The organism is Streptomyces sp. CA-106110 (assembly GCF_050936285.1).
Lineage (GTDB): Bacteria > Actinomycetota > Actinomycetes > Streptomycetales > Streptomycetaceae > Streptomyces.
The window spans coordinates 8,776,029-8,889,576 of record NZ_JBNJNB010000001.1 but is presented as its reverse complement, the minus strand read 5'-3'; the positions used below and the strand labels follow the sequence as shown (position 1 = coordinate 8,889,576).

The window sequence follows — 113,548 nt, the reverse complement described above, 5'->3', positions numbered from 1 at the left end:
CGAGGCCGGCGACCAGGAGAATCACGTCTACGTCTCCGTAGGCCATGGGCAGATGATGACCGACCCCATGAAGCCCCTGGGGCTCTCCATGTGGCAGCTGACAGCCATGGTGCCGATGCACGAGGCGGGCGGGAGGCTGTTCGTCGACGTCACCCGGCGCCTGGCCTCGCCTGCGGGCCGCGCCGGCCTCCTGGACGCCATGGGGAGAGGCGATCCGCTGGTCAGGGACGCTCTGGAGACCGTCCTCGACCGCGACGATTTCGTCCCGTCGCTCCCGGACGCGGGTCCCGGCGGGCCGCCAGCCAGGGGCGCGTCCGCCCCGATCGAGACCGATCCGGCCATCGTCACCGAGCTGATCGAGCGCAGTCAGGCGTACATCGCCGCCCTGGAGCGCGACATCCGGACGAAGACCGGACCGGCGCTGTTCGACTTCCTGCTGGAGGCCTTCGAGGAGCACAAGCGGGTCCTCAGTGATCCGCTGAACATTCAGGCGATCATGGCGGGGATGGAGGCCACGTGGTGGCTCAACGACAAGCTGCAGGAGTGGCTGGGCGAGAAGAACGTGGCTGACACGCTCACGCTGTCCGCCCCCGACAACGTCACCTCGGAGATGGGACTGGCGCTGCTCGACGTCGCGGACGTGATCCGCCCGCAGCCGGAGGTGGTGGCGTTCCTGCAGGACGTCCAGGACGAGGACTTCCTGGACGAGCTGGCGAAGCTCGCGGGCGGGACCGAAGCGCGCGACGCCATAGAGGCCTACCTCGACCGGTACGGCATGCGCTGTGTCGGCGAGATCGACATCACGAGGCCACGTTGGCGCGAGCGCCCCACCACGCTCGTGCCCGTGATCCTCGACAACGTCAGGAACTTCGAGCCGGGCGCCGCCGAGCGGCGCTTCGAGCAAGGAAGGCAGAAGGCGCAGAAGAAGGAACAGGACGTGCTGTCACGCTTGCGGGCCCTGCCGGACGGGGACCGGAAAGCCGACGAGACCAAGCGGATGATCGACCGGGTCAGAACCTTCATCGGGTACCGGGAGTACCCGAAGTACGGCATCATCAGCCGCTACTTCGTCTACAAGCAGGCCCTGCTGGCGGAGGCCGAGCGCCTCGTACAGTCCGACGTGCTGCCTGAGAAGGAGGACATCTTCTACCTCACGTTCCAGGAACTCCACGAGGTCGTGCGCTCGAACCAGGTGGATGACCAGCTCATCCAGCAGCGCAAGGACGCGTTCCGGTCGTACCACGCGCTCACTCCGCCCCGGGTGCTCACATCGGATGGTGAGGCCCTGACCGGGGCGTACCGGCGCGACGACGTGCCGGCCGGCGCCCTGATCGGCCTACCGGTTTCCGCCGGGACCATCGAGGGACGGGCCCGCGTCATCCTCGACATGGCGGAGGCCGATCTCGAAGCGGGCGACATCCTGGTCACGACCTTCACGGACCCCAGCTGGTCGCCGCTGTTCGTCGGCGTCGCGGGCCTGGTGACGGAGGTGGGCGGCCTGATGACCCATGGCGCGGTGATCGCCCGGGAGTACGGCTTGCCGGCCGTCGTAGGCGTGGAGCAGGCCACCCGGCTGATCCGGGACGGGCAGCGGATCCGCGTGCACGGAACCGACGGGTACGTCGAGATCCTGCCTTGACCGACCACACACCGAGAAGCCAAGTCCGTAGCTTCCGACTGAACAACGCTCTCGGGGCGAAGCAGTGGCCTGCCACAGCCGTGCCACATCGTGTGGTCAACCACGATCAACGACGGCTCGCCGCAGTTGAGATGAGCCGTTCGCCTGGGTTGCCGCTACAGCCTGACTGCCCTGGAGCTCCACGCCGCCGATCACGCCGCCCTCACAAGGCGGTGGTCTCCCTCACCGCACGAGCGCCCTCCCGGGCCGTCCTGGGGCCGTGGAAGGGCGCTCGTTGGTGACCGACCTCGACAACTGCCGACAGCTCAGCGACAGTTCAGAGCGGTGATCGACGAGGCGGCCGCAGGTCACAGCCGCCGATGGTCAGTTGTGCAGGCATGAGCATCAGGCCGTCGTTGATTCAGGCCGAGCGGGTGGATTGGGCTTCCCTGCGTTGCGGTTGCGGCAAGACAGGCACCCATATCCCTAAGACGTTTGCCAATTTGCTCGAAGCCAGAACCCCAGCTGAGTTTGCAGAGTCGTCCCTAGTAGGGCTTGGTTACCTTGGGTGAGTAGCGGTGTGTCGTCTCTCGGAGGTGAGGGGAATGACACCGCAGGAGCTCACGGAGGCCCAACAGCGGTTGGAGTCGCTCGCGGCCGAGGTGTTCGGCTCGTTCGGGCGGGTGGATCAGCGGCGGTGGGGCGAGCGGTATGTGCGGGGGCTGCTGGGCGCGGGGCGGCGCAAGTCGATGGAGCCGATGGCCGCCCGGCTGGGGGTGGACCGGCAGGGCCTGCAGCAGTTCCTGGCCGACTCCCCGTGGTCGCACCAGATGGTGCTGGCCGAGCTGGCCTGGCGGATGGAGCCGGCCATCCACCCGGCAGCCTGGGTGATCGACGACGTGTCCTTCCCCAAGGACGGTCATGCCTCCCCGGGGGTGGCCGCGCAGTACTGCGGCGCGCTGGGCAAGACCGCCAACTGCCAGGTCGCGCCGAGTCTGCACCTGGTCACCGACGCCGCCTCCTGCCCGGTGAACTGGCGGCTGTTCCTGCCCGCCGAATGGGATCCGGCCACCGCAGACGAGCCCGAGAGCGCCGTCCTGCGGCGCCGTCGGGCGCGCGTCCCCGATGAGGTCGGGCACGTGCCGAAGTGGCAGCTGGCCGTGGACATGGTCGACGAGCTGCGCTGCTGGGGCCTGGATCCGCCGCTGGTGGTGGCCGACGAGGGCTACGGGCAGGACGGGGCCTTTCGCCTGGCACTGGAGGAGCGGGAGATCGCGTATGTCGTCGGGGTGCGGTCGGATACCGCGGTGTTGCCCCAGACGGCGGCGCGCACCGCCCCGCCGTGGTCGGGCACCGGGCGGCCGCCGGTGCCCTGCTACCGGGACAAGCCGGTGTCGGTCCGCGAGATCGTGCTGGCCGCCGGGCGCGGCGCACGGCACCGCGTCACCTGGCGGCGCGGCTCGAAGGGGCCGCTGCGCTCGTACTTCGTCGCGCTGCGGGTCCGGCCGGCCGGAGCGCGGGTCCGCCGGGCGCACCCCGGTGAGGACCTGCCGGTGTGCTGGCTGCTGGCCGAGTGGCCCGCCAAAGAGCCGGAGCCGACCAAGTACTGGCTGTCCACCTTGCCCGCCCACGTTCCCCTGCGGCGCCTGGTGCGGCTGGCGAAGATCCGCTGGCGGGTCGAGCACGACTACCGGGAATTGAAGACCGCCCTGGGGCTGGGCCACTTCGAGGGACGCACCTACCAGGGCTTCCTGCGACATCTCACGCTGGCCTCGGTGGCGCAGGCGTTCTGCACCCTGGAGCGACTGTGCCCGCCAGCACCGGCCACGGTCTGACGATCTACCAGGTCGTGGCCGGGCTCCAAGTCCTCCTCGTCTGCTGGGCCGGGGCGTGCCCCACCTGCCGAAGACCCTGGCCCTGATACGACACGCTCGCCCCCTACCTGACCAAGCCCTACTAGAAGGGCACGTCTACAACCAGTCGCTTCTTTTCGATGTGGCAGCGCCCGTCACATCGCTAATCATGGCGGCCCTCAGCGAAGATCTAAGCGATACGCTGCGCATCAAATTGCTCACCTACCTAATACGCTGCGTGGGCGGAGAATCGCACTGGACCGAAGTCGAGGCCGGTGCGCCAGAGATTGAATTGGACTGCCAGATAGCAGCCCGAGAGGGGATCTGGTCGCTCTATCAGGAGTACGCGACAGGTCGCGCAGACATGGCCAGGATCGCTCTGGAACTAGTCGACAACGACCCAGAGCGGTTCGCCCATTTCGATGCAAAGCTCATCGGCCGGTTCGATAAGCGAATGAAGAGAGCGCGTCGCTGACGCGAGGGCGGGGGCGGGGGCGCCCCCGAGTGCTACTCGCAGCCCAGGTGAGGCCGTGAGGGGCTGCGGCAGCCACCCGCGAAGCCAGGCTCTGGTTCTACGAAAGCGCGCCACTCGCGTGCCAGAGCACGCAGGGACTCCCGGGGGAATCGGGGTGCACAGGAGTACGTGCTACCGGATACGTCCAAGGTAGGGAACCCGCAGGTCACACCCCAGATTACCCAACCGTCGCTCCTAAGAAGTCACCTCATTTGGTACGCCTGCGGTAGCAGATGAGGGTGCAGGCGATGCTGATGAAGGCGAGGAAGTGCTCGGCTCTGCGCTCGTAGCGGCGGTGCAGTCGTCGGCATCCGGCAAGCCAGGACATGGTGCGTTCTACGGTCCATCGGTGCCGGCCCAAGCCAGTCGGTCTCGATGCCCTTGCGGGCAATGCGATGTGTGATGCCCCGCTTACGTAACCATCGCCGCGGGTGATCGTAGTCGTATCCCTTGTCGGCGTGGAGCTTTCCCTGACGTCACCGCTGGCCCGGGCGGCGCGATGACCGACGAGGTCGGCGTCATGTGACCTCACCGTCCACACCACCCTCGGGGACGACGGGCGCACCGCGCACGTCAGCGTCCAGTACACCGGCGCCGACGAGTGGTACACCCTGTCGGGCAGCCCTGTCCCTGTCCCCGGCGGGGGCCTGGCCACCCACCGTCAGAGCCTGTTCGACCGTATCCGGCACGGTGAAGGCGCCCAGGCCATCTGACCTCAGGGACGGTTCCTCCTTAGCACGACGGTTTTCTGGATCGCTCAGACGGACCAGAGATACCGGTGCGTTCCGCTCTGAACGATGGTGCACAGCTCTCGACCTGGTCTACCCAGATCCCACCGTAGGCTTCGGGAAGCCGATCAAGTTCCGTGAGCAGCAAGGGCAACCTGCCGCTCGTTGAAGATGGCATCCCCGTACGGACTCAAGGCCCACAGCATTGGTCACAGAAGCTGCGGCCGACCGCAGTGACGGCAGCGCTGACGCCAACGACGGCGGACGGCCGCGGCGCTCGACAGCCGCGCGTGGTACTGGCAAAGTGCCGGCGCCGGTCGGGCAACGGGCGCGCTCAGTGCTGTACTGCGAGTCCGGGGCGGTAGCGCCGCATTGCGTCCAGGACCGCCTCAGGCGGCACCGGCAAGGCGTTCGTGGCCATGTTGGCCGGACCGAAGCCGAGTCGTGCGTTCATGGACGCGGTGCTGCGGACGAGCTTGGGTGCTCGAGCCAGATAGGCGTCCGGGTCGTGCAGCACCAGCTCAATGAACCGCTGCGAGGTGTTACGTACCCGCTGCTCGCGTATCCGCACGGCGGCTATCTCGTCCCAGCCGAACCGGCCCAGCCTCACGTGGTCCACTCCCGCGTCGTCCAGCACCAGTTCCGGTCGGTCGCGGAGCAGGCGCTGGATGATGATCCACGAGCAGAACCCGAAGAAGGGCGCGGCCAGCGCCCCCGCCACAGTCATCTTCGCGGTGCTGTGGGCGACCAGGAAAACGATGCCCAGAGCGACGAAGAGCAGAGAGCCAGCCAACATGACCCACAGACGCCCCTTGGCGAGCGGGTAGACCGTCGGGGGCAGTGGAGCGCCGTTTCTGATCATGGGCTCAGACGATAGGACCAGAGCCCTCGTCAGCGGAAGCCTTTCGCAGACCGCGCGGTACCGTGGCCGTCCCGTCTGTCGCTAGCCACCGAAGCGGCCCCATGCCACAACCGTGCCAGATCGAGCGGGGAGCCAGGGGAAATCTCGGCGGAGGGCGGGAAGAACAACGCCCCATCGCTAGCAGGGCAATTCCCCAGGTCAGCCGAGTAGCCGACCTACCTCGCAAGTGCCGTCGGCGGTGCGGGGAGTTGACGCTGTTGGCCGATCCCAGGCCGGGTAGGGCCTTCTCGCGTGGGGCCAGACCGGCAGGCATCTGCCGGCGAGCTCGCTCCCTGACATCAACGCCGGCAGACAGCGGCAGCCCAGCGCGAACCGTGATGACCCTAACTGCCTTGCTTAGGGGGCCAGTTGAGTCCACCGGATCGAACTTACAAGGCGGTGTATCTCTCAACGCACGAGCGCCCTCCCGGGCCCTCCTGGGGCCGTGGAAGGGCGCTCGATGGTGACCGACCTCGACAACTGCCGACAGTTCAGAGCGGTGATCGACGAGGCGGCCGCAAGTGACGGCCGCCGGTGGTCAGTTGTGGCTGTGCAGGATCTCGTTCAGGCCGCCCCACACCGCGTTGTTCGGGCGGGCCTCCACAGCGCCGGTGACCGAGTTGCGGCGGAAGAGGATGTTGGAGGCGCCGCTGAGTTCGCGGGCCTTGACGATCTGGCCGTCGGGCATGGTGATCCGGGTGCCCGCGGTGACGTACAGGCCGGCCTCGACGACGCACTCGTCGCCGAGCGCGATGCCGACACCCGCCTCGGCGCCGATCAGGCAGCGCTCGCCGATGGCGATGATGACGTTGCCGCCGCCGGAGAGCGTGCCCATCGTGGAGGCGCCGCCGCCGATGTCCGAGCCGTCGCCGACCACGACGCCCGCCGAGATGCGGCCCTCGACCATCGAGGTGCCGAGGGTGCCCGCGTTGAAGTTCACGAAGCCCTCGTGCATGACCGTCGTACCCTCGGCGAGGTGCGCGCCCAGCCGGACCCGGTCCGCGTCGGCGATACGGACGCCCTTGGGCGCGACGTAGTCCGTCATGCGCGGGAACTTGTCGATGGAGGTCACCTGGAGGTGCAGGCCCTCGGCACGGGCGTTCAGCCGTACCGTCTCGACGTCGTCCACGGCGACCGGGCCGAGCGAGGTCCAGGCGACGTTGGAGAGGAAGCCGAAGATGCCTTCGAGGCTCTGGCCGTGCGGCTTGACCAGGCGGTGCGAGAGCAGGTGGAGGCGCAGGTAGACATCGTGCGCGTCGATCGGCTTCTCGTCGAGGGAGGCGATGACCGTGCGGACCGCGACCACCTCGACACCCCGGCGGGGGTCGGGGCCGATGGCCTTCGCGGCGCCTTCGCCGAGCAGCTCCACGGCACGCTCGACGGACAGCCGCTCGGTGCCGGAGGGGCCCGGCTCGGCGGCCAGTTCAGGCGCGGGGAACCAGGTGTCGAGAACGGTGCCGTCGGCGGCGACCGTGGCGAGTCCGGCGGCCACGGCACCGGTGGTACGGGGAGCAGTCGTGTCGGTCATAGGGGAAACCTAACGTGGCGGGGCCTGCGCGGGCGAACCGGTGAGCCAGCGTCTCGGCAGGTGGGCCCGGGTACGGCGCAGCACGGGGGAGTCGGGTCAGGCGATCACCCGTGCCAGCGCCTCCCGCGCGTACCGCTCGTCGTACGGCGCCCCCGTCAGCAGCACCTGGAGGCAGATCCCGTCCATCAGCGCAAGCAGGGCCCGTGCGGTGACCGGGTCGGTGCGCCGGGCGAGCCGCTCGGCGGTCTCCTCCGTCCACTCGGCGGCGACGGGACGCAGGGCGGGCCTGCGCAGGGCGGCGAGGTAGAGCTCGTACTCCAGCTCGACGCCCGTGCGGTCGCCGCCCAGCCACTCTCCAAGGGCCCGGGCGAGGTCGGCCGCCAGATCGCCCTCCCCGTCCTCCAGGCCACTGGTGGCGAGCACCTTGGCGAAGCCTTCGTTCGTCTGCCGCAGCGCGGCGACCATGAGTTCGTCGAGGGTCTTGAAGTGGTAGGTCGTGGAGCCCAGCGGCACATCGGCCTCGGCGGCCACGGAGCGGTGGCTCAGTCCGGCGATGCCGTTCCGGGCCACGACCCGGATGGCCGCGTCGATGATCCGCTGGCGCCGCTCGGGGTCGTACCGGCGGGCCATCAGTGCGCGCCTCCCAGGTTCAGAACCACCACCCCGCCGATGATCAGCACGATCCCGGCGATCTTCGCGAGTCCCAGCCCCTCGCCGAACAGCACCAGCCCGAGGGCGGCGATGGTCGCGGTGCCGATCCCGGCCCAGATCGCATAGGCCGTACCGATCGACACGGTCTTCAGGGTCTGCGCGAGCAGCGTGAAGGAGAGGACGTAGCCGAGGAGGGTCACCAGCGAGGGCCAGAGCCGACTGAAGCCTTCGCTGTACTTCATGGCGGTCGTGGCGACGACTTCCGCGGCTATGGCCCCGGACAGGAAGGCGTATCCCATGTGTACGAGTGTACGCATCGATGCGTACGGCTGTACACACATCGTCCGCCCGGCCTTCGAAGCCCCCACCGACCGGCCCACCACGTCCGGGCCTGAGCACGAGAAGCACGAAAGCGGCGGCACCCGTCGGGTGCCGCCGCTTTCGTCTGCCGGGAAAGCCGGTGGGTCTCAGACGTTGAACCCGAGCGCCCGAAGCTGCTCGCGGCCGTCGTCCGTGATCTTGTCGGGGCCCCACGGCGGCATCCAGACCCAGTTGATCCGCAGCTCGCCGACGAGACCGTCCGTGGCGGACTTGGCCTGGTCCTCGATGACGTCCGTCAGCGGGCAGGCCGCCGACGTCAGGGTCATGTCCACGGTGGCGATGTTCGCCGACTCGTCGATGTGGATGCCGTAGATCAGGCCGAGGTTGACGACGTCGATGCCCAGCTCGGGGTCGACGACGTCCATCAGGGCCTCGCGGAGCTCCTCCTCCGAGACCGGCTTCATCTCCACGGTGTCGCTCATGCCGTCTTCCTTTCGGCGTCGGCTCCGCCCAGCGCCTGGGCCGTCGCGTCCTTCCACGCCATCCAGCTCAGGAGGGCGCACTTCACCCGCGCCGGGTATTTGGAGACACCGGCGAACGCCACCGCGTCCTCCAGCACCTCCTCCATCGCGTCATCGGGCTCGATCCGGCCCTTGGACTGCATCAGCTCCAGGAAGGTCTCCTGGATCTTCTGCGCCTCGGCCAGTTCCCTGCCGACGAGCAGTTCGTTCAGTACGGAGGCCGAGGCCTGGCTGATGGAGCAGCCCTGGCCCTCGTACGAGACGTCCGTGATCGTCGTGCCGTCGTACTTCACACGCAGCGTGATCTCGTCGCCGCAGGTCGGATTGACGTGGTGCACCTCGGCGTCGCCATCCCGCAGACCGCGCCCGTGCGGGTGCTTGTAGTGGTCCAGGATGACTTCCTGGTACATCGAATCCAGCTTCACGGTTTCAGCACGCCCTTCAGCCGAAGAAGTTCCGTACGTGCTCCAGCCCCTCGACCAGTGCGTCGATCTCGGCCGGCGTGGAGTACAAATAGAACGACGCCCGCGTGGTCGCAGGAATTCCGTACCGCAGGCAGACGGGGCGGGCGCAGTGGTGGCCGACCCGGACCGCGATGCCCTGCTCGTCGAGGACCTGGCCCACGTCGTGGGGGTGGATGTCACCGAGCGTGAAGGAGATCGCCGCGCCCCGGTCTTCGGCCGTGGTGGGGCCGATGATCTTCAGGTCGGGGACCTCGCTCAGCCGCTGCACCGCGTACTCGGTGAGCGCATGCTCATGGGCGAGGATCTTGTCCATGCCGATCGCGCTCAGGTAGTCGATCGCCGCGCCGAGGCCGACCGCCTGCGCGATCGGCGGGGTGCCCGCCTCGAACTTGTGGGGCGCCGGAGCGTACGTCGACGAGTGCATCGACACGGTCTCGATCATCTCGCCGCCGCCCAGGAACGGAGGCAGGTCCTCCAGCAGCTCCTGGCGGCCCCACAGCACGCCGATGCCCGTCGGGCCGCACATCTTGTGGCCGGTGAAGGCCACGAAGTCGGCCTGCAGGGCCTGGACGTCCAGCGGCATGTGCGGTGCGGCCTGGGAGGCGTCGATGCAGACGAGTGCGCCGACCTCCTGGGCGCGGCGGACTATCGCCTCGACCGGGTTGACCGTGCCCAGGATGTTGGACACCAGCACAAAGGAGACGATCTTCGTCTTCTCGGTGATGATCTCGTCGATGTTCGACAGGTCGAGCCGGCCGTCGTCCGTGAGGCCGAACCACTTCAGCTTCGCGCCGGTGCGCTGCGACAGCAGCTGCCACGGAACGATGTTGGAGTGGTGCTCCATCTCCGTGATGACGATCTCGGTGTCGTGGTCGACCCGGTAGGGCTCGTCGGCCCAGCCCAGCATGTTCGCCACGAGGTTGAGCGACTCGGAGGCGTTCTTGGTGAAGATCACCTCGTCGCGGCTCGGCGCGTTGATGAACGCGGCGACCTTGTCGCGCGCGCCCTCGTACAGCGCCGTGGCCTCCTCGGCGAGCACATGCACACCGCGGTGGACGTTGGCGTTGTAGCGCTCGTAGTACTCGCCGAGGACGTCCAGCACCTGGCGCGGCTTCTGCGAGGTCGCCGCGTTGTCCAGGTACACGAGCTTCTTGCCGTCGTGGACCAGCCGGTCCAGGACGGGGAAGTCCTTGCGGATCGCCTCGGTGTCGAGGAGGCCCGGCAGCTGTGTCACGCGGATACGCCACCCTTCGTGTACGCCTCGTAGCCCTCGTCCTCCAGCTTGTCGGCGAGCTCGGCACCGCCGGACTCGACGATCCGCCCGCCGGAGAAGACGTGGACGAAGTCGGGCTTGATGTAGCGCAGGATGCGCGTGTAGTGCGTGATCAGCAGGGTGCCGACCTCGCCGGTCTCGCGGACGCGGTTGACGCCCTCGGAGACGATGCGCAGCGCGTCGACGTCCAGGCCGGAGTCCGTCTCGTCGAGGATCGCGACCTTCGGCTTGAGCAGCTCCAGCTGGAGGATCTCGTGGCGCTTCTTCTCACCGCCGGAGAAGCCCTCGTTCACGTTGCGCTCGGCGAAGGAGGGGTCCATGTTGAGACGCTCCATGGTCTCCTTGACCTCCTTCACCCAGGTGCGCAGCTTGGGGGCCTCGCCGCGGATCGCGGTGGCGGAGGTGCGCAGGAAGTTGGAGACGGAGACGCCGGGGACCTCGACCGGGTACTGCATCGCGAGGAACAGGCCCGCGCGGGCGCGCTCGTCGACGGACATCGCGAGGACGTCCTCGCCGTCGAGCAGAACGGTGCCGCTGGTGATCGTGTACTTGGGGTGACCCGCGAGCGAGTAGGCGAGGGTCGACTTGCCCGAGCCGTTGGGGCCCATGATGGCGTGCGTCTCGCCCTGCTTCACGGTGAGGTCGACGCCCTTGAGGATCTCCTTCGTGGCGTTGTCGGCCTCGACGGTGACGTGCAGGTCTCGGATTTCAAGCGTTGCCATGGGTGCCTCAGGACTCCTGGGTGAGGGAGACGAGCACGTCGTCTCCTTCGATCTTTACGGGGTAAACGGGGACGGGGCGCGTCGCAGGAAGTGCGTCGGGCTTTCCGGAACGGAGGTCGAAGCGCGAGCCGTGCAGCCAGCACTCGATGTGACAGTCGTCGACCTCGCCCTCGGCGAGGGAGACGTTCGCGTGCGAGCAGATGTCGTTGATCGCGAACACCTCGCCCTCGGTCTTGACGACCGAGACCGGCGTGCCGTCGAGTTCCACCCTCTTCGGGGTGTCCTCCTCCAGCTCGCTCAGCCCGCAGACGCGTACGAACTTCGACGGTTCAGTCATGCGACCGACGCCTCCAGCTCCTCTTCGATCTTGGCGATCAGGCGCTCCTCGATGTCCTTGACGCCGATCTGCTGGACCAGCTCGGCGAAGAAGCCGCGGACCACCAGGCGGCGGGCGTCGTGCTCCGGGATACCGCGGGCCATCAGGTAGAAGAGCTGCTCGTCGTCGAAGCGGCCGGTGGCGGAGGCGTGGCCGGCGCCGACGATCTCGCCGGTCTCGATCTCCAGGTTCGGGACCGAGTCGACGCGGGCGCCGTCCGTGAGCACCAGGTTGCGGTTCATCTCGTAGGTGTCCGTGCCCTCGGCCTTGGCCTCGATGAGCACGTCGCCGATCCACACCGCGTGCGCGTCGTCGCCCTGCAGCGCGCCCTTGTAGGCGACGTTCGACTTGCAGTGCGGGGTGTTGTGGTCGACGAAGAGCCGGTGCTCCTGGTGCTGGCCCTGGTCGGTGAAGTACAGGCCGTACAGCTCCGCCTCACCGCCGGTGCCGGCATAGTTCACGCGAGGATGCAGACGCACCACGTCGCCGCCGAAGGTCACGACCACGGACTTGAAGCTCGCGTCCCGGCCGACCAGCGCGTTGTGCTGGGCTGCGTGGACCGCCGTGTCGTCCCAGTCCTGGACCGAGACGACGGTCAGCTTGGCGCCGTCGCCCAGGACGTATTCCACGTTCGCGGCGAGGACCGCGTCACCGGTGTGGTCGATGACGACGACTGCCTCGGCGAAGGCGCCCAGCTCGATCACCTGGTGACCGAAGGCCACCCCGCCCTCGCCGTGCACGGCGATCCGGACGGGCTCGGTGAGCACCGTGTCCTTGGGGACGGTGACCACGCCGGCCGTCTCGAACGCCGAGTAGGCCTGCGCGGCCACCCGGTCCACCGGGGTGCCCGCCCTGCCGAGCCGGGCATCGTCCCGGCCGACGCTCTCGACGGTGACGCCCTCGGGAGCCTCGACGCTCACCTTCACACCGGCGCCGTTCGTCACCGCGGTGCCGTCGTGCAGGCCGCGCAGCCGCTCCAGCGGCGTGAACCGCCACTCCTCCTCACGGCCGTGCGGCACCGGGAAGTCCGCCACGTCGAAGGACGGCGGCGCACTCATACGGGTGGCGACGGTCGACTCCGCGGCGACCGCGATCGAGCCGGTGGTGGTGCTGCCTACCGGTGGGGGTCCCCCCGCGCGAGCGGAGCCGAGCGTGGGGGAGTTCTGGGCCTCAGCCATGGCTGTCGTTGTGCTCTCTTCCTAAGTCAGTGGTGACCCGCGGCCCGCCGCGGAAAGGCGGGCCGCCTGCTGCGGACGAGGACGGCCGTCAGCCGACCGCGCCTTCCATCTGCAGCTCGATCAGCCGGTTGAGCTCCAGCGCGTACTCCATCGGCAGTTCCTTGGCGATCGGCTCGACGAAGCCGCGCACGATCATCGCCATCGCCTCGAACTCGGAGAGGCCGCGGCTCATCAGGTAGAAGAGCTGGTCCTCGGAGACCTTGGAGACGGTCGCCTCGTGGCCCATGGACACGTCGTCCTCGCGGACGTCCACGTAGGGGTAGGTGTCCGAGCGGGAGATGGTGTCGACGAGCAGCGCGTCACAGAGCACGTTGGACTTGGAACCCGCGGCGCCCTCGCCGATCTCGACCAGGCCGCGGTAGGAAGTACGGCCGCCGCCGCGCGCCACCGACTTGGAGACGATGTTGGACGAGGTGTTCGGCGCCATGTGGACCATCTTGGAGCCGGCGTCCTGGTGCTGGCCCTCGCCCGCGAAGGCGATGGACAGGGTCTCGCCCTTGGCGTGCTCGCCCATCAGGTAGACGGCGGGGTACTTCATCGTCACCTTGGAGCCGATGTTGCCGTCGATCCACTCCATGGTCGCGCCCTCGTAGGCCACGGCGCGCTTGGTGACCAGGTTGTAGACGTTGTTGGACCAGTTCTGGATGGTCGTGTAGCGGCAGCGGGCGTTCTTCTTGACGATGATCTCGACGACCGCGGAGTGCAGCGAGTCCGACTTGTAGATCGGGGCCGTGCAGCCCTCGACGTAGTGCACGTAGGCACCCTCGTCGACGATGATCAGGGTCCGCTCGAACTGGCCCATGTTCTCCGTGTTGATACGGAAGTAGGCCTGGAGCGGGATCTCCACGTGCACGCCCGGCGGCACGTAGATGAAGGAGCCGCCGGACCACACGGCGGTGTTCAGCGAGGCGAACTTGTTGTCACCGGCCGGGATGACGGTCCCGAAGTACTCCTTGAAGAGCTCCGGGTGCTCCTTCAGCGCGGTGTCGGTGTCGAGGAAGATGACGCCCTGCTCCTCCAGGTCCTCACGGATCTGGTGGTAGACGACCTCCGACTCGTACTGGGCCGCGACACCGGCCACGAGGCGCTGCTTCTCCGCCTCCGGGATGCCGAGCTTGTCGTACGTGTTCTTGATGTCCTCGGGCAGGTCCTCCCAGGACTCCGCCTGCTTCTCCGTGGAGCGCACGAAGTACTTGATGTTGTCGAAGTCGATGCCCGACAGGTCCGAGCCCCAGTTCGGCATGGGCTTCTTCTCGAAGAGCCGCAGGCCCTTGAGGCGCAGCTTGGTCATCCACTCCGGCTCGGACTTCTTCGCCGAGATGTCGCGGACGACGTCTTCGCTCAGACCGCGCTTCGCCGCGGCACCGGCCTCGTCAGAGTCGGCCCAGCCGTATTCGTAGTTGCCCAGGCCCTCGAGTTCGGGGTGAGCAGTCTCCGTGGGGAGAGTCATGCGGGGTTCCTCCCGGCCGTGCTGGCAGATGCGTTGTGGGTGGTCTTGGAAATCTTTGTGGCTTCGGCTGCCGGGGGCGCATGGGGCGCTCTCGGGATGAACGTCGTACAGACACCGTCGCCGTGCGCGATCGTCGCCAGTCGCTGGACGTGCGTGCCGAGCAGATCGGAGAAGATCTCCGTCTCGACCTCGCACAGTTGCGGGAACTGTTCCGCGACGTGGGCGACCGGGCAGTGGTGCTGGCAGAGCTGTTCGCCGACCGGGGCGCTGCGCGCCGTAGCAGCGTACCCGTCCGCGCTCAAGGCCTTGGCCAGCGCTTCGGTGCGCTGTGCCGGGTCGGCGGCCTCGATGGCCTCCCGGTAGGCGGTGGCCTGCTCGGCGATCCTGGCGCGGGCGAAGGCCACGACGGCCTCGTCCCCGCCGAACCGCTCCTTGATGAAGCGCAGGGCGTCCGCGGCGAGCTTGTCGTACGACTGGTCGAACGCGTCACGGCCGCAGTCCGTGAGCGCGAAGACCTTGGCGGGGCGACCACGCGTACGCGCGCCGTACACGCGCTGCTCTCGGGCCACCACGACGTCGTCGGCGACGAGCGCGTCCAAGTGCCGCCGTACGGCCGCCTGGGTGAGCTGCAGCCTCCCGGCGAGCTCGGTGACGGTCGACGGCCCGTGGTCCAGGATGGACCGCGCGACCCGGTTGCGTGTCGAGCGATCCGACCGCAACCCAGCCGCGAGCTCCTCCTGCGGGGCCCCCGTGGGGGTCTCCCGAGCTTCGCCGACGTTTTTCACAACGCCATTGTTGCGTAATTCCTCAGAGCCTGACAAGCGCCGTCCGACCGGGCACCGGTGCCGTGCATCACTTAGGGATACCTAAGGTGACCTGCGTGAACGATCCCTGATCGATCAAAACAGGTGGCGTCCGCCGCGGCGGTCGGCAAGACTCCCGGACCATGCCCACACCCCCTCCCACCGGCCCTCTTGTCACCCGGGACACCGTCTGCACGCAGCTGCGCGCACTCGGGGTCACCCCCGGCGAGACCCTCCTCGTGCACTCCTCGCTCAGCTCCCTCGGCTGGGTCTGCGGTGGCGCCCTCGCGGTGGTCCAGGGACTTCTGGACGTGCTCGGTCCCGAGGGCACGCTCGTGGTCCCCACCCAGACGGGTGACCTCTCGGACCCCGCGCTGTGGAGCAGGCCACCGGTGCCCGAGGAGTGGTGGGAGACGATCCGCGACGCCATGCCTGCCTATGACCCGCTGGTCACACCGTCACGCGGGGTTGGAGTGATACCGGAGACCGTCCGCACCTGGCCCGGTGCCTCACGCAGCGCCCATCCGCAGACCTCGTTCGCGGCGATCGGCCCGCGCGCCCGGACGATCCTCGACGGACACGCTCCCGACTGCCGGCTCGGTGAGAAGAGCCCGCTGGCCCGGCTGGAGGCGATGGGCGCCCGTGTCCTGCTGCTCGGCGCGGGCTACAGCACCTGCACCAGCTTCCACCTGGCCGAGTACCGGATACCCGCGCCCCGGGTGCGGGTGGGCCGGCCGGGCCCGGCCGGCTGGGAGGTGGTGACCGAGGTGGCGATCAGCTCGGACCGGTTCGACGAGCTCGGCCACGATTTCGAGCGGGACCGTACGGTCGTCCGGGGGAAGGTGGGTGCGGCCGGGGTACGGCTGTTCCCCGTGGCGGACGCGGTGGCCTATGCGGAGCGATGGCTGCCGTTGCACCGGCCGGGCGAGGAGTAGTTTCCGGACGCCCTCATGCGGCCTCCGACCGGATTCCGGACCCCCTCGTCTCGCGCCCGGCGCGCCTACCTAGACTCGGGACCCATGCGAAGTGAGCCGGTCGTCCAGGTCCAGTCCCTGGTGAAGCGCTACGGCGCAAAGACCGCGGTGGACGGCCTCGACCTGGTGGCCCGGGCGGGGATCACCGCGGTACTGGGGCCCAACGGGGCGGGCAAGACGACCACGGTGGAGACCTGCGAGGGGTACCGGAAGCCGGATTCCGGCGCGGTACGCGTCCTGGGTCTCGACCCGGTCCGCGAAGCCTCGGCGCTGCGTCCCCGCATAGGTGTCATGCTCCAGTCCGGCGGCGTCTACCCGGGCGCCCGCGCCGACGAGATGCTGCGCCATGTCGCCAAGCTGCACGCCGATCCGCTGGACGTGGACGGGCTCATGGAGCGCCTCGGGCTCGGCGGCTGCGGACGCACGGCGTACCGGCGGCTGTCGGGCGGACAGCAGCAGCGGCTGGCGCTCGCCATGGCCGTCGTCGGCCGTCCCGAGCTCGTGTTCCTGGACGAGCCGACCGCCGGTCTCGACCCCCAGGCGCGCCGGGCCACCTGGGATCTCGTGCGCGATCTGCGTGCCGACGGGGTCTCCGTGATCCTGACGACGCACTACATGGACGAGGCCGAGCAGCTCGCCGACGATGTCGCGATCATCGACGGGGGCCGGGTCATCGCACAGGGCTCCCCGGAGGAGCTGTGCCGCGGCGGCGCCGAGAACACCCTGCGTTTCACCGGCCGCCCGGGCCTCGACGTGGGGTCGCTGCTGAAGGCGCTCCCGGCGGACTGCACGGCCGGGGAGCTGACGCCGGGCGCGTACCGGGTCGTGGGCAAGGTCGATCCGCAACTGCTGGCCACGGTCACCTCCTGGTGCGCCCAGCACGGGGTGATGCCGGACCGGATCTCCGTCGAACGGCACACCCTCGAAGACGTTTTCCTCGAGCTGACCGGCAGGGAGCTGCGCTCGTGACCACCGTCGGTATCCACGCGCCGAAGCCCGGCGCCGCACCGCTGCCCCGCATGATCGCGGCGCAGGCCGCGCTCGAGACGAAGATGCTGCTCCGCAACGGTGAGCAGCTGCTGCTGACGGTGGTCATCCCGACGCTGCTGCTCGTCCTCTTCAGTTCCGTCGACGTCGTCGACACCGGCGCCGGCAAGGCCGTCGACTTCCTGACGCCGGGCATACTGGCGCTCGCCGTGATGTCGACGGCGTTCACGGGACAGGCCATCGCGACCGGGTTCGAGCGCCGGTACGGCGTGCTGAAGCGGCTCGCCTCCTCACCGCTCCCCCGCTGGGGCCTGATGACGGCGAAGACGGCCTCCGTCCTGGTCACCGAGGTCCTCCAGGTGGTCCTGCTGACGGTGATCGCCTTCGCGCTGGGCTGGTCGCCGCACGGCAACCCGCTCGCGGTGCTTCTCCTGCTGGTGCTGGGCACGGCGGCCTTCTCCGGACTCGGGCTGCTGATGGCCGGAACGCTGAAGGCCGAGGCCACTCTGGCCGCCGCCAACCTGGTCTTCCTGCTGCTGCTCGTGGGCGGCGGCGTCATCGTGCCGCTGGACAAGTTCCCCTCCGGTGCCGAGCACGTGCTCGATCTGCTGCCGATCTCCGCGCTCTCGGACGGTCTGCGGAGCGTCCTTCAGCACGGGGCCGGTACGCCCTGGGGCGACCTGGGCGTGCTGGCGGTGTGGGCCGTCGTGGGCCTGGCCGCGGCCGGAAAGTTCTTCCGCTGGGAGTGACCCCGGCTTCCCCGCGCCATCGGGAAACATCGCGGCCGGCGGCTCCCTGCTCGACCTCCCGGCTACTCGCGGGACTCCCGTGGGCCGACCCCTCGTGAAACCGTGCACAAGCGGCCCCCTACCATGAGGGGCGTGCCAAACGTGACTCGCGCCGACGCCGTGGCGGCCGTGCGCAACCCGATCGCCTTCATCGCCGCACGCTGGACCCCGGAACCCCGGACGGTTCAGCGGGCGGCGCTCTCCGCGCTCGTCATGTCGGTGGTCATCGTCGTCACCGGCGGCGCCGTGCGCCTGACGGGCTCCGGACTCGGCTGTCCGACCTGGCCTCAGTGCACGGACAACTCGCTGACCACGACCGGCGCCATGGGCATCCACGGCGTCATCGAGTTCAGCAACCGCATGCTGACCTACGTGCTGTGCGCGGCGGTCGGCTGGGCGATCGTCGCCGCCCGCTCGCAGAAGCCGTGGCGGCGCGGCCTCACCCGGCTGGGCTGGGCGCAGTTCTGGATCGTGATGAGCAACGCGATCCTCGGCGGCATCGTGGTCCTCGTGGGCCTCAACCCGTACACCGTCGCCGCCCACTTCCTGCTCTCCACCGCGCTGATCACCGTGGCCACGCTCATGTGGCAACGCACCCGCGAGGGCGACGCGGCTCCGCGCCCGCTGGTCGGCAAGGCCGTGCAGCAGCTGGTGTGGTTCCTGGTCGTCGCCTCGGTGCTGCTGATCGCGGTGGGCACCGTGGTCACCGGCGCGGGTCCGCACGCCGGTGACTCCCGGGAAGTCGAGCGCATCCCCGTCGACTGGGAGACCATCGCCAAACTGCACGCGGTGCTCGCCTGGATCGTGGTGACGCTCACCTTCGCCCTGTGGTTCGTCCTCAAGGCGGTCGACGCGCCCGCGAGCCCGCTGCACCGCACCCGGGACGTGTTCCTGATCCTGCTGGGCCAGGGAGTCATCGGCTACATCCAGTACTTCACCCACCTTCCGGAGATCCTGGTGGGCCTGCACATGTTCGGCGCCTGCCTGGTGTGGATCGGCGTGCTCAGGGTGCTGCTGGCATTGCGCGAACGCCCCGAGGCGACGGCGGGCCTTCCGGGGCCCTCGGCGGAGTCGGCCCTGACGGCCGCGTGACGCCCGGCCGGAGCCCTGCGGCTCCGGCACGTGGCCGCAGGCCTCACTTCAGCCCGTACACCCGCAGTGCGTTGCCCGCGGCGATCATCCCCGCCACCCGCTGAGCGTCCTCCAGCGACCAGGCGCCCTCGGCGACCCAGTCCCCCAGCAGCCGGGAGAGCGCCTCACGGAACAGCTGGGCCCCGACCACATGGAGTTCGGGCAGTCCGTGCGCGCCGCTGGAGAAGAGGAGCTTGCCGAAGGGCGCCAGCTCCAGGATCTCGGCGAGCACGTCGGCGGCCCGGGCGCCCGTGCGGACGAGCGCCGCGCCCAGGTCCGCGTACACGTGCGGGAACACCCCCGCGAGATGCGCCGCGTGCCGGTGGTACGGATAGCCGTGCAGCAGGACGAGGTCCGTGCCGAGCCCGGCCGTGGCGCGTACGAAGTCGGTGAGCAGGACCGGGTCGGTGCGGTCGATCCGCAGGCCCGGTTCACCGAGGCCCGCGTGCAGTTGCAGGGGCCGGCCCGAGGCGACCGCGCTCCACAGCAGATGGCGCAGCAGAACGGGGTCGGACAGGGTGCCGCCGACCCGGCGGCCGGCGAGCCAGCGGCCCGCCGCGCCGCGTACCTCGCCCGGCCCCGGCGGCTCGGGCGCCAGGGCCAGACCGTGCCGGACTCCCGCCACCGAGGTGAACGCCACCGCGTGCGCCGCCGCCCCGTGGATGGACTCGGCGAGGTTGGCGAGGAACGACTCCACCGTTCCCGAGGTGTCGGCCACCTGTTCGGCGAGCAGCTCAAGACGGACGATCTCATGTGCCTCGGCCGCTCCCGCCGAGGCCATCTCGGCCGGCCCGGTGAGATCGCCGGGCAGCCCAGTGCCGACGAGATAGGTGGTGATGCCGCTGCCCCGCAGCAGTCTGCGCCCCGACTCCAGGACGCCGAGCTCCCGGCGCCGGGCGAGGTAGCGGGCGGGCGGGCAGTGCGGCTCCAGACCGAGCAGCGGCGGACACCAGCGACGGACGGCGAAACCCGTCTGGGTGTCGAACAGGGTGGTGCCGGCCGCCGGCGGCCCCTCCGTACGGGCGAGGTGGGCCTCGAAGGTGCCGAGGCCCAGCTCGGTACGGAGCACGCCGTGGCAGTACTGGTCCACCAAGGACGATGTTTCGATCACCCGGACTCCCCGTGTCTGGACCGGTCCTCTTCAGGTCCTAACGGGTGAACCCGGTCTCAGGTGTTGCTCGGACCGCCCAGCTGGATCCCCGCCATGCGCTTCCACTCGTACGGGCCGGTCTTCACCTTGGCCGCGAACTCGCCGTCGAAGGCCTCGTGCACGGTGATTCCGGCCTTCTGCACGGCCTTCTCGGCGATGTCGTACGTCGGTGCGACAAGGTCACCCCAGCCGCCGTCCTCGCCCACGAGCACGATCCTGGCGCCGCGCTGCCCGATGTACGCCACCTGCCCCTCGGCGCCGCCGTGCGCCTTGGCGAAGGCGTCGATCTCCTTGGCGAGCCGAGTCGCCCTGCGCTCGGCCCTGGCGGCCTGCTTGGCGTCCGTGCCCTCGTCAACCTGCTGCGTGTCTGCCATGGCCAGGATGCTACCGACGGGTAGATCGAACGGCGACGGGAGGGGTGCGTGGCCTTGACCACGCACCCCTCCCGTCGGTCGTGCAGATGACGTCTGCCGCGGCGGCTACCGGAGGAAGGGGTCCACCGCCACGGCGACGAAGAGCAGCGAGACGTAGGTGATGCTCCAGTGGAACAGGCGCATCTCCTTCAGCTTCACGCCCATCGCCTCCGACCTCGCCCGGTTCTGCAGCGCGTGCGCCTCCCACAGCCACCAGCCGCCGGCCGCGAGGGCGACCGTCGTGTAGAACCAGCCCGTGTAGCCGAGCGGGGTGAGCAGCAGGGAGACCACGACCATCACCCAGCTGTAGATGACGATCTGCCGGGCGACCACCTTGTTGGAGGCGATGACCGGCAGCATCGGCACGCCCACGCGCGCGTAGTCGTCCTTGACCTTCATGGACAGCGGCCAGTAGTGCGGCGGCGTCCAGAAGAACATGACGAGGAAGAGGATGACCGGCGCCCACGACAGCGAGTTCGTGACGGACGACCAGCCGATGAGGACGGGCAGGCAGCCGGCGATGCCGCCCCACACGATGTTCTGTGAGGTACGTCGTTTGAGGATCATCGTGTAGACGACGACGTAGAAAAGCAGCGCACCGAGCGACAGCCAGGCGGATAGCCAGTTGACGGTGAAACCGAACAGCAGCGTCGAGACGACCGCCAGCGTGATGCCGAAGGCGAGGCACTCACGGGGGCTGACCATGCCGGTGACCAGCGGGCGCTGCGAGGTGCGATCCATGAGCGCGTCGATGTCCCGGTCGATGTACATGTTGAGCGCGTTGGCACCACCCGCGGAGAGGTAGCCGCCGATGCAGGTGAGCAGCACCAGCCTCAGGCTCGGCACGCCCTGCTGGGCGAGGAACATCACCGGTACGGTGGTGATCAGGAGCAGCTCGATGATCCGCGGCTTGGTCAGCGCCACGAAGGCCTTGGCCCGGGCCCCAAACGGCCGTTGGCCCCGGCTGCTGCTCGTCCCGAGCTCCCGCGCAGCCTCGAGGGCGTGGGCGGTGCCCCCACCCGTTGGACGGGATTCGACGGCCGTCACGTACACCCCTGACAGAGACATCCCAGCGAGCCCGGGCTGTGAATTCCCGGTAAAGGCTCGCGCGTACTCACGCAACTTTAGACGTTGCCCACAGCCCGCCCTTCGCGGGGGTGGGTCGTGTTGGAAGCGGCCGGCGCGACCCGGGAAAGGCGACCGGACACGAGCCGAACCTCGCTCGATTGAGCAGTCGGATGAGCGGCTCCGTATTCACTTGCCGACCGGGGATCGGCCGGTCGGGAGGCGGATGACGACGACTCCCGGCAGTCTGGAATGACTCGAAAAGACGCACGTACCTACGGGGGTAGGCTCAGCAACGGCCGGTGGGCGTCCAGTGCACCGGCATTCGACATGTGGAGAGGAGCCCTGACCCAGGGTGAGCACCAAGCCGACCACAACAGACCTCGAGTGGACCGAGTTGGACCAGCGGGCCGTCGACACCGCCCGCGTCCTGGCCGCCGATGCCGTACAGAAGGTCGGCAACGGCCATCCCGGTACGGCGATGAGCCTGGCTCCGGCCGCCTACACCCTCTTCCAGAAGGTGATGCGCCACGACCCGGCGGATCCCCAGTGGGTGGGCCGTGACCGCTTCGTCCTGTCCGCCGGCCACACGTCCCTGACTCTCTACACGCAGCTCTACATGGCCGGTTTCGGCCTGGAGCTGAACGATCTGGAGTCCTTCCGCACCTGGGGCTCGAAGACCCCCGGCCACCCGGAGTACGGGCACACCAAGGGTGTGGAGACGACGACCGGCCCGCTGGGCCAGGGTGTCGCCAACGCGGTGGGCATGGCCATGGCCTCGCGGTACGAGCGCGGTCTGTTCGACCCGGACGCGGCGCCCGGCACTTCCCCCTTCGACCACTTCATCTATTGCATCGCCGGTGACGGCTGCCTCCAGGAGGGCATCTCCGCCGAGGCGTCCTCGCTCGCCGGTCACCAGGAGCTCGGCAATCTGATCCTGCTGTGGGACGACAACCACATCTCGATCGAGGGCGACACCGAGACCGCGGTCTCCGAGGACACGGTCAAGCGCTATGAGGCCTACGGCTGGCACGTGCAGCGCGTGGCGCCCAAGCCGGACGGCGACCTCGACCCGAACGCCATCTACGACGCGATCGAGGCGGCCAAGAAGGTCACGGACCGGCCTTCCTTCATCGCGATGCGCTCGATCATCGCCTGGCCGGCTCCGCACGCACAGAACACCGAGGCCGCGCACGGCTCGGCCCTCGGCGAGGACGAGGTCGCGGCCACCAAGCGCGTCCTCGGCTTCGACCCGGACAAGAGCTTCCAGGTGGCCGACGAGGTCATCGAGCACACCCGCAAGGCCCTCGATCGCGGCCGTGCGGCGAAGGCCGACTGGGAGAAGTCCTTCCAGGAGTGGCGCTCGGGCAACCCGGAGCGCGCCGCCGAGTTCGACCGCATGAGCGAGGGCGAGCTGCCCACCGGCTGGGAGGAGAAGCTCCCGGTCTTCGAGGCAGGCAAGGCGGTCGCCACGCGCGCCGCGTCCGGCAAGGTGCTGCAGGCCCTCGGCGCGATCATCCCGGAACTGTGGGGTGGCTCCGCCGACCTGGCCGGCTCGAACAACACCACCATCGACAAGAACAGCTCGTTCCTGCCGGCGGACAATCCGCTGCCGGGGGCGAACCCCTACGGCCGGACGATCCACTTCGGTATCCGCGAGCACTCGATGGCCGCGGAGATGAACGGCATCACGCTGCACGGCAACACCCGCGTCTACGGCGGCACCTTCCTGGTGTTCTCCGACTACATGCGCAACGCGGTGCGTCTGTCGGCCCTGATGCACCTGCCGGTGACGTACGTGTGGACCCACGACTCCATCGGCCTGGGCGAGGACGGCCCGACCCACCAGCCCGTCGAGCACCTGGCCTCGCTGCGCGCCATCCCGGGCCTGAACCTCGTGCGCCCGGCCGACGCCAACGAGACCGCCATCGCCTGGCGCGAGATCCTCAAGCGCTGGACCAAGGAGTTCGGCAAGGGCGCCCCGCACGGTCTCGCGCTGACCCGCCAGGGCGTGCCGACCTACGAGCCCAACGAGGACACCGTCCGCGGTGGTTATGTGATGTTCGAGGCCGACGGTGGCGAGCCGCAGGTGATCCTGATCGCCACCGGTTCCGAGGTGCACATCGCCGTCGAGGCCCGCGAGCAGCTCCAGGCCGACGGAATCCCGACGCGGGTCGTGTCGATGCCGTCGGTGGAGTGGTTCGAGGAGCAGGACCAGGGGTACCGGGACAGCGTCCTGCCGCCGTCGGTGAAGGCCCGGGTCGCGGTCGAGGCCGGGATCGGGCTCACCTGGCACAGGTTCGTCGGGGATGCGGGTCGCATCGTTTCCCTGGAGCACTTCGGTGCTTCGGCCGACGGCAAGGTGCTCTTCCGGGAGTTCGGGTTCACTGCCGAGAACGTTGCATCCGCCGCTCGGGAATCGATCGCCGCAGCCCAGCGCTGACGCTGATATACGACACGTAGGAGATGCATTTTCCATGACAGACGCACTCAAGCGCCTCTCCGAAGAAGGCGTCGCGATCTGGCTGGACGACCTGTCGCGCAAGCGGATCACGTCCGGCAACCTCGCCGAGTTGATCGACCAGCAGCACGTCGTGGGCGTCACCACCAACCCGACGATCTTCCAGAAGGCGATCTCGTCGGGCGACGGCTACGAGCAGCAGCTCGCCGACCTCGCCGCCCGCAAGGTCACCGTCGAAGAGGCGATCCGCATGATCACCACGGCGGACGTCCGGGACGCCGCCGACATCCTGCGTCCGGTGTTCGACGCCACGCAGGGTCAGGACGGCCGGGTGTCAATCGAGGTCGACCCGCGCCTCGCGCACAACACCCGAGCGACCGTCGCCGAGGCCAAGCAGCTCGCCTGGCTGGTCGACCGCCCGAACACGCTCATCAAGATCCCGGCCACCGAGGCGGGTCTCCCGGCGATCACCGAGACCATCGGCAACGGCATCAGCGTCAACGTCACGCTGATCTTCTCGCTGGACCGCTACCGCAAGGTCATGGACGCCTACCTGGCCGGCCTGGAGAAGGCCAAGGAGCGCGGCCTGGACCTGTCCAAGATCCACTCCGTGGCGTCCTTCTTCGTGTCCCGGGTGGACACGGAGACCGACAAGCGGCTCGACGGCATCGGCACGCCGGAGGCGAAGGCGCTGCGCGGCAAGGCGGCCATCGCCAACGCGCGACTCGCCTACGAGACCTACGAAGAGGTGTTCAGCAGCGACCGCTGGCTGGCTCTGGACAAGGCGCGGGCCAACAAGCAGCGCCCGCTGTGGGCCTCCACCGGCGTCAAGGACCCCGCGTACAAGGACACCATGTACGTGGTGGACCTGGTGGCGCCGAACACGGTGAACACCATGCCGGAGGCCACCCTGCTGGCCGTCGAGGACCACGGCGAGATCGGTGGGAACACCGTCGCCGGCACCTACGACCAGGCGCGCGCGGACCTCGACGCGATCGAGAGGCTCGGCATCTCGTACGACGAGGTGGTCCAGCTCCTGGAGGACGAGGGCGTCGACAAGTTCGAGGGTTCCTGGAACGACCTGCTCAAGTCGACCGAGGCGGAGCTGCAGCGCCTCGCCCCTTCGGAGGGCTGAGACCTTGACATCCGTACACGGAGCGAACCCGCTTCGTGACGCCGCGGACCGACGGCTCCCGCGTATCGCGGGGCCGTCGGGCCTGGTCATTTTCGGCGTTACGGGCGATTTGTCACGTAAAAAGCTCATGCCTGCCGTTTACGACCTTGCCAACCGCGGCCTGCTGCCGCCGGGCTTCTCGCTCGTCGGCTTCGCCCGCCGCGAGTGGCACCACGAGGACTTCGCCAAGGAGGTCCACGACGCCGTCAAGGAGCACGCCCGTACGCCGTTCCGCGAGGAGGTCTGGCAGCAGCTCATCCAGGGGATGCGCTTCGTCCAGGGCACCTTCGACGACGACGACGCGTTCGAGCGGCTGCGCTCCACCATCGAGGAGCTGGACAAGGCACAGGGCACAGGCGGCAACTTCGCCTTCTACCTCTCGGTGCCGCCCAAGTCCTTCCCCGTGGTCATCCAGCAGCTGAAGAAGCACGGCCTGGCCGACCAGACCGGCGGCTCCTGGCGGCGCGCGGTCATCGAGAAGCCCTTCGGTCATGACCTGAAGTCGGCGGAGGAACTCAACGCGATCGTGCATGAGGTCTTCGCCTCCGACCAGGTCTTCCGCATCGACCACTACCTGGGCAAGGAGACCGTCCAGAACATCCTGGCGCTGCGCTTCGCCAACACGATGTTCGAGCCCATCTGGAACCGGTCCTTCGTGGACCATGTGCAGATCACGATGGCCGAGGACATCGGCATCGGCGGCCGCGCCGGCTACTACGACGGCATCGGCGCCGCCCGTGACGTCATCCAGAACCATCTGCTGCAGCTGCTGGCCCTCACGGCCATGGAGGAGCCCGCCTCCTTCGACGCGGACGCGCTCGCGGCCGAGAAGACCAAGGTGCTCGGGGCCGTCCGGCTGCCCCGGGACCTCGGCCGGGACACCGTGTTCGCGCAGTACTCGGCCGGCTGGCAGGGCGGCGAGAAGGCGGTCGGCTACCTCCAGGAGGAGGGCATCGACCCCAAGTCGAAGACCGACACCTATGCCGCGATCAAGGTGGGGATCGACAACCGCCGCTGGGCGGGCGTCCCCTTCTATCTGCGCACCGGCAAGCGCCTGGGCCGCCGGGTCACCGAGATCGCGGTCGTCTTCCAGCGCGCCCCGCACTCCCCCTTCGACACCACCGCCACCGAGGAGCTGGGCCAGAACGCGGTCGTCATCCGCGTCCAGCCCGACGAGGGCGTCACCGTCCGCTTCGGCTCCAAGGTGCCGGGCACCTCGATGGAGATCCGGGACGTGTCCATGGACTTCGCCTACGGCGAGTCCTTCACCGAGTCCAGCCCCGAGGCGTACGAGCGCCTGATCCTGGACGTCCTGCTCGGGGACTCGAACCTCTTCCCGCGTACCGAGGAGGTCGAGCGGTCCTGGGAGATCCTCGACCCGATCGAGCAGTACTGGGACAAGCACGGCAAGCCCGCGCGGTACCTGGCCGGAACCTGGGGGCCCGCCGAGGCGGACGAGATGCTCGAACGAGACGGACGGAGCTGGCGCCGGCCATGAAGATGGACCTCACGGACACCACTGCCAGCAAGATAAACAAGGCGCTGGTGCAGGGCCGCCGCGCCATCGGCACGCCTGCGGTCGGCATGGTGCTCACCCTGGTCATCGTCACCGACGAGGAGAACGCATACGACGCCCTGAAGGCCGCGAACGAGGCCTCGCGCGAGCACCCCTCGCGCACCCTCGTGGTCATCAAGCGCGTCTCACGCTCCCCGCGCGACCGCACGACCTCGCGCCTGGACGCCGAGGTGTGGGTGGGCGCGGACGCGGGCACCGGCGAGACGGTGGTGCTGCGGCTGTACGGCGAGGTGGTGAACCACGCCCAGTCCGTGGTGCTGCCACTTCTGCTGCCGGACGCCCCGGTCGTCGTCTGGTGGCCGGTGAACGCACCGCTCGACCCGGCCAGCGACCCCCTCGGCGCGCTCGCCCAGCGCCGGGTCACGGACACGTACACGGCCGAGGCGCCGGTGCGGGAGCTGAGCGCGCGCGCCGACGCCTACACGCCCGGCGACACCGACCTGTCGTGGACCCGCATCACGCCCTGGCGCTCGATGCTGGCCGCGGCCCTCGACCAGATCACTTGCGACGTCAAGGGCGTCGAGGTGGAGGGCGAGGAGTTCAACCCGAGTTGTGAGCTGCTCGCGATGTGGCTCGCCGACCGGCTGAGCGTCCCCGTCAAGCGCTCCCTCTCCTCCGGCCCCGGCCTCACCGCCGTCCGGATGGACACGAACTGCGGCCCGATCGTGCTCGACCGGGCGGACGGCTCGCTCGCGACCCTCTCCATCCACGGGCAGCCGGACCGCGCGGTGGCGCTCAAGCGCCGCGACACGGCCGAGCTGATCGCGGAGGAGCTGCGCAGGCTCGACCCGGACGACACCTACGCCTCGGCGCTGCGGTACGGCGTCGACCGGCTGGGTGCCGGGGCGGAGCCCGCCGCGGCCGCGACCGAGGCGGCCAGCGGCAAGGCGGCCGACGAGACCGCGGCTCCGGCAGAAGTCGCGAAACCGGCACCGGCCGCGGCGCAGGAGCCGGCGGCGGAACACACCGGCAAGACGAGCGGGAAGCACCCGGCGAAGAAGGCGGCGAAGTGAGCACCCCACAACTCGTCGTACACCGCGACAAGGAGCTGATGGCCCAGGCCGCGGCGGCCCGGCTGATCACCAAGGTCGTCGACGCCCAGGCCTCCCGCGGCTCCGCCTCGGTCGTGCTGACCGGCGGGCGCAACGGCAACGGCCTGCTGGCCGCGCTCGCCGCCGCTCCCGCCCGGGACGCCGTCGACTGGGGCCGCATCGACCTGTGGTGGGGCGACGAGCGGTTCCTGCCCGAGGGCGACCCCGAGCGGAACCACACCCAGGCCCGCGAGGCGCTGCTCGACGCGGTGCCGCTGGACCCGAAGCGCGTGCACGCCATGCCCGCGTCGGACGGCCTGTACGGCAACGACGTGGACGCCGCGGCCGAGGCGTACGGGGCGGAGCTGGCGCGGGCGGCGGGCCCCGAGAACCACGGTGCGGTGCCCACCTTCGACGTCCTGATGCTGGGCGTCGGCCCGGACACGCACGTGGCCTCGCTCTTCCCGGAGATGCCGGCGGTGCGGGAGACCGAGCGGACGGTCGTCGGCGTGCACGGCTCGCCGAAGCCGCCGCCGACGCGGGTCTCGCTCACGCTTCCGGCGATCCGGTCGGCCCGCGAGGTCTGGCTGCTGGCGGCCGGTGAGGACAAGGCGCAGGCGGTCGCCATCGCGCTGTCCGGGGCAGGGGAGATCCAGGCTCCGGCGGCGGGCGCGCGCGGCAGGTCACGCACCCTGTGGCTGCTGGACGCGGCGGCGGCCTCGCAACTGCCGAGGTCGCTGTATCCGCCGGCGTCGGCCTGAGCGACGCATCTCGTCACCGAAGCCGGACGCCGGACGGGCTGGGTTCAGCCCGTCCGGCGTCCGGCTTTTCCGGGGTCGGCTACTTGACCGATCCGGCCATGACCCCCTGCACGAAGTGCCGCTGGAACGCGAAGAACACCGCCACCGGCACGATCAGCGACAGGAACGCGCCGGGCGCCAGCACATCGATGTTGCTGCCGAACTGCCTTATCTGGGACTGGAGTTCCACGGTCAGCGGCTGCGAGGAGCTGTCGGCGAACAGCAGTGCCACCAGCATGTCGTTCCACACCCACAGGAACTGGAAGATGGCAAGGCTGGCGAGGGCGGGCCGCCCCACCGGGAGCACGAGCCGGGTGAAGATGCGCCACTCGCTGCCGCCGTCCATCCGCGCCGCCTCCAGCATCTCCTTCGGTATCTCCGCGAAGTAGTTCCGCAGCAGGAACACGGCGAAGGGAAGCCCGTACGCCACGTGGAAGAGGACGACGCCCGGAATAGTGCCGAACAGCCCCAGCTGCCCGAAGAGTTTGGCGACCGGCAGCAGACCGATCTGCACCGGCACCACGAGCAGCGCGACCACCAGCAGGAAGATCGGCTCGCGCGCCGGGAAGTCCAGCCATGCGAAGGCGTATCCGGCGAGCGCCGCGAGCACGACGACCAGTGCGGTGGCCGGCACCGAGATCAGCACCGTGTTCCAGAACGCCTGCGTCATCCCGGCGTTCTTCAGCAGCGCCGAGTAGTTGTCGAAGGACAGCTGCCCGGGGCCGGCCAGGGCCGTCCACCAGCCGCCCTTCGCCGTGTCCTCGGCCGACCGGAGCGACGAGACGAACAGTCCCACCAGCGGAGTGAGCCAGATCAGGCCGATCACCACGAGGAAGGCCTGCACCAGCCCGTTGCCGAGGCCGCGTCTGACCGCGTTCATCGCTGACTCCTTCGGAAACGGCGGACATTGAAGACCATCGCGGGAATCACCAGCAACAGGAGCAGCACGCCGAGCGCGCTGCCGAGCCCCTGGTTGTTGCCGCCGCCGAAGGAGACCAGCCACATCTGCGTCGCCAGCACGGTCGCGTCCTCCTGCACCGGCCCCGGCGCGATGATGTAGACGAGGTCGAAGACCTTCATCACATTGATCACCAGGGTCACGAAGACCACGGTCAGCACGGGTGCCAGCAGCGGAACGGTGATCCGCCGGAAGATCTGCCACTCGTTCGCCCCGTCCATCCGGGCCGCCTCCAGCGCGTCCCGGGGCAGTGTGGCGAGGCCCGCTCCGATCAGCACCATCGCGAAGCCGGTCCAGATCCACAGATACGCCCCGATGATCGCCGGCGTCACCAGCGTCGGTCCGAGCCAGGAGACACCCTGGTAGGGCGGTGCGAAGTTCGATCCCGGCAGCGTCACCGTGTACGAGCCGGAGTCCAGTCCGGAGAAGCGGAAGGAACCATCGGACGCGGTCGTCGTGGTCGCCACGGTCCGCCCGTCGCGCACCGCCTCGACCTTCATCTGCGGCAGGCCGCTCTCCCCGCGGTCGACCACTCCCTGCTTCCCGCCCCCACCGGGTGTGAAGTCCAGATAGACGACCCCGCGCACCTCGTCCGCGCCGGCCTTCTGCCCGGCCGCCCCGTACGCGGGCGCCGCTCCCGCGGGCAGGTCCTTGGGCAGTACCCCGACCAGGCCGAGGGCCACCGAGTCGCCCGGCGAGACGCCGGCGCTCGTGCGGTACGAGCCGTCGCGGCCTGCCGTGAGCCCCTGTCCGGTGCGGGCGCGTGCCGTCGGATAGGACGACGTGCCCTGGAAGGCGTCGTGGACCGAGACCACGGCGGCGTTCAGCACGCCCTTGTTCGGATCCTCGTCGTAGGCGAGGCGGAAGATGATGCCCGCGGCGAGGAAGGACACTGCCATCGGCATGAACAGCAGCAGTTTGAACGCCGTCGCCCAGCGGACCTTCTCCACCAGGACGGCCAGGATCAGACCGAGCCCGGTCAGCAGCGCGGGGGCGACGACCACCCAGATGGTGGTGTTCCGGATGGCCTTGAGCGTCGCCGGGTCACGGAACATCTCCGCGTAGTTGTCGCCGCCCACGAAGCGGGTGCCGGAGGCGTCGAAGAAGCTGCGTCCGACCGAGAACAGCACCGGGTAGACGACGAGGGCGCCGAGCAGCAGCAGCGCGGGGAAGACGAAGAGCAGGGCGACGATCCGCCCGCGCCGTCGCGTCCGCCGCGCGCGGGCAGCGGACGCGACGGGCGGGGAACCCGCGTCTCTCGAGAGTGCGGTGGCGGTCATGTCCGCTCAGCCCTGGTACGCCTTGGCCGCCGCGTCCTCGAGCTGCGCCGCGGTCGCCTTCGGGTCGGACGGGTCGCGCAGGAAGTCCTGCAGCAGCTTCCACTCGCCGGCGCCCTTGGTGCCGCCGAAGGCCGCCGGGGCCTGGTCGGACATGTCGAAGCGGACCGAATCGGCCGCTGCGATCAGGGACTTGGCCGTCTCGCGGGTGACGTCGTCACCGTAGGAGGCGAGGTCCAGCTTCTTGTTCGGGGACAGGAAGCCGCCCGCCTTCGCCCACACGGCCGCCGCCTCAGGAGTCGCCAGGTACTCCATGAGCTTCATGCCGGCCTTGGCGTTCTTGCCGTCCTTGAGCACGACCGCCGCGTCACCGCCGCTGACCACGGGCGCCGTACCGCCGTCGACCGCCGGGAACGGGAAGAAGTCGGCGTCCTTGCCGATGGTCTTGCCGAACTGGTCGTGGGCGACACCGGCGACGAAGTCGCCCTCGTAGACCATGCCGGCCTCGGGCTTGGGACCGAAGACCTTCTCGACGGAGCCCGGGAAGTCAGTGTTGAGTGCCTCCTTCTGGCCGCCCGCTATCAGCTGCTTGTCCTTGAAGAGCTTGCCGAGCGTGGTGAGCGCCTTGACCACGCTCTCATCGGTCCACTTCAGCTTGTGGGCGGCGAGCGCGTCGTACTTCTCGGGTCCGGCCTGGGAAAGGTAGATGTTCTCGAACCAGTCGGTGAGCGTCCAGCCGTCCTGACCTGCGACCGCGAAGGCGGCGAGGCCCGAGTCGGAGACCGTGTGCCCGGTCTTCAGCAGCTCGTCGTACGTCTTCGGCGCCTCGACGCCCGCCTGGGTGAACGCGTTCGGGCTGTACCAGATCGTCGACTTGTGGGCGGCCTTGAAGTAGAGGCCGTAGAGGGTGCCGTCGACGCTCCCGTAGTTCTTCCACACCGTCGCGAAGTCGGCGTCGACGGTCTGCTCGGCGGTCTTCGACAGCGGCTGGAGCCAGCCCTTCTTCGCGAACTGCTGGAGCACGCCGACCTGCGGGACCATCACGACGTCGGGCGCGTTGCCGCCCTCGATCTTGCTGCCGACGACGGTGGAGACGTTGTCGCCGGTGGAGACGAACTGCGTCTTGGCGCCGGTCTTCGCGGAGAACGCGTCCAGCACCTTCTGGAAGTTCTTCTGCTCGCTGCCGGACCAGACACCGGCCACAGTGACCGTCTGGCCGTTCAGCTCCTTGTCGCCGCCTCCTGCGGCAACGGGCCCGCCGCCGCAGGCGGTGGCGCCGAGCGCCAGGGCGAGGGCGGTGCAGCCGGAGAGCAGAGTGGTGCGTCGTCGCATCATCGTTGATGTCCCTTCGGGGAAGCGGGAATGGCGGGGTAGTGGTGTGGGGCTCAGAGGTCGGTGCCGTCGCTGATCCACCAGGCGGCCGTGGACCCGGCGAGCACCCCGGACGCACAGGGGCCGCTGGCGAGCAGCGGGGTTCCGGAGACGGGGGCCGGCGTGGGTGCCGTACCGAAGTTGACGGCGCAGACGAGGTCGTCGCCGCGCACGAAGCCGAGGACACCCGGCGGTGTCTCCAGCCAGCGCAGGGGGCCCTCGCCCAGCTGGGAGAGCGCGGCGCGCAGTTGGAGGCCGTCGCGGTACAGGTGCCAGAAGGAGCGGGTGTCGGCGAGGGCCCGGTCCGTGGCGTGCTCGGCGAACCACTCGGGCTGGGGCAGCCAGGGCCGCGCGCCCTCGGCGCCTGAGGTGAAGCCGAACGGGGAGGCCTGTCCCGACCACGGCAGGGGCACCCGGCACCCGTCCCGGATACGGGCGCGGCTTCCGGTGCGGTGGAAGATCGGGTCGGTGAGCACGTCGTCGGGCAGGTCGACGACCTCGGGCAGGCCCAGTTCCTCGCCCTGGTAGATGTACGCGGCGCCGGGCAGGGCCAGCATCAGCAGTGCCGCGGCACGGGCCCGGGCGGCGCCCAGGCCGCTGCCCTCGGTGGCCGGTTCTCCGTAGCGGGTGACGGTGCGGACCTGGTCATGGTTGTTGAGGACCCAGGTGACCGTGGAGCCGGTGCCCGCGATGTCCTGCATGGCCTCGGATATGACCTTGCGGAAGGCGTCAGCGTTCCAGGGGGCGCTGAGCAGATCGAAGAAGAACGCCTGGTGCAGCTCGTCCGGGCGGACGTACTGGGCGTGCTCGCGGGCGGTCGGTACGGAGACCTCGCCGACCAGAAGGCGTTCTCGGCCGTCGCGTGCCGTGTACTCCTCGCACACCGCACGCCAGTGCCGCCACACGTCGTGCACGTCGGGCTGGTTCCAGGCGAGCGGGTTGACCGAGTCACGGGTGCGGGCGTCGGCCTCGGGGTCGGGCGAGTCCGGCAGGCCGGGGTGTTTGAAGAGGCCGGCGGCGACGTCGATACGGAAGCCGTCCACGCCCCGGTCCAGCCAGAAGCGCAGCACCCGGTCGAATTCCGCGGCGACCTCGGGGTCGCGCCAGTTCCAGTCGGGCTGTTCGGGGGTGAACATGTGCAGGTACCACTGGCCGGGCCGGCCGTCCGCCTCGGTCACCCGGGTCCAGGCGGGACCGCCGAACATGGCGTGCCAGTTGTTGGGCGGCTTGCCGCCGTCGGCGCCGCGGCCGTCGGCGAAGTGGAAGCGGGCGCGGGCCGGGCTGCCGGGCGTCGCGGTCAGCGCCTCGCGGAACCACCGGTGCTCGCTGGAGCAGTGGTTGGGGACGATGTCCAGGAGCACCTTGATGCCGAGCCGCCGGGCGGCCGCCGTCAGCAGATCGAACTCGGCGAGGTCGCCGAAGAGCGGGTCGACGTCGCAGTAGTCGGCCACGTCGTAGCCGTGGTCGTGCTGGGGCGAGGGGTAGAAGGGGCTCAGCCAGATCCCGTCGACGCCGAGTTTCTTCAGGTACGGCAGCCCGGCCCGGACGCCGGCCAGATCGCCTATGCCGTCTCCGGTGCTGTCCAGGAAGCTGCGGACGTACACCTGGTAGATCACTGCGTCCCGCCACCAGAGGTGGGTGTCGATGTACTGGGAACTCACCCCGTTGACCTGTCTGTGCGTGCTGAGGCGACCCGAAGCGGGGTCGACGGTTATGCATGCATGTTAAGTAGGCACGTCATAAGGGTGTCAACGAATCTGCGGAAGCCGTTGGGCAGTTGGCCCTTTAAATCCGCATTTATCGGCCCAGGAAGAGCCAAGGTGAGATCGTGGCGTTACCTAACAAGTAACTAGCGGGCGATTAGCGGTGGGAAATGGCGGCCAGCTCCCGCGCCAGCCGTCGCACCGCGCTCTCGGGCGTCTCGTGCCCCGTCAGCGCGTCGTGCACCACCGCCTGCACGACCAGGCTCACCTGGTCGTAGCGCGGGCTCTTGGGACGCGGAGCGGCGGCCATGACGCTCGCCCGCAGGGTCGGCAGATAGGGGAACTGCCGTATCAGCACGGGGTCGTCGTAGAGCGCGGCACGCACCGGCGGGAGCGCGCCGCGGGTGAGGACCTGGCGCTGGACGCGCTCGCTGGTGAGGTACGCGATCAGACGCGCGGCGGACTCGGGGTGCCGCGCATGTGCGCTGACCGCCAGATTGGAGCCGCCCAGGACGCTGGTGCCCGGGCCGTTCGGTCCCGGCAGTGGTACGGCGCCTATCTTCCCGGCGACCTCGGACCCCTTGGTCGAGGCGACGACGTACGCGTAGGGCCAGTTGCGCAGGAAGAGCAGCCGGCCGTCCTGGAACGCCTGCTTGGACTCCTCCTCCTTGTACGTCAGCGCCTGCTTCGGTATCCATCCCTCGCGCACACCCCGGGCGAGGAAGCCGATGCCCTCGCGCGCAGCGGCCGAGTTCACCGTGACGCGCTCGCCCTCGTCGCCGAGGATCGTGCCGCCCGCGGAGTACACCGCCTCGGCCGCGTTGACGGTGAGGCCCTCGTACGGCAGGAACTGCCCCGCATAGCCGCCGAGTCCGTACTTCGGGGCGATGGTCTTCGCGTCCCGCTCCAACTCGGCCCAGGTCCGTGGCGGCGCCACGCCCTCCTTGGCGAGGACGTCCTTGCGGTACAGGAGGAGACCCGCGTTGGTGACGTAGGGGACCGCGTACAGCCGTCCGTCGTAGGTGGCGGTGTCGACGACCGGCGGCAGGAAGGTCTTCAGCGGGAAGCGGTCGCGCGGCAACGGGCGGATCCAGCCGGCCGCCGCGAACTCCGAGGTCCAGGCGACGTCGATGTTGAGGACGTCGAACCGGCTGCGGTCGCCGCCGCGCAGGTCGGTGGTCATCTGCGCATGGGTCTCGTCGGCGGAGTCCGGAAGCTCGACGAGAGTGACCCGTTCACCGGGGTGGGCGCGGTTCCAGCCCTCGAGCAGCGGCCCGAGATAGCCGGTCAGGTCTCCCGCGGTGGCCAGGGTGATCGGCCCGCGACTGCCCGCGATCCCGTCGTCGGCCCGGGCGCCCGAGGCGACGCAGCCGGCCATGACCACGGCCAGAACGAGGAGGCCCCTACCGGCGGTGCGCATCCACCGCATAGGTTCCTCCCTGTGCACCGGCACCGGGCGTCGTCGCCCGGGGTCAGAGGCCATGTATACCTGTTAGGTATGGGCGATACTAGGGTCTGGAACACAATACGAGGACCCGAGGAGGAGAGCACGAGTGCGCCTGCCCCTCCTGGCTCTCCTAGCACGCGGCCCCGCCCACGGCTACGAGCTCAAGCAGGACCTTGAGCAACTGCTGGGCTCCGCGTACCCTCAGCCGAACGTCGGCCAGATCTACGTCACCCTCGGCCGCCTCGAGAAGTCGGGACTGATCGAGGGCGAGGAGGTCGAGCAGTCGAGCCGGCCCAACAAGAAGATCTACCACCTCACCGACGCCGGGCGGGAGGCGCTGCGCGCCTGGTACGAGGAGACGGCGGACGAACCGCGGGTGAGGGACGAGTTCTTCATGAAACTGGCACTCGCACCGCAGACCGGTCTCGCCGATCAGATCGCCCTGATCAACAAGCAGCGGCGCCAGTACCTCAACACCATGCGCAGCCTGTCGAAACTCGCCGCTGCCGAAGACCGCGACAACCGGATGGCCCATCTGCTGATCGAGGGCGCGATGCTGCATCTGCAGGCCGACCTCGACTGGCTGGAGCGGTGCCAGGAGGAACTGGAGGAGCAGGAGTGAGCGAGCGCCCCACTCCTCTGCTGCGGGCCGAGGGCCTCGTCAAGACCCACTACGGCGAGGGCGCGCCCGCGCACGCCGTGCGCGGGGTCGATCTGAGAATGACGCGGGGCGAGTTCGTGGCCGTCACCGGCCCGTCCGGGGCCGGGAAGTCGACGCTGCTGCACCTGCTGGGCGGACTGCAGCGGCCGGACGCCGGCAGCATCTGGCTGGACGGCGAGTGCACGGACTCCTACAGCGAGGCCCGCTGGGCCGTGGAGCGCAGAAGGCGCATCGGGATCGTCTTCCAGTTCTTCAACCTAGTGTCCAATCTGTCGGTCGCGGACAACGTCGAGTTGCCGGCACTGCTCGCCGGTGCGTCACCGAAGCAGGCACGCGCCGAGCGAGAGGAACTGCTCTCCGAACTGGGCCTCGCGGGCAAGGAGCGCAGCATGCCGGGCGAGTTGTCGGGCGGCGAGCAGCAACGGGTCGCGCTGGCCCGGGCCCTGGTCAACCATCCGCCGCTGCTCCTCGCCGACGAGCCCGCGGGCAGCCTCGACAGCAAGGGCACTCGCGAGGTGATGCGGCTGCTCTCCCGTTTCCACCAGCGCGGCCAGACCATCGTGCTGGTCACCCATGACGCCCGGCTGGCCAGCGCGGCCGACCGGGTGATCAGCTTCTTCGACGGCCGGATCGCGGACGACGCGGAACTGGACGGCACACCGTCACACCGGACGGGAACATCCGGTGTGCTGGAGCTCAGGGACTGATCCGCGGTGCACGACGACCCGAGGGCGACCCCGTCCGCCCCGCCCGAGCCGAGAGGCTGACGCCGTGCGAGCCACCCTGCGCTGGGCGCACTCCGATCTGCGGACGCATCGCGGCGAAGCCCTGTTCATCGTGCTGGCCACCGCCGGCGTCGTCGCCTCCCTGCTGCTGGCCGCGTCGCTCTTCGGGTATGCCACCAACCCCTGGCAGCGGGTCTTCACCCAGGCACGCGGCGCCCATGTGTGGATCCACACCGGCCGCGGCGCGGACACGGCCGAGCTGGCCGGTCTGGACGGCGTCCAGTCCGTCGCGGGTCCCTACCCCACCGAGGCCACGACCCTCGTCGCCCGCGGCACCCGCGCCGCCGTCGAACTGCGCGGCACACCGCGGCTGCCGTCCGCGGGCCGGCCGCTGATCACCTCGGGTCACTGGCTGAGCCCTGCGCAGCCCGACGGTGTGGTGCTGGAGAGCCGGCTCGCCCGGGCGCTGCTCGCCGAGCCCGGCGACACCCTGACCGTGGCGGGCACGGCCCGGACACTCACCGTCGTCGGCGTCGCGGACAGCGCCGAACCCCGTTACAGCCCGGGCGAGCAGCCGGGGCTCGTGTGGGCGCCGCCGGCCGCCGTGCGCGAACCCTCCGGCCAGGTCACCGGACTGCGCCTGGCCGATCCCGAGGACACGGACTACGCCGTCCAGCGCGCCGTCACCGTGCTGGGAGCCGGTGCGGTCAGCGAAGTCTCCACCTGGCAGCAGGCCCGGGCCGAGGCGCAGGGCGACAACCGGCTGCTGGGCCAGGTGCTCGGCTTGTTCGGGCTCGGCGCGCTCGTGGCGGCCGGATTCGCGGTGCACGGGGCGATCGGCACCCGCATCCGCGGGCATCTGCGGGACATAGCCGTGCTCAAGGCGATCGGCTTCACACCCGGCCAGGTCGTACGGATCTTCCTGCTCCAGCACATCGCGTACGCGCTGCTCGGCGCCGTGGCGGCGGCCGCCCTCACCCAGGGGCTGGGCAGCCGGATCCCGGGGCGTCTCGGCGACGCGGTCGGTGTGTGGCAGGGGCTGCCCGACCACACAGTCGCCCTGTTCGCGGTGCCGGTGGCCGCCGTGCTGTTCATCGCCGCCACCACCTGGCTCGCGGCCTGGCGGTCCGGCCGGGTGCCTCCGGTGCCCGTGCCCCGGCCCGCGGCACCGGCCGGTGGCCGCCTGACGGGCGTGGCGCGCGGGGCCCTCGGGCTGCGGCTGCCGCCGGCTCTGGTCCTCGGCTGGCACAAGGCGTTCACCCGCCGGCCCCGGTCGCTGGCCACGATCGCCCGGCTGGCGCTGCCACTGCTGCTCATGGTGGTGGCGATGAGCGCATGGACCACCATCGACCGCTTCCACAGCAGACCCGAGGAGGTCGGCCTCGCGGCGGCGCTCACGGTCCGCCCCGACAGCAGTCTCGACGACGCGTCAGCCCGTTCCCTCCTGCAGCGCAATCCGCAGGTGGCCGACGCCTACCCGGGCGTCCAGGTCGCGGCGCTGGTACCGGGCCAGACGGCCACGATCGCGCTGCGCGGGCTGGGCACCCGCACGGAGCCGTACCCGTTCGCCCTGGCCGAGGGCCGACCGGCGCTGGGCCGTGACGAGGCGGTGGCCGGGCAGGGGCTGCTCGACCTGCTGGACGTACGCGTGGGCGACTGGGTGCGGATGACGGTGGGCGACCAGCCGCAGATCCTGCACATCGTGGGCCGCAGCATCGAGCCGGAGAACGCCGGGCGGGTCATCTCCACCTCGCTGGACACCCTGCGCGAGAACGACCCCCGGCTGCGCCCCACGCTCTACCAGATCCGGCTCCGCCCCGGCGCCGACCCGCACGAGGTCGCCGGCGAACTGGCGGCGTCGGCCCCTGGGCATCTCGACGTGCACCCCGTGACAAATCCGGCGGACGGCCTCGGGCCACTGCGCGGAGTCGTCGCCGGACTGATCGCCGTCCTCGCGCTGATCGGAATGGTCGAACTGCTGAGCGCGATCGGCGGCACCGTCCGCGAGAGCGAGCGGGACCTGCTGGCGCTCAAGGCCATCGGCCTGTCCCCGCGGCAGATCACCGCGATCACCGTCACCGCCACCGCCTGCACCGCCCTGGCCGCGGTGTGCGTCGGCACGGCGCTGGGGATTCCGCTCGCCCACTGGCTGATCGACGTACAGGGCAGATCCAGCGGTATGGGCGCCGGGCTGGCCGAGGGCCCCTCCCCCGCCCTTCTGCTGGCGTTCGGGACCGCCGCCGTGCTGGGCGCCGCGGCCCTCGCGGCCCTGCCCGCAGCCCGGGCGGCACGCCGCCGCCTCGCGGACACCTTGAGCGCGGTGGCCTGAGCGGCGGCTGTGGAGAGGGCGGTCCGGCCGCCCCCTCCGCTCCCCTGGCTCTTAACGGCCGTGCAGCTCGCGGTACTTGGCGACAAGGGCCTTGGTGGACTCGTCCAGGCCCGGCACCTCGGCGCCCTCGGTCAGCGCGGGCTCGACGCGCTTGGCGAGGACCTTGCCCAGCTCCACACCCCACTGGTCGAAGGAGTCGATGTTCCAGATCGCACCCTGGACGAACACCTTGTGCTCGTAGAGCGCGACGAGCTGGCCGAGCACCGACGGGGTCAGGTCGGTGGCGAGGATGGTGGAGGTCGGGTGGTTGCCCCGGAACGTCTTGTGCGCCACCAGCTCCTCGGGCACACCTTCGGCGCGGACCTCGTCGGCGGTCTTGCCGAACGCCAGCGCCTGCGTCTGGGCGAAGAAGTTGGCCATGAGCAGGTCGTGCTGGGCCTTGAGCTCGTCGCCCAGCTCCCCGACCGGGTTGGCGAAGCCGATGAAGTCGGCCGGGATCAGCTTGGTGCCCTGGTGGATGAGCTGGTAGTAGGCGTGCTGGCCGTTGGTGCCCGGCGTCCCCCACACGACCGGCCCGGTCTGCCACTCCACCTCGCGTCCCTCGCGGTCCACGGACTTGCCGTTGGACTCCATGTCCAGCTGCTGGAGGTAGGCGGTGAACTTGGACAGGTAGTGCGAGTACGGCAGGACCGCATGCGACTGGGCGTCGTGGAAGTTGCCGTACCAGATGCCGAGCAGACCGAGCAGCAGCGGGACGTTGGACTGGGCGGGCGCGGTGCGGAAGTGCTCGTCGACGGTGTGGAAGCCGTCGAGCATCTCGCGGAACTGCTCCGGGCCGATGGCGATCATCAGCGACAGGCCGATCGCCGAGTCGTACGAGTAGCGGCCGCCGACCCAGTCCCAGAACTCGAACATGTTGTCGACGTCGATACCGAACTCGGCGACCTTCCCGGAGTTCGTCGACAGGGCCACGAAGTGCTTCGCGACGGCCTCCTGACCGGCCTTCAGACCGGTGAGCAGCCAGTTGCGGGCCGAGGTGGCGTTGGTGACCGTCTCGATCGTGGTGAACGTCTTGGAGGCGACGATGAACAGCGTCTCCGCCGGATCCAGGTCCCGCGTGGCCTCATGCAGATCGGCGCCGTCCACGTTGGAGACGAACCGGAAGGTCAGCGAGCGGTCGGTGAAGGCGCGCAGCGCCTCGTACGCCATCGCCGGGCCGAGGTCCGAGCCGCCGATGCCGATGTTCACGACGTTGCGGATCCGCTTGCCGGTGTGGCCGGTCCACTCGCCCGAGCGGATCCGGTTCGCGAAGGCGGCCATCTTGTCGAGGACCGCGTGGGCCTTCGGCACCACGTTCTCGCCGTCGACCTCGATCACCGCGTCCCGCGGCGCGCGCAGCGCGATGTGCAGGACCGCCCGGTTCTCGGTGACGTTGATCTTCTCACCGCGGAACATGGCGTCCCTGAGACCGAACACGTCCCGCCCGGCGGCCAGCTCGCGCAGCAGCCGCAGCGTCTCGTCGGTGACCAGGTGCTTGGAGTAGTCGACGTGCAGATCGCCGACGTCGAGGGTGTAGCCGCTGCCGCGCCCGGGGTCCGCCGCGAACAGGTCCCGCAGGCCCACCTCGCCGAGCTCCTCGCGGTGCTTGGCCAGAGCGGTCCACTCGGGCGTCTGGTTGAGCCTGGTACGGCTGTCTGCGTTCATCTCGGACTTCAGCCTTCTTCCTTGCGTGTGCTGCTGCGTACCTCGCCCCGCTGCCGGTCCCAACCTAATTGATCAGGGCGCCGAGTGACCGGTGGTCGCGCCGTCCTGTGGCGCAACAACAGGTACGTCCGGATTGCGCCCAGTTGTCAACGAGGTCACGACGAGCCCGAAGAGCAGGGTACGAGGGTGCGCCGGAGACCGGGGCCGTACGGAAGAGGGATCCGGCACGGCGCGCCGAGGCGTCGGTGCACCGCGCTGGGCGGCGAAGCCTCCGGCGAGTCATCCTGCCGAGGACGCCGTCTCGCGGCCGGACGTCCCGCGTCGGCCCCGTCCAGCGGGCAGGTCAGGTGCGCGCGGGGCCCCGACCGGCCGGCAGCCCCCTAAGACCGACCACGGACGTGGCCGCAGGCCATGACGAAACGGCTCGTCCGTGCGGCGTGCCGGCGCAGGGCGCGTCCTCGGACCAGGGGCCACTGCGACGGCCCACAGCCGTCCGCACCCCGGCGCGCCGCGCAGGCGCACGCAGAGTGGCCGCCTCACCCGTCATCACGTGTCGCCCTCACGCCGCGCCGATGCGCAAACCGTGGAGGGCGCCGCTGACAACGGCCGGTGAGGCGAACGGCACCGGTGGACGGAAACGGCTCCGGCCGGGCACCCTTCGATGCCCGGCCATGGGACGGCGAGCCCGAGCCACGTCGAGGGCTCGGGGATCGGTCCCTAGATCTCGCCCCGCAGTTTGGCGAGCGCCTCGGCGAGGATCGCCTCGCCGTCCGCGTCGCTGCGCCGTTCCCTTACGTACGCGAGATGCGTCTTGTAGGGCTCGGTGCGCGGCGGGTCCGGCGGGTTGTCCCGGTCCTGACCAGCCGGAAAGCCGCAGCGCGGGCAGTCCCAGTTGTCGGGAACCTGCGCGTCGCTGGCGAAGCTCGGCTGCGTCTCGTGCCCGTTGGAGCACCAGAAGGAGATGCGCAGACGCGGCGCGGACTCACCGCGCTCGGCCTCGCCCATCGGCCCCGCCCCGACCCGGCTTCCTCGGATCGCGTTGCCACTTGCCACGGTCGTAACTCCCTGCGTGATGGTGCCGCGAAGCGAGTCGGCGTTTCGCCTCGTTGCGAGCGCCTCAGTCTACGTAAGGCCCAACGCGCGTCCAGTGATGGGAGTTACCCCCGCCCCTAGACGCAAGCCCCATGATAGGCCGCGTCCGAAGACCCGTACCGAACATGGGGCGTTACGTGCTTTTTGTGTGGTCTGTCTTTATGCGCGACTTGCAGGCGTCCGCAGACGCTAGCCCTTGACCTTCATCAGGACGCCGAGCACCACGATGCACGCGAACCAGAGAAGACCGATCACGATGGTGATCCGGTCGAGGTTGCGCTCGGCGACCGAGGAGCCGCCGACGGAGGACTGCATGCCACCACCGAACATGTCGGAGAGGCCGCCGCCCTTCCCCTTGTGCATCAGCACCAGCAGCATCAGCAGCAGGCTGAAGATGATCAGGGCGATCGAGAACCCCAAAACCACGGCTGGACCAACTTCCTCGGACTTGGATGGACGACGGGGCCGAAGCTCTTATTGAAACTTCACGTTCCGAATAACAGCCTCGGCCCCGCAAGGGTACGACGGATCGCCCCTACGTCATACTCACGACTTTTACGCTCGCCCCGGGGCCCGGCTCACTGGTCGCGGAAGCGGACGATCTTGACGAACTCGTCGGCGTCCAGCGAGGCACCACCGACCAGAGCGCCGTCGATGTCCGGCTTTGACATGATTTCGGCCACATTGCCGGACTTGACCGATCCGCCGTACTGGATGCGTACCTTGTCGGCCACGTCCTGCGAGTACAGCCCCGCGATCTTGCCACGGATCGACGCGCAGACCTCCTGCGCGTCCTCGGCGCCGCAGACCTTGCCCGTACCGATGGCCCAGACAGGCTCGTAGGCGATCACGATCGACTCGGCCTGCTCGGCCGGCAGATCCTTCAGACCGCCCTCGACCTGCGACAGCGTGTGCGCGACGTGGTTGCCCGCCTCGCGGACGCCCAGCTCCTCGCCGACGCACAGGATCGGGGTCAGACCGTGCTTGAAGGCGGCCTTGGCCTTCGCGTTCACGATCTCGTCGGTCTCGTGGTGGTACTGGCGGCGCTCGGAGTGGCCTACCACCACGTAGGTGCACTTGAGCTTGGCCAGCATGGCACCGGAGATCTCGCCGGTGTAGGCCCCGGAGTCGTGCGCCGAGAGGTCCTGGGAACCGTACTTGATCTTGAGCTTGTCCCCGTCCACCAGGGTCTGCACGGAGCGCAGGTCGGTGAAGGGCGGCAGGACGGCGACCTCGACGGCCTCGTAGTCCTTGTCCGCGAGGGCGAAGGCGAGCTTCTGGACGTGGGCGATGGCCTCGAGGTGGTTGAGGTTCATCTTCCAGTTGCCCGCCATCAGCGGCATGCGCTCGGCGGAAATTGCGTCAGCCATCGAGGTTCAGTCCTCCAGTGCGGCGAGGCCGGGGAGCGTCTTGCCCTCGAGGTACTCGAGGGAGGCGCCACCGCCGGTCGAGATGTGTCCGAATGCCGACTCGTCGAAACCCAGGGTGCGGACGGCGGCGGCGGAGTCGCCGCCGCCGACCACGGTGAAGCCCTTGCAGTCGACGAGGGCCTGGGCGACCGCCTTGGTGCCCTCGGCGTAGTCGGGGTGCTCGAAGACGCCCATGGGGCCGTTCCAGAAGACGGTGGCCGCGTCGGCGAGCTTCGAGGCGTACAGCTTGCGGGTCTCCGGACCGATGTCCAGGCCCAGCTGGCCGGCCGGCATCGCGTCCGCGGCGACGACCGTCGGGTTGGCCGGGGCCTTGGTCTTCAGGTCCGGGAATTCGGGGGCGACCAGCACGTCGACCGGAAGGAGCAGCTCGACGCCGCTCTTCCCCGCGCGCTCGATGTACTCGGTCACGGCCGGGAGCTGGTCCTCCTGCAGGAGGGAGCTACCGACCTCGTGGCCCATGGCCTTGAGGAAGGTGTAGACCATGCCGCCGCCGATGAGCAGCCGGTCGGCCTTGGCGAGCAGCTCGTCGATCACGGCGAGCTTGTCGGAGACCTTGGCGCCGCCGAGCACGACGACGTAGGGCCGCCGAACGTCTTCGGTGAGCTTCTTCAGGACGCCGACCTCGGTGGCGATGAGGTAGCCGGCGTAGTGCGGCAGCCGGGCCGGCAGGTCGTACACGGAGGCGTGCTTGCGGTGGACCGCGCCGAAGCCGTCGCCCACGTACACGTCGGCGAGGGCGGCGAGCTGGTCGGCGAACTCGCCGCGCTCGGTGTCGTCCTTGGAGGTCTCGCCGGGGTTGAAGCGAAGGTTCTCGATGACCGCGACCTGGCCGGGCTGGAGGCCGTTCACCGCGTCGTGGGCGGCGGGGCCGACGGTGTCCTGGGCGAACGCGACCGGCGCGCCGAGGAGTTCACCGAGGCGCTCGGCGGCGGGCAGCAGCGAGAAGGTCGGGTCCGGGGCGCCCTTGGGACGGCCCAGGTGCGAGGCGACGACCACCTTGGCGCCCGCGTCGGCGAGGGCCTTGACGGTGGGCAGCACGGCACGGATACGGCCGTCGTCGGTGATGAGGCCGTCGGCGAGCGGGACGTTGAGGTCGGCTCGGACGAAGACCCGCTTGCCGTCCACGCCTTCGGAGATAAGTTCGTCGATCGTCTTCATAAAGGGGCTCCTGGGGAGGGCTCTTGATCGTACGAGGGCTGATGAATCTGCGCGCGAACCCGTCCGCGCCCGCGGGTCGGCTCGCCGCACGTGCGGCAGGGCTCGGGCGGCGCGACGGTGCGCTGCCCGAGCCCTGCTATCGCATCTGGGTGCCTGCTTCGGCGATCAGAGCTGGTTGCCGACGAAGACCGTGAGGTCGACGAGGCGGTTGGAGTAGCCCCACTCGTTGTCGTACCAGCCGATGACCTTCACGTTCTTGCCCTCCTGGACCATGGTCAGGGAGGAGTCGAAGGTGCAGGACGCCGGGGCGTTGACGATGTCGGAGGAGACGATCGGGTCCTCCGTGTAGTCGAGGAGACCCTTGAGCTCGCCCTCGGCGGCCTTCTGGAAGGCGGCGTTGACCTCTTCCTTGGTGACCTCGCGGCTGAGCTCGACGACCAGATCGGTGACCGAGCCGGTCGGGACCGGGACGCGCATGGCGATGCCGTCCAGCTTGCCCTTCAGCTGCGGCAGGACCAGGGCGGTGGCCTTGGCGGCACCGGTGGTGGTCGGGATGATGTTCTCGGCGGCGGCACGGGCGCGGCGCAGGTCCTTGTGCGGGAAGTCCAGGATGCGCTGGTCGTTCGTGTACGCGTGCACCGTGGTCATCAGACCCTTGACGATGCCGAAGTTCTCGTCGAGGACCTTCGCCATCGGCGCCACACAGTTGGTGGTGCAGGAGGCGTTGGAGATGACGTGGTGGTTCGCCGGGTCGTAGGTGTCCTGGTTGACACCCATGACGATGGTGACGTCCTCATTCTTGGCCGGGGCCGAGATGATGACCTTCTTGGCGCCACCGGCGATGTGCTTCTCGGCGTCTTCCTTCTTGGTGAAGATGCCGGTCGACTCGATGACGATGTCGACACCCAGCTCACCCCAGGGGATGTCGGCCGGGTTGCGCTCGGACAGGACCTTGATCGTCTTGCCGTCGACGGTGATGGTGTCCTCGGTGTGGGACACCTCCGCCTTGAGGCGGCCGAGGATGGTGTCGTACTTCAGCAGGTGAGCGGTGGTCGCGGTGTCACCCAGGTCGTTGACAGCCACGATCTCGATGTCTGCACCCTGCTCCAGCAGCGCGCGGAAGTAGTTACGACCGATGCGGCCGAAGCCGTTGATGCCTACGCGGATCGTCACGAACCGATCTCCTCGTTGGTACGCCGGCTTTCGATGCCGGCGAGCTCTATTGGGATGTCCCCGACCGCCTATGACCCTACCTCCCTGACGCCCCCGGAGTGACATCGAGATGGCTCATACACGGCAGGGCGGTCCGTACCCGTCAGTAGGGGTACGGACCGCCCTGGCCCCAAGGCTCGATCACCCGTTCCGGCGATACGAGACCAACTGCCGTTGACTACGGGCCGTCAGCCACGGAGAGCGGCCAGTGACTTCTTGATGAGCACCGCCCGGTCGGCCGCCGAGGCGATGTGTTCGAGACCGAAGCCCAGCAGCACGGTCCGGTCCGTCGTGACCGCGCCGTACGTCTTGAACAGGGCCCCGGTGCGCGCCCAGGGCTTCAGGATCGCGGGGCTGCCGGCTGGCGGTCCGGCCACGCTCCAGGCGCCGAAGGACGTCTCGAAGCCCTCGGTCCCGGTGGCCGCGCCCCCGGTGACGAGCGAGGCGTCGTCGACGAGGACGCCATGGCCGCCGCTGCCCGGGTCGGTGATGTAGCTGAGCGAGACCTCGACCGTTCTGCCCGCGTACGCGCTCAGGTCGAAGTCCGCCTGCTGCCAGCCGTTGGAGGCGCCGGTGAGGCTGTGCCACGTGCCGGTGGTCCCGTTCGCGGTGCAGCCGTTCGCCGTCACGGTCAGATAGTGCTTGAGCCACGGGTGCTCGCCCACTAGGAATCCGGCCTGGCACTCCGACGGCACCGCGTCGGTTGTGGCGCCACCGGCCTCCGGCAGGGTCGTCCAGTCGTCGGCCCCCACGGTGTGGATCTCGACCACCGCGTGGTCGTAGCCCGGCTCGGTGTCCCACAACAGCCGGGTGCGCAGCGTGGGCTTGTCGGCCGCACCCACCTTGGTGAGGTCGATGGTGCGGGCGAGTCGCTTGTACGCGTCGTCGGTGTGGACGGCGGCCGCCATGTACGAGCCCGCGTACGGCCCGTACGGGTTGACGGTTCCGGCGAACTGGCCGGCCCCGGCGCTCGCGAACTGCGGGTACCGGTCGGCGGGCAGTTCCTCGGAGGTGACACCGTACGTGCCCGCCCTGTCCAGCGGGTTGCCGGGCGCGCCACCCAGCGCCCCGGTGAAGCCGGCGAGACCGCCGGCGCCGGTGAAGCCGGTGGCCCCCGGCGTCGACGTACGCGAGTAGGCGCCCAGGTAGTACTGGCTGAAGTCGTCCGAAAGGGTCCCGTCGCCCAGGTCTACGGCGCCGCCCGCCCGCTCGCCCGCCTCGATCAGCTTGCCGCCTTCGTTGAGGAAGGCGCGCAACTGGAGTTGGGTGGCGTTGCCCGGCACGCCCGCTCCCGTGTAGTGCACGACCGTCTTGAAGTGGTCCAGCACACCGAGCGCGTCGGGTGCGCCCTGCGTGGCGACGTCCCAGACGATCGCCTTGCGGCCGCTCGCACTCAGCGCGTCGACGTAGGTCTGCGCCTGGGTGGCCTTGGCGCCCTCCTCGGCGACCACGAGTGTGTCCGCCTTGGGTCGTTCGGCGACGGTGTAGGTGAAATGCCCGCTGGACGTCGGCTTCCCGCTCTTCGTCCTTCCGGTGAACCACACCTCGACCTTGTCGCCCGGTCGGCCCTTACGCACCTCGGCCCGGTACTCGTCGAAGTAGAGGTTGTCCTCGCCGCCGTACGTCTCGCCGCCCTTCCAGGGCTTGAGCGACCGGTCGTGGACGCGGCCGCCGTTGACGCGGTACTTGAGCTCCTTGCCGCGCACCGATTTGCGTACGACGACCGAGACCTCCTGGTCCGCACCCCGCGAGTACGACGTCGGGAAGGCGGCCGGGGTGAAATCGAGCGCGTCCATGCCGACCGAGGACGTCGGCTGGTCAGGGTGCGACGCCGTCTCGGCGACGGAGAGGGCGAAGGGGATGTTCTTCTCGAACTCCTCCTGGATCAGCTTCTCGTCGTCGGGGAAGTTGAAGACCGACTGGCAGTCGGCCGCGTTCCAGGCGTCGTTCCGGTCGATGTTCGAGGCGGTCTGACAGGTCGACATCTCCGGCGTGAACATCGCCATGCCGTTGACGTTCGACGCGTCGCCGTCCGCCTCACCGTTGGTGGTGTAGAGCTCCGAGGAGACCTGCGAGCGGTAACCGGGGATCGCCGGGTTGTCCGGGGTGCCGGCGAGCGCCTTGTAGAGGACGTCGTCCGGGGTGGGCGTGGCGACCTGCCAGCCGACGCCGTAGAGGAGGAGTTCGGCGGCGGAGTGGTAGTTGATGCCGTACGTGAACCCGATGCGCTTCTCGAAGGCGCTCAGCGCGCGGGTCTCGGGCTCGGACGCGGGGCTCGCGCCGCGGTAGGTCTGGCTGGTGGGGTTGGGGGACGAACCCTCGTCGTCGTAGCCCCACTTGTAGCCGAAGTTGCGGTTGAGGTCGACGCCGTCGCCGGTGCTGATGGCCCCGTCCCCGTTCACGTCCCGCAGGTTCTTGCGCCACAGGCGGGTGGTGGAGTCCTTGAAGGTGTAGTCGTATCCGTCCGGGTTGGCCGAGACGACGAACCACAGCTCGGTGGAGTCGACGATCTTCTTGACGCGCTTGTCCGTGGTGTAGCGGTCCAGGTAGTAGTGCATCAGCCGGCGGGTCATCTCCGGCGTGATCCACTCCCGTGCGTGCTGGTTGGAGACGTACAGCACCGAGGGCTTGGAGCCGTCCTTCGACTTCTTCGCATTCTTGGTCAGTTTGAGCGCGAGGATGTCCTGGCCGTTGATCGTCCGGCCGATGGATTCGACCTTGGTGAGGCCGGGATGCGCCTGCGCCGTCCTGACGATCTCCTCCTCGATGCCGCCCTTTCCGCTGTAGGGGCGGAAGACGCCCTCGGACGCGCCGTCGACCCGCGCCTCGGCCTTGGCCGACAGCGTGTGCTCGGTGAGCGCCACGCCCTGCTTCTGCAGCCGGTCGGCCTGACGGTCGGTGAGGTAGACCTCGACCTCGGTCTTGCCGTTCCCGGTCACTTGCTCGCCGAGTTCGTGCCCGTCCTGCCCGGCCTTGAGCAGCAGGGGCACCTGCTGCTGGGTGGCCTTGGCGCGGAAGACCTTGACCTCGTCCCCGTCGGTCTTGCCGGCGGAGCTTCCGGTCTGCGCCCAGGCGATGGGTCCGAGGCTCGCTCCGCCGAGCAGAAGCGCGCCGACGGCGAGGATCGATCTCGCTCTGTGTCTCATGAACCCCCCTCGCAATGGCTCGCCACAGCAGCGAGCCATTGCCAGGCTCATGACAGTTCATGATCGAGTCAAGAGTGCGTCAAGGACAGACAAACGCCGGTGCCGTCAGCCCAAGCGGGCGTCGGCACCGGCGTGTTGCGACGTCCTGCGTCATCCCGCCAGGTTGTCCGCCATCTCCTCCGTGAGGTTGGACTCCGTGCCCGGGATGCCGAGGTCGGCGGCGCGCTTGTCGGCCATCGCCAGCAGACGGCGGATACGGCCCGCGACCGCGTCCTTGGTCAGCGGCGGGTCGGCGAGGGCACCCAACTCCTCCAGGGAGGCCTGCTTGTGCTCCATGCGCAGCCGGCCCGCGGCGGCGAGGTGCTCGGGAACCTCCTCGCCGAGGATCTCCAGGGCACGGGCCACTCGAGCGCCGGCGGCGACGGCCGCGCGGGCCGAGCGGCGCAGGTTGGCGTCGTCGAAGTTGGCGAGGCGGTTCGCCGTGGCGCGCACCTCGCGGCGCATCCGCCGCTCCTCCCAGGCCAGCACGGACTCGTGCGCGCCGAGCCGGGTGAGCAGTGCACCGATCGCGTCGCCGTCCCGGACGACCACGCGGTCCACGCCCCGCACCTCGCGGGCCTTCGCGGCGATCGAGAGCCGGCGGGCGGCGCCGACCAGGGCGAGCGCGGCCTCCGGGCCGGGGCAGGTCACCTCGAGCGAGGACGAGCGGCCGGGCTCCGTCAGCGAGCCGTGGGCCAGGAACGCGCCGCGCCAGGCCGCCTCGGCGTCGCAGGTGGCCCCGGACACCACCTGCGGGGGCAGGCCGCGGATCGGGCGGCCCCGGCCGTCGACGAGGCCGGTCTGACGGGCCAGCTGGTCACCGCCCGCGACCACGCGCACCACATAGCGGGAACCGCGGCGCAGCCCGCCGGGCGCCATCACGATCAGCTCCGAGCTGTGGCCGAAGATCTCGAGGATGTCCCGCTTCACCCGGCGCGCCGCCATCGCCGTGTCCAGCTCCGCCTCGATCACGATGCGGCCGCTGACCAGGTGCAGTCCGCCCGCGAACCGCAGGATCGCCGAGACCTCCGCCTTTCTGCAGCAGGTCCGGGTGACGGGAAGACGGGAGATCTCGTCCTTCACCGCTGCCGTCATCGCCATGGGCCGATCCTTCCATGCATCCGAAAAATACGGTCGTACGCGGCGGCCAACAGCTCCGGGTCGTGCCGCGGGGTTCCGTCGGTCCGGGCCACCGGTGCCAGCTCGACCGTGGCGCCGAACCGCTTGGCGGCTTCGTTCAGCAACGCACGGTCGGGCACGGCGGCCTGGTCGGCCAGCACCACGTCCAGGGCGAGTTTAGGGGCGTGTCGTCCCAAAACCTCCAAATGACGCTGCGGGGAGAAGCCCTCTGTCTCTCCCGGCTGCGGAGCGAGGTTCAAGGAGAGCACCCGGCGGGCCTTGGTCTCCATGAGAGCGTCCAGGAGCTCCGGCACGAGCAGGTGCGGAATCACCGAGGAGAACCAGGACCCCGGCCCCAGCACCACCCAGTCGGCGTCCAGCACCGCCGCGACGGCCTCGGGCACGGCCGGCGGGTCGTGCGGCACCAGGTGCACTGACTGCACCTCGCCGCGGGTGAGCGCCACATTGGCCTGTCCCCGTACGGTGCCGACCTCGTCCGGGTGCACCGGGTCGTGGCCCTTGACCAGCGCCTGAAGCTCCAGGGGTACGGCGGACATGGGCAGGACGCGGCCATGGGCGCCCAGCAGCCTGCCGACCAGGTCGAGGGCCTGGACATGGTCGCCGAGCTGCTCCCACAGGGCCACGATCAGCAGATTGCCGACCGCGTGCTCGTGCAGATCGCCCTTGGACTGGAAGCGGTGCTGGATGACGCGGGCCCAGGTCTGGCCCCAGTCGTCGTCGCCGCACAGCGCCGCCAGCGCCTTGCGCAGGTCTCCGGGCGGAAGCACACCGAGTTCGTGGCGCAGTCGGCCGCTGGATCCGCCGTCGTCGGCGACGGTGACGACGGCGGTGAGGTCGCCGGTGATCCGGCGCAGCGCGGCGAGCGAGGCGGACAGGCCCATGCCGCCGCCGAGAGCGACCACCTTGGGCTGGGTGCCGCGGCGGCGCGCCCGGCCGCCGCGGGCCTCGGCGGGGCTCCCGCCCCGTCCCTCGGACACCACCCGGCGCAGCCTGCTCAGCCGCAGAGTACGTCCGGTCACTCGCGCCCCATGTCCCGGTGCACGACCACGGTCTCCACTCCCTCGGCGGCCAGCCGGGCCGCGAGCTTCTCCGACATGGCGACCGAGCGGTGCTTGCCGCCGGTGCAGCCGATGGCGATGGTCACATAGCGCTTGCCCTCGCGGCGGTAACCGGCCGCGATCAGCCGGAGCAGCTCGGCGTAGCGGTCGAGGAACTCCTTGGCACCGGGCTGGTTGAAGACGTAGGCGGCCACCTCCTCGTTGAGGCCGGTGAAGGGGCGCAGCTCCGGAACCCAGTGCGGGTTGGGCAGGAAGCGCATGTCCGCGACAAGGTCGGCGTCCACCGGGAGGCCGTACTTGAAGCCGAAGGACATCACCGTGGCCCGCAGCTCGGGCTCCTCGTCGCCGGCGAACTGGGCGTCCATCTTGGCGCGCAGTTCGTGCACGTTGAGGCTGGAGGTGTCTATCACCAGATCGGCGTCGCCGCGCAGCTCACGCAGCAGCTCGCGCTCGGCGGCGATGCCGTCCACGATCCGGCCGTCGCCCTGGAGGGGGTGCGGGCGCCGGACGGATTCGAAACGGCGTACCAAGGCGTCGTCGGAGGACTCCAGGAACACGATCCTCCGGGTGACGTTCTTCGCCTCCAGATCGGCGAGGGACTCCCGGAGGTTGTCGAAGAACCGGCGTCCACGGACGTCGACGACGACCGCGATGCGGGCGACGTTGCCCTGGGACCGCGCGCCCAGCTCCACCATGGTGGGGATCAGCGCGGGTGGCAGGTTGTCGACGACGAACCAGCCGAGGTCCTCCAGACATTTGGCGGCCGTCGACCGGCCCGCGCCGGACATGCCGGAGATGATCACCAGCTCGGGAATGGCCGTGTCCGGCACTCCGGCTGCGTCGATGCCCGTACTCACCTGTGCTCCGTTTTCCTGGCCCGCCTGCTCCGGCGAGTGCTCCTCGCCCGCGTCCTGGTGAGCGGCCTGGCTCTGCGCTGAGCGTTCTTCCGCGCTTCGGTCATGCTCGGTCATGTCTCCTGCCCCCGTCGCTCGTCCGGGGGACCCGCGGACACGGGCTCCCCGGGGAACCCGCCGTCGTCTCGGGTTCCTCCTCTTCCATGATCTCTCCGGTCGCCGTGTTCACGGCGGGTGCGGCCGGGGCCGCCTGGGCGAGGGCCACGGCGATCGTCTCGGCCGTCTTGCGGCCGATGCCGGGGACCTCTTGAATCTGGTCGATTGTCGCGGATCGGAGCCGCTTCACCGAGCCGAAGTGCTTGATCAACGCCTGTTTGCGCGACTCCCCGAGTCCCGGCACCTCGTCCAGGGGGCTCGTCCTCAGACGCTTGGTCCGCTTGCTGCGCTGATAGGTGATCGCGAAGCGGTGTGCCTCGTCCCGGACGCGCTGGAGGAGGTAGAGGCCCTCACTGCTGCGGGGCAGGACCACCGGGTCGTCCTCGTCGGGCACCCACACCTCTTCGAGGCGCTTGGCGAGGCCGCACACGGCGATGTCGTCGATGCCGAGCTCCTCCAGCGCCCGCCGGGCGGCGGCGACCTGCGGCTGACCGCCGTCGACCACGACGAGCTGCGGCGGATACGCGAACCGCTTGGGCCGCCCGTCGTCCTCGGTCAGCAGCTCCCCGTCGGCCCACTCCCCCGTCTTCTCCTTCTCGGCGACGTAGCGCTTGAAGCGGCGGGTGATCACCTCGTGCATGGACCGGACGTCGTCCTGGCCCTCGAAGCCCTTGATCTGGAAGCGGCGGTACTCGCTCTTGCGCTGCAGCCCGTCCTCGAACACCACCATGGAGGCCACCACGTCCTCGCCCTGCAGATGCGAGATGTCGTAGCACTCGATCCTGAGGGGAGCGCTGTCCAGATCGAGGGCCGCGGCGATCTCCTCCAGAGCACGCGAGCGGGTGGTCAGGTCGGAGGCACGCTTGGTCTTGTGCAGGGCGAGCGCCTGCAGGGCGTTGCGCTGCACGGTCTCCATCAGCGCCTTCTTGTCCCCGCGCTGCGGGATGCGCAGCGACACGGCCGAACCGCGGCGGCCGGTGAGCCAGTCCTGGACCGGCTCTATCGGCTCGGGCAGCGCCGGGACCAGGACCTCCTTGGGCACCGAGTCGCCCGTCTCCTCACCGTAGAGCTGCTGGAGGGCGTGCTCGACCAGGGCTCCCGTCGTGACGTCCTCCACCTTGTCCGTCACCCAGCCACGCTGGCCGCGGACCCGTCCGCCACGCACGTGGAAGATCTGCACGGCCGCCTCCAGCTCGTCCTCGGCGACCGCCATCAGGTCGGCGTCGGTCGCGTCGGTGAGCACGACGGCGTTCTTCTCCATGGCCTTCTTCAAGGCGTCGATGTCGTCGCGCAGGCGGCCGGCCCGCTCGTACTCCATCTCGTCGGCCGCCTCCAGCATCTGCTTCTCCAGACGGCGCAGATACGTCCCCGTGCGGCCGGCCATGAAGTCGCAGAACTCCTCGGCCAGTTCCCGGTGGTCCTCGGGGGCGATACGGCCGACGCAGGGCGCGGAGCACTTGCCGATGTAGCCGAGCAGGCAGGGACGGCCTGTGCGCTCGGCGTTCTTGAAGACGCCGGCCGAGCAGGTACGCACGGGGAAGACGCGCAGCAGAAGGTCGACCGTGTCACGAATCGCCCACGCGTGCCCGTACGGCCCGAAGTACCGCACACCCTTGCGCTTCTGGCCGCGCATCACCTGGACACGCGGGAACTCCTCGTTCATCGTCACCGCGAGATACGGGTAGCTCTTGTCGTCGCGGTACTTGACGTTGAACCTGGGGTCGAATTCCTTGATCCAGGTGTACTCCAGCTGCAGGGCCTCGACCTCGGTGGACACCACCGTCCACTCCACGGACGCGGCCGTGGTGACCATGGTGCGGGTGCGCGGGTGGAGGTTCGTCAGGCCCTGGAAGTAGTTCGCCAGGCGCTGGCGCAGACTCTTCGCCTTTCCGACGTAGATCACCCGGCGGTGTTCGTCCCGGAACCTGTAGACCCCGGGCGAGTCCGGAATCTCTCCCGGCTTGGGGCGGTAGCTGGAGGGGTCGGCCATGTCTCACACCCTACTGGCGGGGGCCGACAGCGCGGCGAACCTGTGGACAAGGGCCGGAAGGGCTCAGACCCCCCTCGGAACGGCCCTGACGGCACCGCCGAACCGGCCATGGCGGCGAGGACTCTTCCATGGGCTGGGCTTCAAGTGTTGTCGGGGCTTGGTCAACACGCTTCAATGCGTGAAACCTTCCGGCCGTGATCGGTGGGGTCCGCTTCTGAACGGATCCCGCACGGACCGGAACGACCCTGCGCACGGTCTGACCAGCCGTCGTGAACATGCACAGAAAGGCCCCTCTGTATGCGGCACGGCACACAGCACGCGGACCTCGTCCCGGCGGAGTTGGAGGCGACCCTGCGCGGCGGCCCCTTTCATGTCGCGCTGCGCGCCGCGATCGCCGCTCGCGGACTGCCGCTCCAGCGTGTGCAGCACCATCTGTCGCGGTACGGGGTCAAGGTCGGCGTGACGAGCCTGAGCTACTGGCAACAGGGGGCGCGACGCCCGCAGCGTCCCGAGTCCCTGCGCGCGGTGCGCGCCCTTGAGGAGATCCTCCAGCTGCCCGACGAGTCACTGATCCGGCTGCTGACCAGCACCGACGAGCGGCCCGACCCGGACCGGCCCCCGGGCCGTTCGTACCGGTCCCTGGTGGAGGCCTCGGGCGTGCTGGAGCGCCTTCTCGCCGAGCTCGAGTCACCGCTCGACGGCGGACTGCACACTATCGGCCGCCATGAGCGCGTCCGCATCGGGGCGCGCCGGGAACTACTGGCCCGCGAGTCGCACCACATAGTGCGTGCGCACAGGGACGGTGTGGACCGCTATATCGCCATCCACCACGGCGACCCGGGGTGCGCCCCGGAGCGGATCGCGGTCCACGCCCTGGAGAACTGCCGCACGGGGCGGGTGCGCTGGCACAGCGAGACCGGCGTGCTGGTCGCCGAGCTGCTCTTCGACACCCGGCTGACCAGCGGCGATACGTTTCTCTTCCGCTACGGCTTCGAGGACGGCACCGCAGGCGTGTCCGGCGAGTACGTCCGCGGCTTCACTTTCGCGGGCGGCCAGTACGCGCTTCAGGTGTGCTTCGACGAGGACGCGGTGCCCGTACGGTGCCACCGGTTCACCCAGCATTCCGTCGCCGCCCCGCGCAGCGGCCGGCAGGAGCTCGCCCTGAGCGGTCACCATCGGTCGGTCCACCTGGTGGAACCGCGGGTCCGGGCGGGCCTAGTGGGGATCGGATGGGACTGGGAGTGACTGGGCTCTGCTAGCCCTCAGGCCGCCGGGCCCGCCACGATCCCGCCGTTTTTCACCTCTGCTGACAGCTCGTGCAGCGGCTCGGTGGCCGGAGCCCGCACCACCTTGCCGGTGAGGGCGTCGAACCGGCTGCCGTGGCAGGGGCAGATCAGCGTCGTGCCGTCCAGTTTGTCGATGGCACATCCCGCGTGCGTGCAGATCGTGCTGTACGCCTTCAGGCCGTCCGCGGTGCGGCTCACCACGACGTTCGCGTCCCGGTACAGCTTCGCGCCGCCCTGGGGGATCTCGCTCTCGGGTCCCAGCGAGACCGGCGCGGTCGGTGTGGCGGGCGCCCCACCGCCGTTACCGGCTGCCGAACAGGCCGCGAGACCGAGGCCGACGACCGGGGTGAGCGCGGCCCCGCGAAGGACGGTACGACGGGTCGCCGAGGGACGGTCGGACATGGGATCTCCACTGCTCAGAGCCAGTGTCCAGCGGGTGCCGGAACACACCGACGATACCGGTGACATTCATTCCGCCTTGGGCCGGGGCGGGGCTCATGCGCTGGGGCGGGATGGGGCTTCCGCGCTGGGCGGTGGCCGGGGCTCGCGCGCTGGGGCGGGGCTCACGCCATAGGCCGCGGCGGGGCTCGGTCAGGGGTGGCGAGGAGACAGAGCTACATGAAGACAAAGCCACAAGACAGCATGAGGGCGGGTGGGAGGCGTAAACGCTTGCGCAAGCGTTTACGTCGACCGCCGAATGGGATAGCTTTCCCGGCCAGGCGGTCCGAGGAGGGGACGCGATGGCAACCATGGCCGATGTCGCACGGAGCGCCGGTGTGTCCGTCGCCACCGTCTCGCATGTCCTCAACGACACCCGGCCGGTGCTGCCCCACACCCGTCAGGCGGTGCTGGACGCCGTCGACGCACTGGGCTACACGCCGAACACACTCGCCCGTTCCCTGGTGACGTCTCGTACCCGGTCCATCGGGCTCGCGGTGTCGGCGATCAGCAACCCCTACTTCACGGAGATCCTCCAAGGCGTCGAGGCCGAAGCCCTTGAGCACGGTTTCAGTCTGCTGATCGCCGATCCGCACGACGACCCGGAACACGAGCGCAAGGCCGTACGGCTCCTGCACGAGCGCCGCGTCGACGGAGTGATCGTCGCGCCCTCGGCGAACCCTGACGGACTTCTCGCCCATCTCGCACGGCATGCCGTGCCGACCGTGTTCCTCGACCGGCTGGTGGACGCGGACCGGCTCGCCACCGGCACCGTCCTCCCGGGCACGCCTCCAAGACAGCCCACCGGAAACGGGTCCGAGCGATACAGGCAAGGGACTCGCTTCCGGTTCGACCAGATCTGCTCCGAGAACGCCGAACCCATGGCCTGGCTGGTCACCCATCTCGCCGGGCTCGGCCACCGGCGCATCGGTCTCGTTGCGGGTCTGCCCGGGCTCAGCACGACGACCGAGCGGATCAGCGGCTACCGGCAAGGCCTGGCAGCCGCGGGGCTGGCCCATGACGAGCGGCTGGTGGTGCACGGCGCTTCGGCGGCCGCAGGTGCTGAACGGGCCACCGCTGCCCTGCTGTCACTGGCGGCGCCTCCGACAGCCCTGGTCACCGGCAACAACGCGATGACCATCGGCGCGCTGCGCACCCTGGGCGACCGCGGTCTGTCCGTGCCGGAGGACCTGGCACTGTGCTGCTTCGACGACTTCGCCTGGGCCGATCTGTTCTCCCCCCGGCTCACGGCGATCTCCCAGCCGAGCAAGGAGATCGGCGCCCGGGCCGTGCGGCTGCTGCTGGACCGTATGGAGTCCCCTGGCCGTGCCTCGCGCACCGTGCGGCTGCCCTGCGCGTTCGTCCACCGCACCTCGTGCGGCTGTCCCGACACCCCCTCCGAGAAGGGAAATGTCTCGTGATCGTCGTCGCCGGTGAGGCCCTGATCGACCTGGTCCCCCAAGGGACGGGCGCGCTCGCGCCCCTCAAACCAGTGCTGGGCGGCGGCCCGTACAACACCGCCGTCGCGCTCGGCCGGCTCGGATCTCCCACGGCCTTCTGCTCCCGCACCTCCTCCGACGCCTTCGGGGAAGCCCTGCTCGACGGGTTGCGCCGGGCGGGCGTGGACGTCTCGGCCGTCCAACGCGGCACCGAGCCGACCACGCTGGCGGTGGCCACCGTCGACGAGAACGGCTCGGCCGCGTACTCCTTCTACGTCGACGGCACCGCCGACCGGCTCTTCACCGCACCGGCCGGCCTTCCACAGGGCACCCGGGCCGTCTCGTTCGGCACCTGCTCCCTCGTCCTGGAACCGGGGGCGAGCGCGTACGAGGAGCTGATGCGCAGCGCCGCCGCCCAGGGCGTCTTCACGACTCTCGACCCGAACATCCGCGTGGTGCTGATCCCGGACCCGGACGCGTACCGGGCCAGGTTCAAGAGCTGGCTGCCGGCGGTGTCCCTGCTGAAGCTCTCGGCGGAGGACGCGGAGTGGCTGGGCGGCACACCCCGCGAGTGGCTGGCCTCCGGCCCGACCGCTGTCGTGATCACCCACGGCGGAGACGGACTGACGGTCTTCACCCGGGCCGGGGCGGAGCACTCCGTGCCTGGTGTGCCGGTCGCCGTCGTGGACACGATCGGCGCGGGCGACACCGTCAACGCGGCGCTGCTGCATGGCCTGGCTGCCCGCGACGCCCTCTCCCCCGCCGCACTGGACGCGCTGGACGCCGACGGCTGGACCGAACTGCTGGGCTTCGCGGCCCGCGCCGCAGCGATCACCTGCTCCCGGGCCGGTGCGGAGCCCCCGTACGCATCCGAACTATCCGAACCGACCGGCCTCTAGCCCGGGTTCACCGGGCCTCGTTCGCCAGGCCCCTGCCGGTGGGGCGGCAAGCCTCTGCCGGTAGGGCGCCGAGTGCGCGCCGCCCGGCCGGGTCCGGGCCAGCGCCGTGGTCTCGTCTGCCGGCAGGTGGCCGGCGAGACAGGCACCCGCGGGCTCCGTCTACTCCGGCAGCCCCGGCAGCCCCGGCAGCCCCGGCAGCCCCGGCAGCCCCGGCAGCCCCGGCAGCCCCGGCAGCCCCGGCAGCCCCGGCAGCCCCGGCAGCCCCGGCAGCCCAACGCGCGGTGCCCCGCGGGGCGTTCCCGCGGGGCACCGGGTGTTCCGGGCTTTTCGTCCGGGTTTATCAGGCCTTGCGTGCCCGTGTGGTCTTCTTCGCGGGGGCTGCCTTCTTCGTCGCGCCGGCCGGCTTCTTGGCCGCCGTGTTGTTGGCGGTCTTCACCGTCCTTGCCGTTGCCGTCTTCGTCGCCTTCGACGTGGCGGCGACCGTCTTCGCGACCGCCTTGCGAGGGGCCTTCACGGATGCGGCATCGCTGACGCGCTCCGCGCCGAGGACCTCCCGCAGGAACTTCCCGGTGTGGCTGGACGGGACCCCCGCGACCTCCTCGGGCGTGCCCTCGGCCACCACGAGACCGCCGCCCGCGCCGCCCTCGGGACCCATGTCGACGATCCAGTCGGCAGTCTTGATCACGTCGAGGTTGTGCTCGATGACGATGACCGTGTTGCCCTTCTCGACCAGTCCACCGAGCACCCTCAGCAGCTTGCTGATGTCCTCGAAGTGCAGACCGGTGGTCGGCTCGTCCAGGACATAGACCGTGCGTCCGGTGGATCGCTTCTGCAGTTCACTGGCGAGCTTCACACGCTGGGCCTCACCGCCGGACAGGGTGGTCGCCGACTGGCCGAGGCGGACGTAGCCGAGACCGACGTCGTGCAGCGTGTTCAGATGGCGGGCGATCGCCGGAACGGCCTCGAAGAAGTGCAGGGCCTCCTCGATCGGCATGTTCAGGACCTCGGCGATGGACTTGCCCTTGTAGTGGACCTCCAGGGTCTCCCGGTTGTAGCGGGCGCCGTGGCAGACCTCGCACGGGACGTAGACGTCCGGGAGGAAGTTCATCTCGATCTTGATGGTGCCGTCGCCCGCGCAGTTCTCGCAGCGGCCGCCCTTGACGTTGAAGGAGAAGCGGCCGGGCATGTAGCCGCGGACCTTCGCCTCGGTGGTCTCGGCGAACAGCTTGCGGATGTGGTCGAAGACGCCGGTGTAGGTCGCCGGGTTCGATCGCGGGGTGCGGCCGATGGGCGACTGGTCGACGTGCACGACCTTGTCGACGAGGTCGTCGCCGTCCACACGCGTGTGCCGCCCGGGGACGTTCCTCGCACCGTTCAGCTCGCGGGCCAGGTGGGTGTAGAGGATGTCGTTGACCAGTGTCGACTTTCCGGAGCCGGAGACACCCGTGACGGCCGTGAACACGCCTAGCGGGAAGGACACATCGATGTCCTGGAGGTTGTTCTCACGGGCGCCGTGCACGGTGAGCTGCCGGGACGGGTCGCGCGGTCGCCGGATGTCGGGCAGCGGGATGGACTTCTTGCCCGACAGGTACTGGCCGGTCTGCGACTCGTCGTTGGCGAGCAGTTCCTTCAGGGAGCCGCTGTGCACGACCTTGCCGCCGTGCTCACCCGCGCCGGGACCGATGTCGACGACCCAGTCGGCGACCTTGATCGTGTCCTCGTCGTGCTCCACGACGATGAGCGTGTTGCCCATGTCGCGCAGCCGGACCAGGGTCTCGATCAGCCGGTGGTTGTCACGCTGGTGCAGACCGATGGACGGCTCGTCGAGCACGTACAGGACGCCGACGAGGCCGGAGCCGATCTGGGTGGCGAGGCGGATGCGCTGGGCCTCGCCGCCGGAGAGCGTGCCGGCCGCGCGGTTCAGCGAGAGGTAGTCGAGTCCGACGTCCACCAGGAACCGCAGCCGCTCGTTGACCTCCTTCAGGACGCGCTCGGCGATCTTCTTGTCGCGGGCGTCGAGCGTCAGCTCACCCAGGAACTCCGCGCAATCGCTGATCGACATGGCGGAGATCTCCGCGATCGACCTGCCCATGATCGTGACCGCCAGGACGACCGGCTTGAGACGCGTGCCCTGACAGGTGGGACAGGGCACCTCGCGCATGTAGCCCTCGAAGCGCTCCCGGCTGGCGTCGCTCTCGGCCTCGCTGTGCCGGCGCTTGACGAAGGGGACGGCGCCTTCGAAAGGCGTGGTGTACACGCGCTCGCGCCCGTACCGGTTCCGGTAGCGGACCTCGATCTGCGTCTTGTGGCCGTGGAGCAGGGCCTTCTTGGCGCGCTGCGGCAGTCCCGCGAAGGAGATGTCGGTGCGGAATCCCAGCGCGTCCGCCAGGGCCCCGATGAGACGGCCGAAGTAGTCCTTGGTGTGTCCGTGCGACCAGGGGTGGATGGCACCCTCGTCGAGGGTCTTGTCCGGGTCCGGAACGATCAGCTCGGGGTCGACCTCCATGCGCGTGCCGATGCCGGTGCACTCGGGGCAGGCGCCGAAGGGCGAGTTGAAGGAGAAGGAGCGGGGCTCCAGTTCCTCGAAGGACAGGTCGTCGTACGGGCAGTACAGGTGCTCCGAGTACATGCGCTCGCGCTCGGGGTCGTCCTCGGGGAGGTCGACGAAGTCGAGCACCACCATGCCGCCCGACAGGCCGAGCGCCGTCTCCACGGAGTCGGTGAGGCGACGCTTGGCGGAGTCCTTCACCGTGAGGCGGTCGACGACCACCTCGATGGTGTGCTTCTCCTGCTTCTTCAGCGTGGGCGGGCTGGAGAGCTGGATCGTCTCCCCGTCCACACGCGCACGGCTGTAACCCTTGGTCTGCAGGTCCGCGAAGAGGTCGACGAACTCTCCCTTGCGCTCGCGCACCAGCGGTGAGAGCACCTGGAAGCGGCTCCCCTCCGGAAGCTCCAGGACCTTGTCAACGATGGCCTGCGGCGACTGGCGCGAGATGGGACGGCCGCACTCGGGACAGTGGGGCTTGCCGATCCGCGCGAAGAGCAGACGGAGGTAGTCGTAGACCTCGGTGATCGTGCCGACCGTCGAACGCGGATTGCGTGAGGTCGACTTCTGGTCGATGGAGACCGCCGGCGAGAGCCCCTCGATGAAGTCGACGTCCGGCTTGTCCATCTGCCCGAGGAACTGCCGAGCGTACGAGGACAGCGACTCCACGTAACGTCGCTGACCCTCGGCGAAGATCGTGTCGAAGGCCAGCGAGGACTTGCCCGACCCCGACAGGCCCGTGAAGACGATGAGCGCGTCACGCGGCAGGTCGAGCGAGACATTCTTCAGATTGTGCTCGCGCGCGCCACGGACGATGAGACGGTCGGCCACGCCGGTCCGCACCTTTCTTGAGAGAAGCGACAGGGGCGAGGCCCCCGTGTTTCTCAGACTAGGGGGAGCCACTGACAACGCCGGTCGGATTCCTGGGTTCATAACAATCCCGGGCTATCCAGCATGCCCGACGCCGCACTCGACCCTATAGCACGTGCATTCGATTTGCGGGGGTGGTCCGCGTCCTTCACCCGAAGGAGTGGCGGAGGCTAGGGTCGCCTCATGATTGATCACGCGCACGACCTGGCGTCTGTACGTGACGCGACCGAACGACTGCTGACCGCAGTCTCCAAACTGGACAACGCCGTGCTGGCCGAGCCGTCACGGCTGCCGGGCTGGACCCGCGGTCATGTCCTCGCCCACCTCGCCCGTAACGCGGACGCACTCGTCAACGTCCTGCAAGGGCGTCCCATGTATGTCTCCGGCGAGGCCCGGGACGCCGACATCGAGCGCGGCGCCCCGCGGCCCCTGGACATCCAGCTCACCGACCTGCGCGAGAGCGCGGCCCGTTTCCATGAGACCGAGGTCGCGCCCGCGGACTGGTCCCGCACGGTGGAACTGCGCAACGGAGTCACGGACTCGGCGGCCCGGCTGCCCTTCCGGCGGTGGGCCGAGGTCGAACTGCACCACGTCGACCTCGGGATCGGCTACGAGCTGGAGGATGTGCCCGCAGAGTTCGCGGACCGGGAGATCGACTTCCTGGCCGACCGCTTCAGGGACCATCCCGAGGTCCCGGGCATCACGCTGTCCGTGGCGGAGGACCCGGGCCGTCCCGTCCGGCGCACCGGCCGGCAGGCCGACTCCGAGCCGCTCACCGTGTCCGGCCCCGCCCACGCGCTGCTGGGCTGGCTCTCCGGACGCACCCGGGGCGACGGCCTGACCGCACTCGGCCGGAGCACGGCACTGCCCGCGCTGCCCCCGCTGTGACCTCATCGGTAGGCTGACAGCCATGACGTACAGCGGAGCAGTGACCGTCGGCGGGCCGGCCGACGTGCACGAGCTGAAGGACCTGATGATCACCAAGATCGCGGTCGGTCCCATGGACAACAACGCCTATCTGCTGCGTTGCCGGGCCACCGACGAACAGTTGCTGATCGACGCGGCCAACGACGCGCACACACTGCTCGGCATGATCGGTGACGACGGCATCGCGTCCGTCGTCACCACGCACCGGCACGGCGACCACTGGCAGGCCCTCGCCGAGGTCGTGGCGGCCACGGGGGCACGGACGTACGCGGGGCGTCAAGACGCCGAGGGAATTCCCGTCCCCACGGACGTCCCGGTCGACGACGGCGACACGATCCGGGTGGGGCAGGTCGAGCTGACCGCGCGTCATCTGGTCGGCCACACGCCGGGCTCGATCGCGCTCGTCTACGACGACCCGCACGGACACCCGCACGTGTTCACCGGGGACTGCCTCTTCCCCGGCGGGGTCGGCAACACGCACAAGGACGCCAAGGCCTTCGCCCGTCTGATCCACGACGTCGAGACGAAGATCTTCGACGTGCTTCCGGACGAGACCTGGGTCTACCCCGGGCACGGTAACGACACCACGCTGGGCACCGAGCGCCCGCACCTTCCGGAGTGGCACGCGCGAGGGTGGTGAGCGCGATCGCGCGGGAGTGGTGAGCGCGGGTTCGTATGGGACTGCTGAGAGCGTGTTGTGCTGAGCGGGGGCGCACAAGAGTACTGAACGCGCGAGCGTGGTGAGCGCCCGGGCGCGAGGAGAGCGTCCCGCGCGCTCGGAGTGCACCAACACGCCGCGCGAGAACCCACGTACGCGCCCCGTGTGAATCGTTCGCACGCGCTGAGGGCTCGCGCGCGCTCCCCCCGCCTCTGATTACACGCTCAACTGGAAGCAGCCCCGCGCAGGATGACGGCTCCTGCGTGGCACGGGCCGCCGGTCCCTCGATCCCGCCCTCGACCGGCGGCCCCGGCCCGGGCGCACGACCGCGCGTTCACATGAGTGCAACACCCGCTCCCACCATGCGGACAGTTGCCCGGATGACCTCGACAAACCAGATGTCGCGCTGTCACTCTCCCGCCATGCGACTCGCCCAACACGCCCTGCGCCGTGCCGCGTCCGGCACCACCGTCGCCCTGCTGGCTCTCGCCGTGGGCTGCGCCCCGCAGCCCGAGGAGAACGCTCACGCCGGGGCCTCCGGGACGAGCGCCGGGGCCTGCACGAAGGGCGAATTGGCCACGAAGACGTCCGGCAAACTGACGATCGCGACCGACGAGCCCGCCTACGAGCCCTGGTTCAAGGACGACAAGCCGTCCAACGGCGAGGGCTTCGAGTCGGCGGTCGCCTACGCCGTGGCGAAGCAACTCGGCTACGACAGGAACGCCGTTGTCTGGCAGACCGTTCCGTTCAACAAGGCCTTCGCGCCGGGTGTGAAGACCTTCGACTTCGACATCAATCAGGTGTCGATCAGCGAGGAGCGCAAGAAGGCCGTCGATTTCTCGTCCGGCTACTACGACGTCCGTCAGGCCGTCATCGCGCTGAAGGGTTCCAAGGCCGCGCAGGCGAAGAGCATCGCGGACCTGCAGGACGTCAAGCTGGGCGCACAGGTCGGCACCACCAGCCTCGGCTACATCGCCGACGTGGTGAAGCCGAAGCAGCAGCCGGCCGTCTACGCCAAGAACGACCAGGCCAAGTCGGCCCTGAAGAACGGTCAGGTCGACGCCATCGTCACCGACCTGCCGACCGCCTTCTACATCACCGCGGCCGAAGTGACCGATGCGAAGATCGTCGGCCAGTTCGAGAACCAGGGCGGTACGCGAGAGCAGTTCGGACTGGTGCTCGACAAGGGCAGCGCTCTTACCCGGTGTGTGAGCTCCGCCGTGGACGCGCTGCGCAAGGACCGCACGCTGGCGAAGCTCGAGCAGCAGTGGCTCTCCGACGCCGTCGACGCTCCGGTGCTCAAGTGACGGTCGCCAAGGAGGAGTCGGGAGAGGACTCCGGCGAGGACGCCACAGTCGCCGGGGACGGCACGACGGACATGCCCGACGGGGGCGACACATATGTCCCCTCCCAGCGGCGGCTGGAGCGGGAGCGTCACCGGCGCGCCCGCGCCCGCCGTGCGACGGCCGTCGCCGCACTCTCGACCCTGATCACCGGCGTCGTCCTCTATCTGGTCGTCGTCAACGCGCCCGGGTGGCCTCGCACCAAGGAGACGTTCTTCAGCGCTCAGTACGCACGCGAGGCGCTCCCCAAGGTCCTCGAGGGGCTGTGGCTCAACGTCCGCCTGCTGCTGGTGTGCGGAGTCGCGGTCCTCGTCCTCGGCATGCTGATCGCCGTCGCCCGCACGCTGCGCGGGCCGGTGTTCTTCCCGTTGCGCGTGCTCGCCGCCGCCTACACCGACTTCTTCCGTGGACTCCCGCTGATCATCAATCTGATGATCGTGGTGCTCGGCGTCCCCGCGCTGCGCCTGCAGGGCGTGACCGTCGACCCGGTGCTGCTCGGCGGGACGGCGCTCACGCTGACGTACTCCGCGTATGTCGCCGAGGTGTTCCGCGCCGGCATCGAGTCGGTCCACCCCTCGCAGCGTGCTGCGGCCCGCTCGCTCGGCCTCACCAACCGGCAGGCACTGCGTCATGTGGTGCTCCCCCAGGCCGTGCGCCGTCAGGTGCCGCCGCTGCTGAACGACCTCGTGTCCCTCCAGAAGGACACCGGGCTGGTCTCGATCGGCGGCGCCGTCGACGCGGTGCGGGCGGCCGACATCATCGTGGGCCGGAGCCTCAACTACACGCCGTACATCGTCGCGGGACTCGTCTTCGTGGCGCTGACCATCCCGATGACCCGCTTCACGGACTGGGTCACCGCCCGGATGGACCGGCAGCGGGCGCAGGGAGGGAACCTGTGAGCGACATCCTCGACAAGTCGGACGCCAACGAGAGCGACGGGGCTTCCCGTTCGCCCGTGCTGCGCATGGAGTCCGTCCGCAAGACCTTCGGCGGCACGGTCGTTTTGCGGGAGGTCGATCTGCAGGTCGCCCCGCACACGGTGACGGCCCTGATCGGTGCCTCCGGCTCGGGCAAGTCGACGCTGCTGCGCTGCGCGAACCTCCTGGAGGACATCGACGACGGCGCCATCTGGCTGGACGGCGAGGAGATCACCGACCCGCGCGTCGATCAGGATGCAGTCCGCCGCCGGATCGGCGTGGTCTTCCAGGCGTACAACCTCTTCCCGCACATGACGGTCCTGGAGAACATCACGCTCGCACCGCGCCGTGTGCACGGCGTGGACCGCGCGACGGCCGAGGAGCAGGCCCGCGAGCTGCTCGAGCGGCTCGGGCTCGGTGCCAAGGCGGCCGAGTACCCGGACCGGCTGAGCGGCGGCCAGCAGCAGCGCGTCGCCATCGTGCGCGCGCTGGCCGTACGGCCACGGCTGCTTCTCCTGGACGAGGTCACCGCGGCCCTCGACCCCGAACTCGTGGGCGAGGTCCTCGCCCTTGTCCGGGACCTGAAGGGCGACGGCATGACCATGGTCCTGGCCACCCATGAAATGGGCTTCGCCCGCGAGGTCGCCGACCAGGTCTGCTTCCTGGACGGCGGTGTGGTCCTTGAACGGGGCATGGCCAAGCAGGTCTTCGGCGATCCGCAGCAGGAGCGTACACGTCGCTTTCTGCGCCGAATCGTGGAGGCGGGGCGGCTCTGAGACACAGGCGCTCGACGACGGAGGCCGGCTTCTCCCGGCTCAGGGCAGCAACGCGCTTCCCTCCGGTATCTCTGCCCAGCGCCGCGGCTCCACGAGCGTGCACGAACCAGTGGGAAGGCGGTAACGCCTCGTCGCCCGCTGGGCGGTAGGTACCCAGCCGGTGCGTCGCAGGCCGCGGCTCCTACGGGGGGCCGCAGCGGTCGATCCATCGAAGTAGTTCATGCGTCGATCGTGGCACCCGCCACTGACAACCGGACTTCACCAGCGTGCGTCCTGCCGGTGACGGCCCGTCATGTATCTTGCGAGCCCGCCGCTGCAAGTGCCGCGACCCGCTCCACCGCGAACGCGTACCCCTGTACTCCGCATCCGGCGATGACACCGTCGGCACGCAGGGAGACGTACGAGTGGTGACGGAACTGCTCGCGCTGGTGGATGTTGGAGATGTGGACCTCCACCACCGGCAGGCCGTCGCAGGTGTTGAGCGCGTCGAGAAGCGCGATGGAAGTGTGCGAGTAGGCGGCCGGGTTGATCACGATCCCGGCGTGGTTCAGTCGCGCCTCATGGATCCACTCGACCAGGTCGCCCTCGTGGTTGGACTGCCGGAAGTCCACCGTGCCCCCGAGCGCGGCCGCCGTCTTCACACACAGGGCCTCGACGTCCGCCAGTGTGTCGGAGCCGTAGATCTCCGGCTGACGCTGCCCGAGGAGGTTCAGGTTGGGACCGTTGAGGACCATGATCGGGGCGTTGGCGAGAGTGCGGGGCACAATTCCTCCGGTCCGTTGAGATCTGCCGGCCCAGGTCGGACCGCGGCTCAGCCCCGGTCTATCACGATGCGGCGGGTGGACGATGTCTCTTGGCCTTCGTCATGACGCACCCGCCGTGTCCGCCCTCGCTCAACCCCGGTGACCGGGTGGCCGTCGTCTCGCCGTCGGCCGGGCTTCCCCGCATCACTGTCACCTGCTGACGCCCCGATACACCGGGCGCACGCCCGCCTCACCCATCCAGGGCGCCGAGTCTCCGCAAGCCCCCGTAACTCCCTGTCACGCTGGGTAGTTGACGCGACATGCGCGATGTACGCACCGTAAGGGCTCCCTCCCTGCTCCACCTCGCCGCCGCTTCGCTCGCGGGGACGGCCATCGAGTTCTACGACTTCTTCGTCTACGGGACCGCGGCCGCCCTGGTCCTCGGCCCCTTGTTCTTCCCGACGTTCTCGCCGGTGGCGGGCACGCTGGCGGCGTTCGGGACCTTCGGGATCGGCTTCCTGGCGCGGCCGCTGGGCTCGGTGCTGTTCGGTCACATCGGGGACCGGCGCGGAAGGCGGCCGGTGCTCGTGGCGTCCTTGTTGCTGACCGGAGCCGCGACCGTGGCGGTCGGCTGTCTGCCGACGTACGGGGCGATCGGTACGGCCGCTCCCGCGCTCCTGCTCGCGTTGCGCTTTCTTCAAGGACTCGGGCTCGGTGGGGAGTGGGGCGGCGCGGTGCTGCTGGTCGCCGAGCACGCGCCGGCCCGGCGTCGCGTGCTGTGGTCGAGCTTTCCGCAGGTGGGTCCCTCGCTCGGCTTCGTACTGGCCAACGGCGTGATGCTGGGGCTGTCGGCGACGCTGTCGGAGGCGCAGTTCGCCGCCTGGGGGTGGCGGATCCCGTTCTGGGCGGCGGGGGTCCTCGCCGTCGCCGGGCTCTGGCTCCGCGGTTCGCTCACCGAAAGTCCGCTCTTCCTGGACCTCGAAGACCATGCGCGCGTGCCGCTCGTCGAAGTCGCACGCCGGCACTGGCGGCTCGTCCTGCTGACGGCCGGGGCCCTCGCGGTCGGGTACGCGGTCTTCTATGCCGTGACGACCTGGTCGCTCGCGTACGCGACGCAGCGGCTAGGTGTCGACCGAACAGTCATGCTGGCATGCGTCATGGGTGTCGTCGTGGTGCAAGGCGCCCTCACTCCGCTGCTGGCCCTCCTGGGCGACCGCGACGGACGGCGCCTGCTGTGCCTCACGGGCTGCGGTGGCGCCGTCCTGTGGATGTTCCCGCTGGTCGCACTGCTGTCGACGGGCAAGCTGCTGCTGATGTCCCTGGGTTTTCTGGAGGCGATGCTCGCCTTCATCACGATGTTCGCCGTGGTCGCCGCGTATCTGCCGGAACTGTACGAACCCCGGGTGCGCTGCACGGGCGCGGCGGTGGGCTACAACCTCGGAGGGGTACTCGGCGGCGCTCTCACCCCGATCGTGGCCACCGCGCTGGCCGAGCACGGTGGCCGGGTGCCCTGGGGTGTCGGCGCCTATCTGACGGCCGTGGCCGTGCTCAGCCTGGGTTGCTTCGCGCTGCTGCCCGAGACCCGTCCCGTGCCGGTCGCCGTCAGGGAACCGGCTCACGGGTGAAGGACAAGGCCTACGGGGTGACCGCCAGCTCGAGGTAGGCCGCGAAGATCACCAGATGCACACCTCCCTGAAGGGGCGTCGCACGCCCGGGGACCACGGTCAGAGAACTCACGACCACGGTCAGAGCGAGCAGCACCATATGGACAGGGCCGAGACCGAGGACGAGCGGTCCGGAGAGGAACACGGACGCCAAAGCGACTGCGGGGATGGTCAGGCCGATGCTGGCCATCGCCGAACCGAGGGCGAGGTTGAGGCTCGTCTGGACCCGGTCGCGGCGTGCCGACCGCAGTGCGGCGATGGTCTCGGGCAGCAACACCAGAAGTGCGATGATCACGCCGACGACGGCCGGGGGCATGCCGGCCGCCGCAACGCCGGACTCGATAGTGGGCGAGACACCTTTGGCGAGTCCGACGACGCCGATGAGAGCGAGGCCGAGCAGGCCGAGACTGCGGGCCGCGGTCCGGGTGGAGGGTGCGTGCGCATGGTCGTCCACCGTGATCACCTCCCCCTGCCGGGTGATCGGCAGGAAGTAGTCGCGGTGCCGCACGGTCTGGGTCGTCACGAACAAGCCGTACAGAACCAGCGAGGAGAGTGCGGCGAAGGTGAGCTGCGGCCCCGAGAACTCGGGGCCGGGCTTGCTGGTGGTGAAAGTCGGCAGGACCAGGCTGAGGGTGGCCAGTGTCGCGACGGTGGCGAGAGCGGCTCCGGTGCCCTCGGGGTTGAAGACCGCGATCCCGTGCCGCAGTGAGGCGACCAGCAGGCTCAGCCCCACGACCCCGTTGCATGCGATCATCACCGCCGCGAAGACGGTGTCGCGGGCCAGGCTCGCGGTCTTGGCGCCGCCGTCCGCCATCAGGGTGACGATGAGCGCGACCTCGATGACCGTGACCGCGATGGCGAGCACAAGCGAACCGAAGGGCTCACCGACCCGGTGCGCGACCACTTCGGCGTGGTGGACCGCGGCCAGGACGGAACCGGCCAGCACCAATGTCACCAGAGGCACGACCGCAGCCGGGAGATGGCTGCCCCAGGTCAAGGCCAGCAGGACCACTGCGACCACGGGCACGATGGCCGTCCACCGCACCGCGAGGGACCGGACCCCGACGATCATGCAGCGATCCTCCCAGACGTACCCGGGGCCCGCATTTCCGGTCCTGTCGCTGTCGTTCCGCACGGTGAACTCGCGAGGGACACTCGCGGGTTCACCATGGCGCACCCGGTGATGTCGACGCTCGGCACAGTCAGGCCTCGACGCTGTCCTTCGGAGCGCCCGCGGCGTTCTCCTCCGCCTCGCCCGCTGCCGCCTGCTGCCTCCGGGAGGCCATCAGGCTGGTGATCGTCGTGACGATCAGGACGGCGCAGATCACGCCGAGCGAGACCGGTATGGAGATCTCGGGTACGTGGACCCCGGACTCGTGGAGAGCGTGCAGCACCAGCTTGACGCCGATGAAGCCGAGGATGACCGACAGTCCGTACGAGAGGTGGACCAGCTTCTTGAGCAGGCCGCCGATGAGGAAGTAGAGCTGCCTCAACCCCATCAGGGCGAACGCGTTGGCCGTGAAGACGATGTATGGGTCCTGGGTCAGCCCGAAGATCGCCGGTATGGAGTCGAGCGCGAAAAGCACGTCCGTGGTGCCGATGGCAAGCATCACGACCAGCATCGGCGTCATGACTCGCTTGCCGTTCTGCTGGATCCACAGCTTGGTGCCGTGATACCGGTCGGCCACGCCGAATCGGCGCTCGACGGCCTTCAGCAGCCTGTTCTCCTCGTACTCCTCGTCCTCCTCATCGGACCTGGCCTCCTGGATCAGCTTCCAGGCGGTCCAGATCAGGAAGGCACCGAAGAGGAAGAAGACCCAGGAGAAGGAGGCGATGATGGCGGCACCCGCGGCGATGAAGACGGCCCGCAGCACCAGGGCTATCAGCACTCCGACGAGGAGTACGCGCTGTTGGTACTGCGAAGGCACCGCGAACTTCGCCATGATCAGGACGAAGACGAAGAGGTTGTCGACGCTCAGCGACTTCTCGGTGATGAAGCCGGCGAAGAACTCTCCGGCGGGCTGGCCGCCGCCGAAGACGAGCAGGCCGAGTCCGAACAGTCCGGCGAGGGTGATCCAGACGAGCGTCCAGATGCCGGCTTCCTTGATCGATACGTCGTGCGGCTTGCGGCCGATGAAGAAATCGACCGCGATCAGGGCGGCGAGGCCCGCGATCGTGAGGACCCACAGGGTCAGGGAAACATCCACTGCGCCTCCGGCAGTACGTCACGGCAGTTGTCAGCGTCGTCGCTGCCGGAGGTCTCTTCCACCCGCGGAACCGGAAGCGCATGGCGCGCTCGACGGTTGCGGGCCGACGCCCCGGGATCTGGCCGATCCGTATTGACGGGTACGCCGCAGCAGGTAGGGAGTACTCCCCTCCGTGAGAAAGAGAGTACCCGAATCACCAAGGAAAGGTAAAGGGATCAGTAAAGAAATACCCAAGCCCGCTGGTCAGAGCATTTTACTTACTCTTGGTGAGAGTCCGTCACCGAGTCCGGGCCCTCATCGGTTCCAGGAGCGGCGCGTCTCGGCGATGCGGGCGAGCACCTGATGGAGCACCTGGCTGCCCCGCGGAACACGCGGCGGCTCATACGTCCAGGCGTGACCGACCCAGGGGTCCGCCAGGTGATCGTCAGGCCCAGGGGTGAGCCGCAGCAGCGACCGCCACAGCGGATCGAGCAGCGGACCGTAGGCGGCCGCGTCCTCCCGGTCGGCAACCATCATCAGATGGACACCCACGGCCGGTCCCTCGTCAGCGAGGTAACGCAGCTGGGTCACGGCGCGGTCGTCGAAGCCGTGGGGGAAGTCGTTCACGATCAGGAGCTGTTCAGCTGTGTCGAGGCCGGGCGGCAGCGCGTCGGCCGCCCCGCCGCGCACCGCCATCTGCACCAGGTCCACGCGCTGGGTCAGTCTGCTGAGCATGTCGGCCACGCCCTCAGCGCCAGCGGCGGGCGGAGCGGCCAGCACCCCCGATGTCACCAGGGGTGCGAGCGCCGGGGCCCCCGAACCTGCCGGGTCGATGACGTGCACCGCGAACTCCCCCGCCGGATAGACGGCGATCAGCCGGGCCGCGTGCGCCACCGCCGTCTCCATGGCGAGGCGGTGCAGTTCGTCCGGGTCCGCCAGCGCGTCCAGGGATCCGGAACGACCGCTGTCGATCCACAGCCCCCGCTCCAACGGCAGCCTCATCAGCATGGGGATGTGAAGGCTCTCGCACTCGGGCAGGTGCAGATCACCGAGTCGCACGGCCATAGGAATCTCCATCGGCACCCGGTAGCCGTGCCAGACCGGGTTGTCCCAGCGCGCGAACGCAGGAGGCAGGGCGGGCTCGACGACGCCCGACTCAGCGAGGAGCTGGGTGAGGTCGCGGTCGAGTGCTGCCCTTGCCTGGCTGACTAGCTGAGTGTGCTTGGCCTGCGCCGCCTGGCGTGCGGCGTCCCCCTGTCCGCCGATCCGGCTGCGCGGATCGGACAGGACCTTGTCCAGCTCCTGCTCCATACGCGAATCGGCGAAGTCGACGGCACTGCGGTACGCGGCCGCTGTGCGCGCCAAGTCCTCGAACATGCCCCACACCTGGTTGTACAGCCGCTCTTCCATGGACCAGCCGGTCGCGTCACCGGCGACGGGCTGTGCGGGCTGCCCGGGCGGGGCGGGGGGTGCGGCCGGCGGAGGCGGCGGCGGTGCCGCCGACTGCCGGCGGGGATGGGTGTAGTCGATCGGGCCGTCGGATGCGGAGTGGGTGGCAGGGCTCGGCGCCCCGGTGAGGTCGTACGGGGATCCCTGTTGCGGCACGTCGGGCGCATTGCGCTGCGGCGGAACGGAGCCGGAGGCACCCTGGGGCGCCGCAGGAGCCGGCGTCGGCCGTGTCCGGTCGCTTTCCGGCAGACGCGGCGGAGGCGGTGCCACCGAGCGGGCCAGGCCCTGAACCACCGCCTCGTTGATGCTGCCCGCGAGTTGCCGGGCCTCGGACAGGCCCTGGTCCGTGAGGAGCTCGGCGAGCCCGCCCGCGTATCCCTGGCCGACCGCGCGCACCTTCCACGCACCCTGCCGACGGTAGAGCTCCAGCGCGATGACGGCGGACTCGGAATCCAGCCCGGTGATGGTGTAGCTGGCGACCTCGGCGCCGTCGAGCCCGGTGACCGCGACGAAGGGCGCGGCCACGGCGCCGAACCGCTGCGGGCCGCCCGTTCCCGTCGGCAGGGCGAGCAGCACCGTGACCCGGTGCACGATCTCCGGCAGAGCGTCGAGGTCGAAGGCGAGACGGTGGTCGGCCGCCGCCTGCCTGGAAACCTCCAGGCCCGGCAGTACAGGCGCGCCGGGGTGGGCCACCCACTCGGTGCCGCGTATCCTGCCCTCCGCGTCGCTGAGCGTGGCCCCCGCCACGATCGGCTTGCCGGCCGACACCCGGACCTCGAGTCGGGCCTGGGGAAGCGGGTGGTTCTGCCCCCGGACCAGTTCGGCCGTCATCGCCTTGTCCCCCTATGTCGCTTCGTGTCCCAGGCGTTCGACCGCCTACAGATGCGGCAGGATCGCCGGCATCAGGTCCTGGAAGGTGCGGCCGTTGGCCGGAGTACCGAGGGCCGTCATCGTCCAGCCCTCACCCGCACGGTGAACCTTGGCCATGATCTGCGCCGTGTACGCGCCGCCGCCCGCAAGGGTGTAGCGGGCCAGTTCCTGGCCGTTGGTCTCGTCGACGAGGCGGCAGAACGCGTTCTGCACCTCCTGGAACGTCTGGCCCGTGAACGAGTTCACCGTAAAGATGATCTGGTCGATGTGGACCGGGACACGCTGCAGGTCGACGAGGATCGCCTCGTCGTCCCCGCCCTGGCCCGCACCGCCGACCAGGTTGTCACCGGTGTGCCGCACCGAGCCGTCGTCGCTCACGAGGTGGCGGAAGAAGACGACGTCCACGGGCTGCTTGTCGGCGAAGAGCACGGCGGACGCGTCGAGGTCGATCTCCCGGGTGCGCGTGCCGAAGAGCCCGCGCCGGGGGGCGGCCTGCCAGCCCAGCCCCATCCGCACCGCGGTCAGCGAGCCTCCGTCGTTCTTCTGCAGACTGATGGCCTGACCCTTGGTCAAGTTGACGGTCACGCGCTGTCCCCTCTCAAGCTGTCCCCGGTTGGCCGCGGAGTCCGCGGATTCCAAAACCCTACGCAGCGGCACTGACAGTGCCGAACCCCGGACCACGCTTTGTGTCGGTCTTGCAACACACCGCGTGGCTGCCGGGGTCCGGGACGGGCGACGGGACGTCAGGCCAGCCCCGCCTCCCTCATCTGACGCAGTTCCTTCTTCATTTCGGAGACCTCGTCGCGCAGCCGGGCCGCGATCTCGAACTGCAGGTCCGCCGCGGCGGCCCGCATCCGTTCCGTCAGTTCCTCGATCTGCCCGGCCAGTTCGGTCGCGGGGCGGTCGGTGGGGACCGTCTCCTTGGCCTTCCCCTTGGCGGCCTTGGCGGCCTTGGCTCCCTTGGCGCCCTCACGACCGAGCGAGGGCACGGGACTCTTGACGGCCTTGCCGTCCTTGGCCTTGCGGTAGCCCGTGCCGAGCAGTTGCTCCGTGTCGACGTCCTCGCGGGCGATCTGCGCCACGATGTCGTTGATCTTCTTGCGGAGCGGCTGCGGGTCGACGCCGTTCGCGGTGTTGTAGGCGATCTGCTTCTCCCGGCGACGGTTGGTCTCCTCGATGGCCTTCTCCATCGCCGGGGTGATCTTGTCGGCGTACATGTGGACCTGGCCGGAGACATTACGCGCGGCGCGGCCGATGGTCTGGATGAGCGAGGTCCCCGAGCGCAGGAAGCCCTCCTTGTCGGCGTCGAGGATCGCCACCAGGGAGACCTCAGGCAGGTCGAGGCCCTCGCGGAGGAGGTTGATGCCGACCAGAACGTCGTACTCGCCCGCCCGCAACTCCCGCAGCAACTCGACTCGGCGCAGGGTGTCCACGTCGCTGTGCAGATAGCGCACCTGGATGCCGAGCTCGAGGAAGTAGTCGGTCAGGTCCTCGGCCATCTTCTTGGTGAGTGTGGTGACCAGGACGCGTTCGTCCTTCTCGGTCCGCTGGCGGATCTCGTGCACCAGGTCGTCGATCTGGCCCTCCGTGGGCTTGACCACGACCTCCGGGTCGACGAGACCGGTGGGGCGGATGATCTGTTCGACCTGACCGTCGGAGCGGGACAGCTCGTACTGTCCCGGTGTCGCGGAGAGATAGACGGTCTGGCCGATGCGTCCCTGGAACTCTTCCCACTTCAGGGGGCGGTTGTCCAGGGCGGAGGGCAGCCGGAAGCCGTGCTCGACGAGGGTGCGTTTGCGGGAGGCGTCGCCCTCGTACATCGCCCCGATCTGCGGGACGGTGACATGCGACTCGTCGATGACGAGCAGGAAGTCCTCGGGGAAGTAGTCCAGCAGGGTGTTCGGCGCGGAACCGGGCTCACGCGCGTCGAAGTGCATCGAGTAGTTCTCCACCCCGGAACAGGTGCCGATCTGGCGGAGCATCTCGATGTCGTACGTCGTGCGCATGCGCAGCCGCTGGGCCTCCAGCAGCTTGCCCTGCTTCTCCAGCTCGGCCAGCCGCTCCGTCAGCTCCTTCTCGATGCCGTTGATCGCCCGCTCCATGCGCTCGGGTCCCGCGATGTAGTGGGAGGCCGGGAAGACGTACAACTGCTGGTCGTCGCTGATGACCTCGCCGGTGAGCGGGTGAAGGGTGGAGAGGGCCTCGATCTCGTCGCCGAACATCTCGATCCGGACGGCCAGCTCCTCGTAGACCGGGAAGATCTCGATGGTGTCGCCGCGCACCCGGAAGGTGCCGCGGGCGAACGCCACGTCGTTGCGCGTGTACTGGATGTCCACGAAACGGCGCAGCAACTGGTCGCGGTCGATCTCGTCGCCGACCCTGAGGCTGACCATGCGGTCGACGTACTCCTGGGGAGTACCGAGGCCGTAGATGCACGAGACGGAGGCGACCACGATCACGTCGCGGCGGGTGAGCAGCGAGTTGGTCGCGGAGTGCCGCAGTCGCTCCACCTCCTCGTTGATCGAGGAGTCCTTCTCGATGTACGTGTCCGACTGCGGGACGTACGCCTCGGGCTGGTAGTAGTCGTAGTACGAGACGAAGTATTCGACCGCGTTGTTCGGCAGGAGCTCGCGAAACTCGTTGGCCAGCTGGGCGGCCAGCGTCTTGTTCGGCGCCATCACCAGGGTGGGGCGCTGAAGCTTCTCGATCATCCACGCGGTGGTGGCGGACTTACCGGTGCCGGTCGCGCCGAGCAGGACGACATCCTTCTCACCTGCACTGACGCGCTTCTCCAGCTCGGCGATGGCCGTGGGCTGGTCGCCACTCGGCTGATAGGGACTGACGACCTCGAAGGGCGCCACCGTGCGTTCGATCTGTGAAACGGGCCGCATGTCCCCACCGTACGACCCCGCACTGACAACGGGGACGGCTCAGCGGCGCTGCGGGGTGCGCAGGCCCCGGTGCACGGTGCGCTGCCCCGCGCGGGACAAGGGACGACGACCGGTGTGGACGATCTCGGGGTGGGCCGGAACGCCCGGCTTGCGCTCCACCGGGGTGCGGCGCGGCTGACCCATGGCCATCTGCGGGTCGAAGATCACGACGACACCGGCCAGGCAGAGGAAGACGAGCGGACCGATCATGAGAGGGGCGAGCAGGGCGGCCGACGACTCACCGGCCGGAGTCCCGGACGAATGGTGGAGATGGACCGTGAGTGCCGCCATGCCCGTGTAGTGCATGCCGCTGACCGCGAGCCCCATGACCAGGCTCGCGCCGACGCTCCACAGGAATCCGCGGACCTGTCCGGCCGCCCAGAGTGCGGCGGTCGCCGCGACGACCGCTATGACGACGGAGGCGGCGACAGTGAGGGTGTTGTACCTGAGCTCGCCGTTCAGGCGCATCCCAGCCATGCCCAGGTAGTGCATGGAGGCGATGCCCAGACCGGTGATGGTGCCGCCGGTGAAGAGCGCCACGCCGGTCGTCCCCCAGTAGCCGACGATGAAGACACCCACGCCGACCATTACGATGGCGACAGCGAGGCTCGCGAACGTCACGGCCCTGTCGAAGTGAACGGGGGTCTCCTTCACGGAGAACCCCATCATCGCGATGAAGTGCATGGTCCAGATGCCGGACCCGATCGCGGCCGACCCCAGCGCCAGCCAGCCGGCCCGCCAGGACTGAGCGACCAGCATCGATCTGGTGGTGCAGCGGAGACCGAGCGCGCCGCCCAGGCAAGCCATGAGGTACGCCACCACGGGGGTGACCAGTCCGTAGCTGAAGCCGTCGACGGTGCCTTGCATGCGCGACTGCCCTTCCCGCCCTGATACGTACCTGACTCGAAAAATGCCCCCCATCCCCAGGACCGCGTCGACGGTCAGGGTTGACGCAGAGAGTATGACTCGCGCCGGAACGCTCGAACGATTTTCCGGCAAAGAATCACGGCACTGCCGCACTTGTGTGGTGCTTGTGTGCAGCACGGGGCAACTGCAGTCAATCTGTGAACTTCCTGCGTTCGTGTCCCTTGACTCACCGTCGTCACTTTGATGCCGTGTGTCATCGCCCGACGCCAGGAGTACGCATGCACGCGCGTGTTGCCGCCGCCATGACCACCGTTCTGTTCGCGCTCAGCGTCGCCATACTGCCCACCCCCCGCGCCGACGCCAGGGGCGGTGACGGCACCGTCGTCGTCGCCCACCGCGGCGCCTCCGCATATGCGCCGGAGAACACCCTGGCCGCTGTCGACACGGCGTCCGCCATGGGCTTCAGCTGGGTCGAGAACGATGTGCAGCGCACCAAGGACGGCCGGCTCGTGGTGATCCACGACGCGACCCTGGACCGCACCACCGACGTCAAGCGTGTGTTCCCGCACAGAGCCCCCTGGAGGGTGAAAGATTTCACCGCCGGGGAGATCGCCCGGCTGGACGCGGGCAGCTGGTTCGGCCGCCGGTACTCGGGGGTGCACGTACCCACGCTGCGGCAGTACCTTCAGCGCGTCTCGCACAACCATCAGAAACTGGTCCTGGAGATCAAGAATCCGGAGCTGTACCCGGGGATCGAGCGCCAGACCGTGAAGCTGCTGCAGGACGAGGGCTGGCTCGACCGCGACCATCTCAGGAACCGGCTGATCGTCCAGAGTTTCAGTGCGGACAGTGTACGTAAGGTCCATGAGCTGCGGGCGGGGATCAGGACCGCCTATCTGGGCACGCCACGAGTGACGGAACTACCGGTGTTCGCCCGCTTCACCGACCAGATCAACGCGCGGTACACCAAGATCTCCTCCCGCTACGTCTCCGCGGTCCACGCGCTCAAGGGCTCGCACGCCCGGACGATGAAGGTCTTCGCATGGACCGTCGACAGCGCGGACGAGGCCCGGCGGGTGGCCGGGTTCGGCGTGGACGGCATCATCACGAACGCGCCCGACGTGGTACGCAGAGCTGTCACCGCGTACTGATCCGCTGCGTCCGCGGGCTTCTGCGCGAACCGCTGGATGCCGCGCGTCCGCGAAGTACGGGAGGCTCGCGACCCGCGCCCGGGGCGTTGTCGGTGCCGCGCCGTACGGTAGGCGCATGGACAGTCATGGGCAGTACGAACACCAGCTGGTGTGGGCCGTGGTCGGCACGGAGATCGGTCCGCTGCTGCTGGCCGCCACTCGGGACGGCTTGGTGAACGTGGTCTTCCATGCGACGGACGCCGTGCGCGACAAGGCAGTGGAGCGGCTCGCGTCCCGGCTCGGTACGGAGCCCGTCGAGGACCCCGGCTCACCGCTCCTGACCGAGGCGATACAGCAGGTGGAGGCGTACTTCTCGGGTGAGCGGCGCGACTTCGAGCTCCCGTTGGACTGGTCCCTGATCACCGGGTTCAACCGCCAGGTGCTGCGCGAGCTGGCGTCGGGGGTGCCGTACGGCGCGGTGGTCGGGTACGGCGACCTGGCCGGCCGGGTCGGTCAGCCGGGCGCGGCGCAGGCCGTGGGGGTGGCGATGGGCTCGAATCCATTGCCGGTGGTGGTGCCCTGCCATCGGGTGGTCGAGAGCGACGGAGGCATAGGCGGCTTCGGGGGCGGACTCGAGACCAAGCGGAAGCTGCTCGCGCTCGAGGGAGTGCTGCCGGAGCCGCTGTTCTGAACCGGGTGACCGTAGGGGCCTGCGTGGCCCCGTAGGCGCTCTCTGCACCTGAGGGACTGCGCGCACCTCTCGTGGTGCCGCACTCAGGCGACGTGCCGGCCGGCCCGCTGCGGAACGGCCGCTCCGTGCGCACTCACCGGAGAGATCGACACGGTCGAGACACGGCGAATTGTCCGTCATGCCCCCAGGCTGGTGTCCTCCCCCACGCCTCGCGGGGGGTTTGGCGGGTCGCGCCGCCCGCCAGAGATGAGGGAAGACCCGAAGACAGGAGGCAGGCGCGTGCTGGTGGTGTCCGAAGAGGTACGGGAGGCGCTCGCCGTGCGCCGGCCGGTGGTGGCCCTGGAGTCGACGATCATCGCGCACGGACTGCCGCGCCCCCGCAATCTCAGGGTCGCGCTGGAACTGGAGGATGTCGTCCGGGAGGAGGGCGCCGTACCGGCGACGATCGCCGTCCTGGACGGCCGCGCACATGTCGGTCTCGACCAGGGGCAGGTGGAGCGGGTCGCGAACGAGGAAGGGATCCGCAAGCTGGGGCATCGCGATCTGCCGCTCGCGGTCGCTGCGAAAGTGAGCGGGGCGACCACCGTGTCCGCGACCGCGCTGCTGGCCTCGCTCGCGGGGGTACGCGTGTTCGCGACAGGCGGGCTCGGCGGTGTCCACCGGGAGTGGACCGTGACCCAGGACGAGTCGGCCGACTTGGGACTGCTGGCACGGACCAGGATCACCGTGGTGTGCGCGGGTGTGAAGTCGATCCTGAACGTGCCCGCGACGCTGCAGCGCCTGGAGACCCTGGGAGTGGCGGTGGCCGGCTATCGCACGGATCGCTTCCCGGGCTTCTATCTGTCCGACTCGGGACACCCGGTGGACTGGACCCTGGAGTCACCGGAGCAGGTGGCGCAGGTCATGCGTGCGCAGGACGGGCTCGGAGGCCCTGAGTCGGCCCTCATCATCGCCAATCCGGTTCCCCGGGAGGAACAGCTCGATCCGGGTATCCACGAGCGCGTACTCGCCGACGCGCTGCACGCCTGCGAGGAGGAGGGCATCACCGGTCAGGCGGTCACACCGTTCCTCCTCGACCACCTGGTCCGGCACACCGACGGAGCCTCGCTGAACGCCAACCTGGCAGCGGTACGGGGAAACGTACGCCTGGCGGCACGGATCGCGGCGGCTTGGGCGGGGGCGTGAGCGAGGCGTTGCTCGTCGTCGGGGACGTCGTCACGGACGTCGTCGCCCGGCACCGCGGCCCGCTGGCATCCGGCACGGACACGGCAGCGGTCATCCGGACACTGCCCGGTGGCGCGGGCGCGAACGTCGCGTGCTGGGCGGCCCACTGGGGCTGCCCGGACGTACGGCTGCTGGGCCGCGTCGGAGCCGAGGCAGTCGCCTGGCACGAGAGGGCGCTGACGGCCTCGGGTGTACGGCCCCACCTCGTCGTCGACCCCGAGGCACCCACGGGGACGGTCGTCTGCCTGGTGGACAACGGCGCCTCGGCGGAGCGCACCTTCCTCACGGACAGCGGGGCATCGCTGCGGCTGACGCCCGAGGACTGGTCAGACGCGCTGCTCGACGGTGTCCGACGGCTGCATCTGTCGGGCTACCTGTTCTTCTCCGACTCGAGCCGGGAGCTGGCGAAAACGGCACTGAGGGCGGCACGCGCGCGTGGAGTGCCGGTGAGTCTGGACCCGGCATCCGCCGGATTCCTGACGGAGGTGGGCGTCGACACCTTTCTTGCACTCGCCGACGGGGTCGACGTGCTGCTGCCCAGCCAGGACGAGGCGTGTCTGCTGACCGGACTGCCCGACGCGGCCGACGCGGCAGCCAAGTTGAGCCGTCACGTCCCTTTGGTGGTCGCCAAGCTGGGCGCCCAGGGAGCACTGGTTGCGGCGTCGGGAGAGGTACGGGCCCGGATTCCCGCGGTCCCCGCCGCCCCACGTGACACCACAGGAGCAGGGGACGCGTTCACCGGAGCGTTCCTGGCGGCACTGCTCGCGGGAGCCGACCCGGAGGACGCGGCAACCGACGGGTGCAGGGCGGGAGCCATGGCGGTGGAGAGGGTGGGAGGCAGACCCGCGAGCGACGCCTGGTAGGTGCCGACCGAGTCCGCCCGCCGAAGGCGCCACTCTCCCTTGTTCCTTTACTCCTTGTATCCCCATGCCGAGATCATCGGTGCCGTCGCAAGATCCATGGTGCCGGAGGCGACATTGGACAGATGACGGTCGATCTCCTCGTCCGTGGCGAGGCCGGCGGAGACGAGGCGGTCGCGGATCTGACGGACCGTCGCGGCTTCGAGGGCGGTGCAGGCCGGCGAGGTGATGGGGAAGTGGGCATCGGCCTCCACGCGACGCAGGCCCGCCTCGCGCAGCAGACGCGGGAGCCGGCGGCCGTACGACAAGTCGGCGCCGCGTTCGGCGAGGATGGTGCGGAAGCCCGTGTGCAGCCGGTTGGCAAGCTGCTGTTCGGGGCCGTACTCGTCCGGGCAGATGAGCGGCTGGAGCGCGGGGTCGGCGTCCTCGATCAGGAGCCGTCCGCCGGGACGCAGCGCCTTGATCATCGATCGCAACGCCCGCTCCCGGTCCGGCACATGGACGATGACGAGCCGGGCGTGCACGAGATCGAAGCCCTCCCCCGGCGGATCCTCGGCACCCACGTCGTGCGTGCGGATCTCGATCGGGGCGCGCGCGGCCGCTGCCGCCCAGGAGGTGTCGATGTCGGTCGCGAGGACCTTTCCGGTGGGGCCGACTTTCCTGGCGAGCCAGGAAATCACGGAGGTGCCTCCGGCGCCGACCTCCCAGCAACGCCAGCCGAGTCCGAGGCCGAGGTCCTCGAGATGGCGGAACGTCGTGGGGTCGAAGAGCGTGGAGAGCGCCTCGAAACGCCGGCCCGCCTCCGTCTGCTGGTTGTCGAGGAGATACCCGTCGGTTGGCGTCATGAGGAGATCATCCCAGGTGGCCCGTCCCTTCGTGCGAGGCGACTCTCCGCACGGCTCCCGCGATCGGACCCTCGGGGGGCCGCGGCAATACCCCACGCGCCCCACCGAGGTCCTGCACAACGACCGAAGCGGAACGTACCGTTTCCACAGGCTTTTCCGGCGATCGAGCCGGACTGGCAGACTGACCCGAAAGCCGCACTTCGGCGCGGGGAGATCCACGCAAGGAGATCCAGATGTCCATGGCAGGGAATCTGCGGAAGGTCACGAGCCTCGGCAGGGTCGACGGCCTCCGCAGGGTGGCGGGGTTGGCGCGGCGTCGTGGGCGCGTCGATCTGAGCCACCCTGCCCGGTCACCTCTGGGCTCCGCGGTGGTCAACTGCGTGACGTACCGGGACGGTGTACGCGTTCCCGGTGGCCGCGATCTGGTCGAAACGGTGGAGCAGGTGCGCAAGCGCGGCAACGGCTTCGTGTGGCTCGGCCTGCACGAGCCGACGGTCCAGGAGTTCGAGGGCGTCGCCGATCTCTTCGACCTGCACCCGCTCGCGGTCGAGGACGCGGTGGAGGCCCACCAGCGCCCGAAGCTGGAGCGGTACGGAAACACGCTGTTCGCGGTCTTCAAGACCGTCTGCTACGTGGAGCACAAGGAGCTGACCGCGACGAGCGAGGTCGTGAACACCGGTGAGATCATGGTGTTCGTCGGCCCCGCCTTCGTCATCTCGGTGCGACACGGCCGGCACGGTTCGCTCGGCCCACTCCGGGAGGAACTGGAGGCCGACTCGCAGCAACTCGCCAAAGGCCCCGCCGCGGTGCTGCACGCGATCGCCGACCATGTGGTGGACGGCTATCTCGGCGTCACCGACGCGGTGCAGCAGGACATCGACCAGGTCGAGTCGGACGTCTTCGCGGAGAACGGCGCACGACTGGATCCAGGCCGCATCTACCAGCTCAAGCGTGAACTCCTCGAGCTGAAGCGGGCGGTGGCGCCACTGAATCGTCCCATCCAGGAGTTGGCCACCACCCCGATCCGGGTGATCGCCCCGGAGATACAGGCCTACTTCCGCGATGTCTCCGACCACTTGCTGCGCGCCACCGAGCAGATAGCGGCCTTCGACGAGTTGCTCAACTCGATCCTGCAGGCGCATCTCGCGCAGGTGAGCGTGACGCAGAACGAGGACATGCGGCGGATCACGGCATGGGCCGCTCTCATCGCGGTGCCGACCATGGTCACCGGCGTGTACGGCATGAACTTCAGCTACATGCCCGAGTTGCGCTGGAAACTGGGCTATCCGCTGGTTCTGGTCGTCATAGCCGTCGGTTGTCTCGTCCTGTACCGAGGGTTCAAGCGCAACGGCTGGCTGTAGCAGCCGGTCAGCGCCTCAGCTCCTGGCGTAGACGCCCTCGACCCAAGTGGCGAGCTGCTCGGCCCTCAGATGACGGGCTAGATCGGACTCGCTGATCATGCCGACGAGACGCTTGTTCTCGATGACGGGAAGCCGGCGGATCTTGTGCTCCTCCATCTCGTTGAGCACCTCGTCGACATTGGCGTCCGCGTCGATCCAGCGCGGCGTGCCCTGGGCCATGTCGCCCGCGGTCACGCGTGAGGGGTCATGGCCCATGGCCACACAGCCGACGACGATGTCGCGGTCGGTGAGGATGCCGCAGAGCCGCTCGTTCTCGTCACTGATGGGCAGCGCACCGACGTTGAGTTCGCGCATCAACTGGGCGGCGCGGTCCAGGGTTTCGTGGGCGGGGATCCACTGGGCGCCACGGTGCATGATGTCTCCGGCGGTGGTCATGGAGCACCTCCTGATGCCGGACGGCCGGCGCGGCACGGAACGCACCGCATGTCCCGGCGCCTTTCATTCTCGCCGTGTCCCTGAGGCATTGCACCCGGAGCAGCCGGGCAGTGCAGGTGCTCGGGAGTGCCGGGTGCGGCGGTGAGCCGAGCAGGTTCGCGCTCGGGCCGGGAGCTCTCCCCATCACATGCACGCACATGCAGAGGTAAATGCGGAACCGGGCGCGTCAGCCGTTCCACGCGGGGTGGCGCGGGTCGTCCGCACGGATCAGCACGTCCGCGTCGGCACCCGGGTCCGTCTCGGCCTCGTACCGCTCGAAGGCGGGCAGCGTCCAGTGCTCCGCCTCCGGGGTACGACGGCGCAGCGCGCCGGGTGAGAGGAACACGTGGACGGTCAGGTCGAAGGGGAACCAATGCCTCAGGAGGAGGGGGCCATGGAGCAGGAGGAGCCCACCCGGCGGAAGCCGGACATAGGGACTGCGGGTGGCGCGGTCGGTGACCGCGTCCCACAGGTCGGGCAGGAGGCGGCCGTCGCCACCGGGTTCGAGGGGGCCGAAGACCTCGCGCCACAGGGCGCCGGTGTCGAGCCAGCCGTCGTAATAGGCATCCAGGTCCCGGTGGCCGTGCTCGAGGCGGACGGATGCGGGACGCAGGAAGCCGTCCGTGCCGACGACGAGCGAGGGCAGGCCACGTATGCGCAGCGCATCGGATACGCGCAGGGCGAGGTCGCCGGGATGCGCCGCCGGGGCTCCGTCGAACGCGATGCGCGGCCAGGGGCTGCCGTCGGCGGGCTTCAGGTCGAGCAGCCGGTCGGCAAGGAGGTCGCCGAGCCGTTCCCAGGTGATCGCTTCGAGTCGCACAGGGCCCATGATGCCGCGCCCCGACGGGAAACCCCCGGCCTGGCCCGTGCGGGCAGGACGGAAGGGGCGCGACAGCCGGCCGGCGTCACGATCGGTGCCGGGAGGGCGACGCATCGATCGCCGAGGAGGCCGGACAGGGTCGGCCGCCCGGTTCACCGAGTCGCCCGGCGGGGCCACGCTCGCCATGACACCGGATCGGATCGGTGCGCCGAGGTCGTCGTCGGGACGGGAGGGGAATGAAGCGGTTATGGCGCCGACCTCAATTCCTCCGCCCCGGAGCGGACTTCTTGTGTTCCAGCCGGTCAAGCGACGGCACTGTGCCCGGTGCGGGAGGGGGCCGTTGCCGTTGCTGGTGCTGGAGGAGGGGGCGCCCAGATGTCTGGACTGTGCGGACCTCGGGCACCTGGTGTTCCTGCCCCGCGGTAATACGGCCCTGACCAGGCGGTCACGCGAGGCGAGCACGCTGTCCGCTGTGGTGGTGCGGTTCAATCGGCGCCAGAGCCGGTACGAGCGGCAGGGGGTGCTCGTCGAGGAGGCGGCGCTGGCGCTGGCCGAGGAGCAGTGCCTGGCGGACGCCGAGGCACGCCGCAGACGCCGGGCGCGGGACGCACGGCGCCGGGCGGCGGAGGATGTGCGGTTCACGGAGGCGTTCGCCCAGGAGATCCGGCGGCTGTTTCCCGGATGTCCGGCAGCGCAGGCTCAGGAGATCGCGGCCCATGCGTCGCTGCGCGGAAGCGGGCGGGTCGGGCGCAGTGCGGCGGGCCGGGCACTGTCGCCGGAGGCGGTGGCGGCCGCGGTGCGCGCCGCCATACGTCACACGCAGACGCCGTACGACCAGCTCCTGATGAACGGGGTGCCGCGGCTCGAGGCGCGGCGGCGGATCGCGGACGACGTGGAGTCGGTGCTGCGGGACTGGCAGCTCCGGGAGGCGGCATGACCCCGGACCAGGCTGAGCGGTCGAGCGGGAACCAGCGCCGACTGCCTTGCGGCCCGTGACTCCGCGCCGGTGGGCCATGCACGGTCGGGCGTGCAGCCCCGCCAGCCGTGCATGGTCACAGGTCTCGCACGACATGTCACTTCTGGTGACGGGAAGAGATGGGAAGGATCCCCTGTCCGGGGACCGATGCGGGAGTTGACATGACGGATTGGCCGTACGCTCTGCTGGCCGTGCTCGGGGTGCTGGGGACCGGGCTGGTGGCAGGGGTGTTCTGCGGGTTCTCTACGTTCGTGATGCGGGGGCTCGGCTCCCTGCCGCCGGCGCAGGGGATCGCCGCGATGAACGCGATCAACAAGGCGGCGGTGACACCGGCCTTCATGATCATATTCGTTGGGTCCGCGATGGTGTGCGCCGTGGTCGCCGTGGTGACGTTCGTGCTGTGGCCGGCCGAGGCGGTGGAACTGCTGGTCGGCAGTGCCCTGTATCTGATCGGTGTGTTCGGAGTGACCGCCGTGGCGAATGTTCCGCGCAACGAGGCGCTTCTGCGGATAGGCACCGGCTCTCCGGAGGCGTCCGCGTACTGGCGCACATATGTGAGCGAGTGGACCATGTGGAACCACGTCCGCATGGTGGCCTCGACCGGCGCTGCGGTCTCCTATGTTCTCGCCCTCACCTGAGGCCCCCGGGAGCCCTTTCCGCAGGTCCGGCGCCGAGGAGCGGGTGGGGCGGTGGCGTCGTATCGTGACCTGAAGCGGTCCCGTACGCGTACGCAAGGGAGACGGCCATGGCCGATCCCAAGGGATTCATGAGCACACCGCGCGAGGAGTGGCCCCGCAGGCCTGTCGAGGAGCGGGTACGGGACTGGAACGAGGTGTACGTCCCGGGTGCGTTGCTGCCGATCATCAGCAGGCAGGCCAACCGGTGCATGGACTGCGGAATCCCGTTCTGCCACGAGGCCTGCCCGCTCGGGAACCTCATCCCCGAGTGGAACGACCTCGTCTCACGCGAGGACTGGCGAGCGGCGAGCGACCGGCTGCACGCCACCAACAACTTCCCTGAGTTCACGGGGCGCTTGTGTCCGGCGCCCTGCGAGGCGGGGTGTGTCCTCGCCATCAACCAGCCCGCGATCACCATCAAGAACGTGGAGGTGGCCATCGCGGACCGGGCCTGGGAGGAGGGGTTCGCTCCGCCCCGCCCACCGGAGCGGCTCTCGGGGCGGACCGTCGCGGTCATCGGTTCGGGACCGGCGGGTCTGGCGGCGGCCCAGCAGCTCACCCGTGCCGGACACACGGTGGCGGTGTACGAGCGGGCGGACCGGATCGGGGGGCTGCTGCGGTACGGGATACCGGCTTTCAAGATGGAGAAGCGACATCTGAACCGGCGGCTGGAGCAGATGCGCGCCGAAGGCACGAAGTTCCGTACGTCGACGACCGTAGGGAAGGACATCGGGGCGGACGAGCTGCGGGCTCGGTACGACGCCCTGGTGATCGCGACCGGTGCGACGGCCTGGCGCGAACTGGAGGTGCCCGGGCGGGAGTTGGCCGGGATACATCAGGCGATGGAGTACCTTCCGCTGGCCGACCGGGTGTGCGAGGGCGACCTTGAGGTCTCGCCTCTGTCGGCGGTCGGCAAGCACGTCGTGATCGTGGGCGGCGGGGACACCGGGGCGGACTGCCTGGGAACCGCGGTACGCGAACGGGCCGCCTCCGTGACACAGCTGGACATCTACCCGCTGCCGCAGGCGGAGCGGGACGAGGACACCGAGCCATGGCCGACGTATCCGAAGATCTACCGGCTCTCGGGCGCGCACGAGGAGGCGCGGGATCTGCGGACGGCGCCCGCGGCGGACGCGGACGCACGGCTGTTCGCGGCGTCCACCCTGCGGTTCACGGGCGACGCGGACGGGCATGTGCGGGCCCTGCACCTGGTCGAGGTGGACGAGCGGCGACAGCCGATGCCTGACACCGGGCGCACGCTCCCCGCCGACCTGGTACTGCTCGCGCTGGGGTTCTCGGGACCCGACCGCGGGGACGGGCTGATCGACCAGCTGGGAGTGGCACTCAATGCCCGCGGGACGATCGCACGGGACGAGGACTTCGCGACGAACGTCCCCGGCGTGTACGCCGCCGGGGACGCCGCACGCGGACAGTCGCTGATCGTGTGGGCGATCGCGGAGGGCCGGGCCGTGGCGGCGGCGGTGGACCGGGGCTTGAGCGGCGGTGCGTCGCGCCTGCCGGCACCGATCGGCCCGTACGACCGACCGATGACGGCGTAGCGACCGAGAACGCGGTAGCGACCTCCGGGGTCCACGCTCACGGCCCGGGGCTCTCAAGGCGGCCATCCGCCCGCGATCGGGGTCCACAGGGACACAACCGGGGAGAACACTTCCGGGAGGAACACGCACGTCCGGCAGGGACGCACCCAGCCGGACCACGACTCGCAGGAACGCGTCCGGCTGAACGCACAGCCGCCCAGGGACACATCCGCCGACCGAACGACCGTTACGGCCAAGACGACCGTGGTGGCCTTGTGGCCTGGTGGCCGTGGGACACCCAGTTGGCGCCTCCACGACCCCACGGTCATATACGGGCCTGCTCGGCCCGGTCCCTACGCCTTCCGGCCCACCGCTCCGTAGCCGGGGATGACGCCGTCGTCCTGCCCGGGAACCGGCTCGCCCAGCTCGGGGTGCCACTTGTGGACGACCTCGACGCCGGGTTCGACCAGTTCGAGTCCGTCGAAGAAGCGGGCGAACTCGGCGCGAGAGCGGAGCGCCAGCGTGACCCCGGCGGCCTTGAGCTTCTCGGTCGCCGCCGCCGACTCCTCCGGGGTGAAGTCGGGGGTGGCGTGGGTCATCATCAGGCAACTGCCGGAGGGTAGTTCGGACAACAGCCGGCCGACCAGTTCGTGTGCCCCGTCCTCGTCGGAGATGAAGTGGAGCAGCGCGACGAGGGAGAGCGCGACGGGGCGGTTGAAGTCGAGAACCTTCCTGGCACCCTCGATGATGGCGTCCGGGTCGCGCACATCCGCCTGCAGGTACTCGGTCACGCCTTCGGACGTGCTGCGCAGCAGGGCGGCGGCGTGGGCGAGCACGATGGGGTCGTTGTCGCAGTAGACGACGCGCGCGTCCGGTGCGATCCGCTGCGCGATCTGGTGGAGGTTCGGCTCGGTCGGGATGCCCGTGCCGATGTCGAGGAACTGCCGGATGCCGCTCTCGGCCAGCCAGCGCGTGGCGCGGTGCATGAACGCGCGGTTCACCTGTGCCATCACCGGTACACGCGGGTCGAGGGCGAGCATCTGCCGGCCCATCTCCTCGTCGACGGGGTAGTTGTCCTTCCCGCCGAGATACCAGTCGTACATGCGCGCGGGGTGAGGCTTGCTCGTGTCGATGACGACGGCGTCCTGGGCGGGGTCCTGCCCGGTCATGAGGAGCTCCGTGAGTCTGTAGGACAGTCAATGGTCAACTGAGTGCCAATTTAGCGGTGGGACGGCAACGTCATGAACCAGCAAGGGAGTTAAGAGAGCAGGAAGTCCGCCTCCCCCGCCTTGGCTCCCTCGATGAACGCGGTCATCTCGTCGGAGGTGTAGATCAGCGCGGGACCGTCGGGGTCGGTGGACTGGCGGACGGCTATGCGGCCGTCGGCGAGCTTCATGGCCTCGAGGCAGTTGCCGCCGTTGCCTCCACTCCACGGCTTGTGCCAGCCCTCGCTGCCCAGTTCGCGGGCGGGCATGCCGTTGTAGACGCGTCTGCGCGGCGTGATGCGATCCATTACAGCTCCTTGCGGAGATCCTCGAGGATCTCCTTCGTGCGTTGTGCCGTGGCGGCCTGAGCCGCCATGCGGTCCATGACCTCGAGGTGGGTCGCCACCTCGGCGCGAGCGTCCAGGTAGACGGCTCCGGTCAAGTACTCGCTGTAGACCATGTCGGGCAGTTCCGGCATGGCGAATCGGAACAGTACGAAAGGCCCGTACGTACCCGGATGGGGGCCCGAGGAGAACTCGAGTACCTGGAGCGTCACGTGGGGCAGCTGCATGACCTCGAGGAGCCGTTCGACCTGGGCGCGCATGACCCGGGGGCCGCCGACGGTACGGCGCAGCGCCGTCTCGTCCATCACGGCCCAGATGGCGGGCGCGTTCTCACGTGTCAGCAGTTCCTGGCGCTGCATGCGCAACGCCACGTGCCGTTCGATGTCCTCGGGCCTGGTCTGCCCGACGGCGCCCGACTTCAGTACGCCCCGGGAGTACTCCTCGGTCTGCATGATGCCGGGCACGAAGTGGGGCTCGTACTGACGGATGAGCGCGGCGGCGCCCTCCAGGCTCACATACATCGAGAACCAGCCGGGCAGGATGTCGTGGAACCGCTGCCACCAGCCCGGTTTGTTGGCGTCCTCCGCCAGTTGGACGAACGCCTCGGCCTCGTCGTCGCCCACCCCGTACGATTTCAGCAGCAGTTGAAGGTAGGGGATCTTCAGCGCGACCTCGGCCATCTCCATACGGCGGACGGTGGCGGGTGCCACACGAAGGATGCGCGCGGCCTCCTCCCGCTTGAGACCTGCCCGTTCACGTAGGTCCAGCAGGCGCCGGCCAAGGACGACCTGACCGACCGTCGGCGCCGAACGCGGCTCGCTCAACGCCGCACCTCCTCCCGTCCTCCGATGTCCTGACAGCCCGGACGCCGCCAGTAGAAACCTTTCCGCACCGCTCATCGCCTGTTCATGCCCGGCATGCGAACCGCAGCCCCGAGCGGCGGACCGGCAGGCCAGTGCTTCGGATCCCAACTGGCGCCGATCAGCGTGCTGTTGCGAGCAGTGTGCCATGCACCTTCTCGTAGTCACACTGCACTCTGCAATTTTCACAGTGACTCTTGCCAAGTGTTCACGCCGCGGCGATAGTGGCAAGCGTGATTCCGTCCGCGTCGTTAGGAACAGACGCCACCGCAGACCGGTTCGGGCCTGGTGGCGCCGCGGGAATGCCCCCCGGCGCGGCCGCTGAACGCCGGTTCCGCTTCGAGCTCGTCGCACATCCGGGCTCCGTCGCACGGGCCCGGCAGCTCACGCGCTCCCGGCTGTCCGGCTGGGCGGTGGGCGAGGACACCTGCGACACGGCGACGCTGGTCGTCTCCGAACTGGTGACCAACGCCATCGTGCACGCGGCCGGAGAGAACGTCGTCTGTGAACTGCGCGACGAGGACGACGTGGTGCGCATAGCGGTGACGGACGAGGGATGTGCTCCGGGTGAGCCGCACCCCGGCCCGCAGCGGCCCGACGAGGAGCACGGGAGGGGACTGCTTCTCGTCGCGGCCCTGTGCCGGGCCTGGGGTGCTCAGGCGGCGGGTTCCGGACTCCTGGTCTGGGCCGAGCTGGCGCGGGACGCCGACCGGTCGGCGTCCGGCGAACGGGCCCACCCGGCACAGCCGTCCCGGGACCTGTCGAGTTCCGGCGGCAGGTCCCGGGCATCGGAGGACACCGCCGCGCAGTACGACCTCGGGTGGAGCGCCAAGAAGCCGCCGGTGAGCGGAGAGCCACGGGCCGACCTGGGCTGGAGCGCGAAGCGCCCTCCGGCCGACGGCGGCGGGTCCGAGGCGGAGGCGTCCTCGGAGGCGGGGCCCTCATGGGTGTGAGGAGTGCACGGGCGGCGCAGGTCCTGACCCTGGACTCGCTGGTACGCCTCAGGCGGGCACAGCCGAAGCCCGGAGCAGTGTCCCGGCGGGTTCAGCTGCCCGACGGAATGGCGCTCCCGCTCGGTTGCGACGCGGTGGCGATGCCCGCGCGTCACGGCGCGCTGCTGCTGTCCCGGCTGCCCAGGGTGGGCTGCGTGTACGGCGACCGGACGGACTGGTGGTGGATCGTGCCGTCCGACTCCGATGTCGCGCTGGACTGGCCGGCGCCCGCACGTTACGTACCGGGCGCGTTGCTCCCGGGTGCACCGGACGGCCCCGGGCTCGTCCACCGCCCGGACGACAACATGCCGTACACCCCGCCGATCCCGCTGTATCTGGCGCTGTGCCGGATCACCGGCATCGCCCCGGCGTGGTCGCGTCCGCTCAGCGCCTGACCGAACGACCACCATCTGCGACCGGAATCGCCCGCCACGCGAAAGTGCGGTGCCCGGCGGATGGATGGCTGTCTTCCTGGGGAGACCCTCTTTCGTCCGCACTCGGGGGAGGTCATGCGTGGCGAGGAAGTCCCAGGAATCCGGCGAAAAGAAGGCCGCAGCGGGGGCCCCGGCCACATCCGACTCGGAGTTACTGCTCTTCGGCGGTCCGCTGCGCTACGACATGGGCTGGTCCCAGCACTCCGACGCGTTTCTCGAGCTGAACTTCCGGGCCATGGTGACCCGGCTGCCGTCGCTGCTCGCGTCGAGCTTCCGGCTCGCCTGGCAGGCGGACCGAGGCGCCGCCCGTGTCGTCCTGAGCGCCGAAGGAGGCCGCGGGGTCGCCCAGGCGGTGAGCCTGCTGGCGGTCAACTCCGTGCTGGCCCGGCTGATGTCCGACGGCCCGGTCGAGGACCGGCTGCGCGGCGCCGTGCCGGCGCTGTTCGCGGTCGCCGCGGTCTTGCTGGTGTCCGCACTGCTACGGGCGGCGTCGACGTACGCCACCGGGCGACTGGAGCCGAAGGTGGAGCGGGTCGCCACCGAGCTCTATCTGGAGCGGGCCGCGGCCGTGGAGCTGTCCGCGATCGAGGACGACGCCTTCCACAAGCTGCTGGACACCGCGCAGTACGGCGCGGCGTCCGCCCGCCGCATGATCGGGCTCGCCACCCAGGTGGTGAACGCGCTCATCTCGCTGGTCGCCGCGGCGGGTGTGCTGACGGTCCTGCACCCGGCGCTGCTCCCGCTCCTCGTCACCATGACCTTGCCCAGCGCCTGGAGCGCACTGACGATCGCCCGGCGCCGCTACGAGTCCTTCCACGCCTGGGTCCAGCACGCCCGCGCGGGCCGGCTGATCAGCAGTCTGCTCACCGAGCCGGCCGCGGCCCCCGAGATCCGCGTCCACGGCGTCGGTCCCTTTCTGCTGCGCCACTTCCGCGCGATGTCGGAGACAGCCGAGGCCGAACAGGCCCGTCTGGCCCGGCTCGAGGCGCGTACCGGTCTGATCGCGGCCACCTGGACGGGCGTGGCCATCGTGGTGACGTACGCGACGCTCGGCGCTCTGTTGTTCACGGGCGCCATGTCGCTGTCCGTGGCGGGTACGGCGGTCATCGCGATCCGCACCGGCTCGGCGAGCCTCGACTCGCTGGTCCTCGAGATCAACTCCCTGCATGAGGAAGCCCTGTTCGTGGGCGATCTGCAGCGCCTGTACGTCGAAGCGGCCAAGCGCGCGATCCCGCAAGGCGGCGATGCGCTCCCGGAGGAACCGAGCGAGATCCGCTTCGAGAACGTCACGTTCACCTACCCGGGAACCTCCAACCGGCCGGCGCTCCAGAACGTCACGCTGTCCGTGCCGCTCGGCCGGATCGTGGCCCTCGTCGGCGAGAACGGATCTGGCAAGACGACCCTGGTCAAACTTCTCGCCGGGCTGTACGCGCCCGAACGGGGCCGGATCCTGTGGGACGACGTCGACGCGGCGAAGGCCGACCGGCGGCAACTCGCCGAGCGCGTCGCCATGGTGGCTCAGGACTTCAAGCGCTGGCCGTTCACGGCCCGCGTCAATGTCGCGGTCGGACGCACGACCGCGCCCGTCACCGATGAACGCATCACCTCGTCGGTCGCCCAGGCCGGTGCCCAGGACGTCCTCGCGGACCTGCCCCGCGGCCTCGACACGCTGCTCGCACGCGGTTTCAGCGGCGGGCACGACCTGTCCGGCGGCCAGTGGCAGCGGCTCGGCATCGCCCGCGCCGCCTACCGGCAGGGGCAGATCCTGATCGTGGACGAGCCGACGGCCGCGCTCGACGCCCAGGCCGAACTGGAGGTCTTCGACAGGATCCGCGCGCTGGCGGGCTCCGGCCAGACGGTCGTCCTGATCACCCACCGGCTGGCGTCGGTGCGCCACGCCGATCTCGTGCATGTGCTGGAACAAGGGCGGCTCGTGGAGTCCGGCACGCCGGACGAACTCCTCGCCGCGGGTGGCGTCTACGCCGACCTGTACGCCCTGCAGGCGGCGCAGTTCACGGCGAAGGTCACCAGCCGGGAAGCCGGCTGAAACCCGAGGACCGGCTACTCGGTGGCGTCGGCTCCGGCCACGATCACCAGGAACGCATCCGTCGCGAGGTCCATGACCACCTCCGCGGGCAGCCCCTCCAGGCGGCGCGCCTGCGCGAACTCCTCCGCGGGCCACGATCCGCGCGGCCCGCCGGCGGGAAACCGCTCCAGCACCGTTCGCCCGTTCACCCTGCACCTCCTTGCCACGCCGTCTTCCGGCGAGCCGACCCCGGTCGGCTCACAAAGTTAAACGCCCCTTCCCACATGAACGGATCGTGAAGTGACGGTACTGAGACGTATTCGACACTCGCTCAGCACGGAATGGCCGTGGATGAACGCATAGTTCCGCTTTGCTGGAACGCGGTGACCCATCAGCACGGCTCAGCCGTCGTACTCCTGGATGCGCCGGCCATGGCCGCGGTCCACGAGGGCGGGCAGCCGCTGCTCCAGCTCGCGCAGGGTCGAGGGCAGGTCGATGGTGAGCAGTTCGCGGTCCCGCATGAGGACGCGCCCGTCCACGATCGTGGTGCGGACGTCCGACGCCCGGGCGCTGTGCACAAGGGTGGCCGCGAGGTCGTGGACGGGCTGGGTGTGCGGTCCGCCGATGTCCACCAGCACGATGTCGGCGCGGCGTCCCTGGGCGATGCTGCCGATACGGTCGCCGAGTCCGACGGCCTGGGCGCTCTGGAGCGTGGCGTGGTGCAGCGCCTGCCGGGACGTCAGCCAGCCGGGGTCGCCCTCGGCCGACTTCTGTGCCAGGGAGGTGAGAGCCATGGACTCCCATACGTCCAGGGAGTTGTTGGAGGCGGCGCCGTCCGTGGCGAGTCCGACCGGGATCCCGAGCGCGCGCAGTGCCCGTACCGGTGTGGTGGTGGGCCAGGCGAACTTGAGGTAGCCGCGAGGTGCGGTCGCCACGGCCACGCTTCCGGTCGCCCGCTCCAGCACGGGCAGGTCGCGCTCCACGATGCCGGTGCCGTGCGCGATGAGCAGGTCACTGTCGAGGAGTCCGGCCGCTTCCAGGACCTCGATGGGGGTACGTCCGTGCCGCGCCAGGCTGGTGTCGGTCTGCTCGCGGTTCTCGGCGGCGTGGATGTGGACGGGGAGGCCGTGGTCTCGGGCGAGTCCGGCGGTGGCCACGAGGTCCGCGTCGGTCACGGTGTACGGGGCGTGCGGGGCGAGGGCGGTGGTGATGCGCCCGTCCGCGGAACCCCGGTGCCGCAGCGCGAAGTCCAGTGATCGCTCGCGTCCCGCGGCGCCCTGCGAAGAGAAGAACGCCTCCCCCAGATGGGCTCGGAGTCCGCAGTCGGCCACGACGTAGGCGACGGCGTCCATCGAGAAGTAGTGGTCGGCGAAGCAGGTGACACCGCCGCGGATCATCTCCGCGCAGGCGAGCCGTGCCGCCGACGCCACATCCTCCTCGGTGAGGTTGGACTCGATGGGCCAGATGAAGTCGTTGAACCACTCCTGCACGGACAGGTCCTCGGCGATGCCCCGCAGGGCGACCATCGGGGAGTGCGTGTGGCAGTTGATCAGGCCGGGCACAGCCACCTGGCCGCGCGCGTCGATGCGCTCGACGGCAGGCAGGCCCCTGACGTCCGCTGCGAGCGTCACCGACTCCACGATCCCGTCCCGTACGACGATCGCGGCGTCCTCCGCGAAGCCGATCCGCTCCTGGTCGTCGTGCACGAGGACGGTGCAGCCGGTGATGACGAGGTCGGCGGGAGCTGTCTGCCAGGCGGCCTGAGTGGACGTCATCCCGTCACCGTACGACGTGGTCGTACTCCTGGGTGACATGTACCGCGCATCCCGTCGCCGCCCTGTTCCACCAGCGGTTGCGCGCGCAGGCTGGGCCTCACCACAGCCCGCCACCCGGCTTCTGGAAGGAGCCCGGCATGCTCGTCGGCACCTGGAACCTGGAGAACCTGTACCGGCCCGGGGGCCCGTTCGGCCCCAAGGACAAGGCCGCGTACGAGACGAAGCTCGCCGCCCTGGCCGCCGTGATCACGAAACTCGATCCGGCGCTGCTCGGCGTCCAGGAGGTCGGAGAACCCGAGGCACTGGAGGACCTGGCCGGAATGCTGGACGGCCAGTGGCACGTCACGGTCTCCCAGAACCCGGCCGAACGCGGCATACGAGTGGGCTTCCTCAGCCGAGCCCAGCCGCGCGTGCTCTCCGACACCAATGGTTTCCCCCACCTGCTGCGGCCAGTGCAGGGAGACGACGAGGGGACGCCCGTGGCGCACGCGGGCCGGGGTTTCCTCGCGGTGGAGGTCACCGCCGGCGAGCTGACGCTGAAGGTCGCGGTGGCCCATCTGAAGTCGAAGCTGCTGTCGTACCCGGGCGGTCGCTTCCAGCCGCGCGACGAGGGCGAACGGGCCCGCTTCGGCGCATACGCCCTCTACCGGCGGGCCGCCGAGGCTACGGCACTGCGGGCGCTCGCCGACGACCTGCTGGCCGGCGAGGGGCGCACCCGCGATGTGGCGGTGCTGGGCGACATGAACGACGAGGTGCAGGCCGCGACGACCCAGATCCTGCTGGGCCCGCCCGGATCCGAGATCGGCACACCCGGGTACGAGCACCCGGACCGGGGCGACGCGGTGCGTCTGTGGGACGTGGCGCCACTCATCCCGGAGCAGCAGCGGTACTCGCGCGTCACCTCCGGGCGGCATGAACTCATCGACCACATATTGGTCAGTCATTCCCTGGTCCACCGCCTCACGGCGGCGGGCACGGGCCTGCCCGACGACGGACTGGTCCTGCCGTCGGTCGGCGCCGATCCGGAAGAGCGACGCGGGGCACCGGGGTCGGACCACGCCCCCGTGTGGATGCGCTTCGGGTCGTGATGGCAGGGCAGAAGGCCGTAACCGTGCCGGGACGGGAGCGGGCCCGGGGGCGTAGCCGGCCCCCGGGCCCTGGAATGCCGCCCATGTGGGCACGCCGGCACGCTTGAGGACCCAGGTCAGTCGTGATGTCGCCGCGTCCTGCCTTTGGACCACCGCGTATCGAGCTACGCGGACTGGACTTGAACCAGTATTTCGGCGTCCGGGGCCCGGGCCCGGTCGATCCGGCGATCGGCGGCGAATGCTGAGTCTGGAGCGATAGTCTGAGATTGATCGCGGTCTGCCTCTGCCGAATTGGGCTACCGCGGCCGGAGATTGTGCCGCGGGGAGGACTCGAACCTCCACTGGGACCGCGTCGTCACGACAAGCTTCAGCTTCAGCTTGCGCTCCTCGCGCGCCCCGGCCGTCGTTCGTGGTGGCCGGGGAGTTCTTGAGGCTACCCGAACAGGTAGCCGAAGACGGCGTCACCGACGCGCTGGTCGACAACGTCCGTTCCGTTCGCCTCCTCCCGGGCGAACTTGACGGCCTGCTGGAGCTTCTCGACCCGGTCGAGCAGCTCGTTCACACGCCTGGCGGGCAGGGCGCCGGAGAACTTCACGGTCGTCCAGTATCCGACCGGCACGTCCTCGTAGTACACCTCGACCTGAGCCGGGTGCTTCTCGGTGGCCTCCGCCTTCACATGGTTGCGGGGCACCTTCTTCGTGCGCAGGGTGCGTACCGGCTCCGTCTTCCATGCGTCGGTGGACGGGTCCTGGAGCCAGGACTCGGCGGCGTCGAGGACCGGCAGCTTGCGGACGAAGGTGTTGAGATCGACGAGCTGCTTCTCCAGGAAGAGCAGATACGCCACGGGGACATCGGCGACGAGCACCCGCCCGTCCACCTTCACGTCCGCCCTGGCGGCGCAGTTGGCCCAGTCCTTCGTGGCGGTCACGTCGAACAGCCGCGTGAGCGTCGCCGCGGTCTGCCGCAGCACGTCCTCCGCCTTCACCTGGACCCGCGTCGACTCGGGCGGCAACTGCTCGCCCTCTTCGTCCTTCGGCTGGTACGTACGCGAGATGCCGGCCAGCAACGCGGGCTTCAGAAGCCCGTGGTGAGCTGCCGTCAGGTCCTGATGGGACTTGGACTTGATGCCCTTCTCGACTGCGATGATCTGATTGAGTTTCGCCACGCCGGAGACGGTAGCAGCGAGATACTCGACGTTTCGAAGGATTATCGGGCCGCGGATTCCCTTGCGGCGACAAGGGCTTCACCGAAGACCTCCTCGGCCGACCCGATGGCCTCCGCGAGCCGGTCCGGGGCGGCTCTCAACCCCGACACGATCTCGTCGACCCCCCGCAGCCCCGCCCGCTCCAGCAGCCGCTTCTCGTTGGTCACCCACTCCCCCCGTGCGGCCAGCACGGCGTGTGCGGACTGGGCGGCGGCCGTGGCCAGGGCGCCGGCGACCTCGGTGAGGCGGGACTTCGGTGCGTGGTTGGCCTTCGCGTACGAGAGGGTGGCGCGTGCCGTGCCGTACCAGCGCTCGGCTGCGGAGGCGCGCAGCGGCTCCGGATATGCCTGCGGGCGCGGAACGGTGCCTCGCAGCACGCGGTTCACGGCCAGTTCGGCGACGACCAGATAGCTGGGGATGCCGGCGAGGTGGAACAGCAGGGGCTCGACATGGAAGCGGCCCTCCTCGGCCTCGGCCAACTCGTGCTCCACGACGTCGAGATCGCGATAATGCACGTCGACGCGGCGGCCGTCGACGGTCAGCCAGGCGCCGCCGTTGAAGACTCCCCCGCCCCAGCCGCCGATGTCCGACACCTCGCCGGGCCAGCCGGTGGCCCGCAGTTGTGCGGGGTCGAAGTCCGAGCCCCTGTAGTACACGGCCAGGTCCCAGTCGCTGTCCGGGCCGTGGGTGCCTTGCGCGCGGGAGCCGCCGAGGGCCACGGCCCCGACCGCGGGCAGGCCCGCGAGCCGGTCCGCCACGTGGTCGAGGAACGCCTTGTTGTCCACTGTCACCCCCGGCCGTCCCCGTGACCGCGAGTCTCGTCGCCGGCCGTGCGCGCCTCGATCCCTCCGGCCGCCGTCGGCTCCGTCAACTGGTCCACCGGGCCCCTTCGTCGCAGATACGGCCACCTACCGTAGCCGTCGCCGGACCGTCCGTCCGCTGGGTTTGCGGGGGATGTCACGAGGGTGCGGGTCGGGGTCGGGGCGATTGTCAGTGCCGCGCGTTATCAATGGTGGTGTCGTCACAGAGCGTGACGATCCGCGGGTTATCAGCGGGGTACGGGGAGGCAATGATGGCCGGTTACGAGGCATCGGACAGCCGACGGCACGTCGCGCGGGCGGAACCGGAGGGGGCGGCGACGTCGCAAAGGCAGGCGGTGCTGGAGCGGATCCGGGCCGAGGCGATCGAGATCCCTCGCCTGGAGCCGGGGACGCTCGCGCTGCGAGCCGTGGAACACCGCGCACGTACGGAGAGGGAGCGGCGGCTGTCCAGTGGTGCCGCCGGGGGCACCCGCGGCACCTCTCCCGCTCCGCCCGCCATCTCACCCATGCCTGCGCGCGGTGGCTCGCCGCCAGTCCCGGCCGACCGTTCCGCGCTCGACCCCTGGAAGGTCGGCTATCTCCTCCACCGGCTCAGCCATGACGACCGACTCCTGGACGGCCTCTCCGGTACCGGGCGAGCGGAGGCCATGGCAGTCCTGCGGCAGCGGATCTGCGCGGCCATCGCCGAGGCGTACCCCGCCCTTGCGGAGGAGTGCGTGCGGCAAGCGAGTGGCCCGGCGATGGCCGACCGTCCTGACGGGGATGGCCGACCGCCTTGATGAGGCCGGGAACCGGCTCGCTGGGCGAGGACGGTCTCGGCGTGTGCGTCGCGGTCCGGACGTGCCCCGGATCGGGCAGGCGAAGCGTCCGTGCGCGCGGTGGGGCTTCACCGGTGGACGCACCCCAGGGCAGGGCCGGTTCGGCGAGCCGTGCGATGCGCTCGGCCCCGCCGCGAACCGGGACGAATTCGGATGCGGTCGATGGGCGGCACCGCGCATGATCGGTGTGTTGCGGTGCGATCGACACGCGGCCGGACGCACCGGTAGTCGCTCCCCGGGAGGCACCATGCTCAAGCGCGTCACCGTTCCCACGCTCTTCCCCCCGCCCCGCTACGCGCACGCCTCCGTCGTGGAGGCGCGGACCCGGCTCGCGTTCCTGGCCGGATCCGTGCCGCTCGACGCGGACGGGAAGCTCGTCGGCGAAGGCGATCCGGTACGGCAGGCCCAGCAGGTACTCGCCAACCTCGATGAGCAACTGCGCGCGGTCGGAAGCGACATGGCGCACGTGGTGTCGACGGATGTGTATGTGGTGAGCGGCGAGCCCTCGGTGCTCTCCGCGGTCTGGGACGTGGTCGAGGCCTCGGGGCTCAGCACCGGGCCGCATTCGTCGACGCTCATCGGCGTGGCCTGTCTCGGGTACACCGGACAGTTGGTCGAGATCACCGCGACCGCCGTGATTCCGACCTCGTCGGCCGTCACTCCCACCGCGGCAGACGTGGTTCCCACCGCGACGGCCATTGTTCCCAACGCGAGAACCGTTGCTCCCGCCGCCCCGCGGGAGGCGTAACAGCCCATTCTCCCGGGAGTTGTGGCCCGTCATCGCCTGCACGACGCCGTCTCCCAGCGGCGCATCGCGGCGACTCGTATCGTCTGAGCACCCCTGACACCGCCGAGTCGCGGCTCAGGCTGGGCGCGGCTCGGCGGCGGGCGCCCGTGTCCTCACCGCGACCGGCGCCTCCGCCACGCTCATGCGCAAGGCCGCCCCGTCATGGCCAACCGGCCGGGGAGCCGGGCTCGTCGGGGTCGCGGACGTCGTGACCGCTCGGCCCCGGTCTACCGCTCGGCGGGCAGACCCGCCGCCTCGGCCGCCGTGCGCAGCACGTCCCGCAGCATCTCGGGGGTGAGGCGACCCGTGAAGGTGTTGCGCTGGCTGACGTGGAAGCAGCCGAAGAGCTCGAGGCCCTCCAGCGTCACCCGGGCCCCGTGCCCGAACGCGGGCCGTGGTCGCGGCACCGCCCAGCCCGCCTCGGCGAGTGCGGTCAGCGCGGCCTGCCAGCCGAAGGCGCCGAGCGCCACCACGGAGCGCAGGGACGGCCGCAGCAGCCGCAGTTCCTGGACGAGCCACGGCCGGCAGGTGTCCCGTTCCCCGGGCGTCGGCTTGTTGGCCGGCGGGGCGCAGTGCACCGGGGCTGTGACACGCACCCCGTACAGTTCCAGGCCGTCGTCGGCGGCCACCGACGTGGGCTGCGATGCCAGGCCCACAGCGTGCAGCGCCGCGTACAGGACGTCGCCGGACCGGTCGCCGGTGAACATCCGCCCGGTGCGGTTCCCACCGTGGGCCGCGGGGGCGAGCCCGATCACCAGCATCCTGGCGTCCGGCGGTCCGAAGCCGGGCACCGGCCGTCCCCAGTAGTCCCAGTCGGCGAACGCGGCGCGCTTGGTACGGGCCACTTCCTCCCGCCACTCGACCAGACGCGGGCAGGCGCGGCACCCCGCGATCCGCTCGTCCAGCGCGGCGAGGCTGCTGCTGTCCATGCCTCCACGGTAGAGCCGGACGGAAACGGCCCCGCACGAGGGCCGGGAGGGGCCCCGAGAAAATGACGTCCGGTTGACCCAGCTCAGGGGACTAAGGTCGAGGACATGGCTGCTGCAGATGCGGACGACGACAGGACGGGCGCGACGGGCGCGGCCCAGGCAGGCGGCACGGGCCGGGACGCCGAGCCGGGTCCGGCCCGCGAGGCGGATCGGCGCGACTCCGACGGCCCTGAAGAGGTCCACGCGGCCGATGCCTCGGCCTCGGTGGAACCCACAGCCGACACGAAGAAGGCTGCCGCTGTGGCCGCCGCCGACGCCGCCGGGCCGTCGAACGGCGAGAGCGTGCGCATCGACAGCTGGATCTGGTCGGTGCGGCTCGTCAAGACCCGCTCGGTCGGTGCGACCGCCTGCCGGGGCGGTCATGTCCGGGTGAACGGCGAGCGCGTGAAGCCCGCGTACGCCGTGCGCGTCGGTGACGAGGTGCGTCTGCGGCACGAGGGCCGGGAGCGGGTCGTCGTCGTGAAGCGTCTGATCCGCAAGCGGGTCGGGGCCCCGGTGGCCGTCCAGTGCTACATCGACAACAGTCCGCCCCCGCCGCCCCGCGAGGCCGTGGCCCCGGCCGGCGTCCGCGACCGCGGCACCGGCCGCCCCACCAAGCGCGACCGCCGCGAGATGGAACGCCTCCGCGGCCTGGCAGCGGCCCCCGGCGGCGGCTTCGCGGACGCCTATGCGGCGGGGCGCCATCCGGGCGGTCAGCGACGGGCCAAGGGCGGGAGTCGGCCGGAAGGCCGGGGCGGCTCCGTAGCGAGCTGAGGCCGGGACGGTGCAGGGGCGGTCCCCCGCCCCGCCCCGTTCCGCGCCGCAGACCCTCGCTCTCATGGGCGGAGCCGGTCATGCCGGCAGCGCCGGTCATGCGCGGCGCAGTACCAGGCGCGCCAGGTCCGCCACACGGTGGCGCCGGGCCCAGGCGATCAGCGCCAGCGGGACCAGCAGGATCAGCGGGGTGGCCGCGTTCTGACCGTCGAAGACGGTGAGCTGGACGATGAACGCGCCCACCATCAGCCCGGACAGCGCCATCGCCGCGACCGGCGCGAGGAGCGGGATCACCAACGCGACAGCCCCGGCCAGCTCGAGTGCGCCGATGGTGTACATCCCCGGGTGCCCCCAGCCGATCCTGTCGAAGGAATCGGCCGCCGACGGGTGCGCGATCAGCTTGGGCAGCGCGCTCGCGAGCCCGTAGAACAGCGCGAGCGCGATCTGCAGAGCGCGCAGGGAGATCTCGGCACGTCGGCTCCGGCTGCGCCCACGGCCCGGCTCGTGGGCGGCGGAGACGGCCTGGGCGGCTGAGGCGGTGGTCTCGGACATGAGGTTCTCCTCGGGGTAGCGGGTCAGCGGTGCTGTCACAGAGGTAGACCCGGCCATGTCCCGCGACTCATCGCTGCCCGGCCGCCTTTCCCCACCCGGTTCTCATGCCCGTCCGACGGGCGGTCCTCCGCGCCTCGTTCCCGATCCCGCATCACCCGATGCGGTGACACGTTCGAGAGTGAACCCCGCGGAACCCCCGCACGGGGGCGCGGTCAGAGCGCGAACCAGCCGTGCCCGCCGGACCGCAGATGGTCCGCCACCGCCCGCTCCACACTGCTCCGCCGAGGCAGCCGCTCCACCGGAAGGTCGGGGTCGCCGAAGACGAAGCCGACCGGCATGCCGTCGTCGGGTGTCGTCTCCTGGTGCGCGAGCTCGAAGCGGTCCTGGAAGCGGATGATGTTGGAGTCGGCCGGGAGATAGTGCTTGAGCTGCGGATCGAGCAGCCAGGAGTCGCACACGGCGATCTCGTAGCGCTCCTCCGGATAGTGCTCGGCGAAGAAGGCCCGGGCAAGTGCCAGGGACCGCTCGCACGCGGACGCCGACAGGGGGCCGCTGAAGTCCGGTATGTGCAGGCTGAGACAGGGGTCGCCTGGTCCGAGCGCATGGCCCGCCGCGGCGACGGCCCGTCCGGTGCGCTGCCCGAGCCGTGCGCGCTGGTACTGCAGCCGCCCCAGCTGGAACAGCTCCCCGTGGAAGTGCAGCGCCGTCCACCACGGGAACAGCAGTCCGCCCGTGCCACACCGCCGGCGGTGCACGGCCATCTGCCGCCCGAGGTCCGCGAGGGTGCGGCGTGACACCTCCTCGGGGATGCCGCGCTCCCCGTGGTGGGCGCGCACATAGGGAAGCGCGGCGCCGAAGACGTACACATGGAAGAACCGTCCGAGCGCCCCCGCCGACTCCGGGAAGGACGGCGGTTCCCAAGCCCTGCCGATCTCCCCCATGTCCCGCACGAACCGGGTGACGCACCGCCCCAGCAGCGTCATGGCCTCCGCGTCCCGCGCCAGCCGGGCGCGCAGGGCGACGAGGTCGTTGATGTCCTCGTGGGGTACGGACAGGTCGAGCAGGATGCCGGGGAGTTTGTCCGCGTCGGGCAGGACGAGTCCCGTGGGGGCACCGCCCTCGCTCTCCAGGTCCCGCATCCATTCGGCGAGCCGCGTGTCCTCCCGCAGCGCCTCCAGCACCGTCGCCTCCCCTCGAGGACCCGCCCCGCGCTCGCCGCGACCCGCCGGATCCGGTCACCGTTTCATGGTGAACGTGCATCACGAAGGGTACTTGTCCCGGTAGGAACGGTGGTGGTGATGCGTACCGGCAGCGAACCGACGACAGCGCGCAGTGCCCTGCGGGCGCGGTTCTGGCTGAGCGTCTGGGGCCTCGTCTGGGCGACCTTCGGAACGGTCGTGTTCGCCCTCCTGGGGCGGCCCGGCTGGGCAGCCGCCTGCGGCGTGCTGTGGCTCATCGTCACCGTGGACATGGCCGTGATCCTGCGCCACATCCATCAGGGCCCGCACTGGCAGCCGGGCCGCGATGTCCCGCCGTATCCGCCGCCCGACCACCGCCGGTAGGGAACCTCGGTGACGGAACTCCGCCGGTCCCCTCGGAGCGGTAGGACGCCCCTACTGGGAGTCGAAGCGCGCCGCTCTCAGGTACTCCGGGTTCGGGTCCAGCGCGGCGGCGAGCCGGAAGTGCCGCTTGGCCTCCTCCGGACGTGACTGGCGCTCGTAGGTGCGGGCCAGCGCGAAGTGCGCGAACGCGTTGTCGGGTTCACGCTCCAGCACGATGCTGAACTCCAACTCCGCGGGCCGCAATTGCGCTGCGGCGAAGAAGGCACGCGCGCGCAGCAGCCGCGCAGCGGTGTTCTCGGGGTGCGCGGCGATCACGCCGTCCAGCAGTTTCACCGCGCCCCGGGGGTCCCGCGCGGCGAGCAACTGCTCGGCGGCGCGGAAGTCGATCACATGGGTCTCCGGAGTACGTCCGGTCGGATCGCTGGTGTCGGGCACGGCAGAGTCCTTCCCTAACTTCCGGGGTTCAACGCCCCCGGGGTCGACCGCTATTCCTGCGGGAGCCGCGCCCGGCGCACCAGATCAGCCCATATGCCCCTTACGTTCCGCTCCAGCTGCTCCAGTGGCCCGTCGTTGTCGATGACGATGTCCGCCGTTTCCAGCCGCTTCTCCCGCGTGGCCTGGGCGGCCATGCGGGCGCGTGCGTCCTGCTCGGTCATGCCGCGCAGACGGACCAGCCGGTCGAGCTGGTTGGCGGGGTCGGCGTCGACGACGATCACGACGTCGTACAGCGGGGCCAGCCCGTTCTCGGCGAGGAGCGGGACGTCGTGCACGACCACGGCGTCCTGGGGCGCGGCGCTCTCCAGTTCGCGCGAACGGGCGCCCACCAACGGGTGCACGATCGAGTTCAGGACGGCCAGCTTCTCTGGGTCGGCGAAGACGATCGAGCCGAGCTTGGGGCGGTCGAGGCCCCCGTCCGGCGCGAGGACGTCCTCGCCGAAGGCCTCGACGACCGCGGCCAGCCCGGCCGTTCCGGGCGCGACGACCTCGCGCGCGATGCGGTCCGCGTCGATCAGCACGGCCCCGCACTCCACGAGCAGCCGCGACACCTCGCTCTTGCCGGCCCCGATACCGCCGGTCAGGCCCACCTTCAGCATGACGCGCAGCCTACGGCCTGGCACCGGCGGCACCGGCGACGGGCCCCGCGTTCAGCCGTCGCCCTCGCGCTCCGCCAGGAAGCGCTCGAATTCCTGCCCGATCTCGTCCGCGGACGGGATCTCGAGGGGCTCGGCGAGCATGTTGCCGCGTGTCTCGGCACCTGCCGCGGCGTCGTACTGGTGCTCGAGGCCCTGGACGAGAGCGACCAGTTCCTCGTCGCCCTCCTGGATCTGCCGGTCGATCTCCGTCTGTGTGCGGTGCGCGTCCGAGCGCAGGGAGTGGGCGATCGTGGGGAGTACCAGCCCCGTCGCGGCCGTGATGGCCTCCAGGGCGGTCAGTGCCGCGTCCGGATAGGCCGAGCGGGCGATGTAGTGCGGGACGTGGGTCGCGACGCCCAGTACGTCGTGTCCGGCCTGCATGAGCCGGTACTCGACCAGGGCCTCGGCGCTGCCGGGGACCTGCGCCTCGTCGAAGGGGCTGCGGTGGCCCGGCACGAGGTCGGTGCGGTTACCGTGCGGGGTGAGGCCCACCGGGCGGGTGTGCGGCACGCCCATCGGGATCCCGTGGAAGCTCACCGACAGGCGGACGCCGAGCCGCTCCACGATCTGCCGGACGGCCACGGCGAAGCGCTCCCACTCCACGTCCGGCTCCGGGCCGGTCAGCAGCAGGAAGGGCGCCCCGGTGGTGTCCTGGACGAGGCGTACCTCGATGGTGGGCTCCTCGTAGTCCGTCCAGCGGTCGCGCTCGAAGGTGAGCAGCGGGCGGCGGGCCCGGTAGTCGACCAGCCGGTCGTGATCGAACCTGGCCACAACCTGGTGGGGCAGCGAGTCCAGGAGCCGGTCGACGATCTGCTCGCCGGCCTCACCTGCGTCGATGTAGCCGTCGAAGTGGTAGAGCATGACCAGTCCTGCCGACTCCTGGGCGAGCGCCATGTCGACGACGGCCAGGCCCTTCGGCTCCCATGCGTACAAACCCTGCGGATCAAGCACTAGACCGCTCCTCCTCGTGTTCGTACTGCACAACGTGGGCCGGGACACGTCCATTCCCGATCCGTGTACCGACACACAACGCTCAGTCAGTCCCCGGAGGCTCCGGGCCCGGGAAGCCGCCGGGAGGGCCCCGGAGACCCGACGCGCGTGAGCCCCTGGGCCGAGGTCACGACACGCCCGACAGCATGCCCGGACGCCGCCTCGGCGATGCGACGAACCGCCGGTCGGCGACGCTGCCGATCTCGCCTCCCTATGGGAGGTGCGGCGCCCGGTAGGCACGGCTGAGGGCCCGCCCCCAGGGGGACGGGCCCTCAGTCATCGGCTAACGCCTAGCGGCGAGCGTTCAGCTCTGACCGCCGGCCAGCTTCTCGCGCAGCGCAGCCAGCGCCTCGTCCGAGGCCAGGGCGCCGGAGTTGTCGCCACCCTCGGAGGAGTACGAACCGCCGGTCGCGGCCGGAGCGGCGGGCTCGCCGCCCTCGGCAGCGGCGGCAGCGTCGGCCTCGCGGGACTTGATGACCTGCTGCTGGTGCTGCTCGAAGCGCTGCTGCGCCTCGGCGTACTGGCGCTCCCACTCCTCGCGCTGCTTCTCGTAGCCCTCGAGCCAGTCGTTGGTCTCGGGGTCGAAGCCCTCGGGGTAGATGTAGTTGCCCTGGTCGTCGTAGGACGCGGCCATGCCGTACAGCGTCGGGTCGAACTCGACCGAGGCCGGGTCGGCGCCGAAGGACTCGTTGGCCTGCTTCAGCGAGAGGCTGATGCGACGGCGCTCGAGGTCGATGTCGATGACCTTGACGAAGATCCCGTCGTTGACCTGGACGACCTGCTCCGGGATCTCCACGTGGCGCTCGGCCAGCTCGGAGATGTGGACCAGACCCTCGATGCCCTCGTCCACGCGGACGAACGCACCGAACGGAACCAGCTTCGTGACCTTGCCGGGCACGACCTGGCCGATCTGGTGGGTGCGGGCGAACTGCTGCCACGGGTCTTCCTGGGTCGCCTTCAGCGACAGGGAGACGCGCTCGCGGTCCATGTCGACGTCGAGGACCTCGACGGTGACCTCCTGGCCGACCTCGACAACCTCGGACGGGTGGTCGATGTGCTTCCAGGACAGCTCGGAGACGTGGACCAGACCGTCGACGCCACCCAGGTCCACGAAGGCACCGAAGTTGACGATCGAGGAGACCACACCGGAACGGACCTGACCCTTCTGCAGGGTCGTGAGGAACGTCTGGCGGACCTCGGACTGGGTCTGCTCGAGCCAGGCGCGGCGGGACAGGACCACGTTATTGCGGTTCTTGTCCAGCTCGATGATCTTCGCCTCGAGCTCCTTGCCGACGTACGGCTGGAGGTCGCGGACCCGGCGCATCTCGACCAGGGAGGCCGGGAGGAAGCCGCGGAGGCCGATGTCGAGGATGAGACCACCCTTGACGACCTCGATGACGGTACCGGTGACGATGCCGTCCTCTTCCTTGATCTTCTCGATCGTGCCCCAGGCACGCTCGTACTGGGCGCGCTTCTTCGAGAGGATCAGGCGGCCTTCCTTGTCCTCCTTCTGGAGGACAAGGGCCTCGATCTCGTCGCCGACGGCAACGACCTCGTTCGGGTCGACGTCGTGCTTGATCGAGAGTTCGCGGCTCGGGATGACACCTTCGGTCTTGTAACCGATGTCGAGCAGGACCTCGTCCCGGTCGACCTTCACGATGACGCCGTCGACGATGTCGCCGTCGTTGAAGTACTTGATCGTCTCGTCGATCGCTGCGAGGAAGGCTTCCTCGTTACCGATGTCGTTGACCGCTACCTGCGGAGTGGTGGCGGTGGTCTCGGTGCTGCTCGTCATGTGGGAAAGGGCTCCGGTACGGACATTAAGTCGTAGGTACTGCTTACGCCGGGAGCCCGTTTCGCTCTGTAGAAGCCGGACAGCCAAGGAAGCGCCACCCTGCAGGACACTGGGTGCCCAATGACGCCTCGAGAACCGAGGGGACATACAACAGATGCGAGCGCAGCCTGCTACGTCTGAGGTGCGCAGGCCCGCAGCGCAACTTGTAGCATACGGGGGCAGCCGGGCAGGGTCAATGCGCGAAGCCGCCCACCCGGGGCGAATCGCCACATTTCCGGCACAAAGCCCACCCGGCTGACCGCATACCGGGTGACGTCACAGGCCACGCAGACCCAGGACACCTCTTTCCCAACCCGCCGAAGCGGGTTGGTCGGAAGAGTACGACGAGGGAGCCGATCATCCAAGAGCCCGAGCAGTTCGAGCCCGAAGCCACCCGGCGTGCCGCCGGTGTCACGGAGAGTTCCCGGGCCAACCGGGGCTGGTGGGACCGGAACGCGGACGAGTACCAGATCGAGCACGGCACCTTCCTCGGCGACGACCGCTTCGTCTGGTGCCCGGAGGGCCTCGACGAGGTCGAGGCCGAGCTGCTCGGCCCGGCGGAGGACCTCAAAGGCAAGGACGTCCTGGAGATCGGGGCCGGCGCGGCCCAGTGTTCGCGCTGGCTGGCCGGCCAGGGTGCGCGGCCGGTGGCTCTCGACCTCTCCCACCGTCAGCTCCAGCACGCGCTCCGCATCGGCGGGGACCTCCCCCTCGTCCAGGCCGACGCGACCGCCCTGCCCTTCCGCGACGCCTCCTTCGACCTGGCGTGTTCCGCGTACGGGGCGCTGCCGTTCGTCGCGGACCCGGTGCTCGTCCTGCGCGAGGTGCACCGTGTGCTGCGCCCCGGCGGCCGTTTCGTGTTCTCGGTGACGCACCCGATCCGCTGGGCGTTCCCGGACGAGCCGGGGCCCGAGGGCCTGTCGGTGTCGGGTTCGTACTTCGACCGCACCCCGTACGTCGAGCAGGACGAAGAGGGCCGGGCCGTGTACGTCGAGCACCACCGGACGCTCGGCGACCGGGTGAGGGACATCGCGGCCGGCGGGTTCCGGCTCGTCGACCTGGTGGAACCGGAGTGGCCCGCCTGGAACACGTCGGAGTGGGGCGGGTGGTCGCCGTTGCGCGGCGCCGTGCTCCCGGGGACGGCCATATTCGTGTGCGAGCGCGGCTGACACGAAGGGTTCCGGCCAAACTCGGCTCACGGCGGGCGAGTGCGTATGCCCGGACTCCGGGCAGGGCACAAACGAATGACCGGCAAGTCGTCCCCGGGCTGCGCGCGCAGTGCCGGGTGTTCGGGGGTGGGCGCATGCACATCTGCCCGGTCTGCGAGCGGAGCGACAGGACCACGAAGCTCAGCGCCCACTGGAGGACGCTCTCACCTGAGGGGCGGGCCCTGGCACCGCACCTGGCCCGTCCCGCGCTGCACGACGAGCGCTGGTCGGCGCCACTGGGACTGCTGGCCCTGGGGTGTGCGCTGCTGCTGTCCGAAGCGTGGCTGGGGTTCGTCGGCGTGGCCGGCGGAGGTCTGTGGCTCGTGTCGCTGCGCGACAAGGTGGCCCAGACCGCGCGCCGGTGGGCCGACTGGCACAGGAAGGCGTTCTGCCGCCGGTGCCACCAGGCCTTTCTGCCCTGACGGTGCCGCCTGGAACACTGGTGCGGTGATCCGCCACGACGCCCTCGACCGCCTCGCCGTCCGTTCCGCGGTGCCCGCTCTGCGCGGTGCCCTGGACGAGCACGGTGTCGCGGTGCTGTGCGCGCCGCCCGGGACCGGCAAGACGACGCTCGTGCCGCTGGTCCTGTCCGGGCTGGTCGGCGATGGCCCGGCGCGTCGTGTGGTGGTCGCCGAGCCCCGGCGGATCGCGGCACGGGCCGCGGCCCGGCGGATGGCCTGGCTGCTCGGGGAGAAGCCCGGGGCGAGCGTCGGCTACACCGTGCGCGGCGAGCGCGTGACCGGGCCGCACGCGCGCGTGGAGGTCGTCACGACCGGTGTGCTGCTCCAGCGGCTGCAGCGGGACCAGGAGCTGGCCGGTGTCGACGTGGTCGTGCTGGACGAGTGCCACGAGCGGCATCTGGACGCGGACACGGTCGCCGCCTTCCTGCTGGACGTACGGGGCGCCCTGCGGCCCGAGCTGCGGCTGGTGGCGGCGTCCGCGACGACGGACGCGCAGGGCTGGGCCCGGCTTCTGGGCGGGGCCCCGGTGGTCGAGGCGGAAGGCGTCTCGTACCCCGTGGAGGTCGTGTGGGCGCCGCCCGCGCGTCCCGTCCGGCCCCCGCACGGGTTGCGCGTGGACCCGGTTCTGCTGGCGCATGTGGCCTCCGTGGTGCGGCGCGCGCTCGCCGAGTGCGACGGGGACGTGCTGTGCTTCCTGCCGGGCGTCGGGGAGATCGCACGGGTGGCGGGGCAGCTGGGCGACCTGGGCGGTGTCGAGGTGCTGCAGGTGCACGGGCGGGCGCCGGCGGCCGTCCAGGACGCGGTGCTGTCCCCCGGCACCGGACGCCGGGTGGTTCTGGCGACGGCCGTCGCGGAGTCGTCGCTGACCGTGCCGGGGGTCCGGGTGGTGGTCGACTCGGGACTCGCGCGGGAGCCCCGGGTGGACCATGCGCGGGGGCTGAGCGCGCTGACGACGGTACGGGCTTCGCAGGCGGCGGGCCGGCAGCGCGCGGGCCGGGCCGGACGCGAGGCGCCGGGCCGGGTGTACCGCTGCTGGCCGGAGGCCGAGGACGTGCGGCTGCCCCGCTTCCCCGTGCCCGAGATCAAGCTGGCCGACCTCACGGCGTTCGCGTTGCAGACGGCCTGCTGGGGCGACCCGGACGCATCCGGGCTTGCGCTCCTGGACGCGCCCCCTGTCGGGGCCATGGCGGCGGCGCGGGCGGTGCTGACGGCGATCGGAGCCGTGGACGCGGCGGGGCGGCCCACCGAACGGGGCGTGCGGATGTCCCGGTTCGGTCTGCATCCGCGACTGGCCCGCGCGCTGCTGGACGCGGCGCCCGAGATCGGCGTGGACCGGGCCGCCGAGGTGGTCGCGCTGCTGAGCGAGGAGCCGCCGCGGGAGTACGGGGACGACCTGACGGCGGCATGGCGGGCGGCCCGGCGCGGGGGCGACGCGTACGCGGCCCGCTGGCGGGACGAGACGCGCCGACTGCGGAGCGCCCTCGGCGATGAGCCGGGCGCCCCTTCCCGGGGCGGGCGCGCCGCCGGCCCCCCGGACTCTTCCTCCGGCACGGGCGGGGCGGGGCAGGCGCAGGACGATCACGTGGTCGGTCTCGTCGCCGCTCTCGCCTCTCCCGAACGGCTCGCGCGGGCCGACGGCGGTTCGCATCTCATGGTGAGCGGCACCCGCGCCGAGCCGGCGGACGGGTCGCAGCTGCGCGGCGCCCCGTGGCTCGCCGTCGCCGTCGCCGACCGGCCCGTGGGGTCGGGGCACGCGCGCGTACGGCTCGCCGCTGTGGTGGACGAGGGCGTGGCGCGGCACGCCGCCGCGGCGCTGCACTCGGAGGGCGACGAGGTCCACTGGGCGGACGGGGACGTCGTGGCCAGGGCTGTCGAGCGGCTGGGGGCGGTCGAGCTGACGACGCGGCCGTTGCGGGAGCCCGCCCCTTCCCTCGTCCGTGCGGCCCTGCTGGAAGGGCTGCGCGAGGAGGGATGGGAGCTGCTGCGCTGGACGGAACAGAGCCGTCTCCTGCGGCAGCGCCTCGCTTTTCTGCGCCTGCATCTGGGCGAGCCGTGGCCTGACGTCGGCGACGGCGCGCTCCACGCGCGCGTGGACGAATGGCTCGAGCCGGAGCTGAGCCGTGCCCGTCGGCGTGCCGACCTCGCGCGCATCGACGCCGGGCAGGCGCTCGCCCGGCTGCTGCCCTGGGGCGGCGGAGACGCCGCCCGGCTCGACGAGCTCGCCCCCGAGCGCGTCACCGTCCCCAGTGGGTCCAGGATCCGGGTCGACTATGCGGACCCCGAGCGGCCCGTGCTCGCCGTCAAGCTGCAGGAGATGTTCGGGCTGCAGGAGTCACCCGAGATCGCCGGTGTGACCCTCCTCGTGCATCTGCTGTCCCCGGCCGGGCGGCCCGCCGCCGTCACCGCCGACCTCGCGTCCTTCTGGCGGGACGGCTACCGGGCCGTGCGGGCGGAGCTGCGGGGCCGCTATCCCAAGCACCCCTGGCCCGAGGACCCGGCGACCGCGGAGCCGACCCGGCACACGAACGCGCGGCTCAGGCGGTGACCGGCTCCGGCTCCACGGTCCCGGTGGGAGCCGCCTCGCCCTGGGGCCGGTCGCGTGCCTCCAGCCACAGGGACAGTGACAGCAGACAGATGCCGAGGACAAGGAAGCCCCAGGGCAGGTAGGACGTCAGCATGAGGACCAGTTGGCGGTTGTGCTTGACGAGGGCGACCGTCGAGCGGATGTAGTCCTCGCGCATCTTCACATGGCCGGCGAACACTGTGATCTTGTCCCGGCCGCCCAGCAGTGTGCCGCCGCGCAGCTCCTCTTTGTGGATCTCCTCGCCGTAGACGGGCGCGCCGGTGACGGGCTCGACCCAGAACTTGCGGACCGTGGTGTACCACCGGGTCGTACCGGTCTTGGCGACGGATGCCGCGGTGATGCCCTGGACGGGCATGACCTTGGGGAAGGGGACCTTGGTCCAGGGGATGGTCTGTTCGAAGTAGTAGACCTCGACGCCCCGGAAGGTCTGCGTGCCCTTGTAGTAGATGGGTGTCGTGAGGCGGGCCTGCGCGTCGAAGTACTCGTAGTCCCTTTTCTGCGTCAGGAAGGGCCACTTGAACTCGATGCCGTCGCGCCGGACGGGGTCGTTGTCGACCATCTCGCCGGTCGCATGGACCGGTTCCTGGCTGTGCGCGTCGAAGATGTAGCGCTCGGGGATGCGGGAGACCATCTTGCCGTCGGGGCCCTGCACATAGGACAGGCCGTCCCAGACCACCACGTCCCGGCCGGCCGTCTTCTCGATCTTCTTCGCGGCCTCCACGTCGCCCTTGAGGGTCTGCACGACGGTGACGTTCGAGACCCTGCGGGACTTCATGGTGCCGTAGTCAAGGAGGGTGGCGCCCTTCGCCTCCAGGACCATGTCCTGGTACTGGTTCGCGGGGACCTTGGCGAGGCGCGGGAAGACGTACCAGCGCATCAGTGGGGACAGCGCCGTGAAGAACACGGCGAACGCGAGCAGGATCAGGCCGGCCCTACGGCGCATCTCGGCGTCCTCCCTGTGCGTGCGGTGCGCATGTCCGGGTGCTGTGCCGTGCCGTCGCGGCGCCCGTGCGTCACGGATGGCTGGGGACGGTCGTCAGCAGAGGCTTCGGCGAGGTCTTGCCGGTGGGCGCCCCCATGGCCGTCATGGTGAACACCAGGGCGAGCGCCGCGCAGAGACCGATCGCGGCTGCGATGAGGGCGCGCATGGAGGCCTCCCGGCCTTTGCTGATGCATCGTCAGATCCGGCACGGTAGCAACGTCCGCGTGAGATGAGAACACGTCGCACGCACAACGGCGGCGCCCCTCCGTGCTGGAGGGGCGCCGCCGTCGTACACGCTGTGCGGCGCCTGTGCGCCGGGGCCGGTCAGGCGGTGGAACTGGGCGACGGGCTGGGGTCGCCCGACGGTGCCACCGCCGCGACGTCCAGCTCGACCGTCAAGGTGGCCCCGCCCGCGGTGGTGATGCGGAGCAGGAACGTTCCGGTCGTGTCGTCGGCGTAGAGCTGCGGAAGCTGCAGCTGGCCGTCGGCGTCGGTCTTCAGGCCCGTGAGGGTGCGCACGGTGTTGCCGTTCGCGTCCTTGAAGTAGGGGCCCTTGTCGTTCTCGGTCGGGTCGTCGGCCGACTTGACGAGCGTCGCGGTGGCCGCGACGCCGTCGGCGACGGCGCCCTGGTAGGTGGCCTTCACCGTGACCTGGTCCGCGAACTGGCCGCCAGGGGTGCAGGTCAGCGGGGTGTCGCTGGTGCGGACGAGGGCGTCGGCCTGGCGTTCGGTCACCGTGACCGGGTAGTCGAGGCCGGCGACGGTCCGGCCCACGACGAGGG

Annotated in this window: 101 protein-coding genes, 1 tRNA gene and 3 pseudogenes (2 of these 105 only partly in view); 43 read left to right on the top strand and 62 right to left on the bottom strand. The window is 69.9% G+C overall.

Annotated features, from left to right (window positions below):
• The 3 genes from rph to ACQEXA_RS40970 all read left to right on the top strand — a co-directional run.
• Positions 1 to 1,639: the 3' portion of a rifamycin-inactivating phosphotransferase gene (rph, locus tag ACQEXA_RS40980; protein WP_432926365.1), read on the top strand. The gene continues 959 nt to the left of window position 1, outside the view; the window shows 1,639 of its 2,598 coding nt (coding positions 960–2,598); its start codon lies off the left edge, out of view; its stop codon occupies positions 1,637 to 1,639.
• A gap of 584 nt (positions 1,640 to 2,223) precedes the next feature.
• Positions 2,224 to 3,453 (top strand): IS701 family transposase, encoded by a 1,230-nt coding sequence (locus ACQEXA_RS40975; protein ID WP_432923500.1) that lies wholly within the window; start codon positions 2,224 to 2,226, stop codon positions 3,451 to 3,453.
• 187 nt (positions 3,454 to 3,640) lie between these two features.
• Complete coding sequence (locus ACQEXA_RS40970; RefSeq protein WP_432926367.1) at positions 3,641 to 3,946, top strand: hypothetical protein; 306 nt, start codon at positions 3,641 to 3,643, stop codon at positions 3,944 to 3,946.
• A gap of 247 nt (positions 3,947 to 4,193) precedes the next feature.
• Here the strand turns inward: ACQEXA_RS40970 and ACQEXA_RS40965 are convergent.
• From ACQEXA_RS40965 to ACQEXA_RS40905, 13 genes and pseudogenes are all read right to left on the bottom strand, one after another.
• A pseudogene (locus ACQEXA_RS40965) lies at positions 4,194 to 4,461 on the bottom strand (transposase); the annotation flags it as partial.
• Positions 4,462 to 5,047: 586 nt separating this feature from the next.
• The gene (locus ACQEXA_RS40960; protein ID WP_433132583.1) at positions 5,048 to 5,575 is read right to left on the bottom strand and encodes an STM3941 family protein; all 528 of its coding nucleotides are present in this window, start codon (positions 5,573 to 5,575) and stop codon (positions 5,048 to 5,050) included.
• Positions 5,576 to 6,152: 577 nt separating this feature from the next.
• On the bottom strand, positions 6,153 to 7,142 hold the full coding sequence (gene dapD, locus ACQEXA_RS40955; protein ID WP_432926371.1) for a 2,3,4,5-tetrahydropyridine-2,6-dicarboxylate N-succinyltransferase: 990 nt from the start codon (positions 7,140 to 7,142) through the stop codon (positions 6,153 to 6,155).
• A gap of 96 nt (positions 7,143 to 7,238) precedes the next feature.
• Positions 7,239 to 7,772 carry a TetR/AcrR family transcriptional regulator gene (locus ACQEXA_RS40950; protein WP_432926373.1) on the bottom strand — a complete coding sequence of 178 codons (534 nt, stop codon included), beginning with the start codon at positions 7,770 to 7,772 and terminating at the stop codon, positions 7,239 to 7,241.
• A complete protein-coding gene (locus tag ACQEXA_RS40945) occupies positions 7,772 to 8,092 on the bottom strand; it encodes a DMT family transporter (RefSeq protein WP_359392433.1) in 321 nt (106 codons plus the stop codon). Before ACQEXA_RS40945 ends, ACQEXA_RS40950 begins: the two co-directional genes overlap by 1 nt.
• Before the next feature lie 168 nt (positions 8,093 to 8,260).
• Positions 8,261 to 8,596, bottom strand: a complete 336-nt coding sequence (locus ACQEXA_RS40940) for a metal-sulfur cluster assembly factor (protein ID WP_359392431.1) — start codon at positions 8,594 to 8,596, stop codon at positions 8,261 to 8,263.
• Positions 8,593 to 9,060: a Fe-S cluster assembly sulfur transfer protein SufU gene (sufU, locus tag ACQEXA_RS40935; RefSeq protein ID WP_432926377.1), complete on the bottom strand. Its 468-nt coding sequence runs from the start codon at positions 9,058 to 9,060 to the stop codon at positions 8,593 to 8,595. Before sufU ends, ACQEXA_RS40940 begins: the two co-directional genes overlap by 4 nt.
• A gap of 16 nt (positions 9,061 to 9,076) precedes the next feature.
• The gene (locus ACQEXA_RS40930; RefSeq protein WP_359392427.1) at positions 9,077 to 10,333 is read right to left on the bottom strand and encodes a cysteine desulfurase; all 1,257 of its coding nucleotides are present in this window, start codon (positions 10,331 to 10,333) and stop codon (positions 9,077 to 9,079) included.
• Entirely contained in the window at positions 10,330 to 11,094 is a 765-nt protein-coding gene (gene sufC / locus ACQEXA_RS40925) for a Fe-S cluster assembly ATPase SufC (protein WP_432926379.1), read from the bottom strand. Before sufC ends, ACQEXA_RS40930 begins: the two co-directional genes overlap by 4 nt.
• Before the next feature lie 7 nt (positions 11,095 to 11,101).
• Positions 11,102 to 11,431, bottom strand: coding sequence for a non-heme iron oxygenase ferredoxin subunit (locus tag ACQEXA_RS40920; RefSeq protein ID WP_432926381.1), 330 nt, complete (start codon positions 11,429 to 11,431; stop codon positions 11,102 to 11,104).
• Complete coding sequence (sufD, locus tag ACQEXA_RS40915) at positions 11,428 to 12,648, bottom strand: Fe-S cluster assembly protein SufD (RefSeq protein ID WP_432926382.1); 1,221 nt, start codon at positions 12,646 to 12,648, stop codon at positions 11,428 to 11,430. Before sufD ends, ACQEXA_RS40920 begins: the two co-directional genes overlap by 4 nt.
• Before the next feature lie 88 nt (positions 12,649 to 12,736).
• Positions 12,737 to 14,158, bottom strand: coding sequence for a Fe-S cluster assembly protein SufB (sufB, locus tag ACQEXA_RS40910; RefSeq protein WP_359392421.1), 1,422 nt, complete (start codon positions 14,156 to 14,158; stop codon positions 12,737 to 12,739).
• On the bottom strand, positions 14,155 to 14,943 hold the full coding sequence (locus ACQEXA_RS40905) for a helix-turn-helix transcriptional regulator (protein WP_359392419.1): 789 nt from the start codon (positions 14,941 to 14,943) through the stop codon (positions 14,155 to 14,157). The genes sufB and ACQEXA_RS40905 overlap by 4 nt, the downstream gene beginning before the upstream one ends.
• A gap of 161 nt (positions 14,944 to 15,104) precedes the next feature.
• On the opposite strand from ACQEXA_RS40905, the gene ACQEXA_RS40900 reads away from it, so the two are divergent.
• The 4 genes from ACQEXA_RS40900 (at position 15,105) to ACQEXA_RS40885 (ending at position 18,802) form a co-directional block, all read left to right on the top strand.
• Positions 15,105 to 15,896, top strand: coding sequence for an aminoglycoside N(3)-acetyltransferase (locus ACQEXA_RS40900; RefSeq protein WP_432926385.1), 792 nt, complete (start codon positions 15,105 to 15,107; stop codon positions 15,894 to 15,896).
• Between the two features lie 84 nt (positions 15,897 to 15,980).
• Positions 15,981 to 16,904, top strand: coding sequence for an ABC transporter ATP-binding protein (locus tag ACQEXA_RS40895; protein WP_359392415.1), 924 nt, complete (start codon positions 15,981 to 15,983; stop codon positions 16,902 to 16,904).
• A gap of 50 nt (positions 16,905 to 16,954) precedes the next feature.
• A complete protein-coding gene (locus ACQEXA_RS40890) occupies positions 16,955 to 17,671 on the top strand; it encodes an ABC transporter permease (protein ID WP_432939066.1) in 717 nt (238 codons plus the stop codon).
• Positions 17,672 to 17,794: 123 nt separating this feature from the next.
• Positions 17,795 to 18,802 (top strand): COX15/CtaA family protein, encoded by a 1,008-nt coding sequence (locus ACQEXA_RS40885; protein WP_432926387.1) that lies wholly within the window; start codon positions 17,795 to 17,797, stop codon positions 18,800 to 18,802.
• Between the two features lie 43 nt (positions 18,803 to 18,845).
• On the opposite strand, the gene ACQEXA_RS40880 is transcribed toward ACQEXA_RS40885, so the two are convergent.
• From ACQEXA_RS40880 to ACQEXA_RS40870, 3 genes are all read right to left on the bottom strand, one after another.
• On the bottom strand, positions 18,846 to 19,952 hold the full coding sequence (locus ACQEXA_RS40880) for an amidohydrolase family protein (RefSeq protein ID WP_433132581.1): 1,107 nt from the start codon (positions 19,950 to 19,952) through the stop codon (positions 18,846 to 18,848).
• Positions 19,953 to 20,008: 56 nt separating this feature from the next.
• A complete protein-coding gene (locus ACQEXA_RS40875) occupies positions 20,009 to 20,365 on the bottom strand; it encodes a hypothetical protein (RefSeq protein ID WP_432926389.1) in 357 nt (118 codons plus the stop codon).
• Between the two features lie 105 nt (positions 20,366 to 20,470).
• On the bottom strand, positions 20,471 to 21,457 hold the full coding sequence (locus ACQEXA_RS40870) for a heme o synthase (RefSeq protein WP_432939068.1): 987 nt from the start codon (positions 21,455 to 21,457) through the stop codon (positions 20,471 to 20,473).
• Positions 21,458 to 21,824: 367 nt separating this feature from the next.
• On the opposite strand from ACQEXA_RS40870, the gene tkt reads away from it, so the two are divergent.
• The 5 genes from tkt to pgl are packed head-to-tail and all read left to right on the top strand — an operon-like array spanning position 21,825 to position 28,472.
• Positions 21,825 to 23,912, top strand: a complete 2,088-nt coding sequence (tkt, locus tag ACQEXA_RS40865; RefSeq protein ID WP_432926391.1) for a transketolase — start codon at positions 21,825 to 21,827, stop codon at positions 23,910 to 23,912.
• A 34-nt stretch (positions 23,913 to 23,946) separates the two neighbouring features.
• Entirely contained in the window at positions 23,947 to 25,065 is a 1,119-nt protein-coding gene (tal, locus tag ACQEXA_RS40860; RefSeq protein ID WP_432926393.1) for a transaldolase, read from the top strand.
• Between the two features lie 4 nt (positions 25,066 to 25,069).
• Positions 25,070 to 26,602, top strand: coding sequence for a glucose-6-phosphate dehydrogenase (gene zwf, locus ACQEXA_RS40855; protein ID WP_359392401.1), 1,533 nt, complete (start codon positions 25,070 to 25,072; stop codon positions 26,600 to 26,602).
• Positions 26,599 to 27,693: a glucose-6-phosphate dehydrogenase assembly protein OpcA gene (gene opcA / locus ACQEXA_RS40850; protein WP_432926395.1), complete on the top strand. Its 1,095-nt coding sequence runs from the start codon at positions 26,599 to 26,601 to the stop codon at positions 27,691 to 27,693. Before zwf ends, opcA begins: the two co-directional genes overlap by 4 nt.
• Positions 27,690 to 28,472: a 6-phosphogluconolactonase gene (gene pgl / locus ACQEXA_RS40845; RefSeq protein ID WP_359392397.1), complete on the top strand. Its 783-nt coding sequence runs from the start codon at positions 27,690 to 27,692 to the stop codon at positions 28,470 to 28,472. Before opcA ends, pgl begins: the two co-directional genes overlap by 4 nt.
• A 79-nt stretch (positions 28,473 to 28,551) precedes the next feature.
• Here the strand turns inward: pgl and ACQEXA_RS40840 are convergent, their stop codons facing one another.
• The 5 genes from ACQEXA_RS40840 to ACQEXA_RS40820 form a co-directional block, all read right to left on the bottom strand.
• Complete coding sequence (locus ACQEXA_RS40840) at positions 28,552 to 29,391, bottom strand: carbohydrate ABC transporter permease (protein WP_432926397.1); 840 nt, start codon at positions 29,389 to 29,391, stop codon at positions 28,552 to 28,554.
• Complete coding sequence (locus ACQEXA_RS40835; RefSeq protein ID WP_432926399.1) at positions 29,388 to 30,749, bottom strand: ABC transporter permease subunit; 1,362 nt, start codon at positions 30,747 to 30,749, stop codon at positions 29,388 to 29,390. Before ACQEXA_RS40835 ends, ACQEXA_RS40840 begins: the two co-directional genes overlap by 4 nt.
• A 6-nt stretch (positions 30,750 to 30,755) precedes the next feature.
• On the bottom strand, positions 30,756 to 32,081 hold the full coding sequence (locus ACQEXA_RS40830; RefSeq protein WP_432926401.1) for an ABC transporter substrate-binding protein: 1,326 nt from the start codon (positions 32,079 to 32,081) through the stop codon (positions 30,756 to 30,758).
• Between the two features lie 50 nt (positions 32,082 to 32,131).
• Positions 32,132 to 33,763 carry a glycoside hydrolase family 13 protein gene (locus ACQEXA_RS40825; protein ID WP_433134733.1) on the bottom strand — a complete coding sequence of 544 codons (1,632 nt, stop codon included), beginning with the start codon at positions 33,761 to 33,763 and terminating at the stop codon, positions 32,132 to 32,134.
• Positions 33,764 to 33,977: 214 nt separating this feature from the next.
• Positions 33,978 to 35,249: an ABC transporter substrate-binding protein gene (locus ACQEXA_RS40820; RefSeq protein ID WP_433132579.1), complete on the bottom strand. Its 1,272-nt coding sequence runs from the start codon at positions 35,247 to 35,249 to the stop codon at positions 33,978 to 33,980.
• Between the two features lie 124 nt (positions 35,250 to 35,373).
• Here ACQEXA_RS40820 and ACQEXA_RS40815 point away from each other — a divergent pair, with 124 nt between their 5' ends.
• From ACQEXA_RS40815 to ACQEXA_RS40805, 3 genes are all read left to right on the top strand, one after another.
• Positions 35,374 to 35,889, top strand: coding sequence for a PadR family transcriptional regulator (locus tag ACQEXA_RS40815; protein WP_359392385.1), 516 nt, complete (start codon positions 35,374 to 35,376; stop codon positions 35,887 to 35,889).
• Positions 35,886 to 36,635, top strand: a complete 750-nt coding sequence (locus ACQEXA_RS40810) for an ABC transporter ATP-binding protein (protein ID WP_432926405.1) — start codon at positions 35,886 to 35,888, stop codon at positions 36,633 to 36,635. The genes ACQEXA_RS40815 and ACQEXA_RS40810 overlap by 4 nt, the downstream gene beginning before the upstream one ends.
• 64 nt (positions 36,636 to 36,699) lie before the next feature.
• Complete coding sequence (locus ACQEXA_RS40805) at positions 36,700 to 38,982, top strand: FtsX-like permease family protein (protein ID WP_433132577.1); 2,283 nt, start codon at positions 36,700 to 36,702, stop codon at positions 38,980 to 38,982.
• 51 nt (positions 38,983 to 39,033) lie between these two features.
• Here the strand turns inward: ACQEXA_RS40805 and pgi are convergent, their stop codons facing one another.
• The 11 genes and pseudogenes from pgi to uvrC all read right to left on the bottom strand — a co-directional run bounded on the left by pgi (position 39,034) and on the right by uvrC (position 53,961).
• The gene (gene pgi / locus ACQEXA_RS40800; RefSeq protein WP_432926409.1) at positions 39,034 to 40,686 is read right to left on the bottom strand and encodes a glucose-6-phosphate isomerase; all 1,653 of its coding nucleotides are present in this window, start codon (positions 40,684 to 40,686) and stop codon (positions 39,034 to 39,036) included.
• Positions 40,687 to 41,403: 717 nt separating this feature from the next.
• Positions 41,404 to 41,739 carry an RNA polymerase-binding protein RbpA gene (locus ACQEXA_RS40795; RefSeq protein ID WP_078947476.1) on the bottom strand — a complete coding sequence of 112 codons (336 nt, stop codon included), beginning with the start codon at positions 41,737 to 41,739 and terminating at the stop codon, positions 41,404 to 41,406.
• A gap of 228 nt (positions 41,740 to 41,967) precedes the next feature.
• Positions 41,968 to 42,204, bottom strand: coding sequence for a preprotein translocase subunit SecG (gene secG / locus ACQEXA_RS40790; RefSeq protein WP_359392376.1), 237 nt, complete (start codon positions 42,202 to 42,204; stop codon positions 41,968 to 41,970).
• 152 nt (positions 42,205 to 42,356) lie between these two features.
• Positions 42,357 to 43,112: a triose-phosphate isomerase gene (tpiA, locus tag ACQEXA_RS40785; protein ID WP_432939072.1), complete on the bottom strand. Its 756-nt coding sequence runs from the start codon at positions 43,110 to 43,112 to the stop codon at positions 42,357 to 42,359.
• Positions 43,113 to 43,154: 42 nt separating this feature from the next.
• Positions 43,155 to 44,366, bottom strand: coding sequence for a phosphoglycerate kinase (locus ACQEXA_RS40780; protein ID WP_432926412.1), 1,212 nt, complete (start codon positions 44,364 to 44,366; stop codon positions 43,155 to 43,157).
• A 165-nt stretch (positions 44,367 to 44,531) separates the two neighbouring features.
• Complete coding sequence (gap, locus tag ACQEXA_RS40775) at positions 44,532 to 45,539, bottom strand: type I glyceraldehyde-3-phosphate dehydrogenase (RefSeq protein WP_432926414.1); 1,008 nt, start codon at positions 45,537 to 45,539, stop codon at positions 44,532 to 44,534.
• 227 nt (positions 45,540 to 45,766) lie between these two features.
• Positions 45,767 to 48,724: a M14 family zinc carboxypeptidase gene (locus ACQEXA_RS40770; RefSeq protein ID WP_433132575.1), complete on the bottom strand. Its 2,958-nt coding sequence runs from the start codon at positions 48,722 to 48,724 to the stop codon at positions 45,767 to 45,769.
• A gap of 150 nt (positions 48,725 to 48,874) precedes the next feature.
• Positions 48,875 to 49,864: a DNA-binding protein WhiA gene (gene whiA / locus ACQEXA_RS40765; protein WP_359392368.1), complete on the bottom strand. Its 990-nt coding sequence runs from the start codon at positions 49,862 to 49,864 to the stop codon at positions 48,875 to 48,877.
• Complete coding sequence (locus ACQEXA_RS40760) at positions 49,855 to 50,922, bottom strand: gluconeogenesis factor YvcK family protein (protein WP_432926418.1); 1,068 nt, start codon at positions 50,920 to 50,922, stop codon at positions 49,855 to 49,857. Before ACQEXA_RS40760 ends, whiA begins: the two co-directional genes overlap by 10 nt.
• The gene (gene rapZ / locus ACQEXA_RS40755) at positions 50,919 to 51,932 is read right to left on the bottom strand and encodes an RNase adapter RapZ (protein ID WP_432926420.1); all 1,014 of its coding nucleotides are present in this window, start codon (positions 51,930 to 51,932) and stop codon (positions 50,919 to 50,921) included. Before rapZ ends, ACQEXA_RS40760 begins: the two co-directional genes overlap by 4 nt.
• Positions 51,929 to 53,961, bottom strand: a pseudogene (uvrC, locus tag ACQEXA_RS40750) (excinuclease ABC subunit UvrC). Before uvrC ends, rapZ begins: the two are co-directional and overlap by 4 nt.
• Positions 53,962 to 54,258: 297 nt before the next feature.
• Here uvrC and ACQEXA_RS40745 point away from each other — a divergent pair.
• On the top strand, positions 54,259 to 55,206 hold the full coding sequence (locus tag ACQEXA_RS40745) for a hypothetical protein (protein WP_433132573.1): 948 nt from the start codon (positions 54,259 to 54,261) through the stop codon (positions 55,204 to 55,206).
• A 17-nt stretch (positions 55,207 to 55,223) separates the two neighbouring features.
• On the opposite strand, the gene ACQEXA_RS40740 is transcribed toward ACQEXA_RS40745, so the two are convergent.
• Positions 55,224 to 55,649 carry a Rieske (2Fe-2S) protein gene (locus ACQEXA_RS40740; RefSeq protein WP_433132572.1) on the bottom strand — a complete coding sequence of 142 codons (426 nt, stop codon included), beginning with the start codon at positions 55,647 to 55,649 and terminating at the stop codon, positions 55,224 to 55,226.
• 338 nt (positions 55,650 to 55,987) lie between these two features.
• On the opposite strand from ACQEXA_RS40740, the gene ACQEXA_RS40735 reads away from it, so the two are divergent.
• A complete protein-coding gene (locus tag ACQEXA_RS40735) occupies positions 55,988 to 57,106 on the top strand; it encodes a LacI family DNA-binding transcriptional regulator (protein ID WP_433132570.1) in 1,119 nt (372 codons plus the stop codon).
• On the top strand, positions 57,103 to 58,023 hold the full coding sequence (locus tag ACQEXA_RS40730; protein WP_433132568.1) for a carbohydrate kinase family protein: 921 nt from the start codon (positions 57,103 to 57,105) through the stop codon (positions 58,021 to 58,023). The genes ACQEXA_RS40735 and ACQEXA_RS40730 overlap by 4 nt, the downstream gene beginning before the upstream one ends.
• A 340-nt stretch (positions 58,024 to 58,363) precedes the next feature.
• Here ACQEXA_RS40730 and uvrA read toward each other — a convergent pair whose 3' ends face one another.
• Positions 58,364 to 61,399: an excinuclease ABC subunit UvrA gene (gene uvrA / locus ACQEXA_RS40725; RefSeq protein WP_433132566.1), complete on the bottom strand. Its 3,036-nt coding sequence runs from the start codon at positions 61,397 to 61,399 to the stop codon at positions 58,364 to 58,366.
• Positions 61,400 to 61,621: 222 nt separating this feature from the next.
• Here uvrA and ACQEXA_RS40720 point away from each other — a divergent pair, with 222 nt between their 5' ends.
• The 5 genes from ACQEXA_RS40720 (at position 61,622) to ACQEXA_RS40700 (ending at position 66,059) form a co-directional block, all read left to right on the top strand.
• Positions 61,622 to 62,326, top strand: a complete 705-nt coding sequence (locus ACQEXA_RS40720; protein ID WP_433132564.1) for a maleylpyruvate isomerase family mycothiol-dependent enzyme — start codon at positions 61,622 to 61,624, stop codon at positions 62,324 to 62,326.
• A gap of 22 nt (positions 62,327 to 62,348) precedes the next feature.
• The gene (locus ACQEXA_RS40715; protein ID WP_359392347.1) at positions 62,349 to 63,005 is read left to right on the top strand and encodes an MBL fold metallo-hydrolase; all 657 of its coding nucleotides are present in this window, start codon (positions 62,349 to 62,351) and stop codon (positions 63,003 to 63,005) included.
• Positions 63,006 to 63,445: 440 nt separating this feature from the next.
• Positions 63,446 to 64,330 (top strand): ABC transporter substrate-binding protein, encoded by an 885-nt coding sequence (locus tag ACQEXA_RS40710; RefSeq protein ID WP_432926433.1) that lies wholly within the window; start codon positions 63,446 to 63,448, stop codon positions 64,328 to 64,330.
• Positions 64,327 to 65,265, top strand: coding sequence for an amino acid ABC transporter permease (locus tag ACQEXA_RS40705; RefSeq protein WP_432926435.1), 939 nt, complete (start codon positions 64,327 to 64,329; stop codon positions 65,263 to 65,265). The genes ACQEXA_RS40710 and ACQEXA_RS40705 overlap by 4 nt, the downstream gene beginning before the upstream one ends.
• A 65-nt stretch (positions 65,266 to 65,330) precedes the next feature.
• Positions 65,331 to 66,059 (top strand): amino acid ABC transporter ATP-binding protein, encoded by a 729-nt coding sequence (locus tag ACQEXA_RS40700; protein WP_433134731.1) that lies wholly within the window; start codon positions 65,331 to 65,333, stop codon positions 66,057 to 66,059.
• Positions 66,060 to 66,349: 290 nt separating this feature from the next.
• Here the strand turns inward: ACQEXA_RS40700 and aroQ are convergent, their stop codons facing one another.
• The gene (aroQ, locus tag ACQEXA_RS40695; protein WP_432926437.1) at positions 66,350 to 66,823 is read right to left on the bottom strand and encodes a type II 3-dehydroquinate dehydratase; all 474 of its coding nucleotides are present in this window, start codon (positions 66,821 to 66,823) and stop codon (positions 66,350 to 66,352) included.
• 299 nt (positions 66,824 to 67,122) lie between these two features.
• On the opposite strand from aroQ, the gene ACQEXA_RS40690 reads away from it, so the two are divergent.
• Positions 67,123 to 68,427 (top strand): MFS transporter, encoded by a 1,305-nt coding sequence (locus tag ACQEXA_RS40690; RefSeq protein WP_433132562.1) that lies wholly within the window; start codon positions 67,123 to 67,125, stop codon positions 68,425 to 68,427.
• A 10-nt stretch (positions 68,428 to 68,437) separates the two neighbouring features.
• On the opposite strand, the gene ACQEXA_RS40685 is transcribed toward ACQEXA_RS40690, so the two are convergent.
• The 6 genes from ACQEXA_RS40685 to ACQEXA_RS40660 all read right to left on the bottom strand — a co-directional run bounded on the left by ACQEXA_RS40685 (position 68,438) and on the right by ACQEXA_RS40660 (position 76,768).
• Positions 68,438 to 69,538, bottom strand: coding sequence for a calcium:proton antiporter (locus ACQEXA_RS40685; protein WP_432926440.1), 1,101 nt, complete (start codon positions 69,536 to 69,538; stop codon positions 68,438 to 68,440).
• Positions 69,539 to 69,668: 130 nt separating this feature from the next.
• Entirely contained in the window at positions 69,669 to 70,673 is a 1,005-nt protein-coding gene (locus ACQEXA_RS40680) for a TerC/Alx family metal homeostasis membrane protein (protein WP_432926442.1), read from the bottom strand.
• 294 nt (positions 70,674 to 70,967) lie between these two features.
• Positions 70,968 to 72,932, bottom strand: coding sequence for a TerD family protein (locus ACQEXA_RS40675; RefSeq protein ID WP_432926444.1), 1,965 nt, complete (start codon positions 72,930 to 72,932; stop codon positions 70,968 to 70,970).
• 45 nt (positions 72,933 to 72,977) lie between these two features.
• On the bottom strand, positions 72,978 to 73,556 hold the full coding sequence (locus tag ACQEXA_RS40670) for a TerD family protein (protein WP_359392329.1): 579 nt from the start codon (positions 73,554 to 73,556) through the stop codon (positions 72,978 to 72,980).
• 158 nt (positions 73,557 to 73,714) lie between these two features.
• The gene (gene uvrB / locus ACQEXA_RS40665; protein ID WP_432926447.1) at positions 73,715 to 75,862 is read right to left on the bottom strand and encodes an excinuclease ABC subunit UvrB; all 2,148 of its coding nucleotides are present in this window, start codon (positions 75,860 to 75,862) and stop codon (positions 73,715 to 73,717) included.
• 39 nt (positions 75,863 to 75,901) lie between these two features.
• Positions 75,902 to 76,768, bottom strand: coding sequence for an MHYT domain-containing protein (locus tag ACQEXA_RS40660; RefSeq protein WP_432926449.1), 867 nt, complete (start codon positions 76,766 to 76,768; stop codon positions 75,902 to 75,904).
• Between the two features lie 278 nt (positions 76,769 to 77,046).
• Here ACQEXA_RS40660 and ACQEXA_RS40655 point away from each other — a divergent pair, with 278 nt between their 5' ends.
• The 4 genes from ACQEXA_RS40655 (at position 77,047) to ACQEXA_RS40640 (ending at position 80,676) form a co-directional block, all read left to right on the top strand.
• Positions 77,047 to 77,919, top strand: coding sequence for a glycerophosphodiester phosphodiesterase (locus ACQEXA_RS40655; RefSeq protein ID WP_432926451.1), 873 nt, complete (start codon positions 77,047 to 77,049; stop codon positions 77,917 to 77,919).
• Positions 77,920 to 78,034: 115 nt separating this feature from the next.
• Positions 78,035 to 78,589, top strand: coding sequence for a methylated-DNA--[protein]-cysteine S-methyltransferase (locus tag ACQEXA_RS40650; RefSeq protein WP_432926453.1), 555 nt, complete (start codon positions 78,035 to 78,037; stop codon positions 78,587 to 78,589).
• A gap of 279 nt (positions 78,590 to 78,868) precedes the next feature.
• Positions 78,869 to 79,774 (top strand): pseudouridine-5'-phosphate glycosidase, encoded by a 906-nt coding sequence (locus ACQEXA_RS40645; RefSeq protein WP_432926454.1) that lies wholly within the window; start codon positions 78,869 to 78,871, stop codon positions 79,772 to 79,774.
• Positions 79,771 to 80,676: a carbohydrate kinase family protein gene (locus tag ACQEXA_RS40640; RefSeq protein ID WP_432926456.1), complete on the top strand. Its 906-nt coding sequence runs from the start codon at positions 79,771 to 79,773 to the stop codon at positions 80,674 to 80,676. The genes ACQEXA_RS40645 and ACQEXA_RS40640 overlap by 4 nt, the downstream gene beginning before the upstream one ends.
• Before the next feature lie 47 nt (positions 80,677 to 80,723).
• Here ACQEXA_RS40640 and ACQEXA_RS40635 read toward each other — a convergent pair whose 3' ends face one another.
• On the bottom strand, positions 80,724 to 81,518 hold the full coding sequence (locus ACQEXA_RS40635) for a methyltransferase domain-containing protein (RefSeq protein WP_433132560.1): 795 nt from the start codon (positions 81,516 to 81,518) through the stop codon (positions 80,724 to 80,726).
• A gap of 233 nt (positions 81,519 to 81,751) precedes the next feature.
• Here ACQEXA_RS40635 and ACQEXA_RS40630 point away from each other — a divergent pair, with 233 nt between their 5' ends.
• Complete coding sequence (locus ACQEXA_RS40630; protein WP_432926460.1) at positions 81,752 to 82,879, top strand: magnesium and cobalt transport protein CorA; 1,128 nt, start codon at positions 81,752 to 81,754, stop codon at positions 82,877 to 82,879.
• Positions 82,880 to 82,894: 15 nt separating this feature from the next.
• On the opposite strand, the gene ACQEXA_RS40625 is transcribed toward ACQEXA_RS40630, so the two are convergent.
• The gene (locus tag ACQEXA_RS40625) at positions 82,895 to 83,314 is read right to left on the bottom strand and encodes a CBS domain-containing protein (protein WP_432926461.1); all 420 of its coding nucleotides are present in this window, start codon (positions 83,312 to 83,314) and stop codon (positions 82,895 to 82,897) included.
• A 226-nt stretch (positions 83,315 to 83,540) separates the two neighbouring features.
• Positions 83,541 to 84,182, bottom strand: a complete 642-nt coding sequence (locus tag ACQEXA_RS40620; protein ID WP_432926463.1) for a uridine kinase — start codon at positions 84,180 to 84,182, stop codon at positions 83,541 to 83,543.
• A 238-nt stretch (positions 84,183 to 84,420) separates the two neighbouring features.
• Here ACQEXA_RS40620 and ACQEXA_RS40615 point away from each other — a divergent pair, with 238 nt between their 5' ends.
• From ACQEXA_RS40615 to ACQEXA_RS40605, 3 genes are all read left to right on the top strand, one after another.
• Positions 84,421 to 85,110 carry a DUF2293 domain-containing protein gene (locus ACQEXA_RS40615; RefSeq protein WP_432926465.1) on the top strand — a complete coding sequence of 230 codons (690 nt, stop codon included), beginning with the start codon at positions 84,421 to 84,423 and terminating at the stop codon, positions 85,108 to 85,110.
• A gap of 200 nt (positions 85,111 to 85,310) precedes the next feature.
• The gene (locus ACQEXA_RS40610; RefSeq protein WP_432926466.1) at positions 85,311 to 85,787 is read left to right on the top strand and encodes a DUF1772 domain-containing protein; all 477 of its coding nucleotides are present in this window, start codon (positions 85,311 to 85,313) and stop codon (positions 85,785 to 85,787) included.
• A gap of 107 nt (positions 85,788 to 85,894) precedes the next feature.
• On the top strand, positions 85,895 to 87,385 hold the full coding sequence (locus ACQEXA_RS40605) for a glutamate synthase subunit beta (RefSeq protein ID WP_433132558.1): 1,491 nt from the start codon (positions 85,895 to 85,897) through the stop codon (positions 87,383 to 87,385).
• Between the two features lie 332 nt (positions 87,386 to 87,717).
• On the opposite strand, the gene ACQEXA_RS40600 is transcribed toward ACQEXA_RS40605, so the two are convergent.
• From ACQEXA_RS40600 to ACQEXA_RS40590, 3 genes are all read right to left on the bottom strand, one after another.
• Positions 87,718 to 88,533 (bottom strand): SAM-dependent methyltransferase, encoded by an 816-nt coding sequence (locus tag ACQEXA_RS40600; protein WP_433132556.1) that lies wholly within the window; start codon positions 88,531 to 88,533, stop codon positions 87,718 to 87,720.
• A gap of 89 nt (positions 88,534 to 88,622) precedes the next feature.
• A complete protein-coding gene (locus tag ACQEXA_RS40595) occupies positions 88,623 to 88,877 on the bottom strand; it encodes a DUF397 domain-containing protein (protein WP_359389508.1) in 255 nt (84 codons plus the stop codon).
• A complete protein-coding gene (locus ACQEXA_RS40590) occupies positions 88,877 to 89,737 on the bottom strand; it encodes a helix-turn-helix domain-containing protein (RefSeq protein WP_432926472.1) in 861 nt (286 codons plus the stop codon). Before ACQEXA_RS40590 ends, ACQEXA_RS40595 begins: the two co-directional genes overlap by 1 nt.
• A gap of 233 nt (positions 89,738 to 89,970) precedes the next feature.
• Between ACQEXA_RS40590 and ACQEXA_RS40585 the strand changes: the two genes are divergently transcribed.
• The 3 genes from ACQEXA_RS40585 to ACQEXA_RS40575 all read left to right on the top strand — a co-directional run bounded on the left by ACQEXA_RS40585 (position 89,971) and on the right by ACQEXA_RS40575 (position 93,246).
• On the top strand, positions 89,971 to 90,726 hold the full coding sequence (locus tag ACQEXA_RS40585) for an ATP-binding protein (RefSeq protein WP_432926474.1): 756 nt from the start codon (positions 89,971 to 89,973) through the stop codon (positions 90,724 to 90,726).
• Positions 90,717 to 91,160 carry a hypothetical protein gene (locus ACQEXA_RS40580; RefSeq protein WP_432926476.1) on the top strand — a complete coding sequence of 148 codons (444 nt, stop codon included), beginning with the start codon at positions 90,717 to 90,719 and terminating at the stop codon, positions 91,158 to 91,160. Before ACQEXA_RS40585 ends, ACQEXA_RS40580 begins: the two co-directional genes overlap by 10 nt.
• Before the next feature lie 223 nt (positions 91,161 to 91,383).
• Positions 91,384 to 93,246 carry an ABC transporter ATP-binding protein gene (locus tag ACQEXA_RS40575; RefSeq protein ID WP_433134729.1) on the top strand — a complete coding sequence of 621 codons (1,863 nt, stop codon included), beginning with the start codon at positions 91,384 to 91,386 and terminating at the stop codon, positions 93,244 to 93,246.
• Positions 93,247 to 93,260: 14 nt separating this feature from the next.
• Here ACQEXA_RS40575 and ACQEXA_RS40570 read toward each other — a convergent pair whose 3' ends face one another.
• Positions 93,261 to 93,434 carry a hypothetical protein gene (locus ACQEXA_RS40570; RefSeq protein ID WP_359389498.1) on the bottom strand — a complete coding sequence of 58 codons (174 nt, stop codon included), beginning with the start codon at positions 93,432 to 93,434 and terminating at the stop codon, positions 93,261 to 93,263.
• Between the two features lie 192 nt (positions 93,435 to 93,626).
• The gene (locus ACQEXA_RS40565) at positions 93,627 to 95,000 is read right to left on the bottom strand and encodes an amidohydrolase (RefSeq protein WP_433132554.1); all 1,374 of its coding nucleotides are present in this window, start codon (positions 94,998 to 95,000) and stop codon (positions 93,627 to 93,629) included.
• A gap of 137 nt (positions 95,001 to 95,137) precedes the next feature.
• On the opposite strand from ACQEXA_RS40565, the gene ACQEXA_RS40560 reads away from it, so the two are divergent.
• A complete protein-coding gene (locus ACQEXA_RS40560; protein ID WP_433132552.1) occupies positions 95,138 to 96,088 on the top strand; it encodes an endonuclease/exonuclease/phosphatase family protein in 951 nt (316 codons plus the stop codon).
• A gap of 165 nt (positions 96,089 to 96,253) precedes the next feature.
• Here the strand turns inward: ACQEXA_RS40560 and ACQEXA_RS40555 are convergent.
• From ACQEXA_RS40555 to ACQEXA_RS40545, 3 genes are all read right to left on the bottom strand, one after another.
• Positions 96,254 to 96,394 (bottom strand) — tRNA-Pro (locus ACQEXA_RS40555).
• A 127-nt stretch (positions 96,395 to 96,521) separates the two neighbouring features.
• The gene (locus tag ACQEXA_RS40550; protein WP_433132550.1) at positions 96,522 to 97,253 is read right to left on the bottom strand and encodes a hypothetical protein; all 732 of its coding nucleotides are present in this window, start codon (positions 97,251 to 97,253) and stop codon (positions 96,522 to 96,524) included.
• Positions 97,254 to 97,294: 41 nt separating this feature from the next.
• The gene (locus ACQEXA_RS40545) at positions 97,295 to 98,083 is read right to left on the bottom strand and encodes a nucleotidyltransferase domain-containing protein (RefSeq protein WP_433132548.1); all 789 of its coding nucleotides are present in this window, start codon (positions 98,081 to 98,083) and stop codon (positions 97,295 to 97,297) included.
• A 281-nt stretch (positions 98,084 to 98,364) separates the two neighbouring features.
• Here ACQEXA_RS40545 and ACQEXA_RS40540 point away from each other — a divergent pair, with 281 nt between their 5' ends.
• Positions 98,365 to 98,892: a hypothetical protein gene (locus ACQEXA_RS40540; RefSeq protein WP_433132546.1), complete on the top strand. Its 528-nt coding sequence runs from the start codon at positions 98,365 to 98,367 to the stop codon at positions 98,890 to 98,892.
• 286 nt (positions 98,893 to 99,178) lie between these two features.
• The gene (locus ACQEXA_RS40535) at positions 99,179 to 99,679 is read left to right on the top strand and encodes a RidA family protein (RefSeq protein ID WP_433132544.1); all 501 of its coding nucleotides are present in this window, start codon (positions 99,179 to 99,181) and stop codon (positions 99,677 to 99,679) included.
• A 266-nt stretch (positions 99,680 to 99,945) separates the two neighbouring features.
• Here ACQEXA_RS40535 and ACQEXA_RS40530 read toward each other — a convergent pair whose 3' ends face one another.
• Positions 99,946 to 100,647, bottom strand: coding sequence for a uracil-DNA glycosylase (locus ACQEXA_RS40530; protein ID WP_433132542.1), 702 nt, complete (start codon positions 100,645 to 100,647; stop codon positions 99,946 to 99,948).
• Positions 100,648 to 100,752: 105 nt separating this feature from the next.
• On the opposite strand from ACQEXA_RS40530, the gene ACQEXA_RS40525 reads away from it, so the two are divergent.
• The gene (locus ACQEXA_RS40525) at positions 100,753 to 101,460 is read left to right on the top strand and encodes an RNA-binding S4 domain-containing protein (RefSeq protein WP_433132540.1); all 708 of its coding nucleotides are present in this window, start codon (positions 100,753 to 100,755) and stop codon (positions 101,458 to 101,460) included.
• Positions 101,461 to 101,556: 96 nt separating this feature from the next.
• On the opposite strand, the gene ACQEXA_RS40520 is transcribed toward ACQEXA_RS40525, so the two are convergent.
• Positions 101,557 to 102,012 (bottom strand): DoxX family protein, encoded by a 456-nt coding sequence (locus tag ACQEXA_RS40520; RefSeq protein WP_433132538.1) that lies wholly within the window; start codon positions 102,010 to 102,012, stop codon positions 101,557 to 101,559.
• A gap of 212 nt (positions 102,013 to 102,224) precedes the next feature.
• Positions 102,225 to 103,151 (bottom strand): acyltransferase domain-containing protein, encoded by a 927-nt coding sequence (locus ACQEXA_RS40515; protein ID WP_433134727.1) that lies wholly within the window; start codon positions 103,149 to 103,151, stop codon positions 102,225 to 102,227.
• A gap of 159 nt (positions 103,152 to 103,310) precedes the next feature.
• On the opposite strand from ACQEXA_RS40515, the gene ACQEXA_RS40510 reads away from it, so the two are divergent.
• Positions 103,311 to 103,574, top strand: a complete 264-nt coding sequence (locus tag ACQEXA_RS40510) for a DUF6343 family protein (protein WP_433132536.1) — start codon at positions 103,311 to 103,313, stop codon at positions 103,572 to 103,574.
• Between the two features lie 51 nt (positions 103,575 to 103,625).
• Here the strand turns inward: ACQEXA_RS40510 and ACQEXA_RS40505 are convergent, their stop codons facing one another.
• The 4 genes from ACQEXA_RS40505 to rpsA form a co-directional block, all read right to left on the bottom strand.
• Positions 103,626 to 104,009, bottom strand: coding sequence for a tetratricopeptide repeat protein (locus ACQEXA_RS40505; protein WP_432926500.1), 384 nt, complete (start codon positions 104,007 to 104,009; stop codon positions 103,626 to 103,628).
• 50 nt (positions 104,010 to 104,059) lie between these two features.
• The gene (coaE, locus tag ACQEXA_RS40500; RefSeq protein ID WP_433132534.1) at positions 104,060 to 104,668 is read right to left on the bottom strand and encodes a dephospho-CoA kinase; all 609 of its coding nucleotides are present in this window, start codon (positions 104,666 to 104,668) and stop codon (positions 104,060 to 104,062) included.
• A 51-nt stretch (positions 104,669 to 104,719) separates the two neighbouring features.
• Complete coding sequence (locus ACQEXA_RS40495) at positions 104,720 to 105,658, bottom strand: PAC2 family protein (protein WP_359389463.1); 939 nt, start codon at positions 105,656 to 105,658, stop codon at positions 104,720 to 104,722.
• Positions 105,659 to 106,001: 343 nt separating this feature from the next.
• Positions 106,002 to 107,492 carry a 30S ribosomal protein S1 gene (gene rpsA / locus ACQEXA_RS40490; protein WP_433132531.1) on the bottom strand — a complete coding sequence of 497 codons (1,491 nt, stop codon included), beginning with the start codon at positions 107,490 to 107,492 and terminating at the stop codon, positions 106,002 to 106,004.
• A gap of 154 nt (positions 107,493 to 107,646) precedes the next feature.
• Here rpsA and ACQEXA_RS40485 point away from each other — a divergent pair.
• The 3 genes and pseudogenes from ACQEXA_RS40485 (at position 107,647) to hrpB (ending at position 111,745) form a co-directional block, all read left to right on the top strand.
• Positions 107,647 to 108,700 (top strand): annotated as a pseudogene (locus ACQEXA_RS40485) (class I SAM-dependent methyltransferase).
• A gap of 134 nt (positions 108,701 to 108,834) precedes the next feature.
• On the top strand, positions 108,835 to 109,161 hold the full coding sequence (locus ACQEXA_RS40480) for a hypothetical protein (RefSeq protein ID WP_433132529.1): 327 nt from the start codon (positions 108,835 to 108,837) through the stop codon (positions 109,159 to 109,161).
• A 25-nt stretch (positions 109,162 to 109,186) separates the two neighbouring features.
• Positions 109,187 to 111,745, top strand: a complete 2,559-nt coding sequence (hrpB, locus tag ACQEXA_RS40475) for an ATP-dependent helicase HrpB (protein ID WP_433132527.1) — start codon at positions 109,187 to 109,189, stop codon at positions 111,743 to 111,745.
• Here the strand turns inward: hrpB and ACQEXA_RS40470 are convergent.
• The 3 genes from ACQEXA_RS40470 to ACQEXA_RS40460 all read right to left on the bottom strand — a co-directional run.
• Positions 111,735 to 112,727: a DUF3068 domain-containing protein gene (locus tag ACQEXA_RS40470; RefSeq protein ID WP_433132525.1), complete on the bottom strand. Its 993-nt coding sequence runs from the start codon at positions 112,725 to 112,727 to the stop codon at positions 111,735 to 111,737. The two genes, hrpB and ACQEXA_RS40470, sit on opposite strands and share 11 nt — an antisense overlap.
• A 70-nt stretch (positions 112,728 to 112,797) precedes the next feature.
• Positions 112,798 to 112,932: an SPW_0924 family protein gene (locus tag ACQEXA_RS40465; protein ID WP_360989374.1), complete on the bottom strand. Its 135-nt coding sequence runs from the start codon at positions 112,930 to 112,932 to the stop codon at positions 112,798 to 112,800.
• A gap of 158 nt (positions 112,933 to 113,090) precedes the next feature.
• On the bottom strand, positions 113,091 to 113,548 hold the 3' portion of the coding sequence (locus ACQEXA_RS40460) for a lytic transglycosylase domain-containing protein (RefSeq protein ID WP_433132523.1). The gene runs 1,243 nt beyond the window's last position; the window shows 458 of its 1,701 coding nt (coding positions 1,244–1,701); its start codon lies beyond the right edge, outside the window; the stop codon is at positions 113,091 to 113,093.

Coding starts and splice junctions, on each gene's coding strand:
- ACQEXA_RS40975 (WP_432923500.1), top strand. CDS start 2,224: ATGACACCGCAGGAGCTCACGGAGGCCCAACAGCGGTTGGAGTCGCTC.
- ACQEXA_RS40970 (WP_432926367.1), top strand. CDS start 3,641: ATGGCGGCCCTCAGCGAAGATCTAAGCGATACGCTGCGCATCAAATTG.
- ACQEXA_RS40960 (WP_433132583.1), bottom strand. CDS start 5,575: ATGATCAGAAACGGCGCTCCACTGCCCCCGACGGTCTACCCGCTCGCC.
- dapD (WP_432926371.1), bottom strand. CDS start 7,142: ATGACCGACACGACTGCTCCCCGTACCACCGGTGCCGTGGCCGCCGGA.
- ACQEXA_RS40950 (WP_432926373.1), bottom strand. CDS start 7,772: ATGGCCCGCCGGTACGACCCCGAGCGGCGCCAGCGGATCATCGACGCG.
- ACQEXA_RS40945 (WP_359392433.1), bottom strand. CDS start 8,092: ATGGGATACGCCTTCCTGTCCGGGGCCATAGCCGCGGAAGTCGTCGCC.
- ACQEXA_RS40940 (WP_359392431.1), bottom strand. CDS start 8,596: ATGAGCGACACCGTGGAGATGAAGCCGGTCTCGGAGGAGGAGCTCCGC.
- sufC (WP_432926379.1), bottom strand. CDS start 11,094: ATGGCAACGCTTGAAATCCGAGACCTGCACGTCACCGTCGAGGCCGAC.
- ACQEXA_RS40920 (WP_432926381.1), bottom strand. CDS start 11,431: ATGACTGAACCGTCGAAGTTCGTACGCGTCTGCGGGCTGAGCGAGCTG.
- sufD (WP_432926382.1), bottom strand. CDS start 12,648: ATGGCTGAGGCCCAGAACTCCCCCACGCTCGGCTCCGCTCGCGCGGGG.
- sufB (WP_359392421.1), bottom strand. CDS start 14,158: ATGACTCTCCCCACGGAGACTGCTCACCCCGAACTCGAGGGCCTGGGC.
- ACQEXA_RS40900 (WP_432926385.1), top strand. CDS start 15,105: ATGCCCACACCCCCTCCCACCGGCCCTCTTGTCACCCGGGACACCGTC.
- ACQEXA_RS40895 (WP_359392415.1), top strand. CDS start 15,981: ATGCGAAGTGAGCCGGTCGTCCAGGTCCAGTCCCTGGTGAAGCGCTAC.
- ACQEXA_RS40890 (WP_432939066.1), top strand. CDS start 16,955: ATGATCGCGGCGCAGGCCGCGCTCGAGACGAAGATGCTGCTCCGCAAC.
- ACQEXA_RS40885 (WP_432926387.1), top strand. CDS start 17,795: ATGAGGGGCGTGCCAAACGTGACTCGCGCCGACGCCGTGGCGGCCGTG.
- ACQEXA_RS40875 (WP_432926389.1), bottom strand. CDS start 20,365: ATGGCAGACACGCAGCAGGTTGACGAGGGCACGGACGCCAAGCAGGCC.
- tal (WP_432926393.1), top strand. CDS start 23,947: ATGACAGACGCACTCAAGCGCCTCTCCGAAGAAGGCGTCGCGATCTGG.
- opcA (WP_432926395.1), top strand. CDS start 26,599: ATGAAGATGGACCTCACGGACACCACTGCCAGCAAGATAAACAAGGCG.
- ACQEXA_RS40840 (WP_432926397.1), bottom strand. CDS start 29,391: ATGAACGCGGTCAGACGCGGCCTCGGCAACGGGCTGGTGCAGGCCTTC.
- ACQEXA_RS40835 (WP_432926399.1), bottom strand. CDS start 30,749: ATGACCGCCACCGCACTCTCGAGAGACGCGGGTTCCCCGCCCGTCGCG.
- ACQEXA_RS40830 (WP_432926401.1), bottom strand. CDS start 32,081: ATGATGCGACGACGCACCACTCTGCTCTCCGGCTGCACCGCCCTCGCC.
- ACQEXA_RS40820 (WP_433132579.1), bottom strand. CDS start 35,249: ATGCGGTGGATGCGCACCGCCGGTAGGGGCCTCCTCGTTCTGGCCGTG.
- pgi (WP_432926409.1), bottom strand. CDS start 40,686: ATGAACGCAGACAGCCGTACCAGGCTCAACCAGACGCCCGAGTGGACC.
- tpiA (WP_432939072.1), bottom strand. CDS start 43,112: ATGGCGGGCAACTGGAAGATGAACCTCAACCACCTCGAGGCCATCGCC.
- ACQEXA_RS40780 (WP_432926412.1), bottom strand. CDS start 44,366: ATGAAGACGATCGACGAACTTATCTCCGAAGGCGTGGACGGCAAGCGG.
- ACQEXA_RS40770 (WP_433132575.1), bottom strand. CDS start 48,724: ATGAGACACAGAGCGAGATCGATCCTCGCCGTCGGCGCGCTTCTGCTC.
- whiA (WP_359392368.1), bottom strand. CDS start 49,864: ATGGCGATGACGGCAGCGGTGAAGGACGAGATCTCCCGTCTTCCCGTC.
- rapZ (WP_432926420.1), bottom strand. CDS start 51,932: ATGACCGAGCATGACCGAAGCGCGGAAGAACGCTCAGCGCAGAGCCAG.
- ACQEXA_RS40745 (WP_433132573.1), top strand. CDS start 54,259: ATGCGGCACGGCACACAGCACGCGGACCTCGTCCCGGCGGAGTTGGAG.
- ACQEXA_RS40740 (WP_433132572.1), bottom strand. CDS start 55,649: ATGTCCGACCGTCCCTCGGCGACCCGTCGTACCGTCCTTCGCGGGGCC.
- ACQEXA_RS40735 (WP_433132570.1), top strand. CDS start 55,988: ATGGCAACCATGGCCGATGTCGCACGGAGCGCCGGTGTGTCCGTCGCC.
- ACQEXA_RS40720 (WP_433132564.1), top strand. CDS start 61,622: ATGATTGATCACGCGCACGACCTGGCGTCTGTACGTGACGCGACCGAA.
- ACQEXA_RS40715 (WP_359392347.1), top strand. CDS start 62,349: ATGACGTACAGCGGAGCAGTGACCGTCGGCGGGCCGGCCGACGTGCAC.
- ACQEXA_RS40710 (WP_432926433.1), top strand. CDS start 63,446: ATGCGACTCGCCCAACACGCCCTGCGCCGTGCCGCGTCCGGCACCACC.
- ACQEXA_RS40700 (WP_433134731.1), top strand. CDS start 65,331: ATGGAGTCCGTCCGCAAGACCTTCGGCGGCACGGTCGTTTTGCGGGAG.
- ACQEXA_RS40690 (WP_433132562.1), top strand. CDS start 67,123: ATGCGCGATGTACGCACCGTAAGGGCTCCCTCCCTGCTCCACCTCGCC.
- ACQEXA_RS40685 (WP_432926440.1), bottom strand. CDS start 69,538: ATGATCGTCGGGGTCCGGTCCCTCGCGGTGCGGTGGACGGCCATCGTG.
- ACQEXA_RS40675 (WP_432926444.1), bottom strand. CDS start 72,932: ATGACGGCCGAACTGGTCCGGGGGCAGAACCACCCGCTTCCCCAGGCC.
- uvrB (WP_432926447.1), bottom strand. CDS start 75,862: ATGCGGCCCGTTTCACAGATCGAACGCACGGTGGCGCCCTTCGAGGTC.
- ACQEXA_RS40660 (WP_432926449.1), bottom strand. CDS start 76,768: ATGCAAGGCACCGTCGACGGCTTCAGCTACGGACTGGTCACCCCCGTG.
- ACQEXA_RS40655 (WP_432926451.1), top strand. CDS start 77,047: ATGCACGCGCGTGTTGCCGCCGCCATGACCACCGTTCTGTTCGCGCTC.
- ACQEXA_RS40650 (WP_432926453.1), top strand. CDS start 78,035: ATGGACAGTCATGGGCAGTACGAACACCAGCTGGTGTGGGCCGTGGTC.
- ACQEXA_RS40635 (WP_433132560.1), bottom strand. CDS start 81,518: ATGACGCCAACCGACGGGTATCTCCTCGACAACCAGCAGACGGAGGCG.
- ACQEXA_RS40630 (WP_432926460.1), top strand. CDS start 81,752: ATGTCCATGGCAGGGAATCTGCGGAAGGTCACGAGCCTCGGCAGGGTC.
- ACQEXA_RS40625 (WP_432926461.1), bottom strand. CDS start 83,314: ATGACCACCGCCGGAGACATCATGCACCGTGGCGCCCAGTGGATCCCC.
- ACQEXA_RS40620 (WP_432926463.1), bottom strand. CDS start 84,182: ATGGGCCCTGTGCGACTCGAAGCGATCACCTGGGAACGGCTCGGCGAC.
- ACQEXA_RS40615 (WP_432926465.1), top strand. CDS start 84,421: ATGGCGCCGACCTCAATTCCTCCGCCCCGGAGCGGACTTCTTGTGTTC.
- ACQEXA_RS40610 (WP_432926466.1), top strand. CDS start 85,311: ATGACGGATTGGCCGTACGCTCTGCTGGCCGTGCTCGGGGTGCTGGGG.
- ACQEXA_RS40605 (WP_433132558.1), top strand. CDS start 85,895: ATGGCCGATCCCAAGGGATTCATGAGCACACCGCGCGAGGAGTGGCCC.
- ACQEXA_RS40600 (WP_433132556.1), bottom strand. CDS start 88,533: ATGACCGGGCAGGACCCCGCCCAGGACGCCGTCGTCATCGACACGAGC.
- ACQEXA_RS40595 (WP_359389508.1), bottom strand. CDS start 88,877: ATGGATCGCATCACGCCGCGCAGACGCGTCTACAACGGCATGCCCGCC.
- ACQEXA_RS40580 (WP_432926476.1), top strand. CDS start 90,717: ATGGGTGTGAGGAGTGCACGGGCGGCGCAGGTCCTGACCCTGGACTCG.
- ACQEXA_RS40575 (WP_433134729.1), top strand. CDS start 91,384: ATGGGCTGGTCCCAGCACTCCGACGCGTTTCTCGAGCTGAACTTCCGG.
- ACQEXA_RS40565 (WP_433132554.1), bottom strand. CDS start 95,000: ATGACGTCCACTCAGGCCGCCTGGCAGACAGCTCCCGCCGACCTCGTC.
- ACQEXA_RS40560 (WP_433132552.1), top strand. CDS start 95,138: ATGCTCGTCGGCACCTGGAACCTGGAGAACCTGTACCGGCCCGGGGGC.
- ACQEXA_RS40540 (WP_433132546.1), top strand. CDS start 98,365: ATGGCCGGTTACGAGGCATCGGACAGCCGACGGCACGTCGCGCGGGCG.
- ACQEXA_RS40535 (WP_433132544.1), top strand. CDS start 99,179: ATGCTCAAGCGCGTCACCGTTCCCACGCTCTTCCCCCCGCCCCGCTAC.
- ACQEXA_RS40530 (WP_433132542.1), bottom strand. CDS start 100,647: ATGGACAGCAGCAGCCTCGCCGCGCTGGACGAGCGGATCGCGGGGTGC.
- ACQEXA_RS40525 (WP_433132540.1), top strand. CDS start 100,753: ATGGCTGCTGCAGATGCGGACGACGACAGGACGGGCGCGACGGGCGCG.
- ACQEXA_RS40520 (WP_433132538.1), bottom strand. CDS start 102,012: ATGTCCGAGACCACCGCCTCAGCCGCCCAGGCCGTCTCCGCCGCCCAC.
- ACQEXA_RS40515 (WP_433134727.1), bottom strand. CDS start 103,151: ATGCGGGACCTGGAGAGCGAGGGCGGTGCCCCCACGGGACTCGTCCTG.
- ACQEXA_RS40510 (WP_433132536.1), top strand. CDS start 103,311: ATGCGTACCGGCAGCGAACCGACGACAGCGCGCAGTGCCCTGCGGGCG.
- coaE (WP_433132534.1), bottom strand. CDS start 104,668: ATGCTGAAGGTGGGCCTGACCGGCGGTATCGGGGCCGGCAAGAGCGAG.
- rpsA (WP_433132531.1), bottom strand. CDS start 107,492: ATGACGAGCAGCACCGAGACCACCGCCACCACTCCGCAGGTAGCGGTC.
- ACQEXA_RS40480 (WP_433132529.1), top strand. CDS start 108,835: ATGCACATCTGCCCGGTCTGCGAGCGGAGCGACAGGACCACGAAGCTC.
- ACQEXA_RS40470 (WP_433132525.1), bottom strand. CDS start 112,727: ATGCGCCGTAGGGCCGGCCTGATCCTGCTCGCGTTCGCCGTGTTCTTC.
- ACQEXA_RS40465 (WP_360989374.1), bottom strand. CDS start 112,932: ATGCGCGCCCTCATCGCAGCCGCGATCGGTCTCTGCGCGGCGCTCGCC.